Annotated in this window: 89 protein-coding genes and 1 tRNA gene (1 of these 90 running past the window's edge); 55 read left to right on the top strand and 35 right to left on the bottom strand. The window is 60.3% G+C overall.

The features are described 5' to 3' along the window. Positions 1-263: 263 nt before the first annotated feature. The 8 genes from PLU72_07905 (at position 264) to PLU72_07940 (ending at position 8,440) form a co-directional block, all read left to right on the top strand. Complete coding sequence (locus PLU72_07905) at positions 264-2,648, top strand: gamma-glutamyltransferase (GenBank protein HOT28100.1); 2,385 nt, start codon at positions 264-266, stop codon at positions 2,646-2,648. Between the two features lie 167 nt (positions 2,649-2,815). Next, positions 2,816-2,890: transfer RNA gene (locus PLU72_07910), tRNA-Val, on the top strand. Between the two features lie 73 nt (positions 2,891-2,963). Next, positions 2,964-3,848, top strand: a complete 885-nt coding sequence (locus tag PLU72_07915; protein ID HOT28101.1) for an RNA methyltransferase — start codon at positions 2,964-2,966, stop codon at positions 3,846-3,848. Positions 3,849-3,852: 4 nt separating this feature from the next. Next, positions 3,853-4,839: an ATP-binding cassette domain-containing protein gene (locus PLU72_07920; GenBank protein ID HOT28102.1), complete on the top strand. Its 987-nt coding sequence runs from the start codon at positions 3,853-3,855 to the stop codon at positions 4,837-4,839. A 107-nt stretch (positions 4,840-4,946) separates the two neighbouring features. After that, positions 4,947-5,384 (top strand): hypothetical protein, encoded by a 438-nt coding sequence (locus PLU72_07925; GenBank protein ID HOT28103.1) that lies wholly within the window; start codon positions 4,947-4,949, stop codon positions 5,382-5,384. A 75-nt stretch (positions 5,385-5,459) separates the two neighbouring features. Then, the gene (locus PLU72_07930; protein HOT28104.1) at positions 5,460-6,284 is read left to right on the top strand and encodes an ABC-2 family transporter protein; all 825 of its coding nucleotides are present in this window, start codon (positions 5,460-5,462) and stop codon (positions 6,282-6,284) included. Between the two features lie 6 nt (positions 6,285-6,290). Continuing rightward, positions 6,291-7,079, top strand: coding sequence for an ABC-2 family transporter protein (locus PLU72_07935; protein ID HOT28105.1), 789 nt, complete (start codon positions 6,291-6,293; stop codon positions 7,077-7,079). 62 nt (positions 7,080-7,141) lie between these two features. Continuing rightward, entirely contained in the window at positions 7,142-8,440 is a 1,299-nt protein-coding gene (locus tag PLU72_07940) for an adenylate/guanylate cyclase domain-containing protein (protein ID HOT28106.1), read from the top strand. A gap of 21 nt (positions 8,441-8,461) precedes the next feature. Here PLU72_07940 and PLU72_07945 read toward each other — a convergent pair whose 3' ends face one another. The 16 genes from PLU72_07945 to PLU72_08020 form a co-directional block, all read right to left on the bottom strand. Continuing rightward, on the bottom strand, positions 8,462-8,923 hold the full coding sequence (locus tag PLU72_07945) for a hypothetical protein (protein ID HOT28107.1): 462 nt from the start codon (positions 8,921-8,923) through the stop codon (positions 8,462-8,464). Between the two features lie 142 nt (positions 8,924-9,065). After that, the gene (locus tag PLU72_07950; protein HOT28108.1) at positions 9,066-11,345 is read right to left on the bottom strand and encodes an alpha-amylase family glycosyl hydrolase; all 2,280 of its coding nucleotides are present in this window, start codon (positions 11,343-11,345) and stop codon (positions 9,066-9,068) included. A 90-nt stretch (positions 11,346-11,435) separates the two neighbouring features. Next, the gene (locus PLU72_07955) at positions 11,436-12,800 is read right to left on the bottom strand and encodes a sigma-54 dependent transcriptional regulator (GenBank protein HOT28109.1); all 1,365 of its coding nucleotides are present in this window, start codon (positions 12,798-12,800) and stop codon (positions 11,436-11,438) included. A 253-nt stretch (positions 12,801-13,053) separates the two neighbouring features. Next, positions 13,054-14,307 carry an ATP-binding protein gene (locus PLU72_07960; GenBank protein HOT28110.1) on the bottom strand — a complete coding sequence of 418 codons (1,254 nt, stop codon included), beginning with the start codon at positions 14,305-14,307 and terminating at the stop codon, positions 13,054-13,056. Positions 14,308-14,309: 2 nt separating this feature from the next. Next, complete coding sequence (locus tag PLU72_07965) at positions 14,310-15,551, bottom strand: MFS transporter (protein ID HOT28111.1); 1,242 nt, start codon at positions 15,549-15,551, stop codon at positions 14,310-14,312. Between the two features lie 210 nt (positions 15,552-15,761). Beyond that, the gene (locus PLU72_07970; protein HOT28112.1) at positions 15,762-16,430 is read right to left on the bottom strand and encodes a hypothetical protein; all 669 of its coding nucleotides are present in this window, start codon (positions 16,428-16,430) and stop codon (positions 15,762-15,764) included. 66 nt (positions 16,431-16,496) lie between these two features. Continuing rightward, positions 16,497-17,576 carry a Xaa-Pro peptidase family protein gene (locus PLU72_07975; GenBank protein HOT28113.1) on the bottom strand — a complete coding sequence of 360 codons (1,080 nt, stop codon included), beginning with the start codon at positions 17,574-17,576 and terminating at the stop codon, positions 16,497-16,499. A 45-nt stretch (positions 17,577-17,621) separates the two neighbouring features. Beyond that, positions 17,622-18,962 (bottom strand): pitrilysin family protein, encoded by a 1,341-nt coding sequence (locus tag PLU72_07980; GenBank protein ID HOT28114.1) that lies wholly within the window; start codon positions 18,960-18,962, stop codon positions 17,622-17,624. After that, positions 18,959-19,795 carry an SMC-Scp complex subunit ScpB gene (gene scpB / locus PLU72_07985; protein HOT28115.1) on the bottom strand — a complete coding sequence of 279 codons (837 nt, stop codon included), beginning with the start codon at positions 19,793-19,795 and terminating at the stop codon, positions 18,959-18,961. The genes PLU72_07980 and scpB overlap by 4 nt, the downstream gene beginning before the upstream one ends. 27 nt (positions 19,796-19,822) lie before the next feature. After that, a complete protein-coding gene (locus tag PLU72_07990; GenBank protein HOT28116.1) occupies positions 19,823-20,608 on the bottom strand; it encodes a segregation/condensation protein A in 786 nt (261 codons plus the stop codon). A gap of 16 nt (positions 20,609-20,624) precedes the next feature. Beyond that, positions 20,625-21,608 (bottom strand): tryptophan--tRNA ligase, encoded by a 984-nt coding sequence (gene trpS, locus PLU72_07995; GenBank protein ID HOT28117.1) that lies wholly within the window; start codon positions 21,606-21,608, stop codon positions 20,625-20,627. 45 nt (positions 21,609-21,653) lie between these two features. Beyond that, positions 21,654-22,835, bottom strand: a complete 1,182-nt coding sequence (locus PLU72_08000; protein HOT28118.1) for a tetratricopeptide repeat protein — start codon at positions 22,833-22,835, stop codon at positions 21,654-21,656. A 46-nt stretch (positions 22,836-22,881) separates the two neighbouring features. Then, positions 22,882-23,880 (bottom strand): hypothetical protein, encoded by a 999-nt coding sequence (locus PLU72_08005; GenBank protein HOT28119.1) that lies wholly within the window; start codon positions 23,878-23,880, stop codon positions 22,882-22,884. Beyond that, the gene (locus PLU72_08010; protein ID HOT28120.1) at positions 23,877-24,557 is read right to left on the bottom strand and encodes an HD domain-containing phosphohydrolase; all 681 of its coding nucleotides are present in this window, start codon (positions 24,555-24,557) and stop codon (positions 23,877-23,879) included. The genes PLU72_08005 and PLU72_08010 overlap by 4 nt, the downstream gene beginning before the upstream one ends. Positions 24,558-24,566: 9 nt before the next feature. Then, entirely contained in the window at positions 24,567-25,304 is a 738-nt protein-coding gene (locus PLU72_08015) for a hypothetical protein (GenBank protein ID HOT28121.1), read from the bottom strand. Further along, positions 25,291-26,541, bottom strand: a complete 1,251-nt coding sequence (locus PLU72_08020; protein HOT28122.1) for a tetratricopeptide repeat protein — start codon at positions 26,539-26,541, stop codon at positions 25,291-25,293. The genes PLU72_08015 and PLU72_08020 overlap by 14 nt, the downstream gene beginning before the upstream one ends. A 232-nt stretch (positions 26,542-26,773) precedes the next feature. On the opposite strand from PLU72_08020, the gene PLU72_08025 reads away from it, so the two are divergent. The 7 genes from PLU72_08025 (at position 26,774) to PLU72_08055 (ending at position 41,072) form a co-directional block, all read left to right on the top strand. Next, positions 26,774-27,583, top strand: coding sequence for a ParB/RepB/Spo0J family partition protein (locus PLU72_08025; GenBank protein HOT28123.1), 810 nt, complete (start codon positions 26,774-26,776; stop codon positions 27,581-27,583). A gap of 58 nt (positions 27,584-27,641) precedes the next feature. Continuing rightward, on the top strand, positions 27,642-28,529 hold the full coding sequence (locus tag PLU72_08030) for an MBL fold metallo-hydrolase (protein HOT28124.1): 888 nt from the start codon (positions 27,642-27,644) through the stop codon (positions 28,527-28,529). A gap of 57 nt (positions 28,530-28,586) precedes the next feature. Beyond that, a complete protein-coding gene (locus tag PLU72_08035; protein HOT28125.1) occupies positions 28,587-32,195 on the top strand; it encodes a hypothetical protein in 3,609 nt (1,202 codons plus the stop codon). After that, entirely contained in the window at positions 32,192-36,235 is a 4,044-nt protein-coding gene (locus PLU72_08040) for a hypothetical protein (GenBank protein ID HOT28126.1), read from the top strand. The genes PLU72_08035 and PLU72_08040 overlap by 4 nt, the downstream gene beginning before the upstream one ends. Before the next feature lie 93 nt (positions 36,236-36,328). Then, positions 36,329-37,081 carry a Stp1/IreP family PP2C-type Ser/Thr phosphatase gene (locus PLU72_08045; protein HOT28127.1) on the top strand — a complete coding sequence of 251 codons (753 nt, stop codon included), beginning with the start codon at positions 36,329-36,331 and terminating at the stop codon, positions 37,079-37,081. 22 nt (positions 37,082-37,103) lie between these two features. Continuing rightward, positions 37,104-38,879 carry a hypothetical protein gene (locus PLU72_08050; GenBank protein HOT28128.1) on the top strand — a complete coding sequence of 592 codons (1,776 nt, stop codon included), beginning with the start codon at positions 37,104-37,106 and terminating at the stop codon, positions 38,877-38,879. A 54-nt stretch (positions 38,880-38,933) separates the two neighbouring features. Continuing rightward, positions 38,934-41,072 (top strand): tetratricopeptide repeat protein, encoded by a 2,139-nt coding sequence (locus PLU72_08055; protein ID HOT28129.1) that lies wholly within the window; start codon positions 38,934-38,936, stop codon positions 41,070-41,072. Between the two features lie 104 nt (positions 41,073-41,176). Here PLU72_08055 and PLU72_08060 read toward each other — a convergent pair whose 3' ends face one another. Beyond that, positions 41,177-43,012, bottom strand: a complete 1,836-nt coding sequence (locus tag PLU72_08060) for an alpha-amylase family glycosyl hydrolase (protein HOT28130.1) — start codon at positions 43,010-43,012, stop codon at positions 41,177-41,179. Positions 43,013-43,161: 149 nt separating this feature from the next. Here PLU72_08060 and PLU72_08065 point away from each other — a divergent pair, with 149 nt between their 5' ends. From PLU72_08065 to PLU72_08090, 6 genes are all read left to right on the top strand, one after another. Further along, complete coding sequence (locus tag PLU72_08065) at positions 43,162-46,089, top strand: SpoIIE family protein phosphatase (protein ID HOT28131.1); 2,928 nt, start codon at positions 43,162-43,164, stop codon at positions 46,087-46,089. Beyond that, entirely contained in the window at positions 46,086-47,108 is a 1,023-nt protein-coding gene (locus tag PLU72_08070; GenBank protein HOT28132.1) for an ankyrin repeat domain-containing protein, read from the top strand. Before PLU72_08065 ends, PLU72_08070 begins: the two co-directional genes overlap by 4 nt. A gap of 401 nt (positions 47,109-47,509) precedes the next feature. Further along, positions 47,510-48,685 carry a class I SAM-dependent rRNA methyltransferase gene (locus tag PLU72_08075; protein HOT28133.1) on the top strand — a complete coding sequence of 392 codons (1,176 nt, stop codon included), beginning with the start codon at positions 47,510-47,512 and terminating at the stop codon, positions 48,683-48,685. Next, a complete protein-coding gene (locus tag PLU72_08080) occupies positions 48,682-49,110 on the top strand; it encodes an NUDIX domain-containing protein (GenBank protein HOT28134.1) in 429 nt (142 codons plus the stop codon). Before PLU72_08075 ends, PLU72_08080 begins: the two co-directional genes overlap by 4 nt. 3 nt (positions 49,111-49,113) lie before the next feature. Continuing rightward, on the top strand, positions 49,114-50,184 hold the full coding sequence (buk, locus tag PLU72_08085; protein ID HOT28135.1) for a butyrate kinase: 1,071 nt from the start codon (positions 49,114-49,116) through the stop codon (positions 50,182-50,184). 80 nt (positions 50,185-50,264) lie between these two features. Next, a complete protein-coding gene (locus PLU72_08090; GenBank protein ID HOT28136.1) occupies positions 50,265-51,146 on the top strand; it encodes a phosphate acyltransferase in 882 nt (293 codons plus the stop codon). Between the two features lie 145 nt (positions 51,147-51,291). On the opposite strand, the gene PLU72_08095 is transcribed toward PLU72_08090, so the two are convergent. Next, complete coding sequence (locus PLU72_08095) at positions 51,292-52,704, bottom strand: hypothetical protein (GenBank protein ID HOT28137.1); 1,413 nt, start codon at positions 52,702-52,704, stop codon at positions 51,292-51,294. Positions 52,705-52,979: 275 nt separating this feature from the next. On the opposite strand from PLU72_08095, the gene PLU72_08100 reads away from it, so the two are divergent. The 3 genes from PLU72_08100 (at position 52,980) to PLU72_08110 (ending at position 56,598) form a co-directional block, all read left to right on the top strand. Further along, positions 52,980-53,483, top strand: coding sequence for a hypothetical protein (locus PLU72_08100; protein ID HOT28138.1), 504 nt, complete (start codon positions 52,980-52,982; stop codon positions 53,481-53,483). A 12-nt stretch (positions 53,484-53,495) separates the two neighbouring features. Beyond that, entirely contained in the window at positions 53,496-55,055 is a 1,560-nt protein-coding gene (locus PLU72_08105) for a YifB family Mg chelatase-like AAA ATPase (protein ID HOT28139.1), read from the top strand. 97 nt (positions 55,056-55,152) lie between these two features. Next, on the top strand, positions 55,153-56,598 hold the full coding sequence (locus tag PLU72_08110) for a cyclic nucleotide-binding domain-containing protein (GenBank protein ID HOT28140.1): 1,446 nt from the start codon (positions 55,153-55,155) through the stop codon (positions 56,596-56,598). A 246-nt stretch (positions 56,599-56,844) separates the two neighbouring features. On the opposite strand, the gene PLU72_08115 is transcribed toward PLU72_08110, so the two are convergent. The 6 genes from PLU72_08115 to PLU72_08140 all read right to left on the bottom strand — a co-directional run bounded on the left by PLU72_08115 (position 56,845) and on the right by PLU72_08140 (position 62,208). Beyond that, positions 56,845-57,339: a hypothetical protein gene (locus PLU72_08115; GenBank protein ID HOT28141.1), complete on the bottom strand. Its 495-nt coding sequence runs from the start codon at positions 57,337-57,339 to the stop codon at positions 56,845-56,847. A 421-nt stretch (positions 57,340-57,760) separates the two neighbouring features. Next, positions 57,761-58,618 (bottom strand): hypothetical protein, encoded by an 858-nt coding sequence (locus PLU72_08120; GenBank protein ID HOT28142.1) that lies wholly within the window; start codon positions 58,616-58,618, stop codon positions 57,761-57,763. A gap of 234 nt (positions 58,619-58,852) precedes the next feature. Beyond that, on the bottom strand, positions 58,853-59,341 hold the full coding sequence (locus tag PLU72_08125; GenBank protein ID HOT28143.1) for a DUF1810 domain-containing protein: 489 nt from the start codon (positions 59,339-59,341) through the stop codon (positions 58,853-58,855). Between the two features lie 176 nt (positions 59,342-59,517). Next, the gene (locus PLU72_08130; protein HOT28144.1) at positions 59,518-59,811 is read right to left on the bottom strand and encodes a hypothetical protein; all 294 of its coding nucleotides are present in this window, start codon (positions 59,809-59,811) and stop codon (positions 59,518-59,520) included. 2 nt (positions 59,812-59,813) lie between these two features. After that, positions 59,814-60,728, bottom strand: a complete 915-nt coding sequence (locus PLU72_08135) for a S1/P1 nuclease (protein ID HOT28145.1) — start codon at positions 60,726-60,728, stop codon at positions 59,814-59,816. Positions 60,729-60,954: 226 nt separating this feature from the next. Then, complete coding sequence (locus PLU72_08140) at positions 60,955-62,208, bottom strand: M48 family metallopeptidase (GenBank protein HOT28146.1); 1,254 nt, start codon at positions 62,206-62,208, stop codon at positions 60,955-60,957. Between the two features lie 211 nt (positions 62,209-62,419). Here PLU72_08140 and PLU72_08145 point away from each other — a divergent pair, with 211 nt between their 5' ends. Next, a complete protein-coding gene (locus PLU72_08145) occupies positions 62,420-62,629 on the top strand; it encodes a uracil-DNA glycosylase (protein HOT28147.1) in 210 nt (69 codons plus the stop codon). Between the two features lie 292 nt (positions 62,630-62,921). Next, entirely contained in the window at positions 62,922-64,337 is a 1,416-nt protein-coding gene (murC, locus tag PLU72_08150) for a UDP-N-acetylmuramate--L-alanine ligase (GenBank protein ID HOT28148.1), read from the top strand. Between the two features lie 251 nt (positions 64,338-64,588). On the opposite strand, the gene PLU72_08155 is transcribed toward murC, so the two are convergent. Further along, positions 64,589-67,168: a pitrilysin family protein gene (locus tag PLU72_08155; protein HOT28149.1), complete on the bottom strand. Its 2,580-nt coding sequence runs from the start codon at positions 67,166-67,168 to the stop codon at positions 64,589-64,591. A 191-nt stretch (positions 67,169-67,359) separates the two neighbouring features. On the opposite strand from PLU72_08155, the gene PLU72_08160 reads away from it, so the two are divergent. After that, positions 67,360-68,589, top strand: a complete 1,230-nt coding sequence (locus PLU72_08160) for an S-layer homology domain-containing protein (GenBank protein HOT28150.1) — start codon at positions 67,360-67,362, stop codon at positions 68,587-68,589. A 53-nt stretch (positions 68,590-68,642) separates the two neighbouring features. Here PLU72_08160 and PLU72_08165 read toward each other — a convergent pair whose 3' ends face one another. The 4 genes from PLU72_08165 to PLU72_08180 all read right to left on the bottom strand — a co-directional run bounded on the left by PLU72_08165 (position 68,643) and on the right by PLU72_08180 (position 73,665). Then, complete coding sequence (locus PLU72_08165; protein HOT28151.1) at positions 68,643-69,197, bottom strand: hypothetical protein; 555 nt, start codon at positions 69,195-69,197, stop codon at positions 68,643-68,645. A 293-nt stretch (positions 69,198-69,490) separates the two neighbouring features. Then, a complete protein-coding gene (locus PLU72_08170) occupies positions 69,491-70,039 on the bottom strand; it encodes a DUF523 domain-containing protein (GenBank protein HOT28152.1) in 549 nt (182 codons plus the stop codon). Positions 70,040-70,052: 13 nt separating this feature from the next. Then, the gene (locus PLU72_08175) at positions 70,053-71,582 is read right to left on the bottom strand and encodes a type II secretion system F family protein (GenBank protein ID HOT28153.1); all 1,530 of its coding nucleotides are present in this window, start codon (positions 71,580-71,582) and stop codon (positions 70,053-70,055) included. A gap of 31 nt (positions 71,583-71,613) precedes the next feature. Next, a complete protein-coding gene (locus PLU72_08180; protein HOT28154.1) occupies positions 71,614-73,665 on the bottom strand; it encodes an ATPase, T2SS/T4P/T4SS family in 2,052 nt (683 codons plus the stop codon). Positions 73,666-73,865: 200 nt separating this feature from the next. Between PLU72_08180 and PLU72_08185 the strand changes: the two genes are divergently transcribed. The 4 genes from PLU72_08185 to PLU72_08200 all read left to right on the top strand — a co-directional run bounded on the left by PLU72_08185 (position 73,866) and on the right by PLU72_08200 (position 77,861). Beyond that, positions 73,866-74,795 (top strand): ABC transporter ATP-binding protein, encoded by a 930-nt coding sequence (locus PLU72_08185; protein HOT28155.1) that lies wholly within the window; start codon positions 73,866-73,868, stop codon positions 74,793-74,795. Next, entirely contained in the window at positions 74,792-75,871 is a 1,080-nt protein-coding gene (locus tag PLU72_08190; protein HOT28156.1) for an ABC transporter permease, read from the top strand. The genes PLU72_08185 and PLU72_08190 overlap by 4 nt, the downstream gene beginning before the upstream one ends. A 179-nt stretch (positions 75,872-76,050) precedes the next feature. Next, entirely contained in the window at positions 76,051-77,667 is a 1,617-nt protein-coding gene (grpE, locus tag PLU72_08195; GenBank protein HOT28157.1) for a nucleotide exchange factor GrpE, read from the top strand. A 26-nt stretch (positions 77,668-77,693) separates the two neighbouring features. Continuing rightward, positions 77,694-77,861 (top strand): hypothetical protein, encoded by a 168-nt coding sequence (locus tag PLU72_08200; protein HOT28158.1) that lies wholly within the window; start codon positions 77,694-77,696, stop codon positions 77,859-77,861. A 6-nt stretch (positions 77,862-77,867) separates the two neighbouring features. Here the strand turns inward: PLU72_08200 and PLU72_08205 are convergent, their stop codons facing one another. From PLU72_08205 to PLU72_08225, 5 genes are all read right to left on the bottom strand, one after another. Continuing rightward, positions 77,868-81,797, bottom strand: coding sequence for an Ig-like domain-containing protein (locus PLU72_08205; protein HOT28159.1), 3,930 nt, complete (start codon positions 81,795-81,797; stop codon positions 77,868-77,870). 224 nt (positions 81,798-82,021) lie between these two features. Further along, positions 82,022-83,458 carry a prepilin-type N-terminal cleavage/methylation domain-containing protein gene (locus PLU72_08210; protein HOT28160.1) on the bottom strand — a complete coding sequence of 479 codons (1,437 nt, stop codon included), beginning with the start codon at positions 83,456-83,458 and terminating at the stop codon, positions 82,022-82,024. Positions 83,459-83,485: 27 nt separating this feature from the next. After that, the gene (locus PLU72_08215) at positions 83,486-83,971 is read right to left on the bottom strand and encodes a hypothetical protein (GenBank protein HOT28161.1); all 486 of its coding nucleotides are present in this window, start codon (positions 83,969-83,971) and stop codon (positions 83,486-83,488) included. Next, positions 83,968-86,580, bottom strand: coding sequence for a hypothetical protein (locus PLU72_08220; protein ID HOT28162.1), 2,613 nt, complete (start codon positions 86,578-86,580; stop codon positions 83,968-83,970). The genes PLU72_08215 and PLU72_08220 overlap by 4 nt, the downstream gene beginning before the upstream one ends. Positions 86,581-86,626: 46 nt before the next feature. Beyond that, complete coding sequence (locus PLU72_08225; protein HOT28163.1) at positions 86,627-87,424, bottom strand: hypothetical protein; 798 nt, start codon at positions 87,422-87,424, stop codon at positions 86,627-86,629. Positions 87,425-87,934: 510 nt separating this feature from the next. On the opposite strand from PLU72_08225, the gene PLU72_08230 reads away from it, so the two are divergent. The 9 genes from PLU72_08230 (at position 87,935) to PLU72_08270 (ending at position 98,653) form a co-directional block, all read left to right on the top strand. Beyond that, positions 87,935-88,222 (top strand): co-chaperone GroES, encoded by a 288-nt coding sequence (locus tag PLU72_08230; protein ID HOT28164.1) that lies wholly within the window; start codon positions 87,935-87,937, stop codon positions 88,220-88,222. A 60-nt stretch (positions 88,223-88,282) separates the two neighbouring features. Beyond that, complete coding sequence (gene groL, locus PLU72_08235; protein HOT28165.1) at positions 88,283-89,950, top strand: chaperonin GroEL; 1,668 nt, start codon at positions 88,283-88,285, stop codon at positions 89,948-89,950. A gap of 166 nt (positions 89,951-90,116) precedes the next feature. Continuing rightward, positions 90,117-90,413, top strand: coding sequence for a co-chaperone GroES (gene groES, locus PLU72_08240; GenBank protein HOT28166.1), 297 nt, complete (start codon positions 90,117-90,119; stop codon positions 90,411-90,413). Between the two features lie 48 nt (positions 90,414-90,461). Next, positions 90,462-92,087 carry a chaperonin GroEL gene (gene groL, locus PLU72_08245; GenBank protein HOT28167.1) on the top strand — a complete coding sequence of 542 codons (1,626 nt, stop codon included), beginning with the start codon at positions 90,462-90,464 and terminating at the stop codon, positions 92,085-92,087. An 80-nt stretch (positions 92,088-92,167) separates the two neighbouring features. Further along, positions 92,168-93,283: a heat-inducible transcriptional repressor HrcA gene (hrcA, locus tag PLU72_08250; GenBank protein HOT28168.1), complete on the top strand. Its 1,116-nt coding sequence runs from the start codon at positions 92,168-92,170 to the stop codon at positions 93,281-93,283. A gap of 1 nt (position 93,284) precedes the next feature. Beyond that, on the top strand, positions 93,285-93,956 hold the full coding sequence (locus PLU72_08255) for a nucleotide exchange factor GrpE (GenBank protein HOT28169.1): 672 nt from the start codon (positions 93,285-93,287) through the stop codon (positions 93,954-93,956). A gap of 72 nt (positions 93,957-94,028) precedes the next feature. Further along, a complete protein-coding gene (gene dnaK / locus PLU72_08260; protein HOT28170.1) occupies positions 94,029-95,897 on the top strand; it encodes a molecular chaperone DnaK in 1,869 nt (622 codons plus the stop codon). Positions 95,898-95,965: 68 nt separating this feature from the next. Next, positions 95,966-97,081, top strand: coding sequence for a molecular chaperone DnaJ (dnaJ, locus tag PLU72_08265; GenBank protein ID HOT28171.1), 1,116 nt, complete (start codon positions 95,966-95,968; stop codon positions 97,079-97,081). Positions 97,082-97,198: 117 nt separating this feature from the next. Beyond that, the gene (locus PLU72_08270) at positions 97,199-98,653 is read left to right on the top strand and encodes a tetratricopeptide repeat protein (protein ID HOT28172.1); all 1,455 of its coding nucleotides are present in this window, start codon (positions 97,199-97,201) and stop codon (positions 98,651-98,653) included. A gap of 177 nt (positions 98,654-98,830) precedes the next feature. Here PLU72_08270 and PLU72_08275 read toward each other — a convergent pair whose 3' ends face one another. After that, a complete protein-coding gene (locus tag PLU72_08275; protein HOT28173.1) occupies positions 98,831-99,103 on the bottom strand; it encodes a hypothetical protein in 273 nt (90 codons plus the stop codon). Positions 99,104-99,530: 427 nt separating this feature from the next. Between PLU72_08275 and PLU72_08280 the strand changes: the two genes are divergently transcribed. The 15 genes from PLU72_08280 to PLU72_08350 all read left to right on the top strand — a co-directional run. Next, positions 99,531-101,180: a GspE/PulE family protein gene (locus tag PLU72_08280; GenBank protein ID HOT28174.1), complete on the top strand. Its 1,650-nt coding sequence runs from the start codon at positions 99,531-99,533 to the stop codon at positions 101,178-101,180. Between the two features lie 41 nt (positions 101,181-101,221). Continuing rightward, positions 101,222-102,439 (top strand): type II secretion system F family protein, encoded by a 1,218-nt coding sequence (locus PLU72_08285; protein HOT28175.1) that lies wholly within the window; start codon positions 101,222-101,224, stop codon positions 102,437-102,439. A 1-nt stretch (position 102,440) separates the two neighbouring features. Beyond that, the gene (locus tag PLU72_08290; protein ID HOT28176.1) at positions 102,441-102,965 is read left to right on the top strand and encodes a type II secretion system protein; all 525 of its coding nucleotides are present in this window, start codon (positions 102,441-102,443) and stop codon (positions 102,963-102,965) included. Continuing rightward, positions 102,956-103,393: a prepilin-type N-terminal cleavage/methylation domain-containing protein gene (locus tag PLU72_08295; protein HOT28177.1), complete on the top strand. Its 438-nt coding sequence runs from the start codon at positions 102,956-102,958 to the stop codon at positions 103,391-103,393. The genes PLU72_08290 and PLU72_08295 overlap by 10 nt, the downstream gene beginning before the upstream one ends. 40 nt (positions 103,394-103,433) lie before the next feature. Next, positions 103,434-103,805: a hypothetical protein gene (locus PLU72_08300; GenBank protein ID HOT28178.1), complete on the top strand. Its 372-nt coding sequence runs from the start codon at positions 103,434-103,436 to the stop codon at positions 103,803-103,805. A gap of 26 nt (positions 103,806-103,831) precedes the next feature. Further along, complete coding sequence (locus tag PLU72_08305) at positions 103,832-105,811, top strand: hypothetical protein (GenBank protein HOT28179.1); 1,980 nt, start codon at positions 103,832-103,834, stop codon at positions 105,809-105,811. A 105-nt stretch (positions 105,812-105,916) separates the two neighbouring features. Beyond that, positions 105,917-107,398, top strand: a complete 1,482-nt coding sequence (locus tag PLU72_08310) for a hypothetical protein (protein ID HOT28180.1) — start codon at positions 105,917-105,919, stop codon at positions 107,396-107,398. Positions 107,399-107,405: 7 nt separating this feature from the next. Beyond that, positions 107,406-107,951: a hypothetical protein gene (locus tag PLU72_08315; protein ID HOT28181.1), complete on the top strand. Its 546-nt coding sequence runs from the start codon at positions 107,406-107,408 to the stop codon at positions 107,949-107,951. Then, entirely contained in the window at positions 107,948-108,355 is a 408-nt protein-coding gene (locus tag PLU72_08320; protein HOT28182.1) for a hypothetical protein, read from the top strand. Before PLU72_08315 ends, PLU72_08320 begins: the two co-directional genes overlap by 4 nt. A 44-nt stretch (positions 108,356-108,399) precedes the next feature. Next, a complete protein-coding gene (locus PLU72_08325) occupies positions 108,400-110,325 on the top strand; it encodes a secretin N-terminal domain-containing protein (GenBank protein HOT28183.1) in 1,926 nt (641 codons plus the stop codon). 135 nt (positions 110,326-110,460) lie between these two features. Continuing rightward, complete coding sequence (locus PLU72_08330; GenBank protein ID HOT28184.1) at positions 110,461-110,913, top strand: prepilin-type N-terminal cleavage/methylation domain-containing protein; 453 nt, start codon at positions 110,461-110,463, stop codon at positions 110,911-110,913. A 226-nt stretch (positions 110,914-111,139) separates the two neighbouring features. Continuing rightward, on the top strand, positions 111,140-111,673 hold the full coding sequence (locus PLU72_08335) for a flavin reductase family protein (protein HOT28185.1): 534 nt from the start codon (positions 111,140-111,142) through the stop codon (positions 111,671-111,673). A 20-nt stretch (positions 111,674-111,693) separates the two neighbouring features. Continuing rightward, a complete protein-coding gene (locus PLU72_08340; GenBank protein ID HOT28186.1) occupies positions 111,694-111,918 on the top strand; it encodes a SlyX family protein in 225 nt (74 codons plus the stop codon). Between the two features lie 117 nt (positions 111,919-112,035). Continuing rightward, positions 112,036-112,689, top strand: a complete 654-nt coding sequence (locus PLU72_08345; protein ID HOT28187.1) for a guanylate kinase — start codon at positions 112,036-112,038, stop codon at positions 112,687-112,689. 253 nt (positions 112,690-112,942) lie between these two features. Next, on the top strand, positions 112,943-115,343 hold the 5' portion of the coding sequence (locus PLU72_08350) for a hypothetical protein (protein HOT28188.1). 140 nt of this gene lie beyond the right edge of the window; the window shows 2,401 of its 2,541 coding nt (coding positions 1-2,401); the start codon lies at positions 112,943-112,945; its stop codon lies off the right edge, out of view.

The following is a 115,343-nucleotide window of genomic DNA, read 5'->3' on the forward strand; positions in this document are numbered from 1 at the left end:
GTATACTCGCATACTCGATGCCGTTCGTGCTGAGCTTGTCGAAGCACGAAAGCTCACGCCCTTCGACAGGGTCAGGGCGAACGGTTGGTTGTCATTCTGCAGGACTCAATACCGGCGCCTTCTCTTCACGAAAGACGACGGCAAGGTCCACAGGATGACTCCGCACACATGATATATATCATGTTATATATATTTCCTTGAAAACCTCAATCAAGGAGCTGACGTTGTCTCCTCAAGTCGTATGTCACGATGTTCCCCTGCCCATGGGAAACGCCCCACACAAACATCCGCACATCACGGGGAGGGCGCTCCTCGTCGCCCTCGCTCTGATCCTGGCCCCCGCGGCAAGTTTTTCCGGTCCCGAGAGGGTTCTGGTGGCTTCGGGGAGCTTCGGCGCGGTCGCCACCGCCAACCCGCTGGCGACCCGGGCCGCCCTGAAAATCCTCGAAAGAGGCGGAAATGCCGTCGATGCAGCGGTGGCGGCCGGATTCGTCCTGGGGGTTGTCGATCCATCCGCTTCCGGGCTCGGCGGGGACGGCTTCGCCCTGATTCGCCTTCCGGACGGCACCATCGACTCCTGGGATGGATCCGCCTGTCCCACGGCCCCGACCAGACGTTTGTCGGCGGGAACCGCCGGTCGCAGAAGAGCGGAACTCGCCTCCTCCGCGATTGGACTGCCCACCCTTCCCGGGTTGTTGCTGACCATTCGCGAGAACTACGGAACCGAACGCCTTCCTCCTCTGCTGGCGCCGGCCATCCATCTGGCACGGGAGGGATTTCCCTGCTCAGCCAACCTGGAAAAAGTCATCGCCCACAATCTTCAGCGGTTGAGGGACTCCTCTGCGGTGGAACTTTTCTACCGTGGAGAGCGCCCGATCCGCGCCGGCGAGATTCTGAAACAGAAGGCGCTGGGAGACACCCTGTGCGAACTGGCCCGGGAAGGGAAAGCCTGGTTTTACGTCGGGGCCGGTTCCCGCAAGATCCTGGAGGATATGCGCCTGCGCGGGTCGCGATATTTCGCTGAAGATCTGGCCGGATACCAACCCCGAAAGTCTCCGCCCCTCTCACTCGTCATTGGCCCCTGGCGATTGGCGGGAACACCGTTGCCGTCCTCCTCTGTTGCGGTCATGGCGCTGACCGAATCGTGGACCCGTGCCGGACTCGACCCACTCGAACACTCGCGTCTGGACGACGCCCTTCCCGTGTTGCAGAGCATTCTGCGGCTGACACGGCAACGGTTGTCGTCCTGCGCTTCCAGGCCGGACCTGTTCCTGGCCCTGAACCGCATCGGAGCGAACCGGCTTGCATCCCCCATTCCGGCGCCTCTCGTGCAGGAAGAGCCGCAGAGCGCCACCCACCTCGTTGTCTGGGACCGCAACGGAATGATCGTTTCGATGACGATGTCGCTGAGAACCCCCTTCGGAACGGGAGAATATTCGCCCCTCGGCTTTTTCTACAATTCTGATTCCCCCGCTGATGCCGCGCCCATCTCCCCACATTCCCCCATCCTGGTCTTGCGAGACGATCTTCCCGTGCTCGCCCTCGGAGGGTCGGGGGGGAACGGGATCGTGTCGATTCTCGCGGCAATCCTGGCTTCCTTCTTTCACCACCAGAACCTGCCGCGAGCCGTCAACGCCCCACGATTCTCCGCCACCGAGCAGGGCAGCGTCGTCCTGGAATGGTCTCCCCGCCTCGGAGGACTCGAGCGTATCCGGGAAAACAGGAAATCCGTGACCGTGGAAATTCCGGGGAGCGACTGGTTCGGATTGGTGTCGGGCATCGCCAGCCAGGGACGCTCCTTGCTAGCGGTGGGAGATTATCACCGAGATGGCTCTGCAGGAGCGGTCGGCCGCGATCCCGATGCTCCACGCACGTTCGTCATCGCCGCAATGGTCTATCGCGAGAGGGGCTTGGATTCCGTGGCTCTCGCGCAGCCCGTAGTCTGCCCTCGCCAGACCACCACCGACTGGAGCGGTCCCGGAGAGACGCGCCTGTTTGGAGCCAACCGAAGGCTCGCCGTCGATTTTCCTCTCCCCGGAGGAGCCCTTCTGGCAACAGCCGTTGTGACCATCCACCCGGATCTTCCGGCACATGCATCGGGAGCTTGGGACGCCCCGGAACGTTGGTCGAAGCCGCCCCGACTGGCAAGCAGGGAGCAGGAATTTCTGAAAAGAATCCCCACCGGGCTTTCTCCGCGCGCCCGTGTCGATTGGCTGATGGTCGAAATCGGCCTTCGGATTCCGTATGCGGCTGAAAAGAGCAAGATGAACGGCGAGGATCTGTTGCGGAAAGGGCGGGGAGATTGCAGTGGAAAGGCCAGGCTTTTCGAGGACATGGTGCGCTCCTTCGGGATTCCTTGCCGGCTCGTTGGAGGGGTGATTCTGAAAGAGGGTATCAACGAGAAAACCCATATCTGGAACGAGGTCTTTCTCGACGGCAAGTGGGTATCTGTTTGCACTGTGAACCATCTTTGCGGTCGTCTGCCCGCTACCTGGCTGATCCTGCGCTACGGAGACGCCGGAACCCTCGAGGATCCCGGAAAGGTTCTGTTTCGCACCAGGGAAAGGCGGCCTGGGAAGTCGCGGAAAGCCTCTGAAGGCATCCCTCACGTGACGCCGCGTGACAGGCCGGGTGGCCGATCCGGTTGACGTGAAATTCGTCCTGTTCTTGCGGCAATCCGGGGACCGGACTCGGCAATCCGACTTTGCGGGGCGCGGTTTCGAGGGGGCCAGAAGACGGGGTTCGGGGCCCCTAAACGAGTTCATTTTCGGTCTTGACAATGAATTTCGCCTGTGGTAAATTCAACTACGTTCAAAGGCTCGTGGCGCAGTTTGGTTAGCGCACCACGTTGACATCGTGGGGGTCGGCGGTTCGAGTCCGCCCGAGCCTATTTTTTATGCCCGAAACCGGTCACCCCGATTTCGGGCATTGATTTTCCCCGAAGGGTTTCATCGACGACACGCATGAAAAACAGGCAACCTCTGCTGAAAAACATCAGGATCGTCCTCGTCGAGCCGCAGGGCGCGATGAATGTGGGCTCGGTGTGCCGGGCCATGAAGAATTTCGGTCTGCGCGAGCTCGTTCTCGTGCGCCCCGGCTGCGAACTCAATCTTGACGCGATCAAGATGGCGCTGACCGCTCGAGACATTCTCGAATCGGCGAAGATCGTGCAGACGATTCCCGAGGCCGTGGCCGGAAGCCTGCTCGTGCTCGGCACGTCGAACCGCCACGGCGAGTATCACGAGCCGCACATGACGGTCCAGGAAGGCCTCGAGCGGGTCGCCCCGTGTCTGCCCGAAGGGCCGGTGTCGATCCTCTTCGGCCGCGAGGAATGGGGCCTGACGAAGGACGATTTGAAATTCTGCCAGGGAACGATGCACATCGTGACCGACCCCGAGTTCACCTCGATGAATCTGGCGCAGGCGGTTCTGCTGATCTCGTATGAGCTCTACCAGAAGTTCGGCGTCAAGCCCCCGAAGCGGATGCCCGACCCGAACAACCCGTTCGAGATGCCGCCGACGTTCGAGGAGTTGCAACGGCTGTATGACCACATGTTTTCGGTGCTGAAGATGTGCCATTTCCTGCCGACGAAGAACCCCGACGGCCTGTTCCAGTTGGTCAGGGCGTTCATCAACCGTTCGCAGGCGACCCATCGCGAAATCAATATATTGATGGGTATATTTTCGAACGTCGAGGGGTTCATGCGCATCTACGTCCATGGCCAGAAGCGCCAGAAGGACAAATCCGGCGCCCCCCCTCCCCCGTTGCCCACTTCCGCCCTCAAGCGGATGGCCGCGAAGCTCGCTTCACCAAAGCCCCCCGAACCTGACGACGGGAAGAACGAGTGACCTGATGCCGGACCACGCGACCCCGCTCTGCATCGAAGCTCGAGGCCTGTGCCGAAGCTTCGACGTCAGGCTGAAGGCGGAAGGGCTGAAAGCCAGCATTGAGGCGTTTTTCCGGCCCCGCATCGAGACGATCGACGCGGTGAGCGGACTCGACATGCTGATCGAACCGGGCGAGATCGTCGGCTTCCTCGGCCCGAACGGCGCCGGCAAGACGACGACGCTGAAGATGTTCTCCGGGCTGATCCCGCCGACCGCTGGGTCCGTGCGGGTGCTGGGGTTCGACCCCTTCCGCCGCGACCATGCCTTTCTGCGGAACATCTCGCTCGTGATGGGCCAGAAGCAGAACCTCTGGTGGGACCTCCCGCCCGCGGAGACGCTGGCCATTCATCGAGAACTCTACGGCCTCACGGCATCCGAGTTCGAAACCAGGCGCGACGAACTGGTCGAGATGCTTGGAATCCGCGACTGTCTCGAGATCCAGGCTCGCAAGCTCTCGCTCGGACAACGCATGCGGTGCGAGCTGGCCGTTTCCCTTCTGCATCGGCCCGCAGTCCTGTTCCTCGACGAGCCGACGATCGGACTCGATATCCTGATGCAAAAGCGCATCCGCACGTTCCTTCTCGAGTATCACGAGCGGTTCCGGCCGACGGTTCTTCTGACCTCGCACTACATGGAAGACGTCGCCGCCCTCGCCCGCCGCGTCATCGTCATCAACCGCGGCGTCAAGGTGTTCGACGGCTCCCTCGGCGAACTCGCGAAGAAAACGCGCGCCGACCGCATCCTCCAGGTCACGTTCGACGCCGTTCCGGAACACTTCTCGCCCGAGCGATACGGCAAACTTCTCTCGCATGACGGGTCACGCTTTTCGATCCTCGTTCCGCGAGACCAGTCACCCGCCCTTGCGGCGGAGCTCTACTCCACCGGCCACGTCAACGACCTCACGATCGAGGAGCCTCCCCTCGAGGAGGCGATCTCGCCCCTTTTCACCTGACGTTTATCCCGTATGCATCGCGATCCGCCCGAAATACCGGGATGAAGGAAGGAGAGCGCGAAAACCGCGATTATCTGATATACTGGAGTATCTTTCGGAGGTAGCGAATGAAGAAGATTCTGACGGTTGTTCTGGGCGTGTTTCTGTGCTCGACGCTTTTCGGCGCGACGCTCGACGAGGGCGTTGCGGCGCATCAGAGAGGCGATTACCAGACGGCCGCGAAGATCCTTCGCGAACTGGCCGAAGACGGGGACGTGCTGGCCCAGTTCATCCTCGGGGGCATGTATTCCGACGGAAAAGGGATGGCCCAGGATCACGGCGAGGCATTCTTCTGGCTGACTCTTGCGAGCAGGCGCGCCTCCACAGCCGATCTTCAGACCTTCATCGGGAAATGCCTCGACATCACGTCTGCCAAACTGACCCAGGACAAGCGGGACGAGATTCAGACCCGATGCACGAAATGGGAGGAGGAGTTCGCGAAAAAGCACCCCGCCTGCCCAGCCGACGTCCACCAGCATGAAGACGGGCATCAGCACAACGAATAATCGATCCGTGCTCGACGGATTCGCCACGATCGATTCCGAACGACCGGCAGAAACGATTGGGATGTTGTCCGCAAGGTGAACCCCCGAGGCGATTTTTCCCGATGGATTGCCGTCTCGAGGAAACTGGCGGGGTCGTATCTTCAGATGGCGCTCGCGTATCGCGGCATGATGGTCATATGGGGATTCCAAATGTTGCTGATGCCGAGCGTTCTTCTGTTGGCCTGGCTTTCCGTCGGGAAATCCGGCGGGTCGATGTATGCGGACAGCGACTATTTTTTGTATTATCTTTCGATGCCGTTCGTCATGAACCTGACGGAATGCTGGACCGTATATACCTTTCCCGAGCAGGTCCGCGACGGTTCGCTCAGCCGCACCCTGTTGAAGCCGGTGCATCCTCTCTGGCTGCACGTCCTCGAGAATGTCACCCACAAGGCGATCCAGCTGATGATTCTCCTGGTCCCGCTCTCCGTGCTCGTCTGGGTGTTTCGCGCGCAGCTTCCCCCGCTCGAACTCGGTGCGGCGAAGATCGCCGGGATAGCGGCAGTTCTCGCACTTGCGGCGGCGCTCCGGTTCATCCAGTCCACAACCCTCGCGATGACGGGATTCTGGATCGAGCACGTCGAGACGCTCAATCTCGTCCTGAACCAGGGCGTCTGGGCGCTGCTGGGCGGCATGATCGTCCCGGTCGAGACGTTTCCCGGGCCGATCAGAACGCTCGCGCACCTGCTTCCCTACCGGTATTCGCTCAGCTTCCCGATCGAGGTCCTTCGCGGCGGGCTGACAACGGTCGAAACGCTGAAAGGCCTGTGCATCGCGACTGGCTGGATATTCGCCTTCCTGCTGCTCGGCCGGCATCTCTGGAGGCGGGGGCTGAAGACCTTCACCGCCTATGGAGGCTGACCCGGCATGCGACGCCATACGGGAATCATTCTCCAGTTCTGGAAAGCGCATCTCGTCCAGGCTCTTGAATACCGCACCAGTTTCGCGTTCGGCATCATCGCGAACGGTCTCGACTTCGTGTTCGGGCTTCTGCAATACTGCCTGTTCTTCACCGTCGCCGACGCAATCGCCGATTGGGACATGCCCCGCATGCTGGCGTTCTACGCCGTGTTCATGACGATCTTTTCCCTTCATTTCATCCTGTTGTATCCGAATCTCGACGCGATCGGCCGCTTCGTAAACACCGGGCAACTCGATCTGGTGCTGACGAAGCCGGTCTCGCCGCAGGCCCTGCTCTCCTTCCGAAGCCTTTCGTTCGAGGAGTTCGGCAGTCTCCTCGCAGCCCTGGGTCTTCTCGCCTGGCTGCTTGCAAGCGGTCGCATCGCGTTCTCGCCGACCCGCATGCTGATGTTCGTCATCGCGATCGCGTGCAGCCTGAGCCTCATTTACTGCATGTTCCTTTTTTTCATGAGCCTCGCCATCCGGATTGAAAAGATCCAGAACATGTCGGAACTGCTCTGGAGCGTCTTCAGTCTCTGCCGGTATCCCGCCGATATTTACCCCCGCGCGGCGCGCTGGGTCTTCTACGTGGTCCTGCCCATCGCCTTCGTGACGACCGTGCCCGCCCGTGCGATTTCGGCCGGTGAGGCTCCCGAGATCCTGCTTCTCGGCTGCGCCCTGACGGTCACTCTCGTTGCCGCATCCGTCCTCTTCTGGCGTCGTTCTCTCGCCGGCTATACCTCGGCGGGCGGTTGACCGCGGATTTCCGAAAGAGTATGATTTTTTGGGGCATACGGATCTTCTGGGAGATATAATATATGGCTAAGAATGCTAAGTCGCAGAACCTGTCCATCATGATGACGGACATCCAGGGCTACTCGACGACCGCCGCGACCAGTTCCCGCAACGAGATCATCGCCCTGATCAGACGGCACAACCAGTTGATGGTTCCCGTCATCGAGTTTTACGGCGGAACCATCATCAAGTCGATCGGAGACGCGTTTCTCTGCACGTTCGTCAGCGCGACCGACGCCGTCATCTGCGCCATCATCATCCAGCTGCTGCTTCGCGAATACAACCAGCGCCAGAAAGATGAAAGCCAGAAGCTCAACCTCCGCGTCGTCGTCCATTCCGGCGACGTCTCGATCGAGGGAAACGACATTTTCGGCGACGCCGTGAACGTGACGGCGCGGATCGAAGGACTCCCCTGCTTCCCGGGCGGTTCGATCGGCATCAGCGAGATCACCTACATGCTGATGGATAAAAATGAGATCGCCGTCGAGAAGCTCGGCCCGCAAACCCTGAAGGGCATACCGAACCCGGTCACGGTCTACTCCGTACCCCTCGAGAAACAGAAACTCACGACCCTGCCGACCCACCTGCTCGAGCTGGTCGAGAAAGTCGTGGCGGGCCGAGCAGAATCGTCGGGCATCGCCGGCTCGACCGCGGAGTGGCAAAAATCGATCGTGAAGTTCCTCCAGGAAAAAAACTGGGGCGACAACCTCGGCAAGGTCCAGAAGCAAATCGGCCAGAACATCGGCCAAGTCCAGACGAAGCTCGTGCAGACGTTCGGCCAGAAGACGGTGCTCGAACAGGGAAAAGGCCGCGCGTTCTCCGATGCTTCCCTGGGGGTTCGGGTAAAATGCTTCCTCATCGACCTCGTGATCCTGGCCGTCCTCACTGCGATTCTCTGGATCGGCTGGTGGCCTTTGCAGCGCATCGTGTATGGTTCTAGATCGATCGACTGGAACGCCTTCTCCAAATTGCGGGGGAACTCATCGAGCCTGTACGACTACGATGCCGACACCGGGGAATACAGACGCAAGCAGGGCACCCTCGAATGGATCGTCGATCTCAACGTCCGGGCGCCGATCGCCCTGTACATTCTATACTTTGCAATATTCTGGCGTATGAAAAGCGCCTCCCCCGGTCAGATCGCCGGCCACTCGGCCGTCATCATGGCCGACGGGCGGCCGCCGACGCTGGCGGAAGCGCTCAAACGCGCAACGATTTTCGTTTTCACCCTGATCCCCTTCGGGATCGGCGGCCTGGCGATTTTCTTCGGGAACAGGCAGACCCTCTGGGACAAGTTCTGCTCTTCACGCGTCGTCGAGTGACCCCCGCCGGAGCGGAACCGGTCATTTCCCGGCCGTCGTCGAAGCGATCTCGTCTTTCGGAAGCCGGCCTTCGGCTTCGAGTTTCGCTTTGCGCCTCAGGCGGGCGCCGTCGAGAATCGGCTTCCAGTTCAGGGTGAGGCGGTCTTCCCGAATGATGCCCCTCACGATATACGACGGCCGCACTTCGATCTCGATTTTATCGTCGTTCCTGCGGAAAATGAACCCTCGCCGCGCCGCGATGGCGCCGAAGAAATTGCAGGCCTGCTCCGGCGCCGCCTCGAGCCGAAGCTCGGCGTGGCCCCTCAACTCGTCGTCGGCCGGCGTCAACCTGATCCCGAACGGCGGAACGTCGATATACCGCACCATCTCCCCGTCAAAGAGGTTGATATAATATCGCTCCTGGTACCGGTGGTATCCGAACCAGAGCCCAATCCCCCCGACGATGATCAACAGCAGCAGAAACAGCCCCTGACCGCGTCTCAAATTCCAACATTTCATCGTTTCCATAGGAAAACACCGTACTACATCACACCTGCGGATGCAAGCCCGTATCGCCCTTCTCCGATAAAGCGCCGGCCGGCATCACTCTGATGCCGGCCGGCGTTGATGAACGGTCGCGGAAAGGTCAGCGGGCTCTTTTGAGGATGACGGCCTTGCGGGAGGGGACATTGTAGGTGCCCTTGGCGGTGTAGAGTCCCTTGTCGTTCACCTTCTCGCCGTCGCAGATGACGGTCCAGTCGTCGGCGCCGGGGAGGTTGAAGGTGATCCAGTCGCCGGGGTCGGTGTTGAACAGCACCAGCAGGTCGGTCTTGCCCTTCAGCAGGTAGCCGAGACCGCGGCTGTTGGCGGGCTGGAGCCACTCGATGTTCTGGCTGTTGAGGGCGACGGCGTGCCGGAAATTCTCGTATTTCATGCGCAGGCCGATCAGACCTTTGTAGAACTCGTAGATGTCGGCATTTTTCTTCTTGTCGCCCCAGTTGATCCAGTTGATCTCGTTGTCCTGGTCGTAGGAGTTGTCGTTGCCCTTCTTGGAGCGCATGAACTCCTGGCCCTGATGGATCATCGGGATGCCCTGCGCCGTGAGAAGCGCGACGGCGCCGAGTCGGAAGCGGTCCTTGTCCATTTTCAGCAGGTCGGACAGGACGGCGCCGTCATGGCACTCGATGTAGTTCACGCTCTCGGTCGGCTTGGCGGTCCACCAGAAGCAGGTGCCGGCGAGCACGGTCATGACCGAATTGCGGTCGCCGTTGCCGCTGATGAAGGCGCGGATCTGCTCGCGGAAGTCGTCGTTCCACTTGCCGAGTTTCGTGTTGCGGAAGTCGCTCTTGCCCCACTGATTGCGCTTCCAGTCGGCGGCCCAGGGCTCTGCGACGATGATCGCCGATTCCGGCAGTTCACTCATGATCGCCGACATCGTCTCCTTGTCGAGAATCGTGCCGAGATCGAATCGGAAGCCGTCGACGTGGTACTCTCGCATCCAGTATTTGAGACTGTCGAGAATGTATTTGCGGGTCATCGGGTTGTCGGAGCGGAACTCGTTCCCGCAGCCGGTGCCGTTCCAGTAGAACCGCTTGTCGTCGCACAGCCGGTAGTAGCCGGGGTTGTCGAGGCCCTTGAACAGGAAGGGAATCCCCTTCTCGTTGCCCTCGGCGGTGTGGTTGTAGACGACGTCCATGATGACGGCGATGCCGGCCTTGTGAAGACCGTTCACCATCTGTTTGAACTCGCGGATGCCCTCGCCGTTCTTGCCGGTCGCGTAGGCGCACTCGGGGGCGAAGAAGTGGCTCGTCATGTAGCCCCAGTGGTTCGGGTGGCCGGCGAAGTTGTTGTCGAACTCCTGGCAGGGAAGCAGTTCGACGGCGTTGACGCCGAGGTCCTGGAGGTGGCCGAGCACCTTGTCGGTGCCGAGCCCCTCGAGCATGCCGAGGTAGGTTCCGCGCTTCTCGCCTTCGACTCCGGAAGACGAATGAGCGGTCGTGTCCTTCACGTGCATTTCATAGATAACAATATCTTTTGCGGCAGGCGTTTTGAAACCCTGGTCGGTCCAGGTGAATTTGTGCATCTGAGGCCCCACGACGATGCTCTTCCCGTCGTGATCCACGTTCGCAAACGCGTAGGGATCGGAAATCAGACGCTTGGGATCGAACAGGTGGCCGTCGGTCGTCGGCCCCGTGAGGGTGTAAGCGTAGTAACTCCCCGACAGGTCCTTGTCGATCGTATACCGCCAGACGCCGTCGTCGAACTTCTTCATCGGGTACGCAGTGCCGGTCCTGTCGTCGGCTTTTTTGAACAGAACGACGTTCACCGCCGTCGCCGCCGGGGAATACACCTCGAAACTGGTCTTGCCGTTCACGACCTCGCTGCCAAGCAGGTCCTGGGGAATGGCCGAGCGTGCCCCCCCCGTCCGGGCCGCCGTTCTCGCGGGTCGCTGAGCGCGTTCCGGGGCGACGTTCGAGCGAAACCTGGCGTCTGAGATCAGACCGCGGACTTCATCGAGAGAGGTGCGGTACGCCGGGCTCTCGCTCCGGGCGAGAAAATCGAGACGCTGTTCGAGGAATGCCAGGCCCTGACGGAAGGCTTTCATTTCGGAGGCGTTCGAAGCGCGACCGCCATACTGGCGAAACAGATCGAGGGTTTCCTTCGCGGACTCGGGGGTGTCGACGCCGCGCATCAGACGCTTCAACTGGTCGGCGCTTTCGTTCTCGCGCGCAACGGCGCCGAGGCCGGCCTCACTTTCGGTTCCTTCGGAACGGACCGTGCTCTGCGCGGTATGCGAGTCGCGCGCAAGCCTGTCGAGGGACTGGATCAGCGAAACTGCGTCATCGCCGTACACCATGGCCGACGAGGCCAGCAGACAGGCGGTGAAGAACGACATCCAACGGTTCGAGCGTGGTCTGAAAGACATCTTGAGCGCCCCCTCCGAAAAAAATCTCAGATGATTCGTCAATTATACCGACTTTTCCCCGGGGTCCGGAAGAGGACGCCGGCGAGGGTCTCAGCGGGATTCCCCACCGCGATACTTCGCCGGATCGATTCCGAGGCGTTTTAGCCGGTCGTACAGCGTGCGTCGTGGCAGATCAAGTTCGCGCGCTGCGGCTACGACATTTCCATGGGAATGCCTGAGAGCCTCGACGATCATGGTTCGCTCTGAGTCGTCGAGGCGGGTGTCGATGGGGCCGCATCCCGGCGCCGGAGCCGGCCTCGTGCCACCCGCAGGGAGAAGCAGGTCATCGGGCGTTATCATCCCGTCCTCGTCGATGACGGCGGCGCGTTCGAGCACATTTTTCAATTCCCGGATGTTTCCCGGCCAGTCGAGGCCGCGCAGAAGGGTCAGAGCGTCACGGGAGATGCCGAGTTGTTTCCTGCCATGGGCCGCGGCAATTTCCGACAGCAGGTGGCCGGCGAGGGCCGGGATGTCGTCGGGGCGTTCCCGAAGCGGCGGCAGATGGATCGGGAAGACGTTGATACGGTAGTAGAGATCCGGGCGGAACCGGCCCTGCGCGGCCATTCCCGCGAGATCCTTGTTCGTGGCCGATACGAGACGCACGTCGACTCGAACGGGCTTGACGCCGCCGACGCGCTCGATTTCCTGCTCCTGGAGGACGCGAAGGAGCTTCGCCTGGATTTCCGGGGGGATTTCAGCAACCTCGTCGAGGAACAGGGTGCCGCCCGACGCGACCTCGAACTTGCCGAGTTTTCTCGCATCGGCGCCCGTAAATGCCCCTTTTTCATGGCCAAACAGCTCGGATTCGAGGAGGGTCCCCTGCAGATTGGCGCAGTTTACGGCGACGAAGGGCTTTTCCTTGCGGGAGCTGTTGAGATGGATGGCACGTGCGACGAGCTCTTTTCCCGTGCCGGTCTCACCGGTAATCAGCACCGTCGTCGAAAGGGCGGCGACGCGGCGGATCAGGTCTTTCACGATGCGCATCGCGGGGTTGGAGGCGATGAAGGTTTCGGTGTCGGGGCCACGCGGGGCCGAGAGCCCGGCCAGCCGCGACATGCGGGCGGCGTTTTCGGTAAGCGAGAGGATGTTCTGGAGCTTCGCATCCTCGACCGGCTTGACGAGGAAATCGAACGCGCCTTTCTTCATCGCCTCGACGGCCGTGTCGATCGTGCCGTAGGCCGTCAGGATGACGATGCGGGCATCGGGCCTCATCTCGAGGCCTCGCTTGAGCAAGGTCAGACCGTCGATGCCGGGCATGCGCAGGTCGAGAAGGGTAAGCCCGAACTCCTCGGCTTCGAATGCCGCCAAGCCCATCACGGGATCGGTGCGGTACACCGCCTCGTGCCCGCGGCTCGCAAGCAGTTCGGCGAGGTTTTCCGCCTGCTGCCGGTCATCATCGACGATCAGGATTCGCATGTATCCCAGTGTAGCACACTCGCACAGCACCGATCATCTTCTCGGGCAGGGATTACACATGCATCATTCGCCATCACGGTCTCGTCGCGATGCGTTCTATCGAGTTCTGCAGCATTCCTCCCGGTCGCCCTGGGATTGTCGAAGGGCGAGAGCCTTTCGTGCTTCGACAGGCTCAGCACGAACGGAACCATGAAACAGACTTCCGTCATGCAGGAATCAATGAAGCCGGCACGCCGTGTTGCCGGCCTTGCTTTCACCCGATGGGGAGGGTGACGACGAAGCGGTTGCCGGCGTCGGCGGGTTCGACCCAGGCGCGGCCGCCCATCATGAGGATGAACTGGCGGACGAGGTAGAGGCCGAGTCCGGAGCCGGGAATGTCGGTGCCGCTGTCGCCGCGGTAGAACTTTTCGAAAATCTTCTCGCGGTCCGGAGCGGGAATGATGGGGCCGCAGCTTTCGACGGCGATGCGTATCGCGTCGATTTCCTCTATGATATGAATCCGTATTATACTTTTAGGAATTGCGTATTTCACGGCGTTCACCAGGAGGTTGTCGAGAATGCGCTCGAGGAGATACGGGTCGTGGGAAACGGGCGGCGTCTCGGGGAGATCGAGTTCGACGGAAAGGTCGCGGGCGGCGGCCAGGGGGCGGATGCGCCCGACGGTCATGGTGACGACGGAGGTGATCTGGCCGAGTTCGACGCGGGCGGCGAGGTCTTCCGACTGGAGGCGGGTGAGGTCGAGGGCGTTCTTCGTCATGCGGCCCAGTTCGGCGATCTCGACGGCCATCTCCTCGAACCGCCTGCGGATATCATCGGGCAGGCGTTCTGCCGAGCGTTCGATGAGGTTCACCTGGCCGGTAAGCCGCGCGAGCGGGGTTCGCAGTTCGTGCGACACGAGCGCCAGGAAGGTGCTCTTCAGCGTTCCGAGTTCCTCGAGATTCCTGTTCGCGCGCTCGAGCTCCTGGTTCTTGACCTCCATCTCGTTGAAGACGTCGGCGATCTTGCGCGCGATGAGGACGAACAGCACGAAGGCGGCGCCGGCGAGCACGAGACCGATCGTCCAGACCATTGCGCGCCAGGATTCGAGCCGGGTGTAGAACGAGCGGCGGGTCTGGTAGGCGACGCGCAGTCCCTGATCCGTCGGAACGATCCAGAGGATACCGGGCCCGGGACTCGCGATGCCGGTTTCGATCCCGTATTCGGTTTCTGACGCATAGGTCGAACGGAGATTGAGAAGCGTTTCGGCGTCGAGGGCGGCCGGCCATTCCCCGGCGATACGCCTCAACTCGAGCGTTGCCGTCGAAAGCAGGGAGCATGCGTAGGATTTCTGAGCTGCGAGGCCCCCTTCCAGGGGAAGGTTCCGGAGTGCCGACGCGCGCTGTTCATGGAGGCCTACGCGCATCCGCTCGAGGATCGAGTCGGACGTCCAGAGGATGATCGCAAGCACGGCAGCCGGCAGAAATCCCATGAACAGCATGAGACCGATCTGCCGCACCTGTCCGTTCATCGTCAGGCTTCAGTCGCCTCGGCGGCCTCCGGAGACGGTTCCTGGTCGAGAGTGGAGAGGCCGTCGATGCGGGCAAACCGCCAGGTCAGGAAGACGGTGCCGAGCGCGCAGATCGTGTAGACGGCTGCGATACCGAGATTGTCGGCAAGGGCCCCGGCCGCTGCCATGGCGATCGGGATCAGCGAGAAGCTGAGGACCTCAACGAAGGCGAAGAAGCGCCCTTTCATCTCCGGATCGACCGTGCGCTGGAACAGGGTGAGGACAGCCACGTTGACCGCCGTGAAACACCCGCCGAGCAGGAAAAGACCGACAAGATAGAGGGAAAAAAACGGGTTGTACGCGAAGAAGGCGAACAGCAGGCCCGACATCCCCAGAACCCTTACGAGCAGGATGGATGTCCGCATGCCCGCGAACAGCCGTACGAAGGCAAGACCGGTCACCACGGAGCCGAGCGCGAGAACGCCTTCGCTGAAACCGAGTTCGAACGCGTCGAGGGCGAAGACGTTTCTGATCGAAAGCGGCAGGAGAACGACGATCGGCACGGCAAACAGGTTCAGGCCGCCGAAACCGATCAGGATGTCACGCAAGACGCGATTGTCGCGAACGTAGCGGAAACCGGCGGCGAGCTGGGCAAGCACGCCCTCCTGCCCTGACTGCGCGGCCCTCGGGGCCATTCTCATGACGACGACGCAGATCGAGGAGAGAACCAGGCAACCGGCATGCGCGACGAACGCCTCGGCCACCGACCAGCGGGCGATGATCGCGCCCCCGATGGCGGGCCCCGCCAGCTTTGATATATCTCTTACTATTGTATGAAGCGCCATCGCCTCCTCGATCTTTTCCGGCGGAACGACGCGCGGAATGACCGTGAGGGTCGTCGGGCTGTGAAAGACGCCGGCGGCGGCGAGCGTGCCGCACATGGCCAGCAGGAGCGGTATCGACAAGTGGTCCTGCCAGGCCGTCACGGCAACGGCGCCGACGAGGCAGGCGCGAAACAGATCGGCGCCGATCAGCAGGAGTTTGGCCGGGAGCCTGTCGGCGAGCGTTCCGGCGAACGGCCCGATCAGCACGGCGGGCAGGAAGCTGACGCTCATGATGAAGCCGACCGTCGTTCCCGAGCCGGTTTTGCTGATGACCCACCAGATCATCGCCGTCTGCATGATGCCCTCGCCGATGAAAGAGACGAGTTGGGCAAGCCACAACAGGCCGAAATTTCGCTGCTTTGTCAGAATCTCGAGAACCATTATTCCTCATTATGTCCGATCATTCCCGCAAACACAACCCCGGGGAGAAGGATTTCAGGCTTGAGACGAAAAGAGCCGGTTATCCGCAGATGCCGCAGATTGGACAGATGAACGAAGGACGGACCTGGATAGACACAGCAGAAAGAACCCCCTCAGAACGAGACAGCCCCCCGGAAGCCGGGAGGCTGTCGCCGATGAATTCGTTTTCGGTCAGTCGACACTGAGGTGGATGACGGTGCCTCCGTCGTCCTGGCCTTCGACCTTGATAACTTTCAGGACTCCGGACTTGGCGGTCTTGAACCGCTCCTGCAACATGAGCAGGTCTTTATCGTAGTTCTTGGGATTGACGCCGAACATGACCAACTCGGTCGAGAAGCGCTGGACCATGCGGCGGACATCCTCGATGTCGCTCGCCGTGAGGTTGCATTTCCGTATGACGCGGGTGACGTTGGGCGACTGGGCGATTTCTATGATCGAGCGGGCCATCTCCTCGACGAGCCGCACCCCGATATACTTGTCCATCGGTCGAAGCTTCGCATTGTTCCGCGACGTGTAGGTTTTCAGCCACCCCTTTTCGTTGATGGTATCGATGATGGTCAGCAGTTCATCGTTTTTTTCGATCTTGGGCGAGGGGTTGGCATTCCACTGGATGAGGCTCCGCGCCGACGACAGCTTGAGCTTCTCCTTCGGCTTCGTCACCGGCTCGGTATTCGGAGGAATCCGAAGCGACAGCGTCACCGACTTGTCGGCGGCGGCCCGTTCCGGCACGGGAATCGTGATGGTGGAATCGGCATTGACGGAATACGAGAACATTCCGGCCAGGATGCCGACCACGCCGAACGGGACGAGCAGCTTCAAGCCGGGAAAAAAGCCTTTCATGGAAAACCTCCGTTGTCCGTCGATAAGGACTGCGCTCACCCTCATCGGCAGGAATCGGGGTTTCCTTTATACGGGAAGCTCGAGGAGGTCGTTGGGAGTGGCCGTGAGCCGTTCGGGAACGTCGTCGACCCGGTAGACGTCCTCTATCCGCACGCCGCCCCACCCGGGCAGGTAGATGCCGGGTTCGACCGTCAGCACCATGCCGGTTTTGATCGTGTCGTTGCACTTCGTTGAAAAGGCCGGCATCTCGTGGATATCGAGGCCGAGCGAGTGGCCGAGCCCGTGGCCGAAATGATCCCCGTATCCCTTCGATGCAATATGGTCGCGGGCGAGCTTGTCGACGTCGAAGCCGGTCACGCCGGGCCTGATGCCGGCGATGGCGCGCTTCTGGGCTTCGAGAACGATGCCGTAGACCTCGCGGAATTTTTTATCGGCCTTGCCGACGAAGACGGTGCGGGTCATGTCGGAGTGGTAGCCGTTCCAGATCGCGCCGAAATCGATCTTCACCATCTCGCCGGCTTTGATCTTCCGGTCGGTCGGGTGGGCGTGCGGACAGGAGGAGCGTTCGCCGGATGCGATGATCGTCGCGAAGCTGGGGCCTTCCGAGCCTTCCATCCGCATGATGTATTCGAGGCGGGCGGCGATCTCGGTTTCGCGCTTTCCCGGCTTGATGAACCGCAGAAGTTTTTTGAAGCTGCGATCCGAGATGGAAAACGCCTTGCGGAGTTCCTTCAGTTCCTCATCTCCCTTGACCTGGCGGACGCCCTCGATGATGCCCTTCGTCGTGGTCAGTTTTCCCTTGAACTTGTCCCGGAAGGTTTCGTATGTGGCGAGCGTCAGGGTCGATTCGACGCCGAGGCCGGCGACACGGGATTTTTCGAGGTATTCGAGCACGGCCTCGCTGGAAGAGGTCTTGAAGACGACGATCTCGGCAGAGCGGCCGACTTCGTTTTCCGACTGTTCCTGATATCGGAAATCGGTGAAGAACAGGGATTTTTTGCGTTCGAGGAGGAGAACGCCCGAAGAGCCCGTGAAGCCCGTCAGATACCGGACATTCGACAAATTCGTCACCAACATCGCGTCGATCTGGGCGGGGAACGCCTCAACGACGGCCTGCTGCCGTTCGAGACAGGGATTTTTTTTCATCGCTTCTTCTCCTTGAGCAGATCTTCTCTGACGGGCAGGGCCACCCTACCCTTTTCGTTTTCCCGCATGAATCTGGGATGACCTTCCTCCCGTGCGCGCGGAGCGGCACGGGACGGCGTTGAACGGGCTGTCGGCAAGCACCTTCGATACGTCGGAGGCTGGGGAAATGACGGTCATGGCCATTTTCTTCCGGTCGAGCAGTTCCACGGCCGCTTTCCTGATGTCGTCCTGGGTGACGGCGAGGTAGGGGCGGATCGCCTCTTCCGGGGTCTGGGGCTCGATACCGTAGAGGAACCCGGTCGCCAGGCGGTTCATGCGGTTCGTCGTGCTCTCGAGGGCGATCAGGGTGTTTCCCTTGAGCTGCTGCTTCGCCTCTTCGAGCTCGATCTTCGAGAGGCCCTTCAAGGCGAGCCGCTCGATCTCGGTGCTGATGAGTTCGAGCACCTTGGGAAGCTGGTCCGGCGAGGTGCCGGCGTAAATGCTGAAGATTCCGGTGTCTCTGAACGAGGTGTGGTAGGAATACACCGAGTACGCGAGCCCACGCTTCTCGCGGATTTCCTGGAACAGACGGCTGCTCATCCCTCCGCCGAACGCGGCGTTCATCAGGGTTACCGCGTATCTCGACTCGTCGCTGTATGAAACCCCGGGGGTGCCGATCGCCACATGGACCTGCTCGATGTTCTTCCGGAAGACGGTTGCAGCGCTGTCGGGCTTCGGCGCGGTCTTCCGATGGGCGAGGGAGCCGGGGCGGAGATCGCCGAGGTGCTTCTCGAGCAGGCCGACGAACTCGCCCGTATCGATGTTGCCTGCCGCGCACACGACGAGGTTGCCGGACACATATTGTTTGCGATATACATCGATCACTTCTTCACGCGGCATCGCTCCGACCGTGGCGCTCGTTCCGAGGATCGGCCGGCCGATCGGGGCGTCGGGCCAGAGGGTCTGTCCGAGAAGTTCGTGGATGATCTCGTCGGGGGAATCCTCGTACATCTTGATTTCTTCGAGGATGACCCTTCGCTCGCGCTCGTATTCGTCGGCATCGAAGGCCGAGTTGCGCACCATGTCGGCCAGAACCTCGACCGCGGTGGGAAGTTCGTCGCGTACGACCCGAGCGTAATAGCAGCAGTAATCCTTCGCCGTGAACGCGTTCAGATACCCGCCGATCCGGTCGAAGGCCCGGGCGATATCCTTCGGGGAGCGTTTCCCGGTTCCCTTGAACATCATGTGTTCGATGAAATGGGAGACGCCGAGCAGCCGGGGGTCCTCGTAGAGAACGCCGCTGCGGAAAAACATCCCGATCGATACGCTCTGGACCGTCGAGAAGGTCTCGGCAACGACCTTCACGCCGTTGTCCAGCCGCGTCTTGAAAAAAGGCGTTCCGCTCATGATTCACTGTTCTCCCGGCCCGGTTTCGTCGGATGTATACCGAGCGTTATACTGTCCGGCGCCGGAGCGGCATCGGCCGGAGCTTCGGCAGGGGCAGCCACGGGAGGCCGTTCCGGCGCGAGACCACCGTCGCCAGGCCCGGCATCGGCATCGGCGGACGTGGGCGCCTGGTCGTCCGCGAGGGAGCGTTCGCCATCCATCTCGGCGGTGACGTCGCGGCTTTCGGCCGGGGGCAAATCGCCCGGCAGATCGGCTTCGGGAAGCGAAAGCTCTTTGAGACTCCTGATGCCGAAGTAGTAGAGAAAGTCCTGCGTCGTCGAGTAAAGGCGGGGCCTGCCGAGAACCGGTTTTTCCCCCGACACGAAGATCAGCTTCTTCTCGAGAAGGGTGGCGACGACTCCGTCGCAGTTGACGCCGCGAATCGCCTCGATCTCGGCGCGCGTGATCGGCTGTTTGAATGCGATGACGGCCAGCGTTTCGAGCGCAGGCAGGGAGAGACTGACGAGCTTCTGGCCCTCGAGGCGCTGGATGAACGGGCTGATGAAGGCCTTCGTGGCGAGCTGAACACCCTGCTCGGTAATGATGACCTGGAGCCCCGACGAGGGGCTCTCGTCGAGGTGCAGCCTGAACTCGTTCAGAAGCTGCTCGGTCTCGGAGAACGGCAGTTCGAGGATCTCGGCGATGCGCTGGGTGGGAATGGGCGCGTGATGGACGAAGAGAAGTCCCTGCAACGCGGCGAGCAGGGTATCGCGATCCGGCCGCGGACCGGTCGGCAGGGGAAGCTGCTGCGGCTGGGCGGAGGGGTGCTGTGTCAGTTCATTGTCGGCGTTCATGCGTGTCTTGCAGTCTCGTTTCTGTCTTCAGCCGACGGCGGCCTCTTCGACGGAGTCTGCGGCCGATACCGGCCTGATCGTGATGGGCGAGAAGTTGTCGGCCTGGGCGATGTCGCACTCGCCAAGCTTGAACATCTCGAGGATGGCCATGAAGGAAAGAACGACGTCGTAGCGGTCCTTGCGGCCGCGGACGAGCTCGTTGAACGGAATTTCCCGCCGGTGGCGCAGATCGTTGAGGACCCGGCGGATCTCGTCGATTCGCGCCTCGAGGCCGATGCGGTCGACGACGACGCGATGGATCGGCGGATTCAGGCGCCGGCGGACCAGCCCCTCATACAGCGCGCGCAGATCGAACGCAGAGAGATTGATCTGGAGGATCTGCTCGGGCTGGAGTTCGTAACTGCCCGCCCGGGTGTAGATGCGCGAGTTTTTCCGCTCCATCTCCCGCAGATCGAGGGCCATGAGTTTGAAACGGCGATACTCGACGAGTTTGTCGACGAGCTCGCGACGGGCGTCTTCCTCGTAGGGAGCGGCATCGAGGTCCTCGTCGCCGGTCTCGATCTCGCCGGCCTGGGGCTTGTCGCGCGGAAGGAGCATGCGCGATTTGATCTCGAGCAGGGTCGCCGCCATGACGAGAAAGCCCGAGGCCACTTCCATGTCGAGAATCTCCATCATGTGAAGGTAGTCGAGATATTGGGCCGTAATGGTTGAGATCGGAATATCGTAGATGTTGACCTTCTGCTCTTCGATCAGGTGATACAACAGATCGAAGGGGCCCTCGAAGGCCGGGAGACGTACCTGGTATGCGCTCATCGACGTTCCGTCCCCCTCAGGAGATGAAGCCCATCGCCCGGCGGACCTCGTTCATGGTCGCCTCTGCGGTCTCGCGGGCCTTCGCCTCGCCCGCGGCCAGGACGTCCCGGACCAGGTCCGGCCGGCTCTCGATCCCGGCGCGCTTTTCGCGGATCGTGCCGAGGACGCCCTCGAGACGCTCGAACAGGATGTTCTTGCAGTCGCGGCATCCGATGCCCGCCGTCCGGCAGCCGTTCGCGATCTCGTCGAGCCTGTCCTTCGTATATATTTTATGATATGCATAAACCGTGCACACGTCGGGATTGCCTGGATCGTTCCGGCGGACGCGCTGCGGATCGGTGATCATGACGTGGATCTTCTGCTTGAGGGTTTCGGGCGTCTCGCGGAGCTCGATCGAGTTGTTGTACGATTTGCTCATCTTGCGGTTGTCGATGCCCAGCAGGACGGGGATATCAGACAGCACCTCGGCCGGCTCGGGAAAGATGTCGCCGAACACGCCGTTGAACCGGCGGACGATCTCGCGGGTGAGCTCGAGATGCGGCAACTGGTCTCGACCCACCGGCACCGCTTCCGCTTTATAGCAGATGATATCGGCCGTCATCAGGACGGGATACATCAGCTTTCCGAGCGAGGTGCCATCGCGGCTCGCCTCGTCGCGAACCTGGTCTTTGAAGGTGGGGCACCGCTCGAGCCAACCGAGCGGGGTGTACATGCTGAGGATCGTGTTCAGCTCGGCATGCTGGGGCATGGCCGACTGGCGGAAGATGACGGACTTCTCGGGGTCGATGCCGACGCTCATGAAATCGACGACCATATCGGTGATGTATCGGGGCAGTTCGTCGATCTTCAGGCGATCCGTGAACGCATGCCAGACGGCGGCGAAAAAGTAGCAGTCATACTGGTCCTGGAGTTTCACCCACGTCCGGAGGGTGCCCTCGAGGTGGCCGAGATGCAGGGAACCGGTGGTCCGCATGCCGCTGACAAGTCGTTTCTTCGCCATGATACGAGTTCAACTCCGTTGTGTCATATATAATGCTATATAATATTATTCGAGACTTCTGATGGCGTCTTCCGCCGCCTCGCGCGTTTCAGGGTCGGGATCGAGGATCAGGACGCGGCGCCAGTGGTCGATCGCCTGCGTGCGCTCGTCGAGCTTGTACCAGGCGACGCCGATATTGAATTCGGCCTCGTAATACTTCGGGTCGAGCTCGATCGCCTTTTCCCACCATTTCAGGGCGCCGCGCCAGTCTTCGCGTTTCTCCCGGATGTTGCCGAGGGTGAAGAAAAGCGTGCTGTCCTGGAATCCACGCGCGTAAAGATCGGTGAGAAGCCTGTCGGCCCGATCGTACTGGCGGTCGAAATACCAACACCTGGCAAGGAACAGCAGGTCCTTGTTGCCGAGACTGCCGCGCTCGGCATACGGTTCGAGCATCTTCTGCGCCAGGCCGTATTGCGAGAGTTCGAAGGCCTGGCGGGCGAGTTCCAGCGCGTCTTCCTTCTCGAGCCGCGACGTATCGCCTATTCGGGCGATCGCGTCGCCGGCCCCCTCCGTATCGCCAAGGCGGCGCCTGACCATCGCCTGCAGGAGGGAGATTCTCGGTTCGCCCGGGAAGGCGACGACCGCCTTCTCGATGAGGCTTCGCGCGGCTTCGAGCCGCTCGGCCTCGATCAGGAATTTCACGAGCTTCACGGTCCCGTCGATGGGCGGAAGAGACGACGCGCTCTGTTCCATCAGTTTGCCGAGATCCGGGTCGCACAGAACGGCGAGCTCGGAAACTTGTTCGTTTTTCATCACAAGACGGGGAGCGGCGACGTCGGCGGCATCGACCGTGAAACACAACGTTCCGCGGCTCTGCGTTCCCGGGCTCATATCGAACGGCCTGGCGAGACAGTCGGGATTTTCCATGGCGGCGGGGGAATAGGTTCCGCTCATCCTCAGGGTATAGTCCTTGAGCGGATCGACCGCAAACGAACGGGTTCCGGTGTTCACGAAGGTAAGCTGGATTTCGACCTTGTCCTGCTTCGCCCCGGTACCGAGGCCGCCGGTGAACGGCGTACGCCGAAACTCGTTCACGCAGACGACGATCCCGTCGGGGCCGATGACGTCTTCACCCTGCAGGAACAGGGCGGCCGCAGCGGCGGCGGGAAAGAGGCCGCACGAGCTCAGGAGTACGAGGGCAGCCGGGACAAAGGTTCGAAAAGCCGATCGTAACGACATGGCGTTCATGGTAGCACATTCCTGGCCGCCATGAAATAGAGCGAGGAATGAAAATTCAGAGCGCTCCGGCCACCCGATTCCAGTCCGGCGTATTTGCCTGCGGGAGTTCGAAACCGGGCCTAGCGAGAAGGAGCAGAAAATCGTAATCATTTCTGCCCGTATCGACGGCTTTTATTCTCAGGACGGATCTCGGGAACCGCGTGGCGAAGACCTCACGAAGCCGGCCGGCGACGTGTTCGTCGTGCCAGAGTGGCGGAAGATCGTCTCCCGACCAGGTGACGGCGACATACGCGGCTTTTCCGGCCTTGGAGAGCATCGCCGAAGCATCGCATCCCGTCTTCCAGTCGTAGATCCACCCCTTCCTGGCCCTGTCGATTTCGTCCTTTGCGGCCTGCAGATCGGCATTTCCGCGGCACCAGGCGTGAAACATCACGTCGTGATCGCTTTCGAGCCGCTTTCTGCCGCAGAATGTCAGCGGAATGACGTAGAGGTCTGCCTCGACCTCGTCTCCGAGTTCGTCGATCGGCATGTTCAGGCAGAAGATTTTTTCGGCCGCGCTGACAAGCTGGCTCTCGCAGCGGCGGATCATCATATCGAGGAGCTCGTCCGGCGGGACCGACGGGGCGACGCCCGACGCCGCCATCGTGATCCAGGCGGCGATGACGTTGTAGATGCCGGCTTGGAACAACTCGCTCTGCGTCGCCTTTGAAATTTCGAACGCCGCCTCGCGCCAATAGTGCAGGTAATCGAGTTGCTGGGCATCGAACAGCCTGTGCTGCCACGACAGGAAGGGGTTCGTCTCTTTCCTGAACGGCTTGTCGAGGGTCCGAATGAACTTGCGCCGGTTCGGCTCGGTCAGCTTTTCGAAGCCGTTCGCGAGGAGGGCGCGAAGGATGACGGCCCGGCTTTCCACGGGATCGTTGACGTACATCCTGATGCCGAGGCGCTTGAACCACAGAAGCGAGTGCGGCCGCGGTGAGATCGGCAGGAAGATGGATTTCACGGCGTCCGGGGGGAGGGATTCGAGGATCCAGGAGGGCTGGAAACGGATCACGGCCGCCCCTCCGGCGCCGACGAGGCGGCCGAGCAGACGGCTTCGCGGGCACGCACGACGACGGGATCGAAATGAAGCCCCGACTGGATGCCGAGCTCGACCCGGATCTGTTCGGGATTGAGGGCTTTGCGATACGACCTCGCCACCTTCATCGAGGCGGCGGCGTCGACGACCGCGAGGATTCGCGCCGCAAGAGGGATCTCATCGCCCACAAGGTGGTCGGGATACCCGCTACCGTCCCATTTTTCATGGTGCCAGCGAATGATGCTCGGAACGTCCTCCGTCACCGGCACGTGGCGGCGCAGAGCAAGTTCGCCGAGAAGCGGGTGGGTTTTCACGAGAAACCATTCGTCGGCGTTCAGCGCTCGAGGCTGCTTGACGATTTCGCGCGGGATGTTCGCCATGCCGCAATCGTGAAGGAGACACGCGATATGAAGGGAGGCGATCGTCCGCTCGTCGAGTTTCAAGTGCCTGGCGATCGCCCGAGCCTCGCGCGCCATGTCCGTCGCGTGCGGTTCCGCGTATCCCTCGACCGAATCGATGATGCCGGATATGCCGGCTAGAAAGGTCAGGTCTGGAATCTGCTGCATCTGCAGGCGCTCCTGCAGATCGAAATACCGCCACGCAAGCCAGGTGCATGCGACGGCGAGGGCGAGATTGAGGATGTAGATCGCCATTTGAAGAGATCAGAAGCCGAAGTTGGCTCCCAGGGAATACCTGCTTTCGGTGTTGAGATTGTCCGGAGCAAGATACCCGAAATCGATCGCGAGCGCATCACTCAAGTGATGTCGAAGCCCAATGAGAAAATCGTTGCCGGCGTAGTCCATGATCAGCTGGGTCTCGGGATCGAGATTGAGATTTGCCCCGAGAACGAAGAACAGCGGGTCAACAGGCGAGAACTTGTCCGGATACCTGCCGAAATGGGCGTATTTTTCGGTGCCCTCCATGGCCAGGTTCGCCCCGAGCCCAACCACGACGCGGTTTCCCGGCAAGCCCGTCAGCACCATCACCGAATCTTTCCAACCGTCGGTCGTGTCGATCACGGCGGCGGCGGCAACGTTTGGGCGGAGTTTATATTTGGCCGCAAACACCGGGTCGAACTGGCTCTTTCCCGAGCCCGTGACGAACCGCTTCATGACAGCGATTTCGGTGTCGTCGGAAAACGCGAACACGCCTTTGAGCGAGCCGACGCGGTCGACGCCGTCGCCCCCGTTGATATGCGCCGCCGCCCTCGCCCCGCCCGGTGGCAGGACATCGAGGCCCGGAACGAGCATGGTGCCCGAAAGGCCGCACAGGGTCGCATCGTCGGCCTGCTGCGCCGCCACGGGCGACGCGGGCATCGCAAATAACGCGGCGGCCAGCGCAAAGCCGGCCGCCTTCGATACGAACGAGCGAATGATGTTCGATGAGCTAATCGCTTTCAAGCTGGTTCAACCTTTCCCGAACTTTGTCAGCCTCAGCATGATCGGGAAATCGCTTCAGGAACTCAGAGTACTGTTTCTTGGCTTCATCATTGTCTTTCAGCTGAGTCCGGTACAGATCTCCCTTGCGCATCAAGGCCTCAGCCGATACATCGGCATCCGGGTATCGTTCCGTGAGCCTGTCGTAATAATCGATCGCCTTACGGGCCCCCTCGTCGTTCTTGCGATATCTCACGGTGCCATCGACAACGCGTGTCTTGTAGTCGGTGAGGTTCTCCTCGTAGATGCGGCCGAGCTTGAAGAGGCTCTGATCAGCGTTCGGAGCGTCCGGAAACTTCTGCATCATTTCTTCGAGGGTGGCGGCGGCGTTCTTGTAATCCTTCTGCTTTTCGTCCATCATGCTCGCCATCAGCCTGTAGGCATCGCGAGCCAGATCGGAGTTCGGGGAATCTGCGATGACCTTCCGATAGGCCTCGATCGCTTTCGCGTAGTCTCCCTGTTTTGCATGCATGGCGGCGAGGTCCATGTTGGCCTGAGCGCTCTGGGCTTCCGACTGTGCGGCTTCGGCGATGTTTTCCTGCGCCTCGATCGCCGCGACGCTCTGGCCGGTGCCAGGAGCGAGGGCCTTCATCCGCTTCTGGGCCTCCCGGAAAAAGGAGCTGTACGGGTGTTTTTCGACGAGTTCGCGGTACATTCGCGCCGCATCCTCGAATTTTCCGGTGCGCTCGTAGGAGAAAGCGAGGTGGTAGACGACTTTGTCGATCGACATGAAGTTCGGGTATTCGGATAAAACGCGCGCATACGCATCGATGGCCTTCGGATAATCATTCAGGCGCTCCTCGTAGACCCTGCCGAGATCGTACAGAATCCGGGGCGAGTCCGGCCCCTTCACACCGCCGGCCTTGACGCCCTCCGACATGTTCGTCGCGGCGTCGAGGAAATGACCGAGCGCCTGCGACATCTCATTCTCGGCCTGGCGCATCCGGATCGTTCCGATTTCGACACGGGCGGCGGCCGCGAGTTCGGGGTTTGAAAAAAGGTTCTGGAGGGCACCGATCGCACCGTCGAAATTGGACTGGGCAAGAAGTTGCTGCGCCTGCTGGTATTCTCCGGTCATCTGGATTGCGGCGTTCTGGCCGGCGGCCGGGGCTCCCCCCCCTGCGCTCCAGAGCGAGCAGGCTGAGATCAGCACGGCGACGACCGCGTCGCGACGGATTCGAACGGGAAAGGAGAGAATCATGGGCGACCTCCGTTATTCAGGCGTTCCAAGTGCATCAGACAATCGACGAATTCGAGTGTTCCGCAGGCGATTATACGTGTGATCCCGCGAGATTGACAAGGGTTCCCGGCTCTGTTAGGTTTTTCAGACGGGCTCATATTCACCGAATTTCTTTCTGAAAGGGCTCATCGTGCCAGGAACAAATGCCGATATACCGAACGGCGGAGTTACTCATCGGGTTGAAACTCCCGGCTTGATCTTCGATCTGCTACCGATCGAAAAGGTCGCACCCAACCCGAAGCAGCCCCGCAAGATCTTTGACCGCACCACCCTTGAAGAGCTTGCCCAGTCGATCCGTGCGAACGGCGTTCTCCAGCCGATTCTCGTCAGACGCTGGGGCGACGGGTATCAGATCATCTCCGGCGAGCGGCGGTATCAGGCCTGCAAGATCGCCGGCCTGACGCAGATTCCCGCCGTCCTCCGCGACATGAACGAACAGCAGACCCTCCTTGCTGGCCTGATCGAAAACATCCAGCGGGAAGACCTGAATCCCGTAGAAGAGGCGGCGACGCTCCGGCAGATTATCCTGGAGTTCGGGTTGACGCACGACGAACTGGCCCGGCGGCTCGGAAGAAGCCGTTCCGCCCTCACGAACCGCCTGCGGCTGCTCTCGCTCCCGGGTCACGTCCAGCAACTCATCGCGAGCGGAAAGATCTCCGCCGGCCACGCCAAGATGCTGGCAGGGCTCCGCGATCACAGCGAGGTCCAGGCCTGGGTCGACCGGATTCTTACCAAGAGCCTCTCGGTATACGAAACGGAAAAGGAACTGGCCGATGCGAAGCCGTCCGGAAACGGGCACCCGGGAAACAGGTCTCGAGCTTCGGCACCCCGGAAGCAGGCCGGCGATATCCATGTCCGCCAGGTCGAATCACGCATCCAGGAACTGCTCGGCGCCAAGGTACACATCCGGCAGGGCCGCGCCAAAAGCCGGATCGAGATAGAATTCTATAGCAATGAAGATTTGGAACGAGTCGTAGACATGCTGCTGACCCTTCGCCAGTAACGGCGAGGAGAGGGCGGCGAAACCCTGAACTTCGACCGTAAGAAGGGAAACGAGTTCGGTGTATATAAAATTCTGGGGTGTCAGAGGATCCGTTCCCGTTCCCGGGAAAGATACGATCCGCTATGGCGGAAACACGACCTGTATTGAGATTCGCACGAATGAAGGCCAGCTGATCATCGTCGATGCCGGGACGGGCATCCGTCTTCTCGGTCTCGAGCTTCTCAAGGGTGATTTCGGCAAGGGGAAGGGCGTCGCGCACATTCTCTTCACCCACTCCCACTGGGATCACATCCAAGGTTTTCCCTTCTTTCCGCCCGCGTATATCGGCTCGCGCGACGCGTCCGGCGCCCGCGTCGACGGCTCATGCAACACGCTTCATCTGTACGGCGCATCGGACGTCGACGATCGCCTCGAAGCGACGCTGCGCGGCCAGATGGAACACTTCTACTTCCCGGTCGATCTCAACACCCTGAGCGCCAAACTCACCTTCAATCCCATGCAGGGAAAGCCGATCGATATCGGCGCGGCGCAGATTTCATCCCGCCGTCTCATTCACCCGAACGGCGTGCTCGGGTATCGCATCCAGGACGGCGACAGCAGCGTCGTCGTGGCGACGGACTGCGAACATCCGTCGGACGGCTCGATCGATGCGAATCTTCTCGAACTTGCCACCGGAGCCGACCTCCTGATTTACGACGCACAATATACCCCCGAGGAATACAACCCCGCGGCCCACGGAAGCCGCGGCCCGAGCAAAATCGGCTGGGGTCATTCGACGATGGTCGAAGGCGCGAAGCTCGCAAAGACCGCCGGCGTGAAGCACTTGGTTCTCACTCATCACGATCCCCTTCACAACGATGTCGCGATCGATGCGATCGAGAAGCGTGCCAAATCCGAGTTTCCGTCTTCCCAGGCGGCGTTTGAGGGGCTCGTCATTCAGATCTGATTCTTCCCGGTACCCCCTGTTTCACGACGAACCGGGGTGTGCTACTATTGGGGCGACATGGGCAGCACCCCGTTCCTCACACCCGTTTTCCTTTTCGGCTCGATTCGCGGCGGTTCAGGCAAATCGAGCATCGTCGCCCATCTCTCGGTTTACCTCCAGTCGAAAAGCCGACGAGTCGCGGTCATCGACGCCAATGCCCCGTTTCCGAACCTTTTCCGCAGCGTTCTCCCCCGTTCCGTCTCACTCGAATGCTACACTGACCTGACGGACCTGGTGGTCGAGGGGTCGTCGCGGTTCAGACGCACATTCGTTTTCACCGCCACGGACAAGATTTCGTATTTTCCCGCGTTCAAGCTGAAAGACCCGGTGCGCCTGCTGTCGGATGCTTCCCTCCGCGACTTTTTCCTCCAGCTCCGATCGCACTTCGACGTCGTGCTGATCAACCTGCCGCCCGGCTGCGACAATTTCGTCGTCGCCGAGACATTCCTGCAGAGACGCGGGAACGATGCGGGGGCACCGGCCGCCGTCCTGGTCACGACGACCGACGTGCGAAGCCTGGCGTTGCTGGACTCGATGCTCAGGTCCCGGCCGGCGTTGTTTCATTTCGCGCGCGAACGGCTCATGTTCGTCTACAACATGCTTCCGCGCGGCATCGAAGATACGACGATCGAACGGGCGCGCCTCAACTGGAACGAGACCCGGCGGTTGTTCCGGCTTCCGATCTCTCTCGGCATATCGATGATCGACGAGTTCGAGGCGCAGGCGAAAGCCGCCTTGCCCCTCGTCACCCAGGAATCCTCGCTCATCCGGCAGACGATGGCGACCCTGTCAAGAACGCTGTCGGACGTCGCGGAGGGCCAATGGCAAGGAGATCCCCCCAAAGGGGAGGCCGACGAGTTCGCCCCCTGTCTCGACAGCTTTCTCCTCGAGCGGCTGAACCGGCACATCGAGCCCCTGCAGAACATTCTCGCCCGCCGTCTCTGCACGCACGGAGCTATTATATCATCTTTTATAGAATCAAGCGCATCCGCCTACCGCTTTCGTCTTCGCCTTTCCGGCATCGGCCGCCGAAGCCTCCCGCCGATCCTCGACCTCCACTTCCCGGCCTTCAAGACCGAGCGCGGCGGAAGAATCCCTCCACGATTCACCCTCGATCCCGAATTCGCGCCGCCGCCGGAGTCCGCTCTCGAGCAGGAGGAACGGCCGTCCATTTCCGCGAAACCGCTGTATCATTTCGACGACCGGTTCGCTTCGAGATGCCGGTTCGATATCTTTTCAGAAACTTCTTTTTCCTGGCTCGACGCCATGTCGGACAGGAACCCTGAATGGCGGGGCTACATCGCGCCCTCGGATCTTCCATCCCTTACCCGGCTTCTCGGGTTTCAGAAGAATCTGCGGAAGCAGGATGCGTTTCTCTTCCAGCGCATCGAGTTCGCTCCGGAGATCAGGCCCTCGCTGATCTCGACGGAGTTCAACCTCTGCACGTCGTTTTCCTGCCGCGCAGCTTTTCCATGGCTGTTTGACGACCGTCTCCGCGCCGCTCCGGCGAGCGTCGGCCACGTCGCGCTCGACATCCCCTCGCGCGAGGCTCTCTCCGTCCCCGCCGGGCCGGATGCGTATCTCGAACTTCCGGGGTTCGTTCGAACGAACCTGGCGCTCATCGCCAGCATCGTCCCGAAGTCCGAAGACGAGGACCGCGTCACCCGCCAGATACGCGCCGGTATTCACCCGCGCCGAGAGCTGGCCCCCTCCGCCCCCCCGCAACCGCGCTCGTATCCGCCCGAAACGCGGGCATGTGCGACTCCGGAGCTCACCCCGTTCGAAGCCCGGCGGTCCTCCTTCGCTCTCAGACTTGGCGTTCTGCTGGCCGACTTCTCGGCCCTCCCTCACGACACCTCCTTCCTGACCGACGAGATCTGCGCCGGGTTCGAGAAATTCCAGACCGACGCGGCTTTCCAGATACGCCTTCGCCGCCGGAAACGCCTTGCCTTTCCGTCGACGTCTCCGCTGCCGGGCGAACTCGCCCTCGGATCGATCCCGACTCCGTCCCGCAACCTCCCGATCGCTCCCGGCCTCGGCCTTTCCCTGCCCCAAACCTTCGGAATAGATTCCGACTCGATCCACGCGCGCGATTCGGCACCTCTCCCGGAATTCATCGGCCGCCTCTTTTTCGAACCATCGCTCCAACGCGCCGTTCCAATCCCCCCCCCTCCATTCCGCCTGCCACGCCGCTTCGGCATGGCCCCCTTCCTGATCGAACTGACTCTGCCGCGGATCGCCTGGGGAGACCTTCCCTACCGGGTCGCGGTTCAGGAGACCTCTTCCCGCCCCTCTCCGGCTTCGCTGGATTTCGCCGCCGGCCTCGAAATATACGATTATCTATTCAAACAAGGCATTTCCGGCATATCCCTGCTGAAGAGGCCTCCCAGCATTTCCGTGTTTTTCAAGCCGATGACCTGGTCGTTCAGGAACCTCGAGTATGCTCCCGTCACGCGCCGCCCGTTCGACACCCGGAGCGTTTTCCCGGCTGCCTGGAGCCCGGGGAAAATCGCGCAGTATGCCGGTTTCCAGAGGCTCCAGTCCGGCTCATTCGCCGTCATCGACGTCGACTGCACCGACCACGTGAAACTGCTCAGGCTGCCTTTCCTCCAGCTTCTGGCGCCTTCCGCCCCCACGAACGCCGCATCATGGGTGTACGGAACCGTCGATGTCGCCCCCGTCCGCGATCCGGCCGTTCCTTCGGAATGCGAGTTCTGGAACCTCTACGAGCCGGACAACCAGTTTCCCCTTCCGGATTTCGGAAAGCGCCCGGGTCTCGTCTCGTCGGGGCCCATCGTCAGCACCGCAATGCCGCCCCTCTCCACCCCAAACCCAGGGCTATGCATATTCGCGTTCGACATCCGCGAGTTCGCCCCTCCCGGGTATCAGCCTCCGGAAACCGCCATCAGCATTCTTTCGGAACCCTACACGATCCTCACGACCCTCCCCTCCTGCCTCGAACCGGTTTCCCCGCGTCGACCACTCTCCATCGGCGAGCGCTGGCTCCTCGTCCGGGCGGCGGCGTGGAACGATTCCGCAACGCGCATCCGGCTTCTCGAGCACATGCCGGCCCGATTGAAGTCCCCCACGCTCGACATCATCAAGCCGTATTCGCGGCCGGCTCTCCCTCTGCCGCCGGTCAGCCCCGAGCCGACCTGCGCCCAGCCTCCCATGCCCCCCAGAACGGATTTTCGGAAGCCATACAGGCACCCCGACCCCGCGATTCTTTTCACGCCTGCTTCGCCGGGCCCGCTCCTCAAGAAAGTGTTCCCGCTCGAACTCCTGGCACGACGTTCGAAACTCCCCTACTCGATGGTATCCGGAATCGACATGCTGTATGCCTGTCTCATGGATCGCGCCCGAAGATCCCTGTATGGGCCGATCGAGCACAGGCAAACAAAAATCGTCCAACCGCCCCGATTCTGGCGCGACACGCTCGCCGTCTCCAATCCGCCGAAGAAGGCTTCCGCCCACGATATTGACGTGTTCTTCTCCTGCCCCGACCGCATTCATGAGAAAATCGTCCGAAGGCAGGCGATCCTCGGCTCCCGCGTCACGGGGCTGCTGGAAGCCATCAAACTAACCCAGGCTTCGGTGGATCGCCTCTCTTCCAGCACCCCGTCATGAGCCTGTCGCATCTCGGGAAATTTTCCGAACCCGTTTTCGACGCGGCTCTCCCGGCAAAGCCGACGATTTTCCCGGTCGCCCGCCGGGTCGTCAGCCACGCCGCACGGTCGCTGTTCGCCGGAAAACTGCTGTTCCCCGTCGCCATTCCCGGGAAGGAAGGACAGCACTGTTTCGCCTCGGATCCCCGACGCCTTTTCCGCATGCCGCGCGTGAAACATTCCTCCGTTTCCGTTCTTCCGGCCGTCGTCTCGAGAACGAACCACACGTTCGCCCCGCCGCCTCACGCTCAGATCCAGCCCCGACAGCGACTCGACTTCTCTCCATGCAAACTTCCGCCTCGCCCCGAGCTGCGGCCCCGCGCCCCCGCCTCAATCGGCGCACCGGTCCTCTCTCTCGCGGAAGCGTGCGCGCAGCCGTCCATCCGCCTCTCCCGGCCTCCCGTGAAGAACCTCAGGGAGCCGCTGTATTTCCAGAAATGCCTCATCTCCCGCTTCGAGATTTCCCGTCTTCGCCGGATGGCGCAGGCATCCGACTGGCAGTCCGTCTCGAAACCGCCTGCGGATCTCGTTCCTGCGTCGCCCCTGCCGGAACCATGGAATTGGTTCGCTCTTTCGGCGCGGGGCCGGGCCGACCGTTCATCAGTCATGACACGCCCCCTGCAGGCCGGTCCTCTCGATCCTCCCCGGCCCCGGCTTCTCTACCCGACCGCAACGCGAAGGCCGTCCCTCATGCCCCCCCTCTGGAAATTCCTTGCGCACGGCCGGCACGCCGTTTCCGCCTGGCGGCCTGTCTGCCGTCTGCCGACCGGGCCTCTCTCCATCCTGTCGTTGCAGAGGCGGCTTCCTTTCGCGGAGCTCCTTCCCGAAGGTCCTCCCCCGGCACCGATAGACAGGGATGTATATCTATCTATATATATTTCGGACGCTCTTTCCATCCGGCCCCATTCTTTCATCGCGGAATTTTCTCACGGCCGAAGCCGGGTTCGGCCGGCGGCCCACTCCGGCATCGCTCCGGTTTTTCATCCCGACGCTCGCCTCGCCGCCCCGACCGCCCACTCGGGAACCGTGACGGAGATCATCACGAATATCGCCCGCGCACGTCTTGCCGACATCCGGGGTGTTCCGCCGGCCCGACTGGCCAGGAAATGGCCTCACGCCGTCTTCCGACCGCTTCGGCAACTTTTGTTCCGCAAGCCGTTTGCGAAGCGCTTCGATTTCCCCCCCCCTGAACCACCCGGATTCAACGTCATCGCGCCCAGATCATTCGCTTCTCTCCGCCCCGTCAGCGGAGATCTCCGCGCGGCAATGAAGAATGAACCAGACGCCGCCAGAGCGAAGCCCGCCGAGCGGCGCTCCCGCAGTTCGTTCAGCCATTCTCCGATGGAGCGTTTCCTGGCGAAGACCGGACTTCATCTTCCCGACGCCCGCGTGTCCGATCTCCGCATCTCCGCCATTCAGCCGGCTCCCGTGATGTGCCCCGGCGGCGCGACCCGCAAGGGCGTCAGACAAGCGCTCGGCATGCCCGAACGCCGTGCCGTCGCCGAAAAGGCCCTGTTCACTCCGAGAGAAAAGCAGCGCACGACGTTCAGGACATCGGCCGTTCCCGCGCAACCCAACGTTCACGCTTCAGAACTTCGCGTTCCCGTTCCCGCCATGCAGGTGCTGTGCCTGACCGCCGCTCCTCGCGGCCCCAGGCCTCTTGCGCTTCCCAGACGCCTCCCGCCCGCCGGCGAGCCTGAACGCATGCTCAGACTCATCGCCTCGCTTCCCCGCAGAGCCCATTCGACAAGGCATTACCTGCTGACGCTCGAATCGAACCTCATGCCCTGGAAGCAACGTTCACAGCCCCGACGCACCCGGGTCGCCCTGCCCAGAGAGCTCCTGGTTCCTCGCTCGCCCTCCTTCGCCAGGGAAGTCATGCTCCCCCAGGATTTCCAAGCGGTTTCACCCGCCTCGAAACGCGCCTTTCTCACCACGGGCATCAGCACGGCCTTTCTCTCTCTCCGCGAAGCCGCCCTGCCGGCTTCCCTCCGCATCGCGCACGACCGGCCCCGCCTTTCACCGACGCCATCGCCACCCCCGACGTCCGTTGCAGGGGCCCGGTTTCTCGACGCCCCCGAATGGATTCGCCCCGCCCGCCAGCCCAGAATGAAAATCCGTTACTGGCCCACATTCTATGAACTCTCGCCCACGACGCCGGCCGTCGGCATGCGGCTTTCGGAACTCGGCCGCGCCGCCCTGCCGCCGGCCCCGGCGTCACGAGCGATCGCATCCCTCGCCGGCGTCTTCGGCATCAGACGGCGCGATCGCCCCCGCGGCCCGTACAGCATGCGACAGCCGAAACGCTGGCTTTTGAAGACGAACGCGGCCGCGATCGGCGTTCCCGACGTCTGCCTCCACGAAATGGCTCTTCCAACGACCTCCCCGTCGAGACTCGACTCGGGCGAGCGTCACCCGCCCGCCTTCATGGGCCCGGCGTTCCGCGCCCCCTGGACGTCGGTCGTCATCAGACCGGAGGAGCTCCGTCAGTTCGTTGCGGAACCCGCGGCCCCCCCGCCCCCCGAGCGGCTCCCGCACTGCAGGGCCACGACACGGCCGGCCACCGAGCCCGCCCTCTCGTTCCAGGAGGCGCCGATGCCCCGCGTCATTACGACCGCGAGACTTTCCCCTCTGTCTCCTCCCGGAGAGACGTTCGTCATCAGCTTCGGCCCCCAATCCTTCAGACCGGTCGGCCCCGCCGTATCCGGCGCTCGATGCGAACCGCCCGGTGAAGTCCGGCTCGACTCCCTGCGAATCATCGAACCGTTCGTCGAACTCCGGCCGGATCTTTTCGCCGACGAGTTCGGGGAACCGGCGGCAGGCGGCGGCTTCTTCATCCGCGACCTTCTCTGCGATCTCATCGTCGTCCGCGGCGATCACTATGCACGCTGGCGAAGCCTTTTTTTCCCGTACAAGCCCGACGTTCGAGGCCTCGGCGACGTATCCGACGCTCCGCTCGAGCCGACGCCCGAATCCTTCATGCAAACCCTGCTCGACGGAATGGGACCGCTCGAACTCGCTCCCGGCATTCTCGCCATGCGGCGGGAGCATGAGGAGCCTCCGACGGTAAGAGACGAAAAAGTACCTTTCCCGTTTGCTCCGGGACATCTCCGCGCCGAACCCTTCAGCAGACTTCCCGTCCTCTTGTCAGACGTCTTCGGATTCGACATCCTCGAGGCTCCGGCCGCGCCGGCCGAGGAATGGGATTTTTCGACATCGATGTATGTGCCGTTCATCCCGGCTCCCCTGCCGAACATCCTACCGCGTGAGGACGGCCTCGCAGCCGCCTCGTCTCCGTTCCCTCAATCTTTTTCGGAGCCGGTTCCGTCCGTTTCCTGGCCCCGCCGGCATCCCGCGGTATCCGAAGCATTCCCGTCGCTCGAACAGCCCGGCAATCATGCGATCATCATCGCCGGTCGATGGAACCGCAAACTTCCCGTCGACGGCGGGTTCCGTGTGCGCCACTCGATATCATCCCCAACGCTGTTTTCCGGCGTTCACCGGCTGGAACTGCCTGCTCTTCCCCCAGAGGCTTTCCAGGCCTTGCACATCGTCGATCTCGCACCGGCCACAATCGTCTGTCACACGTTGCTGAATCCCGTTGCATCGCCTGCGGCGCGACTGGCGACTCCAGCGTCTTCCGGTCCAAGCATTCCGTCGGACACGGTTTCGGCATCTCGCACGGCCGTCCTTCCGTTCGCGCGGCCGTTGCTCCATTTGCCTGCCGGGCGGTACAGGCAGCACGAGGTTTCGGGAGTTGGCGCAGGCAGACGGATTTCCTTCCGGAAACAGGAGTTCGGCTTCGCCCTTTCCCCCATCGGCGTCTTTCCTTCGCTGGCCCTGCCGATGCTCGAACGAAAGGAGCGGCGGTGTTCCTCGAAGTTCAAAATCTCCATTCCCGGAAAGGCAGCCGTTCATCCGGCCGCGATTCCCGACTGGGTGGAGCTGTCGTCCGCACGACCGGCGTGCAGACCTCCGGCCGGCCTACAAACACCTACATGATGCGTTGACTTGCCCTCGGTCATGAAGTTAGAATGCCCGTAAGTTCCGCCTGAGAGGAAGAACATGAATTTTATCTCCATGTATGACAAAGGCATGGTCCGACCAAACAACGAGGACTACACAGAGAGTTTCCAGTGGAACTGGTGCAGTTGCACGGGCGTCCAGGAGTCGTTCACGGCTCTCATCGTGGCAGACGGCATGGGCGGCGCCGCCGCCGGCGAGTATGCATCCTCGCTCGCCGTGAAAACCATCAAAGAGAAGCTCCAGGCCAGTCTCCTGTCGGACAACGTCGAGGCCGTCCTCGCGGGGGACCTTCGGGAAGCGCTGGCCGGCTACTGCAAAGAGGCGAACGCGGCGATCTATTCCAAGGCCCAGGCGAACCCTGAGATGGAGGGCATGGGAACGACAATCGTCATAGCTATTATATGTCGTGATATGCTCACGCTGTGCCACGTGGGTGACAGCCGCTGCTACATGCACCGGGAAAACCGCCTGAAGCGTCTCACCCGAGATCATTCTCTCGTTCAGGAGTTGATCGACGCAGGCAAGATCGCTCCCGACCAGGCGGAAAAGCATCCGAACAAAAACGTGATCACACGGGCGCTCGGCGTAGCCGCAACGGTCGAGCCGGAGTGTTCACGGCTTCCGATTTTCACGGGGGACGTCCTGGTCCTCGGGAGCGACGGTCTGTGCGGCTTCGTGGACGAACACACGATCAAGGACATGGTCGAGAAGCAGGCTTCCCAGCCCAACGCGAATCTCAAGCAACTCGCCCAGAACCTTATCGAGTGCGCCAACATGAACGGAGGCGCCGACAATATTTCCGTCTGCCTCTATCGCCACTGACGCCTGACGGGTAGCCCCGACCATGACCGATCCGCGGGATACCCGACACACATCCGGTCCCGATCGAAGCGTCGAGGATATGGACGCGCTCGCCCGCGAAATCGACGAACTCGCGAGACAGCGCGAGCGGATCTTCCAGGCGCTGAAGCCGACCTCCGCACCAGCCGCCGCAGGCCTTGCCGAGCGCGCCGATCGGCTCGAGGCCGAAAACCGGCAGCTGAAGGAGCGGATCACCGCACTCGCCGAGTCGAGTTCCGGCCCCCTGGCCGACAAACTTCGAAGAACCGAGGAACTTCTCGAGGAGCGCACGCACGAACTCCAGCAGATGCGCCTGCAGAGTGCGTCCGAAGCTGCCCTTCTCGAGGAGATGAAGAAGCAGAATGCCGAGATCGAGCGGCTCAAAGCCCGGCTGTCCGAAGCCGACAAGGAGAAGCCCGATATTGCGGCACTCCAGGACGAACTCCGGAGGCTGAAGCTCAACCTCGCCGACGCGGTTCTCGAGCAGAAGCAGGCCGGCGCCACGAGCCAGGAGCTCCTGAAGCAGATTTTCGAGCTCAAGCAGGAGGTGTTCCAGCACCAGTCGCAGGTCAGGGACCTCACTGCACGACTCGATCTGAGCAAGCGGAACGAACAGGCCCTTTCCGAGCAGGAAAAAAAGCAGCAACTCGAACTCGCCGCCCTCCGCGCCGCGGTCGAGGAGTCGGCCCGGCAGATAGACAGACTGCAAGAGCAGACCCAAAGTCTCTCCGCCGAACGCGAGAAGGCCCTGGAGGAACTCGAGAAGGCACGCGCCGCCGCCGCCGAGTTCCAGACGGCGTTCACGAACCTCAAGGCGGAATACGAAGCCGAGAAGATCCAGCGGCAGGCGGCCGAAACCCGCGAGCATGAGATCGTGACGTCGTTCGACGCGATCAATCAGGAACGCCTGCTCCTCAAGGAAAAAGTCTCGCGGCTTCTCGTCGGCGTCAAGGCGTATATCACCCCGCCGTCGCGGCCCGCATCGTCGACGCCCGAGGACGGGGCCCTCGAGCCCAAGGAGATGCGGCCCTACATCCCCTTCTGCTTCCCCGACCGTCTCCCTGCGCAACTGCGCCCCCACTGGAAACGGACAAAGCGCCTTCCGCTCGTCACGCCGCCGGGAAGCCTGGTCACCGTTCGTATGGACGAGTTCAACAGACCGATTCGCAAACCGTTGCTGCAGACATACCGGTTCCGCGAGCTGGTGTGCCCGCCGACCTCGGCCCTGCCGACCGAGCCATATCTGCATTCCTTCCCCAGAGATTTTTCCATCGTCGCATCTCCTCTCGAATTTTCGTTCGCGGCGGCCCGATCGTCACATCCGTTCCCGGGGCCGTCGCGGCTCGAGGGCGTCGAACGCCGTTTCCCGCCCAGATCGCCGATCATCGAGTTCTCCGAAAAAATGGTTGTTCCGCCGATCGAGACGAAGGTTTTCACCACGTCGGTCGCCATGTTTTTCGACTACCTCGCAAGCGACATCATCACCGCGTTCCGGAACAGCATGTACCGCCTCGGATACCGGTATCCGGCAGGTTCTTCCCCTCGGGAACTCATGTTCGGCCCCGAAACGAAAACGATCTCATCGGGAAGGGTTGCCTTACACACCACTTCTCATCTACAATTCGCGTTGCGTTACCCGGTACGCACGGAACTGCCCCCGCGATTCCCGCAGGACCGGCTCAAATATCTGCTGCGAACGATCGGAGACTCGCTCTCTTCCATGATGGCCCGGCTTGACGACAACGAACCCGACGACGACTCGGAACCCAAACGAACGTAAATCACCGCTTCCCGGTATTCATTCCATTCAGAGACGCATGACGCAGGAGGACCCATGAAACGCACGTATCTGCAGGACGAGGCGAACACCCACTACAACCTCGGTATCGCCTATTACACGAAGGGACAGTATGAACTGGCCATCTCGGAGTGGATCCAGTCGCTGATCAAGAATCCGCAGAACGGCGAGGCGCGCTTCAAGCTCGGCGTCGCCTACTACCAGCTCAACCGCATCGACGAAGCCCTGAAGGAATGGGAGATGGCGGTGCAGCTCGACCCGCGCAACTTCGAGGTGCTGCACAACCTCGGCATCGCCTACTACAACAAGGGCGACGACTCGAAGGCGATCGAGAATTGGGAACTCTGCCTCGAAATCAAGCCGCAGGATCCCGAGATCCATTTCAAGCTCGGTATCGCCTACTACAACCTCGGCAAGGAAGACCGCGCCATCACGCTCTGGGAAAAGGGCACCAACCTCAACCCCGAGGATTCCGACATCTTCTTCCGGCTCGGCGTCGCCTATTACAACAAGGGCCTCGACGACAAGGCCGTGCTCTCGTTCTCGAAGGCGATCGAGCTGAACCCCAAGAACTCCGAGGCGCACAACAATCTCGCCATCGTCTACTACCGCCTCGAGATGTACCCCCAGGCCATCGACGAGTGGAAGAAGGCGCTCGCGCTCAGCCCGCGCCAGCCCGAGATCTACAACAATCTCGGCAACGCCTACAGCAAGCTCAATCAACACCGGGAGGCGATCGAGATCTGGCAGAAGATCCTCGAGATCACGCCGCAGAACGCCGAGGTGCTGTTCAAGCTCGGCTCGGCCTACGGCAAGCTCGACGATCTCGACAAGGCCATTGAATACTGGAGTCAATGTATCTCCGTCAACCCGAACGACATCGAGGCGCAGTTCAACCTCGGCGTCGCGTTTTACAATAACGGCAACTTTAAAAAGGCCATCACCTACTGGAACACCGTCCGCGAGAAGCGCAGCGAGGACGCCGACATCTGCGAGAAGATCGGCAACGCCTACTGCGGCCTCGAGGACTTCGCCGAGGCGGCAAAGTTCTGGAACCGCGCCGTGTCCTACATGCCCGACGACGCGCAACTGCACCACAAGCTCGGCATCGCCTATTCCAAGCTGAACAAGACCCAGGAGGCGATCTTCCAGTGGCAGAAGTCGGTCGAGCTCGACCCGAACCACTTCGAAGCGCACCACAATCTCGGCATCGCCTTCTACAACCTGCAGCGGTTCGACGAGGCCCAGAAAGAGTGGGAAAAGGCCCGCGAGCTGAGCGGCAACGACCCCGACATCTACTTCAAGCTCGGCCACGCCTACCGCCAGAAACGCCGCCTCGACGAGGCGATCGCCTCCTGGAAGAAGGCGATCGAGCTCGATCCGAGCAACTCGAACGCCCACTTCGTGCTCGGCAACGTGTATGACGAGAAGGGGCTGATCGACGACGCCATCCTCTCGTGGCGGCGCGTCGTCGAGCTGTCGCCGAACGACATCGACGCGCACAACAACCTCGGCATCGCCTACTTCCAGAAGAACCTGTTCGACAAAGCCATCGCCGAGTGGGAGGACGCGATCCGCATCACCCCCGAGAACGGAGAGCTGTACAACAAGCTCGGCATCGCCTACATCAAGATGGACCTGTTCGACAAGGCCGTCGAGTGCTGGGAAAAGGCCCTCAAATACAAGCCCGAGGACGCCGACATCCTCTCGAACCTCGCGACCGCCTACCACAACCGCGAGATGTACGACAAGGCGATCGACATCTGGAAGCGCGTCATCAAGTACAACCCGCAGGACGCCGAGGCCCGCAACAAGCTGGGCATCGCCTACTACAACAAGGGCATGTACGACCAGGCGATCGAGCTGTGGAAGAAGGCGATCGAGCTCAACCCGAAGGACGCCGCCGCCTACTACAACATCGGCACCGAGGAGTTCGAGAAGGGTCGTATAGCGGAAGCTATAACAGCCTTCCGCAAGGTGCTCGAGATCGACCCGAAGTTCAACCAGGTGCATTACAACCTGGCGATCATCTACGCGCGCAAGCGCCAGTTCGGCGACGCCGTCGAGTCGGCCCGCCGCTACCTGCAGATCAGCCCGACGGGCGTCGAGGCCGACAACCTGAAAACCCTGATCGACCAGTGCGAGCACGAACTGGAGCAGAACGCCGAGGTCTGACCACGGCAGGTCCGGCGGTTTTCACTCCTGCTGAAATCATGAAGGGGCGGGTTTCAAACCCGCCCCTCCGTATGTTCGCGTGACAGACACGGAACATTCACGGCTTACCAATCGTGCCGTATGATGCCACCGCCGTCGGCGTTCACGTCGAGAATCGCGTTGGCGCCTTCCTGCCAGCGGAATGAACCGTCCGCCATCTTCATCAGGAACTTGTATTCGAACACGGCGCCGATCGGGAGCTCCAGACTCGTCATCCACGTGAGGTCACCCGTTTTCGTAAGGCGGGGCAGTCTCTCGGCCTTCGAATTCCAGTCGCCGAGCTGGGGAAGACCGCCAATGAGATGGATGGCGGCTCTGTCAGGAAGCTCCTCGTCGAGTTTCAGTTCGAACGAAATCTTCTTCCGCCCCCGAGCGAACGGATCCAACCGGGACCGCAGGAGCATCTCGTGCTCGCGAGTCCAGCGTCCCGGGATGTCGGCATCGATGACGAACAGGGCGCAGCGCAAACCGCCGAGCTTCACGCGGAGCGTTCCGTCAGTTATATTTGCCGATATACATCCAAGAAGGTCGTTCACAGCCGCTGGTTTCCGGGCAGGCGCCGGGAGAGGGACGTTCAGGTCCCGGGAGGCGGTCGCAAAGTTGAAAACCACAATTGCCTGTTGATCGGGTGTCAACCGCCCGAAGGCATACATGTCACGATCCATTGCGAGATGAATCTGCATACCGCGGGTCAGGGCCGGATGGCTCTTTCTGACTGCGATCAGTTTTTTCGTTTCGCCAAGAATGGGATTGCCGGCTTCGAACCGCATCGATCTCCTCGTCGAACACCAGGGTTCGATCGCACCGTCCAGCCCGATTTCGTCGCCGTAACAGAGGGTCGGGATGCCGCGCGCCGTGAGGAGCAGGCTGAGTGCGAGCAGGTAGCGGTCGCGATTGCCGCCGCAACTCGTGATGAACCGATCGAGGTCGTGGTTGTCGAGGAACGTCGCGAGCAGGCCGGCGTCGGGATACACCCGATCCATGGCGAATCTCACGCCGAGCTGGCGGGCGTCGCCTCCGCGGGAGATCACGTCGCGCAGGGTGTAATAGAGCGGATAATCGAACAGCGTGCCGAACGATCCCGCGTTCCAGGCGTCGGATAGCGTCGCGGGGTTCCCGTCCATCAGTTCGCCGAGCGTCAGAAATCCCTCGCCGTATCGTTCACGAAGACCGGAATTGAACGTCTTCCAGAACGAGATCGGCACATGTTTCACCGCATCGAGTCGGAAGCCTGCCGGTCTGATCTGCTCCACCCAGTATTTTGCCACCGAGGAGAAAAACCGTTGAACGACGGGCTTTTCGCTCGCGAAATCGGGCAGGCCGAACAGGCGGTATGACTCGAGCTGGTTCCGGTCGTTCCAGTCCGTGATGTTGCCGTTCGCATGGAACCAGTCCGGATGCAACGCTGCGATGGGAGCGTCGTAGCCGGCATGATTCACGACCATGTCAAGCAGCAGGGCGAGGCCCCTGCGATCCATGTCGTCGCGCAGCTCCCGAAGCTTGCGCATCGTGCCGAATCTCGGGTCGACCCTGAAGAAATCCCAGATCCAGTATCCGTGATACGCCTGCTGCCCGTAGAACGGCATGGGCCGGTTCCGGGCGACGGGACTCAGCCAGACGCCGGTGACGCCGAGATCGGTCAGCCAGTCGAGTCGCGCTCGCAGGCCGTCGATATCGCCGCCGTGAAACCCGCGCGGGTCCCGCGGATTGACGTCGAAATCGTCGCACGGGCAGCCGTTCTCGAAGCGGTCGAGCAGGACGAAATACAACACCTGGTCGCGCCAGGAGTCGATCGTCCGGGATTGGCCGCAACGGCCGGCCGGCACGGCGGCGAGAAGCAGAACCACGCAAGTGACGAAGGCCCGGAACGCCGTTCCGAACGGTTTCGTATATTTCAACATATTGTTCCTCCGTCGCCGGTCACGAAAAGGCGTTTCACAGGTGCCGGCTTCCATGGTAGGATACCCTCGAGGGTCGGATGTTCCACCATCTTACGAGGTCGCGGTGATTTCTTCAACGATGACGAGAACGGATACCGGGAGGCAGGCTGATGCCCCCCGCTGAAGGCCCGATCCTGTCTCGCCGTCTGCTCCGGTGGCTTTTCAACCTGGTCCGGCCGGCGGCCCTGCTGATCGTCTTCGCCCTCTTCCCGATCGCCGTCATCCAGTCCGCGATGCATCTCGTGGACCATATTGAGTGCGAGAAGATCCGCCAGGAAAAACGTTCGCAACACGATACTATATTGAATAAAATAAAAGCTGCGGACGACGACGCGCTCATGATCGCGCGCGCGATCAAACGCGTGTTCGACCGCCAGAACGAAACCGCCTCCCGCGCCGCCCAGGCCCGACTCGCCCTGCGCCTCAGACGCCTGTATGCGCAGTCGTTCGACCTGTATGTCTTCGACGATGCCAACCGTCTCAGATCCGATCTCAGCGTCGGCAGGCGGCCCCGCCGGGCGGTGGAGATGTGCTTCGTCACGCTCCAGGAGCTCTCCGCCGGCCTCCCCACCTCCAGAGAGAAGATCAGGCTTCTCTCCTCGGTCCTGAACGTTCCTTCCGAAACGGATCAGCTGACCATCCACCATGCCCTCCGGGCGATCGGCAACCGGCAGCAGGACGGTTTTTTCCAGTGGGGAACAACAAGCCCCGGCCTCCCGGGCAAGCTCAAAGGGTACATCCTGCTTCTCCACCCGGGAAAATTCAGGCCGAACCGTGCCATCCAGAACGCGATCAGGATTGCCAATCGCCGGTTCAGATCCTCTCAGTTCGGGCTCGTCGACACGCTGAAGAAGGAGACAACCCTGTTTCCGCCCGAACTGATGCGCGTCCAGGGCCTCGAATGGGTGCTCATGTCGTCGGCCTCGAAATACGACCAGACGTTTCAGACGGATGCCCATTTCGGAACGTTCATCCCGCGCTCGATTCCCGGCTACCTGGTCGCCTACTCGAAACAACCGGCCTTCTTCAGCAGATCTCTCGCGCTGACGGTCCACGCGTTCTGCCTATTCTGGCTCCTCATCGTTCTCTGGCATGTTCCCGCGGCCGGGACGAGCCTCGGCGGCAGAATCCCCACCAAGCTGATGGGCCTGTTCCTCTTCGCGATCGGCACCCCCTCGTTCGTCCTTCTGCTCGGCGGATATTACGCTCTGAAAGACCACGAGAACGTTCTCATGCAGAACCTCGAGTCGCGGGTGAAAAACAAGCTCCGCGTCTTCGACGACACCCTTCCGCTCGACGTCGCCCGCCGCGAGCTAGTGCTGAAAGACATTCTCGAGAAAATCCGCGCAACCCCCGACCTCGAAATACGCAAACAGATCTTCAGCACGGTAGGGAATCTCTCCGCGATCGACATGGCATTCATCATCAACAAGTCCGGCGCATCCGTCGCCACGGCGAAATCAATGACGGACGGCGACAAATACCAGAAACAGAGAAACTTCACGGTCCTCCTCGCCCGCGAGTTGCTGAACAGAATCAACAAGTCGCTCACCATCGATGCAGGCGCGCTCGCCGTCGACGCGGCCGAAGGGTTCCTCAGTGGAATCGTAGGCACCTTCAATCTCGACCAACTGAGCCAGAATCTCGGCCGGTTCATCATCCTCTCTCTCGGAACCGACAGTTCCTACGTCTTTTACGACGCCGTTTTCGCAAAGGACGGCTCGGCGGAGTATCTCGTCTTCATCGTGATGCATCGCGGCAAATTCCACAACGCCTATCTCAAGACGAAAATCCCGGAATTGATGAAGCAGCCCGACATGGAGCTGACCGTCAGCGGCATCGGGGAAAAAATTTTCCTCGGCTCGGCGGTTTTTCATGCCGCGAACGACCGAGTTCGCCTTCATGATATGGCGAAAGCCGTCATCCAGTCGCGCAACCCGATCCGGACGATCACCCCTGACGGCGGCTTCGGAAGGCTCTGGTATGCGAACATGGGCTCGAACCTGAGTAACTTCGCCCTCGTCGCAACGACGTCACTCAAGCCCGTCAAGGAACGAGTCCGCCTCCTCTGGCTGGTTCTTATATTACTCGCTATACTCGTTTTCGTCTCCGCCCTCTTGATCGGACGGCTGCTCACCGAACATTTCCTCGAGCCCATCGCGGCGCTCGGGGAGGGCATGCGCGCGATCGAAGTGCGCCGGTTCGAGCACAAGGTCCCGATTCTTTCCACCGACGAGTTCGGCCAGTTATCGGGGCTGATGAACCACGTGCTCGACGGCATGAAGGATCTGCAGGTCGCGCGGATCGTGCAGGAAAGCCTTTTTCCGGCCGACCCCCTCGATGCCGGCGGATTCCGCATCTGGGGACGGAGCATCGCGATGGCCGACATCGGCGGCGACTACTTCGACTATTTCATGTGCCGCGACGGGCGGCTCCGGGGTCTGGTCGGCGACGTGTCGGGCCACGGCGTGTCGGCCGCCCTCATCATGGGCATGGCGAAGTGCGCGCTGACGATGGACGAGAATGCCGGCCGGCCCCTCGTCGAGACCGTTACCTCGTTCAACAGGTTCCTGCTGGCAAACATCAAGAAGAAAAAAATGATGACGATGTTCCTGTATTCGCTCAATTCCGCGGACAACACCCTCGAATTCGTCAATGCCGGCCACAATTTTCCCTTCCACTGGAAGGCGAAGACGGGAACGATCGCCCAGATCGGTTCCGAGTCCTTCCCGTTGGGGGTCAGGGCCAAGGCCCTCTACAAGTGCGAGACCGTCACGCTGGAACCGGGCGATTCGATCCTGTTCTACACCGATGGCCTGGTGGAAGCCCCGTGCGGGGACAACGGTGAAATCATCGGATACGAACGCGCGACCGAGTGGTTCGCCTCGCTTGCCCACAACGATCCCACCGAGACGATCGGACGCCTTTTCGAACGCTTCGAGGCGCACACACGCGGCCAACCCGCCACCGACGACATCTCGATGATCTGCCTCAAGCGCCTCGACCTCACCGATCTGAAAAACAAGGATTTGCCATGAAAGACATAGGGTACTACGCGCTCATTCTCATTGTCCCGCTTGGCGCCATTCTCCTGGTCCTCATTGCCGTTCTTTCGAGCCATCCTGGCGCGAGTATTTCGTTCAAGGTGGAAGCTTCCAAATTTTTGAACACCTTCATCAAGGGCGGCGATCCCTTTGTGCTCATGGAACACGGGAACCTGGCCGGTCTCGAGAAACTCCTGAAACGCCATCCGGAAATGTCCCGGGAACGCGAGTCCGCCAGGGGATGCACTCCCTTGCATCTGGCTCCTGACGTCGATTTTGCCAGACTCCTCCTCGACCATGGTGCTGAGATTGATGCCGTCTTGAAATTCGACGAAATTACCCCGCTTCATGAAGCGATTTCTCATGGCCGCACCAAGGTGGCGCTCTTCCTGATCGATAGAGGAGCCAGTATTTCCAAGTTCGACAGTTTCAATCGTTCGCCGCTGCACGCAGCAGCTTTGTACGGAAATGTTGAGGTAACGGATGCCCTGTTGAAAAAGGGGGCCAACCCGAACGTCTGCGGTTCGAAAACGAACGATCTTACCCCGCCCCTCGAGGCATGTGCGCAGGGCACGTTGAATGTGGTCAGGTATTACTATGAGCATGGGATTCCATTCGATCTGACCGATGCGCTGTTTGTCAGCCTGTATTCCCCCCATTTCACCTCATCCGGAACAGATATTTTACGTACTATCGATGTAGAGCGATTTCTGCTCGACACGGGAAAGGTCGATGTGAACGCTCAGACACATCGACCGTACAAAAACGGGGAAACCCTTCTCCATGCTGCTGCCCGTTCTTACAACCTGGAATTTTTCCGAATTCTGCTCGAGCGCGGAGCTGATCCCGACAAGCCTGACGCCGACGGGAAGCGAGTCATCGACCGCATCAATAGCGATGAGTATGATTATTTCGGACATCGCCAGGAAGAGCGTGAGCTGATCGTGAAAATCCTGAATGAATTCAAGAGAGATAAGCCTTCCGTCCCATCTGCTCCAAAGAAAGACAATTGACATCCTGGTCAGGATATCCATAGACATCTGGACCCCGATAGGTTTTCCTGGATTTGTATTTTCGGAATGCGGACCAACTCCGGCAACTCGCCCGTCAAGGCTCTCCGGCCATCATGTCGGCCCTGGCCAGCCCCCTGGCCGATGTCGGAAATGCGACCGAGGATGTTCCAGTCTTGTTAGAGTCTCTCGCCGCAAGCCAGGCTCCTGTCCCCATGAACGAACAGACCACCGCAAAGGTCGAGGCCGCCTTGCGGCTTCTCACGGGCTTCGCTCTCGCAACCGGCACTCCCGCAGAAGTGTGACGGCGCCAAAGCCGAATGCCTGTTGCCGAAGACGGGAAACATTGGTAGGATGTGACGCCTGATGTCAGGCCAGTAATCAGAAACGAGCCCGCCTCAACCATGGCAACCGTCACGCTTTCCCTGAAAAAAGACCGCGAGTTCGCGCTGATGCGGGGCCACCCCTGGGTCTACCGCGAAGCGCTCCGCGACCTGCCGCCCGACGCCGCGACCGGCGACGAGGCCGTCATCGTGTCGCACAAGACCCTGCCGCTCGGCCGCGGCTATCTCGACCTCGACTCGCCGATCCTCGTGCGCATGGTCGAGGGCGACGCCGGCGACGATCTTCCGACCCGCATCAGGAAACGGCTGCATGCCGCCCAGACACTCCGGCGGTCGTTCTTCGACCCGGCCCAGACCGACGCCTACCGCCTCATCAACGGGGAAGGCGACGGCATCCCCGGCCTGATCATCGACGTTTACGGAAACGCCGCCGCCGTGCAGATCTACAGCCTCGGCCTCGAACCCTTCGTGAACGTCATCGCCTCGACGCTCCCGAAGATCATCCCCGGCCTTCGCTGGATCTGGCGCCGAAATCACGTGAAACGCGCGTCCGGCCCCGCCGCCGGCCTCATTTTCGGGAAGGACATGCCGGAGAAACTCCGGTTCCGCGAGAACGGCCTCAAGTTCCAGACCGACCTGATGAGCGGCCAGAAGACCGGCTTTTTCCTCGACCAGCGCGACAACCGCGCGCTCATCCGGCAGGTCGCGCGCGGCCGGAAGGCCGCGAACGTGTGCGGCTACACCGGCGCCTTCACGGTCGCCGCCCTCGCGGGCGGCGCGACGCGCGTCGTCACGGTCGATTCGGCGAAACCAGCGCTCGCCGAGGCATCCGACAATCTGAAAATCAACGGTTTCGACCCGGCGAAAAATCCTCTTATAGCTGCTGATATGTATGATTTCCTCGACAGCGATCGGAGCGAGACATTCGACCTGCTCGTCGTCGATCCGCCCTCGATGGCCCGCAACCGCGCCGACCTCGAACGCGCCGTCAGGGCCTACGTCAAGCTCAACACCCTTGCCATCAACCGTCTCTCACCCGGCGGCCTGCTGTTCACGGCATCCTGCACCAGCCAGCTCGGCCGCGATGAGTTCGCCTCGGCCGTCACCGAGGCCTGCCGACGGGCCGGCCGTCGCGCCCGGATCATCCGTGAGAGTTTCCACGCGCTCGACCATCCGATCGCGCTTTCCCACCCGGAGGGCAGGTATTTGAAGGGCCTGCTGCTGGAAATCGCATGAAGAAGCCGCACCGCCCCTTTTTCGAGGTCGGCGCCGCCGTCGTCGTTCACGGGTCGCGCGTCCTGCTGGCGAAACGCACCGGCGGCGATCTCGACGGGCTCTGGGAGTTCCCCGGCGGCAAGCTCGAGAACGGCGAATCGGCCGCCCAGGCGGTCGAGCGCGAGCTCGTCGAAGAGCTCAATCTCGAAGTTTCCGCGCACGAGCGCCTTCTGGTGCTCGAACACGCCTATCCCGACAAGGACATCCGGCTTCATTTCGTCCGGTGCGAGCTTGTCGACACGGGAAACGGCCCCACCCCGCCCGTTCCCGCCGATCACGCGGCCTGGTTCTCGCCCTTCGCGTTTCCGCTGGCCGACTTCTGCCCCGCCGACCGGCTGGCGGCCGGCGCCATCCCCTGGCAAGCCCTGATATCACGAGAGGAGTGACGTATGTCGGTTTCCCCCCGCCTGCTGGTCATCAACCCCGGCTCGACCACGACCAAGATCGCCCTGTTCGACGGCGAGAACGTTCGCGAGCTCCACGAGCTCGAGCACGACCGCGCCGAACTCGCGAAGTTCCCGACGACCCTTTCCCAGCTCGAATACCGACGCGATGCCCTGCACAAGGCGCTTGCGTTCTGGAACACACCCGTTTCGTCGCTCTCGGCCGTCATCAGCCGGGGATCGCCCCTGAAACCCCTCGTGAGCGGCGTGTACGCCATCAGCGACGCGATGCTGGACGACATCAGGGGCGGCAAGCTCCAGGACCACGCCTCGCACCTGGGCCCCCTGCTGGCGCACGAGATCGCCGAGGAAGCGAAGATCCCGGCATTCATCGCCGATCCCGTCTCGGTCGACGAGTTCGACGAGATCGCGAAAATCAGCGGATGGCCGGAGCTGCCCCGCGGCACCCTTTCCCACGCGCTCAACATCAAGGCGATGCTCCGCGAGACCGCCGAGGAGCGCGGCGTCGCACCGGAAACGCTGAACGCCGTCGTGGCGCACCTGGGCGGAGGCTTCTCGATCGCCGCCGTCCGAAAGGGAAGGATCATCGACGTCAACAACGCCAACGACGGCGGCCCCTTCTCGCCCGAGCGGGTCGGCACCCTGCCGCTGGTCGGCCTTCTCAAGATGTGCTTCAGCGGGAAATACACCTACGACCAGCTCCGGAAGATGTTCATCGGCAAGGGCGGCCTCATGGCGCACCTCGGCACAGCCGACGTTCGGGAAGTCATCAAGCGGATCGACGCCGGTGACGAGAAGGCGAAGCTCGTGCTCGAAGCCATGTGCTACCACATTTCGAAGGAGATCGGCGCCATGGCCGCGGCCCTCTGCGGCAAGGTCGACGCGATCATCATGACCGGCGGCGTCTCTTACAACGCACGGGTCGTCGAGTGGATCCGCGAGCGGGTCGGTTTCATCGCGCCGCTCGTCGTGAAGCCCGGCCAGAACGAGATGAAGGCCCTCGCCTCCCATGCCGTGCGCGCCCTCAGGGATCCTTCGATCGTCAGGCAGTATTGAGGAAAGCGTTCCCGGACGGAGCGCGTCTCTCTTTGTATTTGTAATAATTTTATACTTCTTCACATAGGAAAGGTGCGATCATGCGATTCTGCGATCTCGATTCGAAATTGAAAGCCGGCCGTGTCCCGCTCGCGATCTGCATGCCGGAGGACGTCGACGCGATTCTCGCCGCGAAGGAAGCTTCCGAGCTCGGGTATGTCGACTGCATCTTCGTCGGCAATCCCGCCGTCATCGATCCGTTGCTGACCCGGGAGGCTCCCGGCTTCAAGCCACGCATCGTCGAAGCCCTCACGCCCGAAGCCGCCGCCGCGAAAACGGTCGAACTCGTCCGGACAGGCCATGCGAAGGCGCTGATGAAGGGGACGATTTCGACCCCCATCCTTCTCAAGGCCGTCCTGAACTCCGAAACCGGCATCAAGATGAGCTCCGTTCTCTCGCACGTGCTGGTGTTCGAATGGAACGGCTCGTTCCGGTTCCTCACCGACGGCGGGATGCTCCCCCACCCGACCCTCGCCGAGAAGCAGGAAATCCTGATGAACGCCGTCCACATCGCGAAGCGGCTCGGCACGGCCGAGCCGAAAGTCGCCGTTCTTTCGGCCGCCGAGACGGTGAACGTCAAGATGCCCAGTTCGGTCGATGCCGCCGTGCTGGCCAAGATGGGCGAGCGGAAGCAGTTCAAGGGCTGCACCGTCGACGGTCCCCTCGCCCTCGACAACGCCATCTCCCTCGAATCGGCGCATCACAAGGGCCTTTACAACGACATCGTCGGCCAGGCCGACATTCTCCTCGCCCCCGATATCGACACCGGCAACATCCTGGGCAAGTCGATGATGTATTTCGCCGGCATGCAGACCGGCGGACTGATCGTCGGCGCGACGGTTCCCGTCATCCTCCTCTCCCGCTCCGACACCAAGGAAATCCGCATCAACTCGATCAAGCTCGCCCTCGCCGCCGGCTCATAAGACACTATATCTTCTGTAGGGGCGGGTTTGAAACCCGCCCCCGTGTCATACCATATTCTATTGTTTCAACTACATACAATACACCGAGGCACAGAGGATGTTTTCTCTGTGCCTCGGTGCTTCTGCGATTCGTTGTTTTCGTGATTCAGCTTTCGTTCGTGTTCCGGCGTCTGCGTGTGAACGCAGCAACCGAACGCAGCAGCGTTCTCATCGGCGTGAGGAGCGGAAACCCGGGTGATACTCGTGCCATCCTGGGGCCGAGGCGGCGGTACCCGGCAATCGCGACTCGGCCGATGCCGCTGGTCCGGAGGGTTTCCTCGCGAAAGCGGCGGAGTTCGTTCGTCTCGGGAGCGTCGGCGCCGAACAGGCGCGTCGCGACGAAGCAGGGTTCGGTCTTCTCTTCTTCCGTCGTTTTCGAACTGGTCGGCATGTCGCCGATCGGGTAGTTCGGCTCGATCTGCTGGATCCGCTCCATGGTCAGCCTGGCCTTGATCGGGTTGTTCGTCAGCAGGTGGCACTTGTAGGCGCCGACCAGCGCCCGCAGGTTGAACGAGTCGGCGGCAAGGGCCTCGAGATAATGGTCGAGGGCTTCCTTCGCTTTCTTCATCTGCGAGGTCGAGCCGGCGAGCTGCTCCTCGGCGAACAGCAGGCACTCTTGCCCCTTGATGAGGCTCTCCTCGAGGCTCTGCAGCTCGATCTTTTTTTTCAGCCGTAACGCCTCGTTGTCGCCCTCGACAAGCCGCAGGAGCGTATCGACGCATGCCCTTGATTCGCGCAACCGACCGAGCTTGAACAGGATTTCCCCCTTGAGCAGAACGAGCCCGCGATGTATGGGCAGCACATCCTCGACGATGCCAGCCACGCGCAGGGCATCCTCGTATTTCTCGACCGACGCGAGGGCCTTGCATTCCACCCAGACCAGGTGAGACCGCTTCTTGTTCATCTCGATCCAGTATTCCTGGGCTTTGTGCAGCCGGTCCTTCAGCTGGACGATCAGGTCGGCGCGGCCCAGCTCGGAATAACAGACCGACAGCCCCCGGAGCCCGTCGATATGCATCGGTTCGATTTCAAGTACCTTTTTATATATTTCAAGGCATTCTTCAATATCGGGAATCAGCTCGGCCTGCATCTTCTGAGGGTCCTTGTCCGCGGCCGCCTCGTCGGTGTGCTGCGGTTCGAGCAGAGAAAGGGATCTCGACAGGATCTCCTGCCATTGGGCGCGCGCCTTTTCCAACTGTCTCGTCAGCAGCATGGCGCGAAGATCGGTATACTCGCGACGGTTTCCCATGAAGACGGGAAGTTCGTAGTGGAGCTTCTTGAAAACGTTGTAGGCAGCGCCCGTTTCATTCCGCGCCAACAGTAGCTTTCCGGACAGGAACATCGTCGTCGCGGTTTCACCCGTGCGGTTTTTCAACTCTCCCAGGCGACGTTCGGCCAATTCATACTTCTCGAGGAGAATCGCGTCGATGACGGGCTGTGCGCCCTCGTCGAGAAGCCTGTCTTCCTGCTGGAATTCATCCGTCACGGCAGATTTCGTCTCTTTCCGCTCCTGTGACATTCCTTCACCGCCGTTATTTTCGGATTGATCGGCTCGCTTGCCGCCAGTCGATGAGCAATACCTTCGTCGAATCTGACTCGATGCCCAACTGCCGAAGTTTATCGGTTCGGCGAACCTTTCGTCAACTTGCGAAAAATTGATTCAACCGCATGGTTCCCTTCGAAGTTGATCTCTAGATCCGTAATACGTACGCTCTGACATCAGAGTGGAGAAATTTTACACATGTTTGTATTCAGAGTAGAATGGGAGAGAAGTGAAATTCAGGAGGTTCAACCGTGAAATCGTCGTTCAGGCAGTTCTGCTGTCTCATTCTCGTTGCCTCGCTCCTTTTCCAGACCGTTCCGATGGCCATGGCACAGGTCTGCCGGCCCGCGGGGCCGACGGCTGCCGTCTACAACGAACTTCTCGAGGCGCGGCGCATCTTGGGCATGGATGCCGGTGCGAAGGCATCCCAGGACTGCATCGTCCCCCTCGATCGCGCCAAACAATTGGTCGCCGCCCGTGAATTTTCGAAAACCCATTCAGCTCTCGCATCGGACCTGATGCGCGGCATCGAAAAAGCCCGCCTCAAAGTGCTCTGGAATGACCGTAACGAGGCCCTCATGATCGTGAACCGCCTGCTGGGCCTTCTCGACGATTACGCGAAAAAGCCGATCCCCCAGACGCCATGCGGAAACGGCCCCGGCGCAGCCAGCGCGTTCGGTGCGGCCGTCGTCGCCGGTCTCGGCGCCCTGTTCGTCGCCATCATGTTCGGATTCGGCCAGGTTTCTCACCGCTGATTCGATCGCCGCATGTTCACGCGGGTGGTTTCCGGGGCGATCACGGGGTATGATCCGATCCTCGTCGAAGTAGAGGTCGATCTCGCTCCGGGTCTGCCGACGTTCAACGTCGTCGGATTGCCCGACACCTCGGTCAACGAATCGCGCGAACGCGTCAGAGCCGCGATCAAAAACGCCGGCTTCGATCTCCCCGCAAAGCGGATCACGGTGAATCTCGCCCCGGCCGACATCCGGAAAGAAGGCTCGGGGCTCGATCTTCCGCTCGCACTGGCGCTTCTGACGTGCGCCCAGGCCTTTCCGGCCGACAAACTCGAAGATCTGCTGATCATCGGCGAACTCTCCCTCGACGGCCGCCTCAGGCACACGAAGGGCATCCTTCCGCTCGCGCTGCTGGCACGGGAAAAGGGCCTTCGAGGACTGATCGTCCCCGCCGCCAACGCCCGGGAAGCCCGCGTCGTGCCCGGCCTGAACGTGCACGCCTTCGAAACCCTCGCCGACCTCGTTTCGCAGCTCGTCTCTGCAGGCGATCTTCCTCTTCAGGCGGGCAAAGAGGAATCCGAAGTGGTCTCATCGACGTCCGAAGACGGCGAAGCGTCGTTCAATCACATCGATCTTGCCGAAATCAAGGGCCAGACGGCCTCACGCCGGGCCATCGAGATTGCCGCGGCAGGCGGCCATTGCCTCCTGCTCTCCGGGCCGCCGGGTTCCGGAAAGACGATGCTGGCACGGGCTCTGCCCACGATCCTGCCGCCGCTGACGTTCGACGAGGCGATCGAAGTGACTCGCATCTACAGCGTGCGCGGTCTGGTTCCGCCGGGTGGGGGCCTGATCGAGCGGCGCCCGTTCCGCGACCCGCACCACACCGTTTCCGACGCGGCGCTGATCGGCGGCGGCCGCACGCCCGGTCCGGGAGAGGTTTCCCTGGCGCATCACGGCGTGCTGTTTCTCGACGAGCTTCCCGAGTTCCGCAAGGCGGTCCTCGAAGGACTTCGCGAACCCCTTTCCGAAGGCAGAGTCTCCATCTCCCGAGCGGCCGGGGCAGCCTGCTTCCCCGCCCGCTTCCTGCTCGTCGGGGCGATGAACCCCTGCCCGTGCGGTTTTGCGGGCGATCCCGCCAGGCACTGCACCTGCTCGGCCCGCCAGGTTCTCGCGTATCAGCAGAAACTCTCGGGGCCGCTTCTCGACCGCATCGACCTCCACATTCACGTGCCGCGCCTTTCCCCGGAGGAACTCTCCTCGTCCAAGCCGAACGAAGACTCGGCAACCGTCCGGGAGCGCGTCGCAGCCGCGAGGCGGCGTCAGCACGCGCGCCATCCGCGCGGCCCCCTCATGCTGAATGCGCATCTTCCCCCCCGGCGGCTCAAGTCGGATGCGATTCTCGACGATGCGGCGCAGCATCTTCTGCTCCAGGCCGTCCGTCGCTTCAACCTGTCGGCCAGGGCATACGACAAGATCGTCCGCGTCGCCCGCACCATCGCCGACCTGGAGGGCACCGCCGGCATCTCTCCTGCCCACGTCGCCGAAGCCGTCCAGTATCGCCTCTTCGAAGCCCCCAACGCCGTTCCCAGTTGAACGCCACGCCATGATGGCGCGGTACCGGGGAAGCGTTGACAGGCGGGGGCCGGGTATTGCATCATGACACGACATTCAAGGATACGAGAGGAGCCACATGATTCAGACCGATTTTCTCAAGGGAGTCGCTCTTTTTTCAGGTCTCGGCGATGATGAATTCAAGCGCCTGAACGAGCGCGCCGAAGTCGTCAAGTTCGTGCGTGATGCCTTCATCTGCAAAGAAGGCCAGAAAGCCGACTCGATGTATATCATTCGCTCCGGTATCGTCCAGGTGTTCTGCGACGACGGACACGGCGGCAGAAAGATCCTGACCCACCTGAAGCAGGGCGAGTATTTCGGGGAAATGGCCCTGTTCACCGATGAACCGCGCACCGCCAGCGTCATCGCCCTCGCAGAGACGGACGTGATCCGGCTCAAGAAGGATGACCTGTATGCGATTCTCGAGTCGGCACCCAAGGTCTCGATCGCCATCATTCGCACCCTTTGCGAACGCCTCGCCCGCGCGAACATCGGAAGCGCCGGAGTCAAGACCGGCTCGGTGTATGCGGTCATGGGCCCCGACACATCGTCAGGCAAGAGCCTGTTCGCGCGCAACCTCGCCCTCGCGATGCAGCAGAATCTCGGCAAGGACGTTCTCCTGTTCGACCCGAACCTGCGTGACGACCGCGTCGCCCGCCAGCTCGGCGTCGAGCAGCGCTCGCGCATCATCGACGAGCTCGTCGACCGCGAGCGGATCGCCGACCTGAAGAAATACATCGTGAAGGCCCCCTGCGGCCTCATGACGCTGCTGCCCCAGGAAAACGGCCTGACCGACCTCCGCCTGAAGGAGTTCCACACCTTTGCCCTGATCAAAACCATCCTCGAATCCTTCGAGTTCATCGTCATCGATTCGAGCTCGATGTTCACGAAAGTGACCAAGGAGATTCTCGAGTCGAGCAGCAAGATCGTGTATCTGATCTCGAGCAAGAACGTCTCCGTGCGCGGCCTGATCGACCATTTCGAGGAAACACGCCGCACCTGGAAGATCGCCCCCGAGCGCGTTGTCTACGGCGTAAACCGACTGACCGACGATCCGAAGCAGGAAGGCGTCATATCCGAGGCTGACCGCAAGCTCATCTCGTTCGAGATCCCCTTCGACAAGGCGCTTCACCAGCGCCGCGAGCCCGATCGCGAAACCCTGGTGCAGCGCGACCCCGCCCACCCGCTCGCCACCGTCGCGAAGAAGCAGGCCGAAGCGATCCTCTACGACCAGGTTCTCACGATCGCCCTGCCGGCTCTCGAAAACGACGCCGCCCGCCGCGAGCTCGCGAAACGCTGGGCCGAAACCGGCGTCCAGGAACTGTCGAAGAGCCTGCGCAACGTCGAGCTCAAAAGCTCGAAAGATGCCCAGGGCAACGCCTGCCACCTGCTGAGCGGCCGCACGGCAAAATGGCTGCTGAACCAGCAGATGGTCACCGTCATCGACTTCGCCGGCAAATACAAACAGGAGTTCGCCCTCGACAAGATCATCTTCACCCTCAACGGCCAGGAAAGCACCGTGTAATAATTTCTCCTCGTGATGGCGAGCGCCGTGATCCGAAATGGATCACGGCGCTCTCTTTTATCGATTCCCGTATATCAGGAGTCATTGCTGTATCCCGTTCGTGCTGAGCCTGTCGAAGCACGAGATGTTCTCGCCCCCTTCGGCAGTCTCAGGACAGGCTTGGGCATGCTCAGGACGAGCGGGAGACATTCTCCAGAAACGAAATGGGTCATCCTCAACCACGAACCTTCTGTCGCAGAACCCGGTTCAGAAATGGTCCTGGGCGGGCGTGTCGAGCGGGCAGTCGAAGGCTGCTCTATAATTGTCATTGCTATTGTTTCCGTCGCCGTCCCAGCGGCCGTTGGCGAAGAACTTCAACTCGATCTCGAATTTGCCGAACTGCGGGTAGTATGGGGCGTTTCTGAAGAGCAGGTAATCGACGATCTCGCCGGGGCCGAGCGGCCTGAGGCCGCGCCCGACGGTCGGGTGGAACGAGAGAATCCGAATGCGCTGGCGCCTGGCCGGCGTTTCTTCTTTCATCGTGATAAACTCGCGCGAGATGCCGTTGATGCTGAGGTAACAGTTCACCATGCCTTCCTGCGTGAGATACCCGTAATACTCGATGGTGACGGCAAACTCGCCCGGCCGCCGCAGCCACTCGACCGTGACGCTCACTTCGCCGTCGGCATCGACGAACGTGTGAGCCCGCGCTCCGATCGGCTCCTCATCAGGACTCAACATTCTGATGGTTTTTGGCTTCACGGCGGCCTCCCCCACTGCCTGAAACAAGAACAGGCTCGAAATCACTGCAATCACGAGGGCCAGAACGAATTCTCTCATCGGTTTCATTTTTTGCTCCCGAGAATCCACGAACCCGGCAATCCGGGCTCAACAGACTGAACGGACGTGAAACGACGAGATGGTCTAAGCATATTTGATGCCAACTCAAGGAATTCAGTTCAGACTACGGTCCGGCATCTCCACGACAGGCCTCATGCCGTGCTTTTCATCTTCATGTACGACCTTGGAGACACGAAGTCTCGTGAACCGGTCGGCATACAAAAAATGTTGAATTTTTGGATATCAACTTTTTTCCCACGCCGGCCGATCCGGTCATTTTCTCTTTCCGCGGCAGGCTCCTGGTCGGGGCGACAGCGACAACGGTATTCTATATCTACCGTTTCTATTTCTGTTCGTATTTTTTACATTCACCGGAAACAAGCTCTGCGATGGCTTTGATGATGAACTCTTCAGGCTGCCAATGGAGCAACCACTGGTATCGATCGTCCATATCGACCTCCAGGAAATACGTCGTGCCATCGAGGCCGACTTTGGAGCCGCGAGATTTGAGGTTCCGGAATTCCGTCGATTCGAGGAGACGGCGAAGCTCTTTGAGGACGGTGGTGTTCAAGTGTAATTCCGCTCGGGGGACATTGAAGTGCGTCGGAGGAAAGGCGATTGCCCGGCCCGACTCCAGATCGACCTCGAAGGCTCCACTGACCGTGCCCATCGGCTGGATCAGGATACGGAGAGTGTTTTTCGGAAGAGGCTTCCAGCCCTGGTTTATCCCGTAGCTTGCGATGAACGACAGCGCCGTCTTCCTGTCTTCGGTGCCAATCCGGGGGAAGAGGGTGGCCGCTTCATCACCAACAGCGTCGGAATTGTCGGTGAAATTGTTTTTCGCGAACAGAGCGATACTGCCCCAGTAAGCTTTCTTGAACGCGCCGTTCTGGTGGTCGAGGAAAAACACGCCCATGTCGCCGGGTTTCACCTGCGGGTCGAAGTCCTTCAGCCCGCCGCGGGTGCTCAGGACGAAGGTCGCTTCGGGGTCTTTCACATCTCCTTTCAGGATGGCGTGAATCCGGATGGTGACCGTGTCCAGATTTTCGTTGTTCTGCGGAACGACGCGGAGCACTTCGCCAAGGACGATCAGATTCGCTCTCAGGGGAAGCTCCTTCAGCGGCAAAAGAGCGATCTCTGAAGCCGATACGGCAGTTGCGAAACAGAGAATTCCGACAATCATGACAAGCAGTTTATTCATGTTCACTCCCCCAGAAAGAATCGCCGTATGGACGGATAGACATCGTTCTTTCTTCTATATTATTATCTATTGATTGCTGCGAGAAAAACATCCGTTCGCCCTGAGCTTGTCGAAGCCTGTCCTGAGCCTGCCGAAGGGGGCGAGAGCCTCTCGTGCTTCGACACGCTCAGCACGAACGGGAACGCGACATTGGCTTTTGTCATGCAGGAATTAACAATACATGAACAGGTTTCGTTAGGCCTGTCTCTGATCGCCCAGCAGTTCGAGCGTTCTGTCGTCCTGGACGCCGGAATAATACTTGTCAAGAATCCGGTGGAATGGCGACCCGGGAGGCGAGACGCGGGCGAACAGCGTGGCGCAGGATTTCAACTTCATGTCGTCCGGCGAGCCGAAGATTTCGTGGGCCGACCGGCCCTCGACGCCGAGAACGGTCTCGGCGCACTCGATGAGCCTTGGGCCGAGAACGGGATGAGCGATGTATGCCGTCGCCTCGGCGAGGCTTTTGATCGAATACATCTCGGAGATCGGGCTGAAGCCGAGACCTTCGAACTGCGGGAAGACGAACCACATCCAGTGGGAACGTTTTCTGCCGTTTTTGAGTTCGACGAGCACGTCGTCATAAACATCGTTTTGCGCCTGCACGAAGCGTTCGAGGTTGAACGCATCACCGGATGTTCCGATATTTTCGCCGTTTTTCGAACGACCTTGTTCATGATCGGTCATGGGGGCTCCTCTCGTATACATATTTGCATCATGGCTGCGCACACATTGACACATTTTCGCGTTTGCGAGGTGTGGGCGGGTTTCAAACCCGCCCCTACAGAAGATGTATGAAGGATGTCGCACAAGATATTATCATATAGTTTGTATTATAATACCATCATCCAGAAGACTGCTGGCTATGCGAGGGCAAGAAGGAGGGCGAGGATGAGGCCCCAGGTGACGATCTTGAAGGTCAGAAAGCCGATGAAGAATTCGGGGTTTTCGCTGGAAAGGAGGTTCTTTCGATAATACCTGATATTCTGGACATAGTAGGCGGTAATGATGCCGTAGGCGAACATGCTCGGCAGGGCCTGAGGATGCGGCGACAGGACGAGATCGAGATAGAAAATCAGAAGCGTCAGGTAAAACGAGATTCCGTAGGGCCAACAGCACTCCCTCGAATAAAATCGCCTGATATTGTTCAACAACATCCTCAATGCGATATCGTCCCCTTCCCGGGCCCGGCCGTTTCTGCGCCGCTTTTGATCGAGCGGCGCAGGCGTTCGATCAGCTCCTGCCGGGTTGCGGGCCGCAACCGTTCTTTCAGAACCCGGGCAAGGCGAACGCCGGCCCGCATCAACTGCATCTCGGCCACGGGTCTCACGCGCGCGAGCCATTCCGACGAAATGACGAACCCGGGCTGATACGAATAGCCCCATTCGTGACCGAGTGCGTGAGACTCGTTCACCCAGTCCGTAACCGTGCCGGTGGCGAGGGCGGCGGTGTCGGTAGCCAGGATCTTTTCGAGGAGCATGCGGGCGATCTGCTTCTCGTTCATTCCGAACGACTCGACGATGCGAAAATCCCAGACATGATGAAGCTTCATCTTTTCGCCATTCAGCTCGACGATCGTGGTGTTTCCACCGGCGTCACCGCGATCGATGCAATGGAGCGGCTGATGAAGGTCACCGACGATATGGACAAGGAATTTCAGCGCTTCCCGTCGTTCCCGTTCTGATTTCTCCGTATTTCCGACATCGTTCTGCATGCGCAGGAACGCGTTCACGATGAAATCGCCATTCGGCGCATCCCGTCTTTCATCGTATCCAGGGGCGTCGAACGGAATCTCCACGTAATGATAATGCTCCGTTTCCGGTCTCTGGGGCCGGACATGATCGGCCCATCCGGCAACGGAAACGAGCGTGGCGGGACGACGTTCTGCCGAGAGCAGGCGCATCGCCTCTACGTATGCGCCCTTCGCATCCGCGACATCCGAGCTGATGCCGGGAATCGGCCGATCGGTCCTGAGGAGATCCGCGGCGAGGATGGCGATGATCCGATGGCCGGGGCCGCTCCATGCGCCTGCCATCCGGACATCCGTGATGCCGCAGAGAAGAAGGATGACCAATATGAACCTGCTCTTGATTCCTGCAGCATGAAAGCCACCCGTTCGCCCTGAGCCTGTCGAAGGGCGAAATGAGGAATCATCGGCAAGTGGCTGTTCGTGCTTCGACAAGCTCAGCACGAACGGAGACACGAAGCTGGTTTTTGATATGCAGGACTCAATAGTTGGTGTGCCCTGCATATTCCACGATCGATGCCGATGATTCATAGTTCCTCGATATGTATGTCGTTCATTTGATGACAGTTCGTTCCCGTGCAAATTTCTCGGCCATGGCGATGCGGTCGATGGCGGGCGGGTGGCTATAGAGCCAGAAAACGCGCCAGGGATGCGGGAGCAGATCGCTCCGGTTGTCGCGCGCGAGGCGTGCCTCGGCATCGACGTAGACTTTTTCGAGGCCGGTCAGCTCGAGCGAGGCCCAGTCGGCCTGGCGTTCGAAATACTGGCTGATCTGGGCTTCGACGGGCGCCGTCAGCAGGCCAAGCACGATCGTCGCGGCGAGAAAGAACGGCAGGTTCGATGGTTTCCAGATTTCGCCCAGCAGCATCGCGGGGTCGCCCTGCAGCATCGGATACAGCCACCACAGGGCGAACGCGCCGGCGAGGGCGCCGAGAAAGCCAAGCGTGAGGCCGATGCGGACGTGATCGTGGCGCCAGTGGCCGGCCTCGTGGGCGAAGATCAGCGCCGCCTCGTCGACCGTGTGGCTCTTGATGAGCGTGTCGTAGAGAACGATGCGCTTGCGGCCGAAGAGGCCGGTGAAATAGGCATTGGTATGTTTCGAATACGTGCTCTCGTCGATCTCGTAGATGTCATCGACCGGCACTCCCGCCTGGCCCGCGATCTGCATGATGCGCTCGCGCAAGGCCCCTTCTGCCAGCGGCTTCTGCACGTAAAACAGCGGGGTGATGACGTAGGGCATCAGCAGGGTGACAGCAATTCCATACCCCGTCGTCGCAACGGGCAGCAAGACGGGCCACCAGCTGCCGCACCATCTGAGCACGGCAAAAACCGTCATGATGCCGACGGTCTGGATCGTCCAGCCGACCAGGCAACCTTTCAGGTATCGCCAGGCCCATTGCGCCGCCGTCATCTCGCTGAACCCCATCCGGCGCTCGCAGACATGGCCCAGATAGTAATCGAACGGCATCATGCAGAGACGCTCCGCCACGAGAACGGCGAGAACAAGCAGAGCCCCGGAAAACCAGAAACTTCCGGGCATCGCCGTTTCCAGACGCGTTTCGAGAAGTCTCATGACGCCGCTTCGCCAGAGTAGCAGCAGAATGAACAACTGGACGTAGCCGTACGCGACGCGGGCCGCGAAGCCGTTGCGGATGTATTCGCGGCCCCGGGCGATGTCGTCGGGGGTGAAGTGCCGCAGAACGAGATCGCGCCGGCCCGGGTCGGGGTCGCCATACCAGGCGAAGCCGAGAAGAATCGCCCTGACGAGCGCCCAGGCGATCACCAGCGCCCACACGTACCGCATCATTCCATGCTTCCTCCTGCTGCCGCCTTGAAGCATACTCCGAGCTGAGGTGCACCGGCAATCCTCCAATCGCCATAAGAGGCAGTTCGTGCTTCGATACCTCAGCACGAGCGGGAACGAAGGGTATCGATCATGCCGCTAGATACACGTGTATCTTATCAGACAAGCAGTATTGACAGGATTTCCGAGTGACGATACAAGTAGCAACGCACTCATGACGACACAAGGTTCGAACAGCAAAACGGACGACGGCAAGAGCCGGCCGAAGATCGACTGCCACCGGTGCGTGCACTATTTCGTCACCTGGCAGCCGTCGGCTCCGCACGGGTGCCGGGGGCACGGGTTCAAATCGCGGCAGATTCCTTCGGTCGTCGTTCAGTCGAGCTCGGGAATGCCTTGCCTACTCTATACGCCCAAGCGGTGAATCCGCCCTTCCGGGAAATGGTGTAACAACTTGGTTCCACACGCCTTTGGAGATGGGTGATGGGCATTACCAGAAATTCGCACATTTGCAATTTGGGGAGGCGTGTGATAAGGTACCGCGTCATTTCTGTGCAGGAGGCATGGTCTGGCCAGATTCGGAGGGTTCCGGGCGCATATCCGGTGCGCGTTTGTCGATTTTTCAAACAAAGTGCTCAGTTCTTTCGCGACTCGAGCCGATGAGTAACGAAGAAGATCGACCTACCGACAAACGCAAGGAGGCAATCAGCCTAACCATGGAACAGTGCAACAGGATCCATTTCATCGGCATCGGCGGTGTGGGAATGAGCGGTCTCGCGCAGATCTGTCTCACCGCCGGCAAGCCGGTCAGCGGGTCTGATGTAGCCTCCAATGCCAACACCAGAGCCCTTTCCGCCGCCGGAGCCCGCATCTTCATCGGGCACGCCGCCGCGAACATCCCTGCCGATGCAGCGAAGGTCGTCGTTTCAACCGCCATTTCCGCCGAGAACGACGAGCTTCTGGAAGCGCGCCGCCGGAATCTCCCGATCTGCCACCGCTCCGATCTGCTCGCCGAGCTGTTCCTCGACGCGAACACCGGAATCGCGGTCGCCGGCTGCCACGGCAAGACGACCGTCTCATCGATGATCTCGACGGTGCTCGTCGAAGCCGGCCAGGATCCCACCTGCGTCGTCGGCGGCTTCGTGCCCGCCCTGAACGGAAACGCGCGCGCCGGCCGTTCCGAACTGTTCGTCGCCGAAGCCGATGAGAGCGACGCCACGTTCCTCAAGTATTTCCCGCACAGCGCTGTCATCACGAACATCGACAACGACCACATGGACCACTACGAGAGCCTCGACGCGATCATCAAGGCATTCGAGATCTTCGCGAGCCATATCAATCCCGACGGCACGCTCTACCTCTGCACCGACGATCCGATCGCGCGGAACATGACGCTTCCCGAAAACCGGCGGATCACCACCTACGGCATTTCCAACCCGGCCGATGTGATGGCCACCGAGATCGACCTCCAGCCGTTCGGCTCGAGATTCACGCTCGTCATCGGCGGCGTCCTGCGCGGCACGTTCGAGCTGCGCGTTCCCGGGCGGCATAACGTTCTCAACGCCCTTCCCGTGATCGCGTTCGGCCTCGATATCGGTCTCACCGTGCGCCAGATCCAGGACGGCCTCCGGCGCTTCCGCGGGGCCGGCCGCCGCTTCGAGCTGAAGGGCACCTGCGACGGCGTCACCGTCATCGACGATTACGGCCACCACCCGAACGAGATCAAGGCGACCCTCGCCGCGGCCAAGTCGCTGAATGCGAACCGCGTCATCGTCGTGTTCCAGCCGCACCGGTACACCCGCACCCAGTTCCTGAGCCGCGAGTTCGGCCGCTGCTTCTCGGAGTGCGACAAGGTGTTCATCACCGAGATCTACGCCGCTTCCGAACAGCCGATCCCGGGCGTGTCCAGCAAGCTGATCATCGACCAGATGCCGGTCGCCGACCGGCGCAAGGCGAAACAGGTCAAGACCTCCGACGACCTGGCGTTCCAGCTGATGCAGATGCTCGAGCCGGGCGACGTGGTCTTCACCCTCGGCGCCGGCACGATCACCAACCTGGGAACGGAACTGCTCGACCGGATGCGCATGAGAGCGCACCAGCTCGCCGAGCTCACCGCCCAGCCCGCCGTCTGATTTTCAGGACTCGCCTCCCATGACGCACGTCATTGCAGCCCTGCTCATGCTGTCACTTCCGGTCTTTGCCGGCAGACTTCTTGTCGATGCGACGTTCAAATGCCTCGATTTCCTGAAACAGCGATACGGCACCTGAGGTATTTCGCTCGTCAGGCAACAACGTCATCGGACATCACCACGAGCGGGCGGGGAACACTTCCCCGCCCGCTCGTGCGTTTGATGCCGTGTCGCCGGCATCGCGCGTCAGCGCATCACGGCGTCGTGACGCCGAGCACGTAGGAGCCGCTTCCGAGGAGGAACTCCTGCATGATCTTCTCGACGTCCTCGCGCTTCACGGATTTGATCAACTCGGGATACTTCTCGGCGTGCTCGAACCCGAGGCCGAGGAACTCGTCGCTCGAGAAGACGCCAGCCTGAGCCTCGTTGTTGACCAGTTCGAGGGCGTGCTGGCCGATAATATACTGTTTGGCATCATTGAACTCCTCGTCCGTGAAGCCCTGCGTCCGGATCTTTTCGAGTTCCTCGATCAGCCGGTTCTTTGCCGTCTCGGTCTTTTCGACGGCAGTGCTGAGAGTCGCGAAGAAGTATCCCGTCACGCGCGTGCCGACGTTCGTTGCGAACACCGAATAGGCAAGCGAGTCCTTGTCGCGCAGGTTGGTGAAGAGCCGCGAAGACATGCTTCCCGAGAGAATGTTCGTCAGGATGTCCATCGCGGGGCCCCGTGGATCGTTTCTGCTGAAGGTGCGAGTCGCAACCATGATCTGCGACTGCTCGCGATTCTTGCGCTCGGTGACCGTGACGGGAGAAGAGATCTTCTGCCATTTCGGCTCGCGCATCTCATTGAGGCTGCCTTTATCGATGGCGGAGAGCTGTGACATCAGGCGGTCTTTCACGTCGCGAATGAAGATATCTCCGACGACCGCAACGACCATTCCCGAGCCGACGTACTGTTTTCGGAAGAATTCCTTCACGTGGGAACGGCGCATGTCCTTGACCTGGTCGGCAAGGCCGAGGCTCGGATACCCGAGAGGATGGTCGGGAAACAGCGCCTTGAGAACATGCCGGCTGGTGAACTGATACAGATCGTCTTCCTGCGCCTTGATCTGTTCGAGGGCCTGGTCACGTTCCTTTTCGAATTCATCCTCCGGGAACGAGGCGCCGGTCAGGATCTCCATCACCAGGTCGAAGGAAGGGTCGAACTTTTCGGAGAGACACTGCATGTCGATCGACGCGTAACTTTTCGCGGCCGAACAGGAAATCTGCGTTCCGAGCGACTCGAACGCCCGGGCGATCTCTTCCGCCGACTTTTTTTCGGTTCCTTTGAGAAGCATCTCGGCGGTGAGGTTCGCCAGGCCGGCTTCGCCCTTGCCTTCGCGCATTCCGCCGGCATCGACATGGATCGAGACGGCAACGAGGGGCGACGAATGGTTCTCTCGCAGGATCAGCCTGATCCCGTTTTCGAGGGTGACCATCTCAGGCTTCTGCGGACCTGTTGCGATGAGGGGTTCGTAGGAGATGAGGGATACGCCGTTGTCGGTGAACAGCGTTCGGGCAACGCGCCGCACGTCATCGGTCGTGACCCCGCGAATGTGGTCGAGATAGGCATCCGCGTCTTCGAGTCGGCCGAGAATGCCCATCTGGCCGTAGGTAAACGCTTGGGACTCGGCGGTCTCGCGGGCGAAGATGGTTGCGGCAATCAACTGCTGTTTGGCTCTTTCAAGCTCTTCGGCCGAAATATCGCCGCCGGCGATCCCTTTCATCATCTCGATCACGCGCTCGCCGAACTTCCGGATCGCTCCCTGGGGCATCTGCCCGGAAACGATGAAGAGCGACGGGTCCTTGGTCGTGTAGTAGGCCGTGCCGACGTCGGTGACGAGGCGCTCCTTTTCGACGAGGGTCTGATACAGACGGGATGAACGGCCGCCGCCCATCAGCACCGAGATGACGTCGCAGACGAAGTTGTCGGGATTGTCGATCGACGGGGCGTGCCAGGCGAGATTCGCATAGGCCTGCTGGATATCGCCCTCCTCGCGACGCTCACGGCGGACGGTCTGGATGGGCTCGCTGGCGATCGTCTGGACGGGAACGGGAACTGCCGCTGCCGCCCCCATCGTGCGCTTCACCGTTTCGAGCGCCTGGTCGGCGTCCACGTCGCCGACGATCACGACCCACATGTTCGACGGAACATACCACCGTTTATAATATTCGTACAAAGCGTCCCTCGTCGCCGAGGCGAGAGACGCCTCGTATCCGACGATCGGATGGCTGTAAGGATGGACCGTGTAGGCCGTTTCCTTCGTCATATCATAGAGACGATCTTCGGGCTGGTCCTTCCCCATGCGAAGCTCTTCGAGGACGACCTTCCGCTCCTTCTGGAACTCCGCTTCATCGAAGGCGCTGTTGAGCACCGCATCGGCCTGCAGTTCCATCAGCCGGGCAAAATGCTCGCGGGCCCCGGTGACGTGGAAGCACGTGCAGTCGGACGACGTGAAGGCGTTCTGGGCGGCGCCGAGCTTTTTGATCTCGCTGTCCAGCTTTCCCGTCGGGTAGGTCGGCGTGCCCTTGAACATCATGTGCTCGATGAGATGCGTGAAGCCTTCTTCTCCGGGCCTTTCGTTTTTCGAGCCGACGCGAATCCAGACGTTGACCGCGACGACGGGCGCCGACCGCATCTCCTTGATGAAGACGGTGAGGCCGTTTTCGAGCGTGAACAGCCTGCCGGCGTCCGCCTTTTTTACAGGGACGGCCTGTGCCGCAACGGCGGCGATGGAGAAAGCCACGAAGAGCAGACAGACAAGCGTTCGGAAGGTATTCCACGACCTGATGCGCACGGGACAAGGCCTCCTTGCTTCAATTCGGCGCATTTTAGCACAGGAAGCAACCAAACGGCAGATCCAGCGCTCCATTTCCCATAGGCCGTCGGAAAAGCCGCGCACGCGCCGAATTTGAAGTTTCTTTCTTGTGTCCGTGAAGAATTCTGCCGATAGCTAATGACAAACTCATTTCCATTGGAGAACGCCGAATGAATCTGCGAACACGAAATTTCCTCATCGGAAGCCTCTCAGCCATCACATTAACCGCAGCCGTGACCGATGTGCGGGTCCTCGAGGCCATCAGCGAGAACCCGGCTTTCAGCAGCGTCAGCCCCGAGCTTCGTCTCGGGGTCGACCTCGGTATTCTCGACGAGTCGGACCTGGACAGTGCCTCGCTTTCGGCACCGATCACACGCCGTTCATTCGCCGTCATTCTCAAGAAAGTCCTGCAGATGGTCGGCGCGCCGACCGGATCGGAACTTTCCGATCTCCACACGTCAGGGATTTTCAATCCAGCGCCGCATAAAAGGGGCGTATCGCGCAAGGCCGCACTCGAAGCCCTTGCCCGAACAACCATCTATCTTTCCGACAACGGCTTCATCACCCTCGAGGAAAAAACGGCTCAGAATTTCACGGATTACCGGATTCCGGAAAAATACACCCAGGCGATCGCATTCCTGCGCGAGAAAGAGATCGCCCGCGGCTATCCCGACGGCCGGTTTGGCGTTTCCCGCCTTCTGTCGAAACGGGAAGCCGTCTCCCTGCTGTATCGTTTCTACGAGCAGATTTCGGCTTCGCTGATGATGAAAGGCGATACGAAAGGCCTCCAGTTCGTCGATCTGCCGCTCGATCATCCGGCCATGGCCAGTCTGAGAGCTATGGAAAACGCGGGCGCCTTCGACACGATGAAGTTTTCCCGGAGTTTCGACGGGTATTCGCCCCTTCGCATCAACGAAGCCGTGGCAATCGTCGAAGGCATTCTCAACAAATACTCGCATACCGAGGAAGCGGCCGCCGTAAAAGGACTCCTGTCCGACCCGGCATCAACGCTTCCTACGACCCGTGGCGAGCTCACGATCCTGCTCGGGCACATGGTCAAGGCGTTTCCCGCCGAGATCGGCATCGTTCCCGAGGCCTACTGTTATAACGACGTTGCCGCCGGCACGAAAGAGGCGCAGGCCCTTGAGGCTCTCGGGAACAAGGGACTGTTCATCGGCTATCCGAACGGGACGTTCATGGGCATGGAAATCATCACCAGATTTGAAGCCGTCGGAATCATCGGCACGGTTCTCACCACCCTGCAGTTGGTTCCCTCCGATTCCGGCGTTCAGCTCGCCGGCAAATCGGATTTCGAGTCGTTCGCGAACCTTCTGAGGGAAAAGCGGGCGCGAATTCAGAGCATTCTCCATCGCAAGCCTCGTGCGTCGGCGGAGCGGTGAGAAAAAGATTCCCCCGGCCGAAGCCGGGGGAAAACGAAGCGAAAAGGCGGCAGCTAAGCGTTGCCGACCTCTCTCGTGAAGGACAAGGCACGAACGACCGCGGCGTCTTTCACCGTAGGACACCCGATGATCTGGGAGACGAGAGACGCGGCCTCGAGGGCATTTTCGAGACTTCTTCCGCAATACAGTCTTACGGTGCTGAATCCCTGATGATTTCTCACATACGCCTTGATCGACCACATGCAGGCCTTCGCCGTCAGCAGGCATTCGGCCGTGGGACAGACTTCGATCTGCATGATATCCATGAAGTGGCAGGAAGCCGACTGGTGAACGAACAGTCCGTTCTCCTCAAGTTCGATTTTTTTGTCGCGTTTGCTGATGACGACGTTTTTCCGATAGGTCATGATCATGCCGCCGATGGCGGCGAGAGCGACGGCGGCGCAAATGCTGCCGAGTTTCACGAAGCTGAAGAAACAGAGGAGCCGGTGCCCGGCCACGATCTGCCACGCCATGCAAAGGCCCGCCAGGATGAAGGCGAAACCCAGAGCGGAACAGCCGCGGGACGTTCTGAACACGACGTCGATCGGACAGTTGTCTTCGATCTTCATACCTTTCAAAAAACTCAGGAATGTCATTCTCAATGCTCCGCTCTCATCGATTTTATAAATGTATTCAACTTCGAAAGTAGGCGGATAGTATCAGATTTATTTGCATTGAGTCAACGCTTTTTGCCATTGAAAATGGCGTACCCCGGGACTTTCGCGCTCTATATATGTTTTAGATGAATATTATTTTCCGTGTACATCTTATTCGGCTCCCGCAGAGGTTTTCCTGAAATATTTAAGGCCGGATTTTTCATCCGGCCTTTTGCAACGCCTCGAGTACGGTTGTCTGTACATATTTAAAAGCTTTTCCAGTTCAGACTCCGCGTAAGCAAGTGTACACATCCGGGATCCGTCTCGCGATTCCACGATTCAACGAGATCCTGGTGAGACACGGTCGGAATTCCCAGACGGTGCAGAACGAACGTCGCCAGCCCGACTCCGGCGATGGGCTTTCCGCCGAAACTGCCGTCATACACCCGATGTACCCCGCACGACGGGCTCCGCTCCGAGAGAATAGCCCCGTCGGCGGTGAGCGTCCGGGCAATGTGGCCCGCGGCTTCCGCGCCTGCGACGAACGGTCTCGTCACGTCCGCCCCGTCGATCGCGAGGACGCGCGTGCGGCCGGCCAGAACCGATTCGGCGCTTCCCTGGAGTTCGGAGGGAAGCCTCGGCGTCGGCAGTCCGCCGAGCTGCTCGGGACAGACCGGAACAAAAACGATGCCCGCCGCTTTCGCGGCAGGCACCAGTCTGCAGAAGTGGGATTCCCAGGCCGGATGGAATGTTCCCTTGTAGTTGCTCGCTACGCCAAGAAGGCAGGCGCTGACGAGGATGATCCGGCCTGGCACGGAGAATCGCCCATCAATGGCCGAGAGCGGTCGGGAAACTTCGAAGCATGTAGATCAGCGAAGGACCGATCAGCCACACGAAGATGCTCGGGAAGACGAAGACGACGAGCGGAATGAGAAGCTTGACCGGGAGCTGGTTGACACGCTCTTCGGCCTGGATCATCCGTTGATACCGCATCTGCTCGGCCTGGGCGCGGAGGGTGGGCCCGATTTCCGCGCCGAGGCGCTGTGCCTGGATCAGCGAACTGACGAAGGCGAAGAACGACAGCACCTGGACCCGGTCGGCCATCTCGGTCAGGGCCTCCTCGAGACTTTTCCCGTATTTGATGTCCGCCAGGAACATCTGGAACTCGATGACGATGTCCGTCGGGCGGGATTTTTCGACGATCTTCTGCATGCCGCCGATCAGATCGAGACCGGCTTCGATCGACAGCGACAGGAGGTCGATCGCGTAGGGAAGCTCGTATTCGATGTTCTGCTGCCGCTTTCGGATCAATTGCGCAAGATACATTTTCGGCAGATAGAATCCGATCGGAAGCAGCACGATGAGAAACACGATTCCAAGGGCGCCGAACCGCAGGGGATTGAACAGGAAGAGAACGACGAGCACGAGGAGAACGGCGACAAGCTGTTGGACAGACATGAACTCGTTTACCGAGAGGTCGCCGGGGTTCCCGGCGGCGCCAAGCAGATAGCGAAGTTCATCGCGCATGCGGTTGATGAGATTGCCCCCCAGGGCTTCGTTCACGCCGGCGAGCGGTCGCAGGATCACCTTGAGAATGGACCAGCGGCCCGCCTTTTTCTTCGGATCGTTGGCGACCGCCATCTGATCTTCCGGATCGGGCATGATGCTGCTTGTCATGCGATTGATGAAGATAAGCCCAAGGATCGACGAAAGCAGGGAGGCGATGAGAACCAGCTGTCCGAGCGGATTGTCGATGAGCGGCACGATATACGACGGGTGCCAGATGAAAATGAGGCCCGCGAAAACCAGCGGGAGAATTCCGATCAGGTTGCCGGAAATCCGCGCATGCGCCGTGCCGGCGACGATTTTCCCCATGATGCGCTTGCGCTCAGCGATGGTGATGACGATCTGTTTGTACAGATCTTCGAGGTTGCCGCCGGTATCCTGCTGGAAAATCGTGGCGTTGATCGCGAGTCTGAGATCAGGGCTGTTCACGCGCCTCGCGAGGTTTCCGAGAGCCTCGACCATCGAAACGCCGAGGCGGCGCTCCTGGACCAGCTTCTGAAACTCGTCGCACATCGGCGAGGGGGTCGAGACGGCCACCAACTCGAAGGCCTGATCAAGGTTGCGACCGGCCTTGAGAGCGGAGTTGATCATCAGGAGCGCCTCGATCAGCTGATCGTCGAAACTCGCTCTCATGATGTCCTGCAGGAAGGTTCTCTTCTTGCCGTCGGCCGGCCCCTTCGACCTCCGTCGGTGCATCGACTCGTCCACCTGCTGTTCGAGGAACAGGTAGATCCCGACGACGAGCACGAGGATTCCCATCACCGCAACCAGGGTTTCTTGATTGAGAGCCATAGATCCTCCTTAGGAACTTCCACTCATACGGTTACTTTTCGATTTTGAACAAACCGCCGACACGCTCGATCAGCCGCCCCGGGCACTCCCTGATGAAGAGCGGAACGTAGCCCGTCGGCAGCATTTCTCCGAACACCCGGCCGTCTTCGCCGATCCATTTCTTGTCAAATTTGAAGATGGTCTCGAGCTGGATCGACACGTCCTGCATCCCGACCACTTCCGATATCTCGATGACGCGCCGCGTCCCGTCGGAGAGACGAGCGGTCTGAATGACGATGTTGACCGCGCTCGCGATCTGCTCCCGAACGGCGCGCAGGGGAAGGTCGACGCCCGCCATCAGAACCATCGTTTCGAGGCGGGCCAGGGCATCGCGTGAGGAGTTGGCGTGAAGCGTCGTCAGCGACCCCTCGTGGCCGGTATTCATGGCCTGGAGCATATCGAGCGCCTCTTCGCCGCGGCACTCCCCAACGATGATCCGGTCGGGGCGCATGCGAAGGGCGTTTCGAACCAGATCGCGAATCGTCACCTGGGTCTTCGCCTCACCAGCCTGCTGCCGGGCCTCGAGCCGTCCGAGGTTTTCCTGGGCGAGCCGCAGTTCGGCGGAGTCCTCGATGCAGATCACGCGTTCGTCGGGCTGCGTATTCATCGAGAGAACGTTCAGTAGCGTCGTCTTCCCGGAGCTCGCGCCCCCCGATACGATGATGTTCCTGCGCATCTTCACGCAGAGCTTGAGAAACTCGGCTACGGAGGGCGTGAACGCCTTGAACCGGAACACGAGATCGTCGAGGCTGTAGGGCGTACTCGAGAATTTGCGGATCGTCAGCATCGGGCCCGTCAGCGAGAGCGGCGGAATGATCGCATGGACGCGCGAGCCGTCCGCGAGGCGGGCATCGACGAAGGGATTCCGCTCGTTGACCGTCCTGCCGATCGGCATGAGAATACGATCGATGACGGTCTTCACCTGGTCGGTATTGCTGAACGATTTCCCCGACAGTTGCAGTTTTCCCCGCTTCTCGATGAAAATTTTCGAAGGCCCGTTCACCATGATCTCGTCCACGTCGGGATCGCGGATGAAGTCTTCCAGGGGCCCCAACCCGAGAATGTCGTCCAGCAGGGCTTTTTTCAGCTCCGCGTATACGTTGCGGTTCTCGATCTGAGGCGGCGGATTCCGCTTGAAACTCAGTTCTATATTATGCTCTACTTTTTTCCGAAGCTCCTGGTCCGTCATCCCGAAGCGCTTTTCGAGTGTGGAGATGATCTCGCTTCTGATCGACCGCTGGTATTCGACCAGGACTTCGTCGACGGGAGGCACGACCTCCTGCTCGTCGGGCCGGATTCGCTCCGCGGCCTGGTTTTCCATCGCCTTCTCGGCGAGTTTCGCGATGGCCTCGTCGAGATGCTTGTCGCCCGCGGCGCTTTCGACCGCGCTTCCCATCGGAAGGAGGAACTCGCGCGCATGAAGTTTCGATTCGGTGTCCTCGGTCTCGGTATCGACCATGTTCCGAACCATGATGACCCGGTTCGTAAAGTTTGGCCATTTGCCGACTTCGATCAGGAACCGTTTCGCGAGTTCCGGGGAGCCGTCCTGTGCCGCGTAGAGATAATATATCACATCGGATGCCAGCAGAACCGCCTGGGGAAAGGGCGTCATGAAGAGCGTCAGATCGATGACGGCATAGGCGTTTCGCTGGGAGAGGCATCGCAACAGGCGATCCATGGCGGGACCGAGATCGGCTTCGTTCACGATGAATCCGGCACCGAGCGGCTCGTTCGGGCGAATGCCGGTGAAGGGCATCAACCAGAGGCCGTCCCGTTCGCTGAATTTCTCTGCGACGTTTTCCGGCGTCAAGCCGGTCCAGTCGCTCTTGAAATACTCCATGAACGACATGCCCGAGCTTTCAGCGAGATCGTATTTCGCGACGATCGCCGAGGGAGCGAACCAGTTACACTCGATGAAGGCGACGTTCCGCCCGCTTCGCTGACGAAGCGCCCGGGAAAATCGGAGGGCGGTCGAACTCTTGCCGATTCCTCCCTGGAAACTCGTGAAAACAAACACTTCGGCACGCGGTCCGGCGTTTGCCATATCCTCTCCTGACACTGATTTCACGCGTATTAGATCACAGCCGTCTGCGGACTGTCAATGTACGGGGAAGACCAAGGAACGTCTCACATTACTATTGCCGGAGCGTTGAGTCAATCGATGCGTTCCGCCAAAAGCGTCATGCCTGATGTCGATACCGGCGTTGAACGGATACTCACTTCGGAGTATCATCGGATCACGCCATGGCAACGAACATGCAGACGGCCGTTTCGGTCGATTCCCTGACGAAGAGCTTCGGAAAACACGAAGCCGTGAAGGGCATCTCGTTCGACGTCGCTGCGGGAACGATCTTCGGCTTCCTCGGCCCCAACGGCGCCGGCAAGACGACGACCATGCGGATGATCACGGGCATGCTCGCCCCCACGTCAGGCCGCATCACCATCGCAGGCCTCGACATGCCCGACCGGCGCGATGCGATCAAAGCCTTGATCGGCGTCGTCCCGGACCACCAGAACCTGTACGACCGCCTGACCGCGCGCAGACAGCTTCGCCTCTTCGCCGATCTCACCGGAGCCGCGCCGGCACGCGTCGACGAAGTCATTTCGCTCGTCGGCCTCGGTGAGTATGCCGACATCCCTACCGTCAGACTCAGCAGAGGCTGGCGGCAGCGTGTCCTTATCGCGCGCGGTCTGCTCCATCATCCGAAGGTGTTTTTCCTCGACGAACCGACGTCCGCGCTCGATCCCCAGTCCGCCATCTCGATCAGGGGCGTCGTCAGGCGTCTTCGCGACGAAGGCACGACTATTTTCCTGACGACGCATTACATGGAAGAGGCGTCCGATCTCTGCGACCGAATCGCGATCCTCCACGACGGCCGGATCGTGGCTTCCGACACGCCCGACAACATCCGGATGCGGTTCGGCCGCCCCCTTATCGACGTCACGCTTCGCAGCCGCGAATCCGGCCCAGACAAAACGGTTTCCCTTCCCATCGGCGGTCCCGAAACCCCGGCCAGAATCTCCGGGTGGCTCGCGGACGGTTCCGTCGTTCGCATCCACACCCAGGAAGCAACCCTGGAAGAAGCGTTTCTCCGCCTCACCGGCTCGACCTGGCACCCCCAGCCCGAAACGTTCGACGACCTGCCGAAACCGTCACAGGCGGAACATCCATGAACCCGCGACGCATCTTCGCCCTGTTCAAGAAAGACCTTCTCGACGCCTCACGCAATTACCACGTGCTTTTGCTCGTCGCCACGCCGATCATTCTCTCCCTCCTCTTCTCGAATCTCTTTTCGGAAAGCCGCTCCAACACGATGATGCCCCGCGTCGGCGTCCTCGCCCCGGGCGGAAGTCCGCTTCTCGAAAAGCTGCAGCCGAAAGAGTTCGGAATCCGCCTCGTGAGCTTTTCCTCGCGCGATGAAATGGAGTCCCGCATCGCCGAAGGGGACGTGAGCTTCGGCCTTGTCCTTCCGTCCGTTCTCCCGCAGGCGTCGGGCCCTCGGAACCTGCCGAAGCTCACCATGATCTACCCCGTTGAAACGCCTGAATATGCCGTGGAACGGTTCCGCAGCACGCTCGAGGGAGAGTTGCGCAAATTTCTCGGAAAGCCGGCTCCGCCGCTTCCGATCGAGCTATCCTTCGAACCCATCGGCGGCACATCTGCCAAACAGCGCAGTTTCGGCGGGGACATGCTCCCCATGCTCATCCTGATGGCGATGGGCATGATCGGGCTTCTCGCCCTCCCCCTCTCGTTTGCCGAGGAGCGCGAGAGACGCACCCTCGATGCCCTGTTCCTGACGCCGACCACCACGACGGAATTGATCGTCGGCAAATGCCTCTTCAGCTTCGTTCTCCAGCACGTCACGGTCCTCGCCATGGTCGCCCTGAACGGGCGCTGGGACGGAAACCAGCCGTATTTCTGGCTGTTCGTCTCGCTTGGAAGCTTGATGTTTTTGCTCGTGGGGCTGTTCGTTGCGGCCGTCGCAGAAACCCAGGCGTCCGTCAACGCGATGGGAAGCAGCCTGTTTCTCTGCTTCCAGATGGTTCCGACCCTCAGCGCCACCAACGATCTGCTGCGCATGGCGGCGAATATCGTGCCTTCGACCTACGTCCTTCGGGGAATCCGCAAAGCCCTGTTTCTCGATCTCTCGAAAGTCGATATCGTCGGCGACCTGCTGGTGCTGGCCGCCGTCACGGGAGTGCTGTATCTGATGACGAGGTTCGTTTTCCGCCGCATGCAGGTGGCGTGATCGTCTTGCAAAGAGAAGGGATTCAGGGTTATCCTTCGGAGCCACTCCATCAACAAGGTGTCTAGCAACAGCGATTTCTCATGGAAAAAGTCAATTTCGACGACATAGTACGAAATCTCATGGTCTTCCTGAAAGGCCAGGTGCCGTCCCTGCAGTCAAAGCACTCACGGGACGACCTCGTGCACCAAATCCAAAACATCGTTTACACGCTGAGAACGTTCCTCATCCAGCTCGAAGCAGCCTCTTCCTCGGATCCGCGCAAGACCCCCGAATACCAGAGCGCGCTACAGGAAATCGAGGGATTCAAGAAAACCAACGCCCGTCTCGAGGAATCCCTCTTCCTCGAGATGAGCAAACATCAGAAACTGACGGCCGAGATCGACAAACAGGCTGTTCTGCTCAAGGATCGCGACCAGACTATCGCCCAGCTCAACAACGAGATCGCCGCGTTGCAGCGCCAGATCGGCGAACTCCAGAACAGGCCGGCGACCGAGGTGCAGAGCGCCGTTCTCGAGGCCCAGCAGGCGGCCCACGAGCAAGAAAAGGCCGCGTTCGCCGAAGAGAGAGCCCGCCTGGAAGCGGCGGCGGCCGAGGCCGCCTCGAAAGCGCAGTCTGCGACGGAAGAATTGATCCGGCTGTCGACCGAACTGAACAAGGTTCGCGATGAGTATGACCGCGCGACCCAGCGCCTCGACGAACTGCAGAGCCTCACCGAAACCATCGACCGCGAACGTCAGATGAAAGAGCGCGCAGAGCAGGCTCTCGGCGCCGCGAAGCTCGAGTTCAACCAGGAGCGGGAGCAGCTCGCCGCGGAAATCGAGAAGTATCGCAAGGACTATGAGGAACTGAAAAACCAGCCCCTCAAGGACCAGGACACCTATCGCAAGATCATCAAGGCGCTCCAGGAAAAGATCGACAAGCTCCAGCGCACCCTGCACAGCGGACCCGCGGGAGATGCAATTCAGAACATCCAGGCGGCAGCGGAGGCCCGGATCAAGGCGCTCGAAATGGCCCTCGCCGAGGCGAAGTGCCAGATCGAGCTCGGCACGCCGGTCTCACCCGAAAAATTTGAAAACCTCACCCGCGAAAACAACGAACTCCAGCAACGGATCATCGATCTCGAAGCGACCGTGCGGCGGCTCCTGGCCACCCAGGAACACGCGCAGAGCGGCCAGAACGAAGGCCTCTCGAGCGGTTTCCGGTGCGACGAAATCATCCTGTTTTTCGAAGTGCTGACGACGCTCATCGCGAAGCTGGGCACAGCGCCCGAAAACCGCGATCTCCGGCAGAAGGCGGAAAAGGCATTCGCCGTCCTCGAGAAGACGCACGCGGTCGAGCCCGTCTCGTCACTCGGCCGAATGTATGAAGAGAAGATGCACAAGGTCGTCAAATCCTTCATCGCGCCGTTCCTCGACGACGGCATGATCGTCAACGAGATCAGCCGCGGGTATCTCTCGGGCGACCAGATCATCCAGCGCGCAGTCGTTTGGGTGGCGAAATCCCGTTTCCAGTGCTCGGATTGCGGCTCGCCGTCGAGGCCACAAGATAATTTCTGCCCCAAGTGCGGCCTCGAACTCTGCGCCCCCGACGGAACGCCGAAACGCCGGCTGCCTCAGCTTCCCACCGATCCGGAGATCGGCATCCAGCTTCTCGATATTCTTATCGAACGGCGCCAGATCAAGGCGATGCAAGGCCTTCTCTCGCATCTCATGATGGCGAATCCCGGCCATAACGGCCTTCTGATCCGCAACAAGCAGATCACCCAGATCCTTTCGGAATTGCCGCCGGAAGACTAAGACTCGACAGAACGGAGACCGGCCACATGTCGGACATCGAACAGAATTCTGATGCGAACCAGCTGACGACTCCCGAAGGGCATCGGGGCCCGTCCCTCGGCGATCAGATCGAGGAACTCGAAAACCGGTTTCCCTGGGGAATCATCGGTTTTCTCGGCGCCTGGGCGTATCTTCTGCTGACCTACTGGCTCTGAGTTTCGTCAGGGACGCTGGTCGAGAAGCCAGGCCTGTACCCTGTTCACGACGTTCTGGAGCGTCAGCGTCGTCTCTCCTGCGGTACCGTCCCGCCGGAAATACCGGCAGCCGTGGCCTTTCACGTCGGTGTTGACCGCGGAACCGCCGACCGTCGTCACCGGCATGCCGATCAACTGCACGCCGGCGTTCGTTCCCGACAGGTTCAGCCCCTTGATGCCGTAATCCCCCGAAACCGCCGAGTTGTACCGGTTCAGGAGCAGGCTGAGGTAAAACCGGCCGAGGGTGCGTGAGAACGGTTCGTTCGTGATGGCTTCGATCGCCTGGTACCCGACCTTGGTGCCCGTGCTGAGGGCGCGCGTGATCTCCCTGGAGGTCGTGCCGTATCTGTTTGCCTCGGCGAGGAAGCGGACGAAGAGGTAGGAAAGTCCGTAACTTTCGATGCCGTACCAGTTCGTCAGCGACATCTTGTCGAACGCGGTCTGCGCCTGCATCATCTTGATGATCTGAGCGGTGTTCGCGTCGCCCGCCGAGATTCCATAGCCGGCGATATCTTCGGCGTATTTCGCCTCTCCCTCGGCAAGCCAGGTTTCTTCAAAACCGTTCATCGCGAGCCGTTTCTGGTAAAAGTTCACCATGTGCTGGAACTCGTGCGCGATCGTTCCGTATCGGACGACATTCGTCAGCCCGGAACTCGAATACCGCGCGTAGATGATTTTGCGCGCGTTGCTCTCGCGCAGCTGGACGTCGAGCGGGTTGTTCAGATAGAGGTCGGCGCCGTAGAACAGCCCGATGATCCCGTCTCGCATCGCGTTCGTCAGGAGGATCGTCAGGTGCGTGTCGTTGTCCGGTCCCTTCGCCGGCTCGTTGCCGTATGCGTCGCGAACCGCCGCGGCGATCCCTTCCTCGAACTTGAGCCGGATATCGGATACGAGGCCGTAATCGGGTGATCCGATCGAAGTATCGACATAGATATAGAGTTGATCGCTCGTCCCGACGCAGCGGGCCCTGATGACGTTGTTCGGAAACGCCGTCGTCGTCGCCACGTTTCCATAGGAAGTGATATAGAAGTTCCGTTCGTCGCCGACGACGACCGATGACCTGATCGACGCGGCCGGGCCGGCACCATCCACGTCCGGCATGCCGAGCGAGGCGAGCCTTCGCTCGAGTTCGCGCACGGCTGCTTCCGGCGTCGCGCCGAACGATTCCGGCAGAACGGGTTCTCCGGTCGTCACGACGTTCGGACTTATCCGGAAACTGGACGTCGCCTCGACGCCCACGACCGAAGCCAGGAGAGTTCGGCCTATCCCGAGATTCGGTACCGAGACGGCAGCGGTTTCCCCGCTCGAAAGCGTCACCGGGAAGCCGGCCGATCGGAAGTTCGTCGGAAGCGGCAGGTCAGCCGCCATCGTGAAGCCGGCCTGGACGCCGGTGATCAGCTTGTTCAGCGCCAGGTCCGTCGCCGAATTGTTGGCAAGCGAGACGATCTGGTAGGCGCCAGGCCAGAACGGCGTCGTCGGCGTCAAACGGAGGATGGACGGCGTTTCCCAGAATGTCGCGTAACTTCTCGCCGGGCTGAACGAGATCGCATTCTCCACGGACGTCTGGCTCATGGGCTCGCTGAACGTGAAGGTGATCGCCGTTCCCGTCGCGACGCCCGTCGCACCCGCCGCGGGAACGACCGAAAGGAGCGTCGGCGCCGTCGTGTCGGCGGTGATCGCCTGGAGCGTCGTGAAGCTGTTGGTCGAGGACGTCGCCGATGCCGTGCCGTCGGAAGCCCGGACCTTCCAGTAATACGTCTGACCGGCATCGAGGGCAGCCGGAACGTATGTCGGGGTCGTGAGCCCCGTGACGAGGGGCGTCGAAAGCGTACTGTTCAGCCCGAGGAACACGTCGTATGTGAGCGCATCGCCGTCCGGATCGCTCGCCGTCCAGGAGAGCGTCGGCTGCGTGGCGACATGTGCGGCGGCGTTCGCCGGCGTGTTCAGCGTCGGTGCCAGCGGCGCCCCGTTCGCCTGCACCGTCGTCGTGAACGTCCAGACGGAGGGGTTCGCGTTGGTCATTCCCCCGGCATCCTTGGCCACGACCTGCCATGAATATCTTGTGCCATTTTTCAGAACGGCCGGCACGAGAAGATACTTGTAGGTGACGCCGCTGGCGACGCATGGCAGCGGGGCGGTCGTGCCCAAGAAGACGTCGTACGTCATGGCGTCGCCGTCGGGTTCCGTCGCGTCCCAGCGGAGCTGCGGCCTGGTTTCGACGCCGGTCGCCCCGTTGGCGGGATACACGGCCGCCGGGTCGCCGGGCGGGTTGTTCGGCCGGTCGTAGGTCCTGAAGCTCCAGGTGGGTCCGGTCGTCACCCCCGACCGTTCGTCCGATGCGACCACCTTCCATGAATACGTCGTGCCGAGAGCGAGATTCTCGAGCCGCGCGACGGGGAAATTCGTGGTCGTCGCGAGCGCCGGCGCCTGCGTTCCCGTCGCGAGCCAGACCTGATAGGTGACGTGGTCGGAGGGGTCCGGGTCGCCGCCGATCCACATCAGGAGAATCGAGGGAAGCTGGCCTTGCGCCTGGTCGGCCGGGGTCGGGTTTTCGGGTGTATAGGGAAGGGTATTGTTGCCGTCGCCCGTCGTGAACTGCCACTGGGAATAATCCGCGCTGATCGCTCCTGACGTATCGCGGCAGATGACGTGCCAGATGTAGTCCTGGTAGACGGAAAGGCCGCTCACCTGCCAGTACGGAGTCGCGACGTTGCTCGCGATCAGTACCGCGGGGCTGCCCAGCTTCGATAGGAACACGTCGTAGACGAGCGCGTCGCCGTCAGGGTCGGTTGCCTGCCACCGCAGCGTCGGGGAAACGGACTGGCCGGTCGCCCCGTCTGCGGGCATCGGGGAAGTCGCTTTCAAGGGCGCCTGGTTATTCGGGTTCCCTGGGCCGCCCGAACCGTCGGCGACGTAAACCGTGAAAGCGGCTTTGCCGGTTCCGCCCTTCCCGTCGTCTCCCGTCACCTCGACGACATACGTGCCTGCAACGGAAGGAGCCGTATACAGCGTGCTCTGGCCCTGGCTGTTGCTGAAACTTCCCGCCGTGCAGCTCCAGGCGAACTGGACGACGTCGCCGTCCGGATCGAGAGCCGTCGCAAACAGGCTTCCCTGACCGCCGGCGTTCAGCGACGAAAAAGCGGCGCTCACTTCGACGGTCGGGGCGTTATTTCGATTCACGGCCGTGGATGGGGTGAGGGCGATCGTGACCGCCGTCTGGCCGGTGTCACGGAACGTGAGCAGGAAGATCCTGGTCTCGTATCCAGGAGCGGATACGGCGGCCTGCCAGGAACCCGGCGGAACCGGCCCGATCGACGCGTCCCCGCCCGCGCCGCTCGTGACGGATCGCCCCCACAGAGTGATTCTGGCACCCAGCACGGCGGCGCCCGAATCGCGATTGAGAATCCGGAGCGTCAAAGTCCGAGCGGCATAGACGAGCTGGAGCGACGACGGCAATTGCCACGTCGCATACTGCGACGAAACGCTGACGAGGTCCGAACGCTGCCTGTAGGCCTGGCCTCCCGCCGCAATTTCGGCGATCAGGTGCCACTTGCCGACCGGCACGTTCTGAATGAGAAACTTTCCGTCGCCGTCGGTGACGGCCGTCAGATCAGGCCTCTCCTCGACGAACACCGTCGCGTTCGCCTGCCCGCCCCCGGCGGTTTGGGGAAGAAGCCCGGCCAGCGACTCCCTCGTGCTCCCAGAGACGGGCGCAAGTATTCTACCCTCTATATTTACAAGTGTCTGACCGACCGAAGGCGTCTGCCAATCTTCCGCGCCCCCGCCATTCGAACCGCATCCGGCGGCCACCAGAAGCAGGAGAAGGACGAACCCGAGACAGACGCCGGCCGAAAATCGCATCGTCGGTGACAGAAGTGATTCATTCCGGTCTTTCATCGCTCCCCATCATGCAGGAAATACCGACAAAAAACAAGTGGGGGAGGGTTTGAAACCCGGCCTCGAAGCGAACCGGTAGTGATCGGTCATGACGGATCGTGTTGAGCCTTCGAGTCACGAAGGGTTCCCGGATACCCCAGGAGAGCGAACGGAATATCGATAGGTATCTGGAGGATTCGGTTGCATGACACCGATGTGAGTCGCATTCCCATTGCGACTGTTCGTCAGTTCCGCGACCTCTGTTCGCTCCCGATGAGGTCGATGTTCCCCTGCGCGAGGTCTCGGCTCTGGATGTAGGACTGCTTCACGACGGCGATGTCCACGAGGTCTTTGGCGGCGGAATACTGTTTCACCTCTTCCTTGGCATCGCCCGTGTTCATCCAGGTGAGATCGATTTTCGTCGAAGCCTCCTGGATCTTTCTCGCCTCCGCGGATCGCTTCTGAAAATCCGCATCCGACTCGGTGAAGGCGACTTCCCTGCCCTGACTGTCGTATTGGACCCCCTGCTTGATCTTCGACGCATCGAAACTTTCGAGAAGGCTCTTATAGGGAATCTCCTTCCCCTCGCTGTCCTTCTGCGGGTTTTTCTCGTAGGCCTCTTTCAGCGCGCGATCTTTCACCATCAGGTCATACGCCTGCCGATACGCCTGTTGCTCTTTCTGGTCGGACGGGAGTGTCGTGCCCGACGATTCGAGCGACCGCCTGAGAAATCTCTCCTCGTCGCGGTCGATGATCGTTCGCAGGGCCTTGACGTCGTTCTCCACGTCCTGGAGCTTGTCGTGCTTCAGGAGGTCTTCCTTGATCCTCGAGACGTCGGTATCCGTGCCGCCCCAGGTGAAGGGGTTATACCAGGTGGCCGCGCCTTTCGCATCGACGTCCTTCAACTGATCGTTGGTGTTGTTGATCTCCCTGTTTGCGTTACTCAACGATTCGGTTTCGCGCTGCATCATGAACGCAAGCTGTTGAGACGACATGTCCTTGAGCGCATCGGCCGTCAGCGTCGCCGAGAACATCGACGACTGGCCCTCGGTCCCGGTCATCTTTTCCGTCGCGTTCGTCAGCACCGCCATGGCGATCGAACTCTTCACCGGCGCGGCCGCGATGAACTCGTTGCGCATCACGACGGTGGTCTTCTCGTTGTGCTCGATCATTTCCCGCGTCACCGGCACCTGCATCGCCCCGGTCAGGGAAATGTCGATCCGGGCCTGCGCGGTCTGCTGCATCCCGTCAGGCATCAGCGTGCCCGGTTCGGCCCCGCGGGCGAGATCGAAGGATTTCAGGTTCGAGCAAAGCAGTTTTTGCCCCTGGCCACCGACGTTGCGGTACAGTCTCGGTTTCCGGAATTCGTACACCACGTCGGCGACCCCCTTCGAGTCGATCCTGTTCGCGTCCTTGTTTTCGAGAAACCGCTGGAATTTGATCGTTCCCGAGTTCCCATCGGCAGCGCCGGCCACCTCCAGGGTGCCCGCCTTGATCGCCTTGAAATCGAGAGCTATCTGGTCGATGGTCTTGCGAATCTCGGACTGGAGCGCCTGCCGGGCGTTTGCCTTCGCGAAATTCCGCCGCGAGGCCGTCCAGACCTGGTAAGCGCCGCCGAGGACGACGCTGGAAAGAAGAACGCCGATCATCACTTCGACGAGGGTCACACCAGATTTGCGCATGTTCCGTCTCCCTTCGCGTGCGTCCGGTCAGTCGGATTCGGTATTATATATAGCATTAGATATACGCACCTGCCGCACGCCGGTCTTGTCGCCTTCGGTCCACCGGGCGTCGACCTGAATCCAGACCTCTCGAATCGTTTCGGGCTCGTTGGGTCGCACTCTTCCCTTGCGGACCTTCAGCTTTCCTTCCCACTTGAGATCTTTCAGCTGCGAAGCGAACTCGGCGAGAGATTCCTTCGTTTTCGGGTAGTAGTTTTCGTTCAGGACCTCCCAGGTGTTGTCCGCAAGCCCATCGTAGTCCTTGACGATCGTCTTCATGGGAACGAACTTGCACTCCTCGACGAGTCCCAGCGCCAGCCGCATGGCTTTCGAGTAGTTGTTTACCTTCACGGTGGACTTGGACCCGTATTGGATCGTCGAAAGCACCGGCAGCAGCGCTGCCGCCAGGATGAACACCGCGATCATGATCTCGATGAAGGTCACGCCGCGATACGTTGCCGCAATGCGTCTCATTGGATCCTCCAGGCTTCCCAGCCGGGGGTGAGCGTCACCTGATACCGCTCGGGATCGTATTTCCCATGCTTCGGGTGGATCGAGTTCAGCGAGGCTCTCGTCTTGTAGCCGACGTAGGTGATCTTCACGGCACCTTGCGCGGAAGCCTTGTTGAACGTGTTCGTGATCCAGTTGCCCCTGATTTCCAGTCGCTTGTCGGGGAAAATCGCCAGGCCCTTGTCGGTATAGAGCGAGCCTTCGAACCGGACGGGATCGCTCGGCGCTCCTTCGTCGAGAATCACTCCGCCGCGCCGAGCGATAAGACTGAAGACCGTGCGTGGCGTGCCGGCCACCGTTTCCTGCGCCTCGTCGTACGGATCCTCGATATTGCCGTGAAGCGTGACGTTTCCGCCCGAGACGATCGAGCCGCGGCCGTAGACGTTGAACGTCGTGGAGCCGGGCGGCGGAAGGGTCAGGTTGTCGGCGACGAATGTGATACCGTTGAGGCGATAGCATTCCTTGCCGTTGATCGCGATCGTTCTGTTCGGCAGATCGGCGAGGAAGTCCCGCTCGGTCGCGTAGTAATACGTCGCCTTCTTCGCATACTGCTCGATGGAATACAGGTTCGGCGGGGAGTTCTCGAGCTGGGATGGATCGTAGACCGTGACCGCGCCGTCCGGTTCCTTGCTCGCGTTCTCGGTCGCTTTCATCGGGTAAAAACTGTACTCGTATTTTTCACAGACATCGTGGGTGTGAACGAGCGGAATGGGGACCGGCGGCAGGTTGATGACTCCCGTGATCGGAATCTGTTTCCCGACCGGGAACGGCCCCATGGGATACCCCATGATCGTGAAATGCCACTGTTCGAACCGCTTCAGCACGCAGCCCTCGATCTCGCGGGTCATGGTCGGATACAGGGCGCCGGGCCCGAACAGGTGCGTCACGGTCGAGCCGAACGCCGGCATGGGAACCGGAAGGCCGACGCCCATGAACGAGAGTGGCCCGCCGCTGTGCGGCCAGTCCCACTTCTCGAACGGATCGAGCGATCCGAGGGGACCGGGAAGCGGCACCAGGTGCAGAGCCGGTTCGAACACCGTGCAGCCGTTCACTTTCGGAATGATGTTGAACATACCCGCAATATTGCTCGCGATATTCTTGAGGGTACTCGTTTTGTTCGTTCCCGCGGGAGGGGCGGGAGGGTTCGGGTTGATGGCCTTGATCACGTTCGTCTTTACGGAGTTGTACCCGGCCTCGACGCCGTTGAGCGCGTTGTCGACCCCGGCCTTCAGGCCCTTCACCTCGGTCGGAACGGGGGTCGTCGTCTGGTTGTGCGGCTCACGGCTGTAGATCGAAAACTCCTTCTGCGGCATCGAGATTTTGGCATCGGTGATGAGGAGCATTTCCGATACGCGGGCGAAGTTGAAGACGTCGCCGCTCATCGGATTCCCGTAAAACGAGACGTTGCACAGGGTCGGCTTCGTGCCGTTCACCCGGATCAGCCCGGGAAACACGTAGAATTCACCCGCCTCCTTGGCCAGGAGCCCCTTCATATTCGGAAAATTCTGGACCGTCAGCGGCCCCCCGGCATCGTTGAACACGATCTTGTCGTCGTTCAGGTTCGAAATGAAGAAACTGTAGCAGGGTGCCACCGGTTCGATGTCGGCGCATTTGAACTCCTTGGTGGCGAGAACATGCTTCGTCGTGGTTTTCGAATCCCCGTAGGTGATCGAGGCTTCGGCATCGATCGTGAGATACCCGTATTTTTCGACGCACTGGTTCTCGGAAAATGCCGGCACTGTTGCTCCGCCGAGCTTGGCGGCAAGCGGGGGAAACGTCCCCGCCGCAAGATGAATCTCATAGGGATACAGATCGTCCGGGAGAATTTTGCTCAAAAGGCCGTCGAAGGTGACGAAGCCCTTGATCTGGCTGGACCAGCTGTCGGGAAACACCCTCAGCATCACGTCGATCAGATCGATGTTCAGAAACGGCAGGCCGAGGTTGATATTGAGCGACAGCCATCTCGCGCTTTCCGGCAGGGAGAGTGTGAGAGCGGTATAGCCTTTGTTGTCGAGGAAATCCATCAGACCGGAATGGACGGCATACTCACAGTCGACGCCGGGAACCTTGTATTTGTCGGCCCCCGACTCGGGCCCGGGAGCTATTTTCAGGGCCTTGTCGAGCTTGAGGGTGATCTTCACGTCGTAGGGGGTGCCGGCTTTTCCGACCATGAACTCGACCATCTCGTCGAGTTCTCTCGTTTCGGGGGTCTGCAACTGGTCCTTGCCGAGAATCACCGGTGCGCCCACGGCCGAGACGTCGAGAGGAAGATCGTTGCCGAGCACGTTGCCGAGGCCGTCGTAGGAACCGCCTTGCGTCTGCATCGGAAGCCGGAGCCGGTTGGCCAGCGACGTCGGATCCTTCATCTTTTCGGGATCGTTCAGGTCTTTGGCGAGAATCGACATTGCGCGCTCGAGCGCCGCTTCGGCGAGACACTGGGCGTGAATCGCACGATGCGACCGCTCGGTCAGGTAGGTTTCCTCGACGGTGTCGCGCATGAAAAACGTCGCGACGGTGAAAATGACGGCAAGGATTCCGATGATGATCAGGAAAACGTTGCCACGGTTTTTCATGACTCCCCTCCGTTGATGTGCCCGGGAAGCTGGACGGCGCCCCCCATCATTTCGCCTGGTGCGGCGCCGAGAGCAGGTTCAGATTCGACAGGATGTTCGAGGTCTGGTCCATGAGTTGACGGGATCCCACCGGCATACCCGGACGACCTGTATACTCCTGGAGATACTGCCTCACGGAAGGATCCTGGGAGTATTTTGCGATCAGATCCGGGGATTTTCGCACAAACTCCATGCAGCCTCTCATATACTGAGCAATATTGCTCATCTCGGGAATCCGGCGCATGATCTCGAGCAGACGCGCGAATTCCTTCTCTTCGAGGTCTTTCATCCCGTTCGCCTGGTAATACCGGCACAACCGGTGGGACGCGGCAAAATGGAGGAAGGGGTTGTCCGTTTCGTCCTCGAGAATGCCCTGGAGGATTTTCACCGCCTCGACCGGACTCCCCTGCTCGAAGAGGAAGCCGGCCCGCCGAATGAGCGGATTGTACTGGGCCTGAAGGTATTCCTTCGCCGTCGGTGGATACCCGTCGAACATCCGCGCCGGCGGCGGGGCGCTCATGACCCTCTGAACAACGTCGTTCCACTGCTTGTCGACCTTCGGCGGAGCGCTCACGGCGGCGGCGACCTGCTTCCCTCCGCCAGATTTCTGGATGAAAGAAAAGCCTCCGCGTCCGCTTGCCAAGCGCTCCTTCACGGTACCCGACGAAAATCCGCCCTTCGGTCCGCGCGACTGGTACACCAGAAAAATCACGGGTATGACCAGTAGAATCAGACCGACCACAAGCACCCGAACATCGCTCGGATCTATTTTTTCGAGCGGGTGTTTCTTCTCGTCGTTGCTCATCTTCCTCTCACTGTTCGCCCCGTGAGCCCCTTTCGGAATGGATGGTCATCCGCTGCGTTCATAGTAACATTCTTATTTTTTCCCGCAAAGAGCATTTGTTACAAATTTTCCTCCTCTCCATCCGTTTCTCTGCTCTCGCTTGGCCTTTCGAGGAAGACATACCGCAAAATTTCGCCCCCCGTTCGTGTTGAGCCTGAAAAACGAACGGCCCACCTTCCCTTGCCACATCAGACTTCGGGAAAGGCGCGGATGAGCAGGAGAACTCAACCCGCATGGCTTAAAATGAGACGGAGATACCAACCGAACGGTTCAGTTTTTATTACCTCACGATTTCGTGAGAAATACGACGTAAATAAACGTATTATTTTATAAAATGCTTATAATCGTGTTTTTTTAAAATTCTTCGGGATTTCCATTGGAGCGAGGTGTACCGTATTAATACGACCTGTTAGCACTCGGCGTTGGCGAGTGCTAACAAAAAAAGAAAACCACGCACACCCGGAGGAACTCATGAACATTCACCCCCTCGGCAACCGAGTTCTGATCGAACTCCTCGAAAAGGAAGCGAAGACCAAGGGCGGCGTCTTTCTGCCCGAGACCGCTTCCAAGGAGCGCCCGATGCGCGGCAAGGTCATCGCCGTCGGCGCCGGCGCCCGCAACAAGAAAGGGACGCTGATCCCCATGCAAGTCAAGGTCGGCTCCAGCGTCGTTTACTCGCAGTATGCGGGTGACGAATTCGAGATCGAAGGCAAAAAGCTTCTTCTTATCAAGGAAGACGAGATCCTGGCCATCGAGTAATCCCCGTAATTCCCGGTCGCGGTCCGCGGCCGATATCACGTACCAAAGGAGACACACACAATGGCAGCCAAACAGTTGCGTTACGGCGAAGAAGCCCGCCGGTCCCTCGAGAAAGGCGTCGATACCGTCGCCAATGCGGTTCGCTCGACCCTCGGCCCCAAGGGGTGCTATGCCGTCATCAACAAGAGCTACGGCAGCCCCACGATCACGAACGACGGCGTGATGATCGCCAAGGAAATCGAGGTCGCCGACCGCTTCGAGAACATGGGCGTTCAGCTCGTGCGCGAAGTCGCCAGCAAGACCAACGATATCGCCGGCGACGGCACCACCACCGCCACCGTCCTCGCCCAGGCCATCGTGCATGAGGGATTCAAGAACACCGCCGCCGGCGCCACCCCGATTTATCTGAAGCGCGGCATCGAACTCGGCGTGAAGGCCATCGTCGATGAGCTGAAGAAGCTCTCCCGCAAGGTCGACGATAACAAGGACAGCGTTGCCCAGGTCGCCACGATCTCGGCTCGCGACCCTGAGATCGGCAAGGTCATCGCCGAAGCGATGGACAAGGTCGGCAAAGACGGCGTCATCACCGTCGAGGAAGCCAAGAGCTTCGACACCACCCTCGAGTTCGTCGACGGCATGGAGTTCGACAAGGGCTACGTGAGCCCCTACATGGTCACCGACGCCGAGCGCATGGAAGCCGTTCTCGAGAACCCCTACATTCTCGTCACCGAGAACAAGATCAACAACATCAAGGACATCCTCCCCGTCCTCGAAAAGATCGTCCAGACCAAGCGCAGCCTGCTGATCATCGCTGAAGACGTCGAGGGCGAGGCTCTCGCCACCCTCGTCGTGAACAAACTGCGCGGCACCTTCAACTGCGTCGCCATCAAGGCCCCCGCGTTCGGCGACCGCCGCAAGGCCATGCTCGAGGACATCGCGATCCTCACCAGCGCGAAGAAGATCAGCGAAGATCTCGGCATGAAACTCGAGCACACCACGCTCGAGCACCTGGGCACCGCCAAGAAGGTCATCGTCAGCAAGGAAAAGACGACGATCATCGAGGGCAACGGCAAGCCCGCCGATATCAAGGCCCGCATCTCCCAGATCCGCGCCGAGATCGACCACAGCACCAGCAGCTACGACAAAGAAAAACTGCAGGAGCGCCTGGCCAAGCTCAGCGGCGGCGTCGCCGTCATCAAGGTCGGAGCCGCGACCGAGACCGAAATGAAAGAGCGCAAGACCCGCGTCGAAGACGCTCTCTCCGCGACCCGCGCGGCCGTTGAGGAAGGCGTCGTCGCCGGCGGCGGCGTTGCCTACCTCAACGCCCTCAAGGCCCTCGATACCGTCAAGGCCGAAGGCGAGACCAAGGTGGGCGTGGATATCGTCCGCAAGGCTCTCTACGAGCCGATCCGGTTCATCCTTTCGAACGCCGGGCTCGAAGCTTCCGTCATCATCGACAAGATCCGCAACCACAAGGGCGACGGATATGGCTTTGACGTCGTGAAGAACGACTATACCGATATGTTCAAAGCCGGCATCATCGATCCGGCCAAGGTCACCCGCTCGGCGCTCCAGAACGCCGCGTCGATCGCTTCGATCCTGCTCACCACCGAAGTGCTCGTCGGCGAACTGCCCGAAACCAGCAAGCCGGCCCCGGCCATGGGCGGCATGGGCGGTATGGGCGGCATGGGCGGTATGGGCGGCATGGGCGGCATGGGGATGATGTAATCCCCGAAACCGCCGGGAAACGACAAACCACGGAGTCACGGAGACACGGAGAATGAAATGTTCCCAAAACTCTGTGCATCTGTGACTCTGTGATGAATCGTTCCCGTCGTATCTCGATCATTCAGCTACATTCATCAATAATCAAATATATCAGGAGGAATTTGAAATGGCTTTCAATCTGACCCCTCTCAACGACCGCATCATCGTGAAACCCCGCGAGGCCCTGGAAAAGACCAAGGGTGGCGTCATCCTTCCCGAGACCGCTTCCAAAGAGAAGCCGATGGAAGGCACCGTCATCGCCGTCGGCCCCGGCAAGGTCTCCGACAACGGCACCCGCGTGGCTCCCGAGGTCAAGAAGGATCAGCGCGTGATTTTCGCCAAGTATTCCGGCACCGAGATCAAGATCGACGACGACACCTATCTGATCCTGCGCGAAGAGGACATTCTTGCGATCATCAACTGATCGTCCGTCATCTCACCCGCATAAGTATTATATAAGGAGATATTGATAATGCCAGCCAAGCAACTCAAATACTGGGAAGAAGCCCGCCGCTCGCTCGAGCACGGCGTCGACATCGTCGCCAATGCCGTTCGCGCCACCCTCGGTCCGAAGGGGTGTTACGCCATCCTCGACAAGAAGTTCGGCAGCCCCACCGTCACCAATGACGGCGTGACCATCGCCAAAGAAATCGAGGTCGAGGACAAGTTCGAGAACATGGGCGCCCAGCTCGTGAAGGAAGTCGCCAGCAAGACCAACGACGTGGCCGGCGACGGCACCACCACCGCCACCGTCCTCGCCCAGGCCATCGTGCATGAGGGCTTCAAGAACGTGGCCGCCGGCGCCAACCCCAGCTTCGTGAAGCGCGGCATCGAGCGCGCCGTCCACGCCGTCGTCGATGAGATCAAGACCCTCTCCAAGAAGGTCGACGACAACAAGGACAGCGTCGCCCAGGTCGCCACGATCTCGGCCCGCGACCCCGAGATCGGCAAGGTCATCGCCGAGGCGATGGACAAAGTCGGCAAAGACGGCGTCATCACCGTCGAGGAAGCCAAGAGCTTCGACACCACTCTCGAGTTCGTCGACGGCATGGAATTCGACAAGGGCTATGTGAGCCCCTACATGGTCAACGACCAGGAGCGCATGGAAGCCGTTCTCGAGAACCCCTACATCCTGATCACCGAGTCGAAGATCAACAACATCAAGGACATCCTGCCCCTGCTCGAGAAGATCGTCCAGGTCAACAAGCCCCTGCTGATCATCGCCGAGGACGTCGAGGGCGAAGCCCTTGCCACGCTCGTCGTGAACAAGCTCCGCGGCACCTTCAACTGCGTCGCCGTGAAGGCTCCCGGCTTCGGCGATCGCCGCAAGGCCATGCTCGAAGACATCGCGATCCTCACCAACGGCAAGAAGATCGCCGAAGACATCGGCATGAAGCTTGAGAAAGCCACGATCGACATGCTCGGCCAGGCCAAGAAGGTCGTCGTCAGCAAGGAAAAGACCACGATCGTCGAAGGCGCCGGCAAGCCCGCCGACATCAAGGCCCGCATCGCGCAGATCCGCGCCGAGATCGACCAGAGCACCAGCAGCTATGACAAAGAAAAGCTGCAGGAGCGCCTGGCCAAGCTCAGCGGCGGCGTCGCCGTCATCAAGGTCGGTGCCGCGACCGAGACCGAGATGAAAGAACGCAAGACCCGCGTCGAAGACGCTCTCTCCGCGACCCGCGCGGCCGTCGAGGAAGGCGTCGTCGCCGGCGGCGGCGTGACGTATCTCAACGCCCTCCCCGCTCTCACCAAGCTGAAGGCCGAAGGCGACGAGAAGATCGGCGTCGACATCGTCCGCCGCGCCCTCTACGCCCCGATCCGGTTCATCCTCACCAACGCCGGCCTCGAAGCCTCCGTCATCATCGAGAAGATTCTCGAGAAGAAGAACAACGGCTACGGCTTCGACGTCGTGAAGAACGATTACACCGACATGTTCAAGGCCGGCGTCATCGATCCGGCGAAGGTCACCCGCTCGGCCCTGCAGAACGCCTCCTCGATCGCTTCGATCCTGCTCACCACCGAAGTGCTCGTGGCCGAACTGCCCGAGAAGAAGTCCAACGCCCCCGCCGCCCCCGGCATGGACATGGACTACTGATCCGCTCAGCACTGAAACGGCCCTCCCCGGCGCTCTCACGGCCGGGGGGGGCTTTCCTGAACCAGGGAGACGCAGTATCGATGGGTGATCCACGGAGGCAGGCAGAGACGTTCGAGCGTCTCGCCCCTGATTTGAACGACCGCCAGCGCAGGGTCCTCAAGGAGGTCTGCGACGCCTTCATCAACACCGGCATCCCGGTCGGCTCCCGCACCATTTCTCGCTTCAGCAGCCTGTCATGCTCCCCGGCCACGATCCGGAACGAGATGGCCGACCTCGAGTCGATGGGCTATCTGTTCTCGCCGCACACGTCCGCCGGCCGCATTCCCACGGAAAAAGGGTACCGTTTTTACGTCAACTTCCTGCTCGAATACGATCGCCTCGGCCAGATCGAGAACGCCGTCATGGCCCTTCTCGACAGCCGCATCCAAAGCCGATCCCGTGAGCAGGAGGTCCTGCGCACCGCCATCAAGGTCGCGTGCGAGCAGACGGGCCTGCCGGGCCTCGTCCTCGCCCCCTGCAAATCGGGAAACGCGGTGCGCAACCTGCAGATCGTGCGCGTCCTCGAGACGACCGCCATGCTGGTCATGGTCGACGAGTGCGGCCACATCACCGACCACCTGGTGACGATTCCCGCCGAGACGACGGACGAAGAGCTCCAGAAACTGGCGTTGCATCTTCGCGCCGAACTCACGGAAAACCGGATCACCGACGCCGAGGCCGAGTTCCTGCGGCGCTCGAAGGATCTGCTGACCCGGCACAACCACCTGATCGCGCAGCTCACCGAGCGCGTCCGGACGGCCATTTCCAACCCTGCCTCCGACGCGATTTTCCTCGAGGGATTCGTCAACTGCTTCGACAAGCCCGAGTTCAGCGATCCCGAGAAGATGCGCAAGATGATCGGGCTTCTCGACCGAAAGGAACAACTTCTTCATCTCATGGCGCGAAGCCTTGAAAGCGGAGACGATATCATGGTAAATATCGGCTCCGACTCCGGTCTTGCGGTAACCGATCTGTCGGTGGTCACCGCGCGGTATCGCGGCCCGAACCAGTCGTTCGGCCGTATCGGCCTGATAGGGCCGCTGCGCATGGATTACGCCCGCGTCGTCGCCACGCTCGGCAACATCTCGCGGGCATTGAGCGATCTCCTGCTCTCGGCGCTTCCGACCCCGGGAAGCCGCTCCGGGAGCGACAGTTAGTGTGGCAAGCATTCTTCCAGAAAGCGAGACGATCATGACAGCCGAAGTGAACAAGACACAGCAGGCCCCCGAGGCTGCGCCGTCGCCCGCTCCGGAACAGGCCGCGAGCGAAAACGCCGCGCAACCGGCCGCAGGCACCAACGCAACCCAGGCTGAAGCCCCCCAGGGCGAGACCCCGCAGGCCGAAGCGGCCCGGCCCGAGGATCCCCTCGAAACCCTCAAAAAGGAAGTCGACGGCATCAAGAAGGAACTGGCCGAAACGAAGAACCGGTATCATCGCGCCCTGGCTGATTACGACAACCTCAAGCGCCGGACCGACCAGAAGCTGCTCGAGATGTCGGAATACGGCTCTGAGGCGTTCGTGAAGAAGCTTCTGCCCGTGCTCGACACGTTCGAGTCAGCCATGCGCCAGCTGACCGACGCGAAGGTCGAGGCCAAGATCATGGACGGCTTCGAGATGCTCTTCTTCCAGTTCAACGACGTGCTCGAAAAGGAAGGGCTCAAGCCGATCCCGGCGAAGGGGCAGAAGTTCGACCCGAACCTGCATGAAGCCATGTCGAAGAGCACCGATCCGAACCAGGACGACGAGGTCGTCCTGATGGAGTATGAAAAGGGCTACATGTTCAAGAAACGCGTCATGAGAACGGCGAAAGTCGTCATCAACCACAAATAACCGAGTTTATTATATCCTTTCACATACAGCGCCGCGGCGAGGCCGCACGCAACCAGACAGGAGGAACAATACATGTCACGGGTCATCGGAATCGATCTTGGAACGTCGAACTCGGCTGCGGCCGTCATCGAGGGCGGCAAGCCCGTCATCATCCCGAGCGCTGAGGGCGTGTCGATCGGCGGAAAGGCGTTTCCGAGCTACGTCGCCTTCACGAAGGACGGGCAGCGCCTGATCGGCGAACCGGCCCGCCGCCAGGCGGCCACGAACCCGGACCGCACCATCCACGCGATCAAGCGCAAGATGGGCACGAGCCACAAGGTCAAGATCGACGACAAGCAGTACACGCCGCAGGAGATCTCGGCGATGATCCTGCAGAAGATCAAGCGCGACGCCGAGGCGTTCCTGAACGACAAGGTCACCGGCGCCGTCATCACGGTTCCGGCCTACTTCGACGACGCCCAGCGCCAGGCCACCAAGGACGCCGGCGCGATCGCGGGCATCGAGGTCAAGCGCATCATCAACGAACCGACGGCCGCGGCCCTCGCCTACGGCCTTGACAAGCAGGGTGAACGCAAGATCCTGGTGTTCGACCTGGGCGGCGGCACGCTCGACGTCACGATCCTCGAACTCGGCAACGGCGTCTTCGAAGTTCTCTCGACGAACGGCGACACCCAGCTGGGCGGCACCGACATGGACAAATCGCTGTTGGATTATATCGTCAGCGATTTCAAGGCAAAGGAAGGGATCGACCTCTCCGGCGACTCGATGGCGATGACCCGCCTGCGCGAGGCGGCCGAAAAGGCCAAGATCGAGCTTTCCACCACCTCGACCTCCGACATCAACCTGCCTTTCATCACCGCGACGGCGGCCGGCCCCAAGCACCTGCTGATGACCCTCACCCGGTCGAAGCTCGAGGAGCTGATCGACCCGATCATCGAGCGGTGCAAGCCCCCGATCGACAATGCCCTGCGCGATGCGGGCCTCAAGCGCACCGACATCAACCACATCATCATGGTCGGCGGCCCGACCCGCATGCCGATCGTCCAGAAGCTTCTCAAGGACCACTTCGGCAAGGATCCCGAGCGCGGCGTCGACCCGATGGAGTGCGTCGCGATGGGCGCGGCGATCCAGGCCGGCATCCTGCAGGGCGAAGTGAAGGACGTCCTCCTGCTCGACGTCACCCCGCTGTCGCTCGGCATCGAGACCCTCGGCGGCGTCATGACGGTCCTCATCCCCCGCAACACGACGATCCCGACCAAGAAGAGCCAGGTGTTCTCGACCGCGAGCGACAACCAGCCGGCCGTCTCGGTCCACGTCCTCCAGGGCGAGCGCTCGATGTCGGCAGACAACAAGACGCTGGGCCGCTTCGACCTGGTCGGCATTCCGGCGGCCCCGCGCGGCGTTCCCCAGATCGAGGTCACGTTCGATATCGATGCGAATGGCATCGTGAACGTTTCGGCGAAGGACATGGCCACGGGCAAGCAGCAGGCGATCACGATCACCAGTTCGTCCGGCCTCAGCAAGGACCAGATCGACCGCATGGTGAAGGAAGCCGAGCAGTGCGCCCAGCAGGACGCGAAGCAGAAGGAAAAGATCGAGGCGAAGAACCAGGGCGAAAGCCTCGTCTACCAGACCGAAAAGAACCTCCGCGAGCTCGGCGACAAGGTCCCCGCCGACCTCAAGGGCCAGATCGAATCGAAGAGCGCCGAACTGAAGAAGGCGCTCGAGGGCGACGATATCGAAGACATCAAGAAAAAGACCGACGAGCTGATGCAGGTCGCCCACAAGGTCGCCGAGATGGTCTACAAGGAAGCGGCCGAGAAGCAGCAGGCGCAGGAAGCCGCTCAACCGGGTGCCCAGGCCGCCGGCGGAACACATCCCGAGGGTTCGAAGAAGGAAGACGATAACGTCGTCGACGCCGAATTCAAGAAAGCAGAATGAGTTGACGACACGCGGGGCGGGCCGCCAGGGTCCGCTCCGCATGGCCGCCGCGATTCCAGGAGACACAGATGGCCAAGCGTGACTACTACGAGGTTCTCGGCGTCGCGAAAAACGCCGATGAGGCCGAACTGAAGCGGGCCTACCGCACCCTTGCCCGCAAATACCATCCCGACGTGAACCCGGCGAAAGAGGCCGCGGAACAGTTCAAGGAAATAAACGAGGCCTACCAGATCCTCAGCGATCCGAAGAAGCGCAGCGCCTACGACCAGTTCGGCCACCAGGGGCTCGAAGGGGCCGGCTTCAACCCAGCCGACTTCCAGGGGTTCGGAAATTTCGGCGATATATTTGGCGATATATTGTCAGACTTCTTCGGCGGCGCGAGTCACAAGGCCGGCCCCCGCCGCGGCGCCGACCTGCGATATGACCTCGAGATCACCTTCGAGGAGGCCGTGTTCGGCTGCGAGAAGAAGATCACGGTCCAGCGCTCGGCAAACTGCACCCAGTGCGGCGGCTCCGGCGCCCAGACCGGAAGCAGCCGGAAGGTTTGCCCGGTCTGCCGCGGCAAAGGCACGATCTCCCTCGCCCAGGGTTTCTTCTCGATCCAACGCACCTGTCACCAGTGCCAGGGCGAGGGTGAGATCATCGACAAGCCCTGCAATACCTGCCACGGCCAGCGTCGCGTCAAGCACAGCGAAAGCCTCGACGTGAAGATTCCGCCCGGCGTCGAGACGGGCAGCAAACTGAAGCTCACGGGCGAAGGCGAAGCCGGTGACAAGGGCGGTCCTCCGGGCAGCCTGTACATCGTCCTGACGGTCGGCAGGCACGAACTGTTCGAACGTGTCGGTGACGATATCGTCTGCGAGCGCAACATCAGCTTCCCACTCGCGGCTCTCGGCGGGGAAGTCGATGTTCCGACCCTCCAGGGCCCGGTCAAGATCAAGATCCCGACCGGCACCCAGACCGGCAAGGTGTTCCGGCTCCGCGGCTACGGCGTGAAGTCACTCCAGGGCGGCCAGGGAGACCAGCTCGTGAAGATCTTCGTCCGCACACCGACCGATCTGAGCGAAAAGGCGAAAGACCTCCTCAAACAGCTCGCGGCCGAGGACGGCGACGCCGATTCCAAGCTCGGCGAGGGCGGCAAGTCCTTCTTCGACAAGGTGAAGCAGGCCCTCGGAGGCCATTGAACGGGCCGGATTTTTCTGTCATGTTCCGTAGGGGCGGGTTTCAAACCCGCCCCTACGCTGCATTCAAGGTGTTGTATAATGAAAGAGGAACGTTCAATGTCGAATGGGGGGTTTGTCATGCGGTGCATCACTTTCGGCCTTTCGAGGCGCATTTTCAGGGTGATTCCCCACGCCCTCCTCCTGGCGGGTCTTCTTGCCCCCGCGTTCTGCGAGACTCCGGCGGCGAATGATGCGGTCCCGACCGTTTCCCAGGACTCCGGCAAGGCCGAGGACCTTCTGAAAAACCTCCATACGCTCTCGCGGATGAATCTCGAGCAGACCGAAACCATGCTCGAGATCTACCGGAAAAGCTTCGCCGCCGATTCGCGTTCCCCCGACACGCGCATCGTGTTATCGGCTCTCCTTCTTCGCAAGGCGAACCTTCTCAAGGCAGCCCCCTTCCCCGATGTCGAGGCATGCTTCATGGAAGCGGCAGACGTGATGCCCGATTCGTTCGACGTTCAGTATCAATGGGGCCAGGCGCTGTTCGCCCGCGGAAATTTCGAGGCCGCCGTTCCGAAGCTGGAAGCCGCGGTCGCTCAGCGTCCCGAGCATCTCGACACGATCATGAAGCTCGGCATCTCGCAGCTGAAAATGATGAAATACGAGGAGGCACAGGCCCTCTTCGAGCGCGCCCAGAAACAGATCCCCAAGGATTATCTCCTCCTGTATTTCCTCGGACGCTGCGCCTACGAACTGAAGGACTACGACAAGGCGGTCGAGTATTGGGAAGAGGCTCTCAAGCACATTCCCAACCAGGAGGAAGGCGCGGCGCTCCGCACCATGATCGGAAAAGCGCGCGAGCAGTCGGCCTCGATCGCGGGAACGACGACGGACGAGAACCAGCGGTTCGTGATCCATTACGCCGGCTCCTCCCAGAAGGATATCGGCGACGTGACGATGGAGGTCCTCGAGGACGTCTACGACCAGGTGACATCCGACCTGATGTATAAACCTGACATTAAAATCAACGTCATCTTCTTCCTGACCGAGGAGTTCTACGAGATCAACAACTCCGGCCGCTGGGTCGGGGCCCTCGCCCAGGGCGAGAAGATCCTCGTTCCTCTTCAGCAGGGCTATTCCGACCTCCAGTCCGTGAAGGGCATTCTCGCCCACGAGTTCACGCACGTGATCGTGAACATGCGCACCAACAACCGGTGCCCGACCTGGGTCAACGAGGGGCTCGCGGTCTACGAGGAGTTCAAGTTCGCGAACGGCGATCCGACGGTGCTTCGCCCTGATTATGAGCGGCTGTTCCAGTCGAAGATCATCGGCGAGAAGCATTTCATCCCGCTCAAGGAGATCAATCTCAATCCCGCCCAGCAGACCTACGGCTACCAGATCGGCCTCGGGTATCTCCAGTCGTATCTCGCCATGAGGTTCCTGATCGAGCGCTGGGGCTGGCAGGCCGTCGATGCTCTTCTGAACTCAATCGGCAAAGGCGACTGGCTCGACGACTCGTTGAACGAGGCGGCAGGCATGGAATTCTCCGAATTTCAGAAGGAACTGAACGACTGGATGCTGGGCCTCTGATGCCCCTTTTCGATGACCTCGACCATCAACTTCTATGATGTTGCCGGCGCCATCGGAGTGGCTGCTTGGCTGTCGTATTCAACGTCGGGTTTCATTCGCAGTTCGGTGCCGCGGGAATCGGCTCTCGGGGCTTCGATATCTGCGCTCATCCTGGGTGTTCTCGGGGCCAGGCTTTTTTCAGGTTTCCTGGCTCTGGGCAGGCTGCCGACCCTGTCGGAGCTGCTGCATTTCGAGCGAGGCGGGTTCGCGTTTCACGGTTTCGTGCTGGGCGTCGTGATCGGAATTGCCGCAGCCGCCCAGGTGGTTCGCGCGAGGCTCCCCGAACTGCTCGATGCTGCCGCTCCGGCGATGGCCCTGGCAACTGCCTGCTGGAGAACGGGCTGCTTTTTCAACGGCTGCTGCTGGGGAATCATCACCTATTCGCGATTCGATCTTCCCCTTCCGGGCCATCACTCCCCTCCAACGATCGGCCTTCCCCTCCCTCTTTTCGAAGCATGCTTTCTCATCTCCGTTTTCCTGGCTCTGCATGCTCTGACGAAGCGTCAATTTCTCCCGAAAGGATGCATAGCAGCGCTCTATCTTTCATTCCACGCCGCATATCGGGTTGCAGCCGATGTCTGGCGCCCGGATTATTCGAACGTTTTCTATGGCATTTCCGTTTTTCTGTTGATATTCGGAGGTCTCTGGCTCCTCAAATTGCGAGGACAGGCACGGCTTAACAAACGCCAGCGCTAACACACCCTTGTTTCCCACCGCACTCTGAAAATTCTTGCCGATACGCACTGATTGATTTCCACCCTATTGACTTCCCCGAAGAATGTAGAATATAATACTTGTCTGACTATTTCCGTCATCGTTATATATTCTAAGGAATTTAATGAAGCAAATCGGTAGTTATCTGGTAGATGCAGCTCTCATCACGCATGAGCAGTTGCAACGAGGGCTTGCTGTCAGCGAGAAGCAGAAGATCAGGCTCGGCGCAGCCCTCATCGACATGGGCTTCATAACCGAAGACGATCTTCAGACGGCGCTGTCGAGTCAGTTCGGAATACCTAGAATCGACGCCGACGAACTGGTCGTCGATCCGACGGTTCTTCACGAGATTCCGGCCCAGCTTGCCCGACAACTCAACGTGATTCCCCTGCACATCAAATCGGGGGCGCTCGTGGTCGCGACATCGGATCCTCTCAACATCAGCATTCTTGCTGACCTCGAAAGCAAGATCAAGCGGCGCATCGTGTTGGTCATAGCCTCCACCCACCAGATCAAACACGCCATTTCCCGCTACTACGCCGGTCGGGAGAGACTCGACGAGAGCATCAATCAGGTTCAGCTCATCGAAAACGAAACGTCAATCGACGAATTGGAAGCGGCCGATGCACAGATTCAAAGTGCCCCGATCGTGAAGTTCGTGAATCAGATCCTCCAGGGGGCGGTTAGAGAGCATGCTTCTGATATTCATGTCGAGCGCGACAATCTCGAGTTTCATATCCGGTATCGCATCGATGGCATGCTGAAAACGATGTTCCGACCCAAGCAGCATCTCCATCAGCTGATCGTATCGCGCATCAAGGTGATGGCACGACTTGACGTCAGCGAACATCGGATTCCCCAGGATGGTCGGATCATGATGACGATGGATAACCAGCCAGTCGACTTTCGCGTGGCTATCTGTCCGTGCATTGACGGTGAGAATGCCGTCATCAGGGTTCTGAATCGTGACAATCAAGCCATGGATCTCACCCATCTTGGTTTCAGCCCGGCCGGTCTGGAAAAACTTGAATCACTCATCTCGCGCAATTTCGGGTTGGTTCTCATTGCCGGACAAACCGGCTCCGGAAAAACGACGACGCTGTATGCGATTCTGCAAAAGCTGAATGAAGAGCGGAAGAAGATCATCACCCTCGAAGATCCCGTTGAAAAGAGACTTCCGCTGCTCAATCAGATTCAGATCAATCCCAAAGTCGATCTCACGTTTGCAACCGGCCTTCGCTCCATCCTCCGAATGGATCCGGACATCATTCTCATCGGCGAGATCCGGGACGGCGAAACCGCCAATCTCGCGGTGAATGCCGCGATGACGGGCCACCTGGTCTTTTCGACGATTCACTGCGGCATCGCCGCCGAAGTGCCCGTGCGCCTGACCGAGATCGGCGTCGAACCGTATCTCGCCGCGAACGTCCTCCTCGGCACCATCGCCCAGCGTCTCGTACGCTTGAACTGCCCGAATTGTCTCGTCGAAGAAGAGCTGTCAGAGCAGATTCGCAAGCGCTTCGACCCCGACTTCCAGAGCTACCGGGGAAAAGGCTGCGCCGCGTGTGCCGGCATCGGATATCGCGGTCGGGGCTGTATCGAGGAAGTGATGCCGGTAACCGACGAGATCAGGAAATTGATGCTTGCCCGTGCGACAACCCGTCAACTCGAGGAACAGGCCGTCAAAAACGGAATGGTTCCGTTGCTGGAATCGGGCATTTCCAAAATTCGTCATAAGCAAACCAGCTTCATGGAGCTGGCCAGAGTCCTTTGACGCGCTTCCACGCGCCCCAGGGCTGATTATCAGGAGAACCAATGGCTATATACGAGTTTCAGGCAAAAGACAGCGAAGGCAAGACCGTCAGCGGAACACTTACTTCGAGCGATGATTCCGCCGCCATGGCCGAACTCACGTCACGAGGGCTGTGGGTCGCCTCGCTTGTCGAAACGTCGAGCGCCACCTCCCTCAGTTCCGAGATTCGATTGTTCTCGTTCGTTTCCGCGGAAACGCTCAATACATTTCTTCTGCAACTTTCGATCATGATCAAGTGCGGCGTGAGCCTTGCCGAAGCCCTGCAATCGCTGGAACAAACCGAAACCAGCACGGTATTCAAGCAGGCGCTTTCGGACGTCAGGCTCGATGTGGCCGCCGGCAAATCATTTTCGGAAGCCCTTTCCCGGCATCCGGAAATCTTCGACAGATTCATGATTGCCATGGTCCGAATCGGTGAAACTGGTGGCGTTCTCGAAGAGGTTCTCGCCAAACTGGCATCGACGAGCAAGCGTCGCCTTTCCCTGAGAAACCAGATCCTGGGATCGCTTGCCTATCCCATGCTCCTTCTCTGCGTCGCGACGCTGGTCGTCACGGTCCTGGTCGTTTTCGCCGTCCCCAAGTTCGCCGTATTGTTCGAGTCCGCGAAAGTCGAGCTTCCCGTCACGACCAGGGCCCTTATCGCCGGAAGCAAGCTGATCGAGGAACACATCAGATTGGTCGGCGGGCTGTTCGCCGCCGCCGTCGTCGGCGGCATTCTGACGCTGTTCAATTCGACCGTTCAATGTCACCTCGGGGAAGCAGCCATGCTTCTCCCCGTTCTGAGGCAGGTCGTGCAGAAATACCATGTGGTGTTGATTTCCGAGCCGCTTTCCATGCTGCTTGCCGCCGGAGTTCCGTTGCGCGAACTTCTGATAGCAATCGAGAACACGATCGAGATGACGACCCCCAAATCAGTCGTGATCAAGATGCGTGAGCACATCGAACGGGGAGCAAGCCTCCAGCAAGCGCTCGAACAAAATCCGATCTTTCCTCCGATGGCCGTCAAGCTCGTGGAGACCGGCGAACGCACCGGAGCTCTCGACAAAATGTTCAAGGAAATCGCCGAGTTCTATGACGATCAGCTGCAGACAGCCATGAAATCGGCTCTCAGCCTTCTCGAACCGCTCTTGATCCTCGGCGTTGCCGTCATCGTCGGTTTCATCATGCTATCCGTCTTCGTGCCCATCTACCAGATGAGCTTCATGATCAAAAAGGCCTGATATGAAGCGAACCGGGCCTTCAGGCTTTTCCCTATGGGAGCTTCTGCTCACCTGTGCCGTTGCGATCGTTGCGGCTCCCCTCGTCCTACCGCTCTTCTTCGTGGATTCGCATGCGGCATCAGACGAAACCGCCAGTCGGATCATCCTCGGAGCCATACAGCAAACACGCAGTGCCGGCCTTGCAGGCAGGGTCGTCGGAGGGCGAATTTCGTTTACCAGCGCGACGTCGACGTTTACGATGCAGTCCGACCAGCAGGCTCTTCCGTCCGGTTATGTGATCAAATCGATATCTCTCGACGGCACTCAGATTTCGGCCATAGAGGCCGGGTTCGATCCGCTCGGAAACATCTCTTTCACCCCATACGGGAACCAAGCGGTCCTGACGCTCGCAAGAGCCGACGGCACAGAAATCCGGACGATCACCCTCGAAGGCAAAGGAATCCCAATTCCGCAACCGACTGCCGGAACTGCCGAAACCGGCGGTTCTTCGGGCGGCGGCGGCGGACGAGGGTGCAGATGGTTGTGAAATCATTTTCCAGAGGGTTTTCTCTTGCCGAGATCCTCGTGGCGATCCCCTTAGTCGCGGTGATCTCCATGAGCCTCGCCTACTTCGGTTCAATCTACTCGTTTTCCAATTCTCAGACCATCGGCAGGTTCCGCTGTCAGATCGCCGTTCACAATCTCCTGACGCTGGTCCAGGCGGCAAGCGATACCGCCGCCCTGACCGTCGTGAGCCGCCATATTCAGGGGGGCGGCACCGCAGGCCCGCTTCTGACCTCATCACCCGCCCATCCTGACGGCTCCTCGGCACTCACGGTGTCTTCGAGCGTTTCCTCAGTGACCGGATACGGCATGACGTTCGGCGGATCTCCCGCCATGCCGTTTCATGTCGCCGTAACCGATGAGACAACCGGAGCGCGCTCTGAAATCATCACCTATGTCACAACCCACTGATGTCATGAACAAACGATATGCACGCATAGGATTCACGTTGATGGAGCTCCTTTCCGTCATCGCCCTTTCCACCATTTTTGCCGGGATATCTCTCGGCCCCCTCATGATGCAGTTTTCGCTCGTTTTCGAAAGCAACGCACGCGTCGCCGAAGTCAATCGTCTGATGGAAGCGGCTCTTCTCGTTTCGCGCACAATCACCCAGAGTCGTGCCTTTGCATCGAGTTTCGCCTTCACCGGAGACGAGAATCTCACCTGGACCGATGAGACGGGCCAGGTCCATACCATCCTCGAACAGGTGACGGGCTCGATAACGACCGATGCATCGAATGACCAAACCGTCGTCATACGCCTCGAAGGCAAGAGAATTCCCGGCGGAGCGACCGTCCGCATGCTTGCCTATCCGTTGAGATGACCCTCCCCACGAAGCCCGGAGAACCTATGAGAGAACGAACACCTTCGATATCGTGCAACCGAGGATACATTCTTGCCGCAATCCTGTTTCTCATTCTCGTTTCAGCGTCGATAGCGCCGCTTCTGCTGCATGACGCGCAAACCATTCCGAAACGCCCCCAGACATTCGAAGAGATGTTTCGCATCCATTGGGCGCTCGAAGGGGCAAATCAGTGGCAGTTGCACGAAGCGAACATAAACGTCGTCGAACCCTTCTGCGGCTTCGTGAACTCCGTTGCGACATTTTCCTATCCTGATGGTTTCAAGGTTCGCGTCGATCTTCTCGAAGGTCGAACGATGCTTGCCAGAAACAGATTTCTCAAGGCTTCTGCCAAGGCATATCACGGGAATGTCGCCGCCGATTATGATTTCAGCCGGTTGTCATCCGCGCCTGCGGCCATTCCCGGCGTGACCGCAGGGGGTGCTCACAGTTTCGGCTGGAAAGCGAACGGCTCTCTCCTTGCCTGGGGACTGAATACGAATGGCCGGCTTGGCACGAACGACACCGCCCAGCGCGCGACCCCGACTCCTGTGAACAAGGGCGATTGTTTGGACGTCGGAACCGATTTCAGCCAGGGGTGGAACGTCGCGGCGGGTGGAGACCACAGCCTCGTGCTCGACATGCACGGAAATGCGTGGGCGTTCGGAAACAACGCCTACGGGCAGCTTGGCTCCGGGAACACCACGGCGTATTATGCTCCGCATGCCGTCACGAACGGGTCCGACCACCTTTCAAACGTGAGCGACATCGCCGCCGGCACCTCGTTCAGTCTCGCGATCATCCGTCCGAACGGTAATGTTCTAGCCTGGGGACTGAATTCGAATGGACAACTGGGCAACACATATCCGAAACCCTGGCTAGGAACCCCCTCGAATTCCTCCGTTCCGGTGACCGTTCGAACCTCGCAAAGCAGCATCATCGGGATCGTCGGCATTGCCGCGGGTCGTGAACACGCTCTGGCGATCGATAAAACAGGCCATATTTACGCTTGGGGGAACAACGCCAACGGTCAGATCGGATTTGACGCGGGTAACTACTCGCCTTTTGCCGTTACGGTCAATAGCGGCGAAATATCCGAGATCGCTTCTTCTCCTTTCACGACCACCGCAAGGACGAATCCCGGAACGACGCAGGTCTATATCCCGTCGAGATTCGGCATATCCAGCATAACGGTGGAACTGAACGTCGCGATACCGTGGAATTTGTGGGGCGTTTCTTCGTATGCGAAATTTCAGCATCTGAGCATTTCCACCTACTCCGTCAACGTCATCTTCAGTTCATACACGAATCCATCGTCAAACCGGTATATTTGGAAATTCGATCAGATCGAGTCGGAGACGACATACGAATTTCAATATCCGGGAACATACACCCTGACGGTTCAAGCGCCGAGTTCCTGGCTCAGCACCTCGGCATCGAACGCGAATGGAAAATGGTTCTACACCTCTTCCCCCGCCAAGATCGGCGTTCATACGCTGCGCGGCTATCCCAAACTTCCGACGGCTTACATCGGCGTTGCTGCCGGAGATTATCACTCGATCGCCGTCGCAAGCGAATCGAACACGACGTCGCTTCTGGCATGGGGGCTGAATTCGAGCGGGCAACTCGGACTCGGCGATACCGTTTCTCGCGATCGCCCGGTTCCCGTTCCAAACTGTTCGAACGTCCGACGGGTCGTTTGCGGTGCCTACCATACCCTCGCGTTGAAGAATGACGGAACGGTCTGGGCATGGGGAGACAATTCGTACGGACAGCTCGGGATCGGCTCGACGGTGTCCAAATCCGTCCCGACGCGAATTACGTCTCTCACCGACATCGTCGGAATCGCGGCCGGCTCGTATCATTCCCTCGCGATTTCCGCGAATGGAACCGTGTATTCATGGGGCCGCGGCGACAACGGCAGACTCGGAACCGGCGCCGTCAGCGGCAATCAAACTTCACCGGCGATCGTTACGGGTTTTCCGTAACCTGCCGATAGGCGAACAGTTCTTCTTGCCATTCTCAGGCAGTTCGTATAATAATCGATATTTCTCCATTGTGCCGCTGATGTCACATCCTGAAGCCGGAGGTATATGATGACCGCTCGCACGTATCAGAAACCGGGCTTTGTCGAAATCGAATCATCCTATGCCCGGCTTGTCCGTCACGAAACCCAGGGATGGGCATGCAAGACCATCCCGCTGGTAGGCGATTCCCCCTGGCCGCTCCTCAAAACCGAGATGCAATCGTTTTTTCCCGGCGGATCGCAGCTGGTGTTCGTTTTTCAGGAGCGATGCGGAATACGGATGTTTCATTTCCCATCGACCTTGTCACCAACCGAAATTCTTGGAAATCTCCGCCTTCGGCGAGATGAATACTTCGGTTCTCGAGAAGAGTATCTGCTTTCCCTTCGGATGGGCAATCCGGTCGACGGCAAGAATCGGGAAGTCTATGTCACGTTCGTTCCCCGATCCCTGAGTGACTCAGCCCAGGAACTCTGCGCCAGCCTGGGCTATTCCCTCCAACGCATCGTAACCGGCTTCGATGCGCTGCTCGGAGCCACGGCCCGCCAGCTCGGCCGCAACAACCCCGAAACCGTCGTCATCGCGAGTCTCGGATATTCGCAGGTGAATCTGGCTGCATGGCGCGGCGGAGAACTCATCATGGTCCGGTCGCTCCTTACCGGTTCCATCAAAGAACTCGAAAACGCCGTGTTCTCCGCATTTTCGATCACCCCGCCCGATCTCATGAGAATCCTGTCGGAATCGCTGGAAGTCCCCCCGGCCGTCAAGAATTCGATCGCCGATAACCGACAGGAGATCATGACGCACATCGGAACGCTTTTCGCCGAACTTCGAGGCCGAAAGCTCCTCTCCGAGAACCCGACCCTGTTCCTTTGCCAGCCGGTCGTCGCGGAGCCTCAACTTGCGTCCATGTTGTCCGAAAGATTCTCGGCACGAGTCATCGAGCTGAACGGCATCATGCAAGATGAAACGGCCGTCGGCGAGGATTTTCCCAGGTGGAGCTGGCTCTTGGGCGGCGTCATGCCGGCGGCCATCAACGTGCTTCCCCCGCGCACCCGGAGGGAACGTCTTCTGGCGGCATCTCCCCGGCTCGCCTTTTTCGCCATGATCGTGATGTGCATCGCCCCGTTCATTCTCATGAGATCGTTGAAATCAAATATCGCCCTGGAAAACGCTCTGCTCATCGAACAGAATCAGGCTTTCAACCAGATCGTCGAACTCAATCGGTCCAACCAGGAGTTGTATGCCGGTGTCGAGACGATAGCCAGCGGAGTAACCGCCGACATTTCCCGGCGCGGCCAGACAACCACGCTCATTCGATATCTTTCCGAAAGCCTGCCCGCCTTAACACGGCTCGAAAAGCTGGAAATATTGAACAAAGAAGGCAAAGTGACCATTTCCGGGAAATCCGTGGACACGGAATCCTCTCTTCGGTATCTCGATGCCGTGAAAGCGTCACCGTTCCTCGAAAAGGTGGAAATCTCCTTCGACTCGCCGGGCGGAACGACCGTTTCCTTCTCCATCACCGGTCTGCTCACCAAGAAGGGATGACATTTCAATGTTTGAGCGAATATTGCGGTATCTGGTCATCATCGGGCTTTTGTTCCTGCCGTGGCGCTATTCTCTGCTCGCGGAACTTTCACAGCTCAAGGCAGGCCGTCAGCAAAACGTCGATACGACCGCCACGATACGCCATCTCGCGGACGGACGCGGCGAGGTCATGAAAAAAGCCCTCGAACTGCAACGCCAGCAACTCAAGGCACGGCAGAGGGCGCTTTCCTTCATTCTCCCCCCGTTTTCCCAAGCCCGCGCGAACCTCATGGCGTCATTCGATACGGTGCGTTCGCAAATTCCCGGCGAATGGGAAGTCGTTCCCGAGGGGAAGTTCCATTCGGAAGGAATGCATGTCGTCTGGCCGTTCCGGTTCAAATATATCGGCACCTATGCGAATGCGGTCAAGGCGCTCGCCGCGATGGAGACGGCCCCCCAGTTGCTGCGCCTCACCAGGACGACCGTGACCGGGGCCGGAAGCAGCGTCATCGTCGAAGGGAACGTCGAGATGGTGTATCTTGATGACACCGCGTCAGGGGGGGTGAGCCTGTGAACGACACGCTGAAATTCGCCGTCGTGGCTTCGACGGTATCCCTGGTTCTGTTCGGATTGAATGTCTACCACATCCTCTTCGGGAACCTCACTCCCCGCATGAGCGATATCGCCAACATCCAGATCGCCTTCGTCCAGACCATCGTCTCCCCGTCCGCGTCGAAGTTGATCGAGTCTCTCCACGAAACGCTGAAACCGTTCACTCCCTTCTTTTACGAGAACATGAAGCTGTACGGCATGCGCCGTTCCGGAAACGCCGAATGGACCGCGCTGTTCGCGGGAGAGTCGGAAAACGTCATCGCGCTGAAACCGGGCTCCTCATACGAGGGGGTCACGGTCGTCAGAACGGATGAACGATCCTGTCATGTGACATACGGCACCGTCGAACGCGATTTTTCCTTATAACGATAATAATATATTTACCCACACACCACGGGAGCATCGATGATATGAACCGGTTCAAACCAAGCAGGATCGTGTCGGCCACCGCCGTCGGTTGTCTGTTGCTGGCCTCCAGCCATCTGTTGAAGGCCGCATCCGGGAATGATTCTCAAAAACCAGAAACGCCGCCGGCGCTTTCCGCTCTCACGTCCGCTCAGAAACAGGCCGTCCCGTCGGGCTCCCTCTCGATGGTCATTCGCGGGATGCCGACCGAGCAGGCGCTGGAGCAGGTTGCAGCGAATTTCGGTCTTCAACTCCAGCCGCAGGTCGAATTGCCCGGGGCCGTCAACCTCGAGTTCGACGGCGCCGGCCTCGACCAGGCAATGAGCGAGATCGTCGGTCCGCTGAACCTCGACTGGATGGTTGAAAACGGCCGTCTGCACGTCTTTCAACCCCGCCAGCCCTGGACGCACGTGAGCGACGCCGCGAACGGCGCCCCGTCCATGGCGGCCATTCCGCTCGTGAAGCCGGAAGAGCCTGTCTCGAGCCGCATCGTCGTCCTGAAAAAGCGAAAGGCCGAAGACATTCAGAAGCTCATCAAGGATCTGAGCACCGGCATGAACATCGTCACCGACGCGCCTACGAACTCCCTCATCTGTCTGGGCACCGAGAAGCAACTCGCCGAAGCGGAGCAGCTCGCGAAGAGTCTCGACGAACTGCCTCCTTCCGCCCAGGGAGTCGCCTCCTCCCCGCTCGTGGCGAAAGTCGAGTTCATCACCGAGATCTTCAAACTCGACCATGTCGACTTCGACAGTCTCGAGAAAGAGCTGACGTCGGTGATTGCCCGCGAAACCTCAGGAACGGGGAGCTCAAATCAGCAAGCGGCGCTGACAAAAGACGGCAAGCCGATCGAGAAAGAGTATTTTCTCCTCGATCGGGAACGGCGCATCGTTCTCATCCATTCAACGCTGGAAAAAATTGCCAGTCTCAAAACCTATTTCACAACGATCAACCAGCCGCTCGCTCAGGTCATGATCGAAGCCCAGATCGTCGCGGTCGACACCGACTTCGAGAAGAACATGGGCATCAAATGGAACACCTCCGTCGGGTATACCGGCCCCGCCAATGCCTGGAGCACGGGGAAATTCGATCCCGTTCAACTTCCGCCCGCGAACTCCGTTCAATCACCGAACGCGGATACCTACCAGTCCTTCCAGTTCGGCAAGTGGAGCCTGAACAACCTCCAGGCACTTCTCGACACTGCCCAATCCCAGAACAAGGCGCAGGTTCTCTCGAGGCCGAAGATCATGTCGGTCACCGGGAAGAAGGCGAAGATCCAGATCGGCACGAAGATTCCCTACACCACCTCGACGACGCTCACCGACGGCGGGAATACAACCGAAAACGTGAATTTCGTCGACGTCGGCATCATTCTCGACGTCACGCCCATGATCCACACCGACAATCACACGGTTCGCATGACGGTGAAGCCCGAGGTTTCCGATGCGATCGCCTACGCGAAGAACGGCGCCCCGATCATCGCGACACGCCAGACGGAAGCCACCGTCGAGGTGAGGAACGGGGAAACGATGGTCATCGGCGGCCTCCTGACCAGCGAAAACGGCAAATCAACGACCGGTGTGCCGCTGCTCCGAGACGTTCCCGTTCTCGGCGAATTCTTCAAGTTTTCCAAGAGAACCAACAAGAAGACGAATCTCATGATTCTCATCACCACCCGCATCGTCGATACCGAATTCGAAGGCACCCTTTCACCCAGGCTCGCGACATCGATCAGCATGATGCACGGCAATCCCGCGGTCATCGCCTCTTCACCGATCGCAAGCCTCACGCTCCCCCTGAGCTTGAAGTCTGAAGGGTCGTCCAAACAGGCCCCATCCGAAAAGAAAGCCCCCATCGTGAAAGATCATCGGCTTTCCAACGTCGCCAAGGAATCAACCGCCCCCGCAGGAAACGAAAAAAAGCCCCAGCGATAGGCCGCACGTCTCAGAATGCAAAACGTCCGATGAACCTGGTTCATTTTACATTCTTGACTGAAATGACATCTTCGCTTATAATTCACACCTCGTCAGTTCTGTTCAAAACACTCACACACCGGAGGCCACCTTCAAATGATCCGTTCAAATCGTGGTTTTACCCTCATGGAACTCCTTCTCGTCATTGCCATTCTGGCAATCGTCGCCGCCGCCGCTGCCCCAAGTTTCTTCGGCGGCGCGACTGATGCGATGAAAGAAGCTCGGCGGGCTGCTTTCGTCTCTAATTTCAATAGCGTTCTTTCTGCCGCTAATATTTACCTTGCCAACGAGCAGGCAGCCGGAAGAGCAGGTGTAAAAGCTGGTACAGTTGTCTATTCGGCTCTTAAAGATAAAATGATTTCTGCACAAACGTTCAATGTGAAAAATTCTGCAGGAACGGTTGGCACCATTACAGCTCAAATCGTTCAGGCTGATGCCACCCTCAATACCTTCAAAGTATCTATGCATCAGTGCAAAGATAATGCCGGTACAGTTACCGGTAATGAAATTACCGATCCGGGAGTTACTTTCGATACATTCACTCCGTGAAGAAGTTTTGTTTTTTATAAACCGCCCGATCTCGGGCGGTTTTTTTATTATTACAAAATATTCCTGTTCAGTGGCGTTCCAATTGAGTTCAATTCATTCATCAGGGCATTCTGGTGAGTTGCCGAACGTTACGCACTTCGTTTAGAATTGAATCATGACAAAAAGCACCAGGCACGCAGCCCTGGCGGGGGGTCCGCCACCCAAACGCACGTGGCCGGCGGGCACCATGTTGGGGCCCGTTCCGGCGGTCATGGTTTCCTGCCAGGGGCGGGAAGGTCCTCCGAACATCATCACGGTGGCCTGGGCCGGCACGCTGTGCACGAACCCGCCGCTTCTGGGCATTGGCATCAGACCCGAACGACACTCGTTCAGGCTGATTTCCGAGACGGGCGAGTTCGTCGTCAACATGCCTTCGCGCTACGAGGCATTCGCGACCGACCTCTGCGGCGTCGTCTCGGGCCGCGACGGAGACAAGTTCGCGCGCGCCGGCCTGACGGCGGCGCCGGCGGAGCATGTAAAGGCCCCCATCATCGCCGAGTGCCCCATCAACATCGAGTGCCGCGTCAAGCAGACGCTTCCGCTCGGTTCGCACACGCTGTTCATCGCCGAAATCGTCGGGGTTCAGGTCACCCGGCGGCTGATTTCCGCCGAGAACCACCTCTCGATCGAGAAGGCCGGCCTTCTCGCCTTCGCGCACGGAACCTATTTCGAACTCGGCAAGGCCATCGGCAGTTTCGGCTTCAGCGTGAAAAAGAAATAAGAGCGGCATATACTATATCTATGACAATAGAACAAAACGGTCTCGAAGCACGCATCGTAGAGCTGGAGATGAAAGTTTCCTACCAGGACAAGACGATCGAAGATCTGAATGAGACCGTCACGAGCCTCCAGCGCGAGGTGCAGCAGCTCGATCGGCTCATCTCCCAAGTCAGGCAGAAGCTCTCCCCCTCGTCGATGACCGAGGCCGACATCAACATCGCCAATGAAAAGCCGCCCCACTATTGATTTCTCACCACCCAGACATCGATTTTCGCACGGCGGTCTTTGCCCGGAAGAAGAAATCTGGTAACGTGTGCCGACAGGGTACGATGCGTTCAATTCTACAAAAAGCGGTGGTCATCAATGACGGAAGTCACCTCCCAACCAGGCATGAAGCCGAAACCTCTGCTGTTCGTCATCTCGGGCCCGAGCGGTTCGGGCAAGGGAACGGCCCTCGATTTCATCGAACGTGAATTCGCCGATTCGATCGCCCGTTCGCCGACGTACACCACGCGGGCCCGCCGGAACGGCGAGCGCGACGGCAAGGATTACAACTACGTCAGCGATGCCCGGTTCCAGGAACTGGTGACGCAGAACGAGATCTTCGAGTTCACCCGCACCTACAACGACGAGCTGTACGGCTCGCCGCGCCGGCTCATCAATGCCGACGACGGCCACCACCTGCTGGTCGAACTTGATTTCAACGGGTTTCACCGGCTTCGTTCGATCTCACGCCGAAAGGTCATCGGCATTTTCATCATGCCACCTTCGATCGAAGAGCTGTCCAGGCGCATCCTCGCCCGCCAGCCCGAAACGAACCTCGACAAGCGGCTCCACCGGGTCAGCGAGCAGATCGCCCACGCCTGGTCCTACGACTACATCATCCTCAACCGCGACCGCGATGAATTCCTCCGCCGCGTGCGCTGCACCGTCGAAGCCGAACTGTTCCGCCTCGACGGCGTCGGTTTCCTGACCGAAAACTGGCACACCCTCGACGTCACGCTCCACAAAAACTGACAACTCTTTCACCACACGAAGGCACAAACCGGCCGCTCTTTTCCCGTTGGGGCGGTTCGCGAACCGCCCCTACATCGCAATGACAAGCCCCAGGCTGAACGTGCTGGTAAAAGGATTGCGGTTCTCCCCGCCTCAGCGCCTCTGCGGCGCCACCCCGCCCGGCCTGATCTCGGAAACATGACTGCCGTTTGACCGCCGGCGGGCGGGAATCTATAATTCCTCCATGCCCATACGCACGAGAGGAGATACCTACATGCCCGAAGCGTCGAATCGCGAACGCGATCTCGTCCTGGCGCCGAACGAGTTTGCCCTCATTTCAGACCAGACAAAGGGCCATATCGTCGTCTACGTCGGCCCCTGCAAGACAAGTCTTGCAAACACGGACCAGCCCGTCATCTTCAACGACCGTACCAAGCGGTTCGAGCGGTGCAATCTTGAGCAGTCGATCTCGATTTTCTCGACAGCCCCTGAAGGCTGGTATCTCAACCTCAAGAACCCGGCCAAAGACAGCCACCAGCCGCGCACGTTCGGCCCCAACAACCTTCCCGAGCTGAATATCGGCCGGAAGGTGAACATTCCGGGCCCGGTTTCGTTCTCTCTCTGGCCGGGTCAGATGGTCCGCATCATCCAGGGCCACCACCTGCGGTCAAACCAGTATCTCGTCGTCCGTGTCTACGACGAAGAAGCCGCGAAAGCGAACTGGAAGAAAGCGGTCATCAAACCCCAGACACCGGCCGGGACCGACAGCGTCACCCCGGGAACCATACCGTCCGCACCGCCGACACCACCCGATCCGAAGAGCGGCGCCGTCGATCCTGCATCCGACGTTCCCGAACTGACCATGGGAAAACAGCTGGTCATCAAGGGAACCGACGTCTCGTTCTACATTCCGCCGACGGGCATCGAGGTCGTTCGCGACGCCAGAAACACGTATGTCCGGGAAGCGGTCACGCTCGAGCGGCTGGAATACTGCATTCTCCTCGATGAAGACGGCAACAAGCGGTACATCCAGGGTCCGGCGGTCGTCTTCCCCCGCCCCACCGAGGCGTTCGTCGAGAAGAACGGTTCGCGCAAGTTCAAGGCGATCGAACTGAACGAGATCAGCGGTCTGTACATCAAGGTCATCGCCCCCTACAAAGGCGAGGACGGCGTCGAGCACAAGGTCGGCGAGGAGCTGTTCATCACCGGCAAAGACCAGATGATCTACTTCCCGCGCCCCGAGCATGCGATCATCAAATACGGCGAGCAGGAGATCCATTACGCGGTCGCCATTCCGGCCGGCGAGGGTCGCTACTTCCTCAACCGCAACACCGGCAAGGTCACGCTCAAGCGCGGCCCCTGCATGTTCCTTCCCGACCCCCGTCAGGAAGTGATCGTCCGCCGGATTCTCGAGCCGAAGCAGTGCGCCCTCTGGTTCCCCGGCAACCAGGAAGCCCTCGAATACAACGTGCGTCTCAAGAACATCGCCAAGGCCCAGCACGCCGACGCGTATCTCCCCGACGGGGAAGCCCGGACGAAACTTCCCTCGCCCGCCCCCGTCCCCCCCAGGCCCGGCATCCCCGTCGCTCCGGCCGCCGAGCCGCCGGCCGAGGGGCACGCCGGGGACGACTTCACCCGCAAGCGCGGCTTCACCCAGCCGCGAACGATAACGCTCGATACAAAATACGAAGGCGCCGTCGCCATCGACATCTGGACCGGCTATGCCGTCCTGGTCGTCGGCCGCGCGGGCGAGCGCAGGGTCATCGCGGGCCCGCAAACATATCTCCTCGAATATGACGAGGCGCTCGAAAGCCTCGAGCTCTCGACCGGAACGCCGAAGAGCGACGACAACAAGATCAAGACGGCGTATCTGCGCGTGCTTCACAACAAGGTTTCCGACGTCGTCGAAGCCGAGACGAACGATCTCTGCCGCGTCCGGCTCAAGCTGTCCTACCGGGTCAACTTCGAGGGCGACTCGAGCAAGTGGTTCAATGTCGAGAACTATGTGAAGTTCCTGACCGACCACATGCGCTCGCTCGTCCGGCACGCCGTGAAGCAGCACCGGATCGAGGAGTTCTACGCCACCGCCATCCGGATCATCCGCGACACGATCCTCGGCAGCGCCGGTTCCGACAGCAAGCGCGCGGGCCGCAGCTTCGCCGAGAACGGCATGCATATCTACGACGTCGAGGTGCTCGACGTGAAGATCGGCGACGAGGCGATCGAGAAGCTGCTGATCGACGCCCAGCACTCGGTCGTGAAACAGACGCTCGAGATCGCTTCCCAGAAACGCCAGCTCGATTTCACCCAGCAGAACGAGTCGATCCGCCAGCAGATCGCCGAGGCGCAGTCTCAGACGAAACAGCAGGAGTTCGGGCTGCTCACGCTCGAGGCCAAGTCCCAGCTCCTGCTGAACCTGGCGAAGATCGAATCGGAAACCGAGGCCCGGAAGCGCACGCTCGACGCGAAGCTCGCCGACCAGGCGACGCTGGGCAAGATCGACTCGTCAGAGCTTTCCCGCAAGAAGGAAGCGTACGATCTCGAGCTGGAAGTCACCCGGCGCAGGCTGGCGCTCAAGCTCGAAGAACTCAAGACCGAGACGGAGGCCGTCATCGGCAAGGCCGGCGCGGTATCGCCCAAGCTCATCGCCGCGATGCAGGCGTTCAGCGACAAGG

Source organism: Candidatus Ozemobacteraceae bacterium (assembly GCA_035373905.1).
Classification (GTDB): Bacteria; Muiribacteriota; Ozemobacteria; order Ozemobacterales; family Ozemobacteraceae; genus MWAR01.

Excerpts from the sequence above, each read along its gene's own strand:
- PLU72_08160 (HOT28150.1), top strand. The coding sequence starts at position 67,360 with ATGAATCTGCGAACACGAAATTTCCTCATCGGAAGCCTCTCAGCCATC.
- PLU72_08165 (HOT28151.1), bottom strand. The coding sequence starts at position 69,197 with ATGAAGATCGAAGACAACTGTCCGATCGACGTCGTGTTCAGAACGTCC.
- PLU72_07915 (HOT28101.1), top strand. The coding sequence starts at position 2,964 with ATGAAAAACAGGCAACCTCTGCTGAAAAACATCAGGATCGTCCTCGTC.
- PLU72_08075 (HOT28133.1), top strand. The coding sequence starts at position 47,510 with ATGGCAACCGTCACGCTTTCCCTGAAAAAAGACCGCGAGTTCGCGCTG.
- PLU72_07920 (HOT28102.1), top strand. The coding sequence starts at position 3,853 with ATGCCGGACCACGCGACCCCGCTCTGCATCGAAGCTCGAGGCCTGTGC.
- PLU72_08220 (HOT28162.1), bottom strand. The coding sequence starts at position 86,580 with ATGAAAAACCGTGGCAACGTTTTCCTGATCATCATCGGAATCCTTGCC.
- PLU72_08330 (HOT28184.1), top strand. The coding sequence starts at position 110,461 with ATGATCCGTTCAAATCGTGGTTTTACCCTCATGGAACTCCTTCTCGTC.
- PLU72_08295 (HOT28177.1), top strand. The coding sequence starts at position 102,956 with ATGGTTGTGAAATCATTTTCCAGAGGGTTTTCTCTTGCCGAGATCCTC.
- PLU72_08335 (HOT28185.1), top strand. The coding sequence starts at position 111,140 with ATGTTGGGGCCCGTTCCGGCGGTCATGGTTTCCTGCCAGGGGCGGGAA.
- PLU72_07950 (HOT28108.1), bottom strand. The coding sequence starts at position 11,345 with ATGTCTTTCAGACCACGCTCGAACCGTTGGATGTCGTTCTTCACCGCC.
- PLU72_08035 (HOT28125.1), top strand. The coding sequence starts at position 28,587 with ATGGGCAGCACCCCGTTCCTCACACCCGTTTTCCTTTTCGGCTCGATT.
- PLU72_08290 (HOT28176.1), top strand. The coding sequence starts at position 102,441 with ATGAAGCGAACCGGGCCTTCAGGCTTTTCCCTATGGGAGCTTCTGCTC.
- PLU72_08280 (HOT28174.1), top strand. The coding sequence starts at position 99,531 with ATGAAGCAAATCGGTAGTTATCTGGTAGATGCAGCTCTCATCACGCAT.
- PLU72_08215 (HOT28161.1), bottom strand. The coding sequence starts at position 83,971 with ATGAGACGCATTGCGGCAACGTATCGCGGCGTGACCTTCATCGAGATC.
- hrcA (HOT28168.1), top strand. The coding sequence starts at position 92,168 with ATGGGTGATCCACGGAGGCAGGCAGAGACGTTCGAGCGTCTCGCCCCT.
- PLU72_07925 (HOT28103.1), top strand. The coding sequence starts at position 4,947 with ATGAAGAAGATTCTGACGGTTGTTCTGGGCGTGTTTCTGTGCTCGACG.
- PLU72_08275 (HOT28173.1), bottom strand. The coding sequence starts at position 99,103 with ATGGCCCGGAAGGGGAAGATCGAATCGCGAATAGGTGATGATTCCCCA.
- PLU72_07960 (HOT28110.1), bottom strand. The coding sequence starts at position 14,307 with ATGAACGGACAGGTGCGGCAGATCGGTCTCATGCTGTTCATGGGATTT.
- PLU72_08340 (HOT28186.1), top strand. The coding sequence starts at position 111,694 with ATGACAATAGAACAAAACGGTCTCGAAGCACGCATCGTAGAGCTGGAG.
- PLU72_08125 (HOT28143.1), bottom strand. The coding sequence starts at position 59,341 with ATGACCGATCATGAACAAGGTCGTTCGAAAAACGGCGAAAATATCGGA.
- groL (HOT28167.1), top strand. The coding sequence starts at position 90,462 with ATGCCAGCCAAGCAACTCAAATACTGGGAAGAAGCCCGCCGCTCGCTC.
- PLU72_08000 (HOT28118.1), bottom strand. The coding sequence starts at position 22,835 with ATGAACGCCATGTCGTTACGATCGGCTTTTCGAACCTTTGTCCCGGCT.
- PLU72_08185 (HOT28155.1), top strand. The coding sequence starts at position 73,866 with ATGGCAACGAACATGCAGACGGCCGTTTCGGTCGATTCCCTGACGAAG.
- PLU72_07980 (HOT28114.1), bottom strand. The coding sequence starts at position 18,962 with ATGAGCGGAACGCCTTTTTTCAAGACGCGGCTGGACAACGGCGTGAAG.
- PLU72_08175 (HOT28153.1), bottom strand. The coding sequence starts at position 71,582 with ATGGCTCTCAATCAAGAAACCCTGGTTGCGGTGATGGGAATCCTCGTG.
- dnaJ (HOT28171.1), top strand. The coding sequence starts at position 95,966 with ATGGCCAAGCGTGACTACTACGAGGTTCTCGGCGTCGCGAAAAACGCC.
- PLU72_08205 (HOT28159.1), bottom strand. The coding sequence starts at position 81,797 with ATGAAAGACCGGAATGAATCACTTCTGTCACCGACGATGCGATTTTCG.
- PLU72_08065 (HOT28131.1), top strand. The coding sequence starts at position 43,162 with ATGCCCCCCGCTGAAGGCCCGATCCTGTCTCGCCGTCTGCTCCGGTGG.
- PLU72_08210 (HOT28160.1), bottom strand. The coding sequence starts at position 83,458 with ATGCGCAAATCTGGTGTGACCCTCGTCGAAGTGATGATCGGCGTTCTT.
- PLU72_07935 (HOT28105.1), top strand. The coding sequence starts at position 6,291 with ATGCGACGCCATACGGGAATCATTCTCCAGTTCTGGAAAGCGCATCTC.
- PLU72_08200 (HOT28158.1), top strand. The coding sequence starts at position 77,694 with ATGTCGGACATCGAACAGAATTCTGATGCGAACCAGCTGACGACTCCC.
- trpS (HOT28117.1), bottom strand. The coding sequence starts at position 21,608 with ATGGCGAAGAAACGACTTGTCAGCGGCATGCGGACCACCGGTTCCCTG.
- dnaK (HOT28170.1), top strand. The coding sequence starts at position 94,029 with ATGTCACGGGTCATCGGAATCGATCTTGGAACGTCGAACTCGGCTGCG.
- PLU72_08055 (HOT28129.1), top strand. The coding sequence starts at position 38,934 with ATGAAACGCACGTATCTGCAGGACGAGGCGAACACCCACTACAACCTC.
- PLU72_08120 (HOT28142.1), bottom strand. The coding sequence starts at position 58,618 with ATGAATAAACTGCTTGTCATGATTGTCGGAATTCTCTGTTTCGCAACT.
- PLU72_08095 (HOT28137.1), bottom strand. The coding sequence starts at position 52,704 with ATGTCACAGGAGCGGAAAGAGACGAAATCTGCCGTGACGGATGAATTC.
- PLU72_08090 (HOT28136.1), top strand. The coding sequence starts at position 50,265 with ATGCGATTCTGCGATCTCGATTCGAAATTGAAAGCCGGCCGTGTCCCG.
- PLU72_08325 (HOT28183.1), top strand. The coding sequence starts at position 108,400 with ATGAACCGGTTCAAACCAAGCAGGATCGTGTCGGCCACCGCCGTCGGT.
- PLU72_08230 (HOT28164.1), top strand. The coding sequence starts at position 87,935 with ATGAACATTCACCCCCTCGGCAACCGAGTTCTGATCGAACTCCTCGAA.
- groES (HOT28166.1), top strand. The coding sequence starts at position 90,117 with ATGGCTTTCAATCTGACCCCTCTCAACGACCGCATCATCGTGAAACCC.
- PLU72_07905 (HOT28100.1), top strand. The coding sequence starts at position 264 with ATGGGAAACGCCCCACACAAACATCCGCACATCACGGGGAGGGCGCTC.
- PLU72_07940 (HOT28106.1), top strand. The coding sequence starts at position 7,142 with ATGGCTAAGAATGCTAAGTCGCAGAACCTGTCCATCATGATGACGGAC.
- PLU72_08140 (HOT28146.1), bottom strand. The coding sequence starts at position 62,208 with ATGATGCGGTACGTGTGGGCGCTGGTGATCGCCTGGGCGCTCGTCAGG.
- PLU72_08305 (HOT28179.1), top strand. The coding sequence starts at position 103,832 with ATGAGAGAACGAACACCTTCGATATCGTGCAACCGAGGATACATTCTT.
- PLU72_08070 (HOT28132.1), top strand. The coding sequence starts at position 46,086 with ATGAAAGACATAGGGTACTACGCGCTCATTCTCATTGTCCCGCTTGGC.
- PLU72_08080 (HOT28134.1), top strand. The coding sequence starts at position 48,682 with ATGAAGAAGCCGCACCGCCCCTTTTTCGAGGTCGGCGCCGCCGTCGTC.
- PLU72_08225 (HOT28163.1), bottom strand. The coding sequence starts at position 87,424 with ATGAGCAACGACGAGAAGAAACACCCGCTCGAAAAAATAGATCCGAGC.
- PLU72_08020 (HOT28122.1), bottom strand. The coding sequence starts at position 26,541 with ATGATTCTCTCCTTTCCCGTTCGAATCCGTCGCGACGCGGTCGTCGCC.
- PLU72_08315 (HOT28181.1), top strand. The coding sequence starts at position 107,406 with ATGTTTGAGCGAATATTGCGGTATCTGGTCATCATCGGGCTTTTGTTC.
- murC (HOT28148.1), top strand. The coding sequence starts at position 62,922 with ATGGAACAGTGCAACAGGATCCATTTCATCGGCATCGGCGGTGTGGGA.
- PLU72_08300 (HOT28178.1), top strand. The coding sequence starts at position 103,434 with ATGGAGCTCCTTTCCGTCATCGCCCTTTCCACCATTTTTGCCGGGATA.
- PLU72_08105 (HOT28139.1), top strand. The coding sequence starts at position 53,496 with ATGTTCACGCGGGTGGTTTCCGGGGCGATCACGGGGTATGATCCGATC.
- scpB (HOT28115.1), bottom strand. The coding sequence starts at position 19,795 with ATGAACGCCGACAATGAACTGACACAGCACCCCTCCGCCCAGCCGCAG.
- buk (HOT28135.1), top strand. The coding sequence starts at position 49,114 with ATGTCGGTTTCCCCCCGCCTGCTGGTCATCAACCCCGGCTCGACCACG.
- PLU72_08345 (HOT28187.1), top strand. The coding sequence starts at position 112,036 with ATGACGGAAGTCACCTCCCAACCAGGCATGAAGCCGAAACCTCTGCTG.
- PLU72_08145 (HOT28147.1), top strand. The coding sequence starts at position 62,420 with ATGACGACACAAGGTTCGAACAGCAAAACGGACGACGGCAAGAGCCGG.
- PLU72_08130 (HOT28144.1), bottom strand. The coding sequence starts at position 59,811 with ATGTTGTTGAACAATATCAGGCGATTTTATTCGAGGGAGTGCTGTTGG.
- PLU72_08110 (HOT28140.1), top strand. The coding sequence starts at position 55,153 with ATGATTCAGACCGATTTTCTCAAGGGAGTCGCTCTTTTTTCAGGTCTC.
- PLU72_07955 (HOT28109.1), bottom strand. The coding sequence starts at position 12,800 with ATGCGAATCCTGATCGTCGATGATGACCGGCAGCAGGCGGAAAACCTC.
- PLU72_08045 (HOT28127.1), top strand. The coding sequence starts at position 36,329 with ATGGTCCGACCAAACAACGAGGACTACACAGAGAGTTTCCAGTGGAAC.
- PLU72_08040 (HOT28126.1), top strand. The coding sequence starts at position 32,192 with ATGAGCCTGTCGCATCTCGGGAAATTTTCCGAACCCGTTTTCGACGCG.
- PLU72_08180 (HOT28154.1), bottom strand. The coding sequence starts at position 73,665 with ATGGCAAACGCCGGACCGCGTGCCGAAGTGTTTGTTTTCACGAGTTTC.
- PLU72_08310 (HOT28180.1), top strand. The coding sequence starts at position 105,917 with ATGATGACCGCTCGCACGTATCAGAAACCGGGCTTTGTCGAAATCGAA.
- PLU72_08190 (HOT28156.1), top strand. The coding sequence starts at position 74,792 with ATGAACCCGCGACGCATCTTCGCCCTGTTCAAGAAAGACCTTCTCGAC.
- PLU72_08270 (HOT28172.1), top strand. The coding sequence starts at position 97,199 with ATGCGGTGCATCACTTTCGGCCTTTCGAGGCGCATTTTCAGGGTGATT.
- PLU72_08060 (HOT28130.1), bottom strand. The coding sequence starts at position 43,012 with ATGTTGAAATATACGAAACCGTTCGGAACGGCGTTCCGGGCCTTCGTC.
- groL (HOT28165.1), top strand. The coding sequence starts at position 88,283 with ATGGCAGCCAAACAGTTGCGTTACGGCGAAGAAGCCCGCCGGTCCCTC.
- PLU72_07970 (HOT28112.1), bottom strand. The coding sequence starts at position 16,430 with ATGAAAGGCTTTTTTCCCGGCTTGAAGCTGCTCGTCCCGTTCGGCGTG.
- PLU72_08050 (HOT28128.1), top strand. The coding sequence starts at position 37,104 with ATGACCGATCCGCGGGATACCCGACACACATCCGGTCCCGATCGAAGC.
- PLU72_08285 (HOT28175.1), top strand. The coding sequence starts at position 101,222 with ATGGCTATATACGAGTTTCAGGCAAAAGACAGCGAAGGCAAGACCGTC.
- PLU72_08010 (HOT28120.1), bottom strand. The coding sequence starts at position 24,557 with ATGGCGATCTACATCCTCAATCTCGCCCTCGCCGTCGCATGCACCTGG.
- PLU72_07975 (HOT28113.1), bottom strand. The coding sequence starts at position 17,576 with ATGAAAAAAAATCCCTGTCTCGAACGGCAGCAGGCCGTCGTTGAGGCG.
- PLU72_07990 (HOT28116.1), bottom strand. The coding sequence starts at position 20,608 with ATGAGCGCATACCAGGTACGTCTCCCGGCCTTCGAGGGCCCCTTCGAT.
- PLU72_07965 (HOT28111.1), bottom strand. The coding sequence starts at position 15,551 with ATGGTTCTCGAGATTCTGACAAAGCAGCGAAATTTCGGCCTGTTGTGG.